Genomic DNA, 115,343 nt, shown 5'->3' with positions numbered 1-115,343 from the left:
GACATGTGGATGGTATACAAGGAAGCGTCTCAATAAAAACAGCCTGGGCTGAAATGAAAGATTTAAATATTAAAACACTTCCCGTTACTAGAAATGGAAAATTGGAAGGGGTAATTACAATAGGCGATATTGCTACATCTTATATGGATGTATATGACAGTACGATACTTTCTACAGCGAGAACACAGTACAGAAATATCGCCAGTGCGGTGGGCGGAAAAGTCATTACAGGGAATGCGCATAGTTATTTACAGAAAGGGAAAGTTGCAATTGCTTCTTCCAGTAAGATTTTGATGTCAGAATTTATTAAAGAAAATGATCTTTTGATCACGGGGGACCGCCCGGATGCACAGCAATATGGAATTGATGCAAATGTAGGATGTATCGTGGCATGTCATAATGCGCCTATAGAGGATAAAATCATCCGGCAGGCGGAAGAGAAGCAAATCGTCATTATCCAGACACCATATGACACATTTACAGTAGCAAGACAGATCAATCAGAGTATACCGGTCAGACATTTCATGAGTAAAGACGGACTGATCACTTTTCAGATGAGAGACTATGTAGATGATGTAAAGGAAGTGATGGCACGAAAAAAGTTTCGTGATTTCCCGGTATTGGACGGCAAGGGGAAATTCTTGGGATTTATTTCTCGCAGGCGGCTGCTTAACTGCCGAAAAAAACAAGTTATCTTAGTGGATCATAATGAGAAAAATCAGGCTGTAGACGGGGTAGAAGAAGCAGAAGTTCTGGAGATCATTGATCATCACAGACTTAGCAGTATAGAGACAATGGGACCTGTATTTTTTAGAAATCAGCCGGTCGGATGTACGGCGACGATCATTTATCAGATGTATCAGGAAGAGGATATACTGGTGGATGCGCAGAACGCAGCTCTTTTATGTTCTGCGATCATTTCAGATACGCTGATGTTCCGTTCTCCTACCTGTACGCCATTGGATGAACAAAGCGCGAGAACTCTTGCCAAGATAGCAGGAATCGAGATTGAAGAGCTGGCGCAGGAGATGTTCCATGCAGGAAGCAACTTGAAAGGGAAGACAGCAGAAGAAATCTGCTTTTTGGATTTTAAACAGTTTACTGTAAACGACACCGTTTTTGGCGTGGGACAGGTAAATTCCATGAGTGCGGAGGAACTAAAAGAGATTAAGGAGATTGTGCTTCCTCATTTGGAGAAGGCGCGGAAAAATCATCGATTGGATATGATATTTTTTATGCTGACTGACATTATTGCAGAATCATCTGAATTATTGTGCTGTGGTATGGAGGCAAGGGAAAAAATCATTAATGCATATGATTTGAGAGCAGATACGGCAGATTTGATCTTAAAAGGAGTCGTTTCACGTAAAAAACAGCTTGTACCTACTTTGGTGGGAGCGCTTCAGCAATAGATAGAAGGAGATAAAAATGGCAAAACAAATATGGAAAGCAGGGAATATGCTGTATCCACTTCCGGCAGTATTGGTCAGTACAGCTGATGGAAAAGGAAATACAAATATTTTGACAGTTGCCTGGACGGGAACTGTATGTACAAATCCGGCGATGGTATATATTTCCGTAAGACCGGAAAGATACTCCTACCATATGCTCCAAGAGACCGGTGAATTTGTGATCAATCTTACGACAGAGAAACTGCTCAGGGCAGCAGATTATTGCGGAGTGCGTTCTGGCAGGAATGTAGATAAATGGAAAGAATGTTCTTTGACGCCAGAAACACCGTCCAGCTTGAAATGGGCGCCGGTGATCAAAGAAAGTCCGGTCAATATTGAATGCAAGGTTACAGAAATAAAAGAATTAGGAAGTCATCATATGTTCCTGGCAAACGTACAGGCAGTGCAGGCGGACGAAGAATTTTTGAATAAACAGAATAAATTCGAATTAAATAAAACCGGTCTTATTGCATATTCTCATGGGGAATACTTAAATTTGGGAAAAAAGATCGGAACATTTGGGCATAGCGTAAGAAAAAAGAAAAATAGAATATAAATTTAATTGACTTCATATTTCTTTGATTACTTCCGCAGTGTTAGCTCAATTCCGCTTCCGCTTCATTTCGCTATCGGCAGTCGCCGAATGAAAAGAAACAGATCATACCCTGTTTACATGCAAGCATGACACATGGCATGATCTGTTCTTTTCGCACTGCTTGTTGCTTCGTTAAATTTCTATATTGTTTTTTAGTGGTTTGAGTTTCAATCGATTAATCCGTTTGAAAAGTAATGTGGATAATACTACGGAGGCAATCTCTGCGATAGGGATCGCAAGCCAGACTGCATTTAATCCCCATATCTTGGAGAATATATAGGCCACTGGGAGTATAACGAGCAGCTGTCTTGCGACGGAGATGATCAAACTGTATACACCGTTTCCGAGTGCCTGGAAAACAGAGCCCATGATGATACAATATCCGGCAAAGAGAAAGCTTAAGCTGATGATGCGGAGAGCCGGGATTCCAATTTCTATCATGTGCTGTGACGCATCGAACAATTTTAATAGGCTGCCCGGCAGTAGTTGGAATATGAGTAATCCGACCAACATGATACTAACAGCGATATAGATGCTCAAACGCATCGTAGAGAGGATACGTTTTCGATTCCTGGCGCCATAATTATAAGCGATGATCGGGATCATTCCGTTATTCAGACCGAATACAGGCATGAAAATAAAGCTTTGTAATTTGAAATAGACGCCGAATACAGCTGTAGCAGTGGAAGAAAACGGCATCAATATTTTGTTCATGCCAAATACCATGATGGAACTGATAGACTGCATGATAATAGAAGGAACGCCTACTTTATAGATTATGGATATGATTCGTTTATCAGGACGGAATTTTCGCATATTCAGATTTAACTCTGTGTTTTTGCGGCAGTTAAACAGCAAAGCGAGGAACATAGCTACGATCTGTCCGAAAACCGTAGCAAGAGCTGCCCCGGCAACTTCCAGTCTTGGAAAACCAAAGAGACCGAAGATCAAAATGGGGTCCAGGATGATATTAATGACAGCGCCGGTGCCTTGTGTGATCATGGTATAAAAAGTTTTGCCTGTAGCCTGCAGGAGACGTTCAAGAGTAATTTCCAAGAAGATGCCAAACGACATAATCGTGATGACCAGCATGTATTGGGTACCGTAATCTACGATGACAGCATTATCTGTTTGCGCAGCAAAGAAGAAACGGGAACCAACAGTCCCGAATACAGCGATACAGATGAAACTGATAAATCCGAGGAAAATTCCGTTTCGTGCGGCTAAATCTGCCTCTTCAAAATGTTTTTCCCCTAAATTTCTGGACAACAAAGCATTGATTCCGACCCCGGTTCCAGTCGCGATGGCGATCATAAGATTCTGTACGGGAAATGCAAGTGATACGGCAGTTAAGGCATCTTCGCTCAATTGTGCAACAAACATGCTGTCAATAATGTTATATAAGGCTTGTACAAGCATAGAAATGATCATAGGGAGAGACATACTGATCAGAAGTTTGGGAACAGGCATGACTCCCATTTTGTTTTCTTTAGACTGGATAGCGTCCATGATAATCCTCCTTTGTATACTGTAGATTAACTAAACTATTATAACATCAATAAATAAGAATTACAATGCATATATTTTGAAGAGAAATAAAAAGGTATTTTGAATCAAAATAAAAAGGGCAGTGAAGGATTTGAAAAAAGACAGAATTGAAAAAGGACAGTTAAAGCGAATGGTACAGGCGGTGGGGATGGTATATGTATTTTTATTGCTGCCCGTTTGTATTCCTTTTACTGTTCAAACAAAGGAAGGAGAAAATAGGCAGCGTATAGAGAAAGCAGTAAGGACCGAATCGAAAAATATAGAGACAGAAGATGAGGCAGACACGGAAGATCAGAGGATAAAACCCAAAGTAGCGCTTACTTTTGATGACGGTCCTAGTATGGAATATACACCTATGTTGCTGGAAGGGCTAAAGGAGAGAGGAGTCAAAGCTAGTTTTTTTCTGATAGGCTGCAATATCGAGAAAGAAGGGAACAAAGAGATTGTAAAGCAGATGTATGAGGATGGACATTTAATTGGAAATCATACTTTTCATCATGTAGAATTGACCAGCCTAAGCAGAGAACAGGCGCTTATTGAACTTAAGGAAACGAGTGATCTGATTGAAGAAATCACCGGTGAAACAGTGGAGTATGTAAGGCCTCCATTTGGTTCTTGGAGAGAGGAACTAAATGAAGAAATTGAAGCAATCCCGGTTATGTGGAGCGTGGATCCGCTCGATTGGACAACGGAAAATGTAGAGGAAATTGTCCGTAAAGTAGTGACGGATGCAGAAGAAAATGATATGATTTTGTTGCATGACTGTTATAAAAGTTCTGTGGAGGCAGCGCTGCAGATCGTGGATATACTGAAAGAGCGAGGGTTTGAATTTGTGACTGTAGATGAGCTGCTTTTAGATTAGAAAAAGAGGTAGATATAATGACGCATGAATATTCTAGGACAGAACGTATACTGGGAAAAGAGGGAATGGAGAGACTTTACGGAGCGTCTGTGATCGTATTTGGTGTAGGGGGCGTCGGCTCTCACTGCATAGAGGCGCTGGCAAGAAGCGGTATAGGGAAACTGACTTTAGTAGACAGTGATAAAGTAAACCTGACCAATATCAACCGGCAGGCAGTTGCGTTTCACAGTACGATCGGGAGATTTAAGACAGAAGTAATGAAAGAGATGATACAGGATATTTGTCCGTCTATTAAAGTGCAGACATACGAAACTTTTGTATTGCCGGACAATATAGCACAGTTTTTTGAGGAAAGGTATGATTATATTGTTGATGCGATCGACACAGTGACAGCAAAATTGGCGCTCGTACAGGCGGCGCGCCAATATGGAATTCCGATCATCAGCAGTATGGGGACGGGGAATAAGCTGCATCCAGAATTATTTGAGATCACGGATCTGTCTAAGACGAGTATGTGTCCTCTTTGTAAAGTGATGAGAAAGGAATTAAAAAGCAGAGGGATTTTTCATTTGAAAGTTCTCTATTCTCCGGAAAAACCGATCCCTATTTATGATGGGAATGACAAGGAAAAGGAGAAAGCAGATCCGACGGAGAGAAAAAGAAGTGTTCCAGGGAGTGTATCGTTCGTACCTCCTGCGGCAGGTCTTTTGATTGCCGGAGAAGTAGTAAGAAATTTAAGCCAAGTAGGAGAATGAGTATGGATTTATTTGAATACATGAGAGAAAAAAACCAAGAGAAGGAATCGCCGCTTGCATCCAGGATGCGTCCGTCTACTTTGGAAGAAGTAGTCGGACAGCAGCACATTATAGGGAAGGATAAACTTTTGTACAGGGCGATCAAGGCAGACAAACTGCGGTCTATTATTTTTTACGGACCACCGGGCACCGGAAAGACGACACTTGCCAAAGTGATCGCTAATACGACGCAGTCTAAATTCACACAGATCAATGCGACAGTAGCAGGAAAAAAAGACATGGAAGAAGTCGTAAAAGAGGCGAAAGATCTGTATGGAATGTATCGGCAGAAGACGATTTTGTTTATTGATGAGATCCACAGATTTAATAAGGGGCAGCAGGATTATCTGCTTCCTTTTGTGGAAGATGGGACGCTTACATTGATCGGAGCGACGACAGAGAATCCGTATTTTGAAGTGAACAGCGCGTTACTTTCACGTTCCAGTGTATTTGAATTAAAGGCGCTGGAAAAAGAAGATATAAAAAGTCTTCTAAAAAGAGCTGTATATGATGAAGAAAAAGGAATGGGGAGTTTCCATGCAGTGATCGAAGAAGAGGCATTGGAATTTCTGTCAGATATAGCGGGAGGAGATGCAAGAAATGCTTTAAATGCTATTGAGTTGGGTGTGCTTACAACAGAGCGCAGTGAAGATGGACGGATACATATTACGCTTGACGTAGCCTCGGAGTGTATACAAAAAAGGGTGGTCCGCTATGACAAAACAGGGGATAATCATTATGATACGATTTCGGCATTTATCAAGAGTATGCGGGGCTCTGATCCAGACGCAGCGGTATATTATTTGGCAAAAATGCTTTATGCGGGGGAAGATATTCGCTTTATTGCGCGCAGGATCATCATTGCTGCGTCGGAGGATGTGGGAAACGCAGATCCGATGGCACTTACTGTAGCTGTATCGGCAGCACAGGCGGTAGAAAGAATAGGAATGCCGGAGGCAAGGATTATTTTGTCACAGGCCGTACTCTATGTGGCTTCAGCTCCGAAAAGTAATTCGGCGGTGACGGCAATCAGCGCGGCAGGTGAAAATGTAAGTAGGTACAAGACGACAGTGCCGGCACACCTTCAGGACGCACATTATAAAGGGGCACAGAAATTGGGACATGGGGTCGGTTATAAATATGCGCATGATTACCCAGGACATTATGTCCGCCAGCAATACCTGCCAGATGAGATAAAAGATGCCAGATTCTATGAACCTGGCGATTTGGGATACGAGAGAAAAATAAAAGAACGATTAGAGGAGCTTCGAAAGAAGTAAGGCGTAAACCTCCTGGCTCTGCGCTGTCCAGCGGCTGGCTATGGTTTCGGCCTCTTTTTCTGTAGGAACCGTTAATTTCAGATCGATCAAGTTGAAGCCATTCTCCATGATCTGACAGCGCACCTCGTATTCGTGGTTTGTGTTTAGATAATAATCTGATTTTACAGCAGATTCTTCTTTTAGATCATATTGCTTTTCTTTGAGAAACTCGTCAATATCTTTTTGGATCGCAGCGGAAAGTTTGCTGTAGAAAAAGTGAATAGTTTCTTTTCCATTTTCAGTCAGATGATACAATGTCCGATTATGCGTCGTTTCTGCGTAGAGAAGATGGGAGGTTACCATTTCAGAAAGCGTTTCCTGGAGTTTGAAATAAGAAGTATATCCTTTATCCAGTATAAATTCAGATATTTGTGAAGTCGTCAGAGGAAAATCCACTTTATCCAGCATGTATAAGACGATCAGTTTATATAAAGTATATGTTTCAGCCATGATACTCCTTTCCCTGCCATATATCGTTTTCTTTCAGACAGTGTTCTAGCGCATTTAAGACAGTACGTTTTCTGCTCGTCCACAAAGGGGCGATCAGAAGATCTTTTGGTCCGTCTCCGGTCAGACGGTGAATGACGAAATCAGGATTTAAATGTTCGATACATTCTCCCAGCATTTCGATATATTCTTCCATGCTAGGTATATGGAAAGGGGAAGTCCGGTAAACAGACGCAAGATCTGTTCCCTGTAAAACATGCAGAAGCTGCAGTTTGATGCCCTGTATATCCATACGATTTAAATAAGAAATGGTCTGAAGCATTTGTTCTTTTGTCTCTCCGGGGAGAAAAAGAATGGTATGGACAATGACAGGAATATGATTTTCCCTCAAATCCGCTACCGCTTTGTCAAAGACAGAAAGTGGATACCCTCTTCTGATATACGCGGCAGAAGCGGGATGAATCGTCTGTAGCCCTAATTCTATCCAGACAGGTTTTATTTTATTGATCCTGGACAAAAGTGAAAGTATATCCTTGCTTAAACAGTCAGGTCTTGTGGCAATAGAAAGAATTTTTACATCAGGATCCTGGACAGCCTCCATATAGAGGGCTTCCAGCCTGTCTATGGGAGCGTAGGTATTTGTGAATGCTTGAAAATAGGCAATATAAGAATGAACAGGACGTTTGTCTCTTAATACAGCCTTCCCTTTTTGAAGTTGTTCTGTGACAGACTCTGTAGGACATCCGGCAAAATCTCCCGAACCCTGGTCGCTGCAAAAGATACAGCCGCCTGTCCCAACCGTTCCGTCACGGTTGGGACAGGTAAGGCCTGCATTAAGTGAGATCTTATAAATTTTTTCTCCATAAGTCTGTTTTAGATAATAGTCCAGAGAGTAATAGCGCTTTTCGCCCCACTGTTTCATTAAATTAATTCCTTTACAGCTTTACTTACAGCATCAGCAACGCGAGGATCAAATGCCTCAGGCAGAATATTTTCTTCATTTAGTTCTGCGTCTGGAACAAGTGAAGCTATTGCTTCTGCAGTTGCAAGTTTCATCTCTTCTGTGATCTGTGAAGCGCGGCCTTCCAGCGCGCCTTTGAAGATACCAGGGAAAGCAACTACATTATTCACCTGATTCGGGAAATCGGAACGTCCGGTCCCGACAACTTTGGCGCCGGCTTCTTTGGCGAGATCTGGCATGATCTCCGGAACAGGATTCGCCATGGCAAATAGGATCGCGTCTTTATTCATGGCAGCAACCATTTCTTTGGTTACGATATTAGGCGCAGATACGCCTACAAAAATATCAGCACCCTTTAAGGCGTCAGCGAGAGTTCCTGTTTTGTTTTCCAGATTGGTTACTTTTGTCATTTCTTTCTGCATCCAGTTTAAATTTGGAGAAGCTTTACTGATGATTCCGTTAATATCGCACATTGTAACATGTACAAAACCATAGGTGAGTAAAAGCTTGGCAATGGCCACCCCAGCACTTCCTGCGCCGTTGACAACGACACGACATTGTTCTTTTGTCTTTTTTGTGACTTTTAATGCATTGATGATGCCGGCAAGGACGACGATGGCAGTTCCATGCTGATCATCATGAAATACAGGGATATCCAGAAGTTCTTTTAGCCGCTGTTCTATTTCAAAACAGCGTGGAGCGGATATATCCTCTAAGTTGATGCCGCCAAAAGCGGGCGCAATATTTACGATCGTATGTATGATCTCTTCTGTATCCTGCGTGTCCAGGCAGATCGGAATAGCGTTGACTCCGCCGAATTCTTTGAAGAGAACCGCTTTTCCTTCCATGACCGGCATAGCCGCGCGGGCGCCGATATTTCCAAGACCGAGAACAGCGCTTCCGTCGGAGATGACGGCAATAGTATTGGACTTGATCGTGTATTTGTAAGCGGCTTCGGGGTCTTTAGCAATAACCTTACAAGGTTCTGCGACACCGGGGGTATAAGCGATTGCCAGATCTTCACAAGTATTGACATGTGATTTGGCGGTGATTTCCAGTTTCCCATGCCACTGCTCATGCATTTGTAAAGCTTTTTCATTGTTTGTCATGATGATTCCACCTCACTGATTCTGAAATATTTTCTCTGCTGATTATCATAACACTGTTGAAGGATGTACGCAACCAGTAAGGCGACATATAGAGAAAAAAGGCTTTCCTTTTTATAATATATACGGTATAATAAAACAGTGTTGAAATTACACAGAGAACTCTTGGTATGATATTTTCAATTTCAGTCAATTCAGACTACTGTTTCTTAAAAAGAAATAGTAAAAATCCCGAAAGTATATGAAAGAATCAGATAATAAAGCAATACAGAGATACATATTGTATTTAAAAATTTTTATAAAAAGAGGAAAATTGTGAAAGGAAAGGTATTTTTATGACGCGGGAAAAGTATGAGTCACTGCCGCTTGCGACTTTGAAAGAACTGGCAAAAGCGAGAAAAATGAAGGGGATTTCTGCTATGAAGAAGGCGGAACTCGTCGAAGCAATGCTTGCACAGGATGAGAAGGAGAAGCAGAATGAAGCAAGAGAAGAAGCAAAAGAAGGAATAAAAGAGGAATTAAAAGAGAAAAAAGATGGAACAGATATAGAACAGCTGGACAGTGGGAAGACGGCAAATGGAATATTAGAAGTACTTCCGGATGGGTATGGTTTTATTCGGTGTGAAAATTATCTTCCGGGAGAAAATGATGTCTACGTATCTCCATCTCAGATCCGCCGGTTTAATTTAAAAACTGGGGACATTATTATGGGTAATACGAGAGTAAAGACACAGTCTGAAAAATTTAGCGCACTTTTATATGTATCTACAGTAAACGGGGTGCGTCCGTCAGAGGCATCCAAAAGACCCAATTTTGAAGATCTGACTCCTATCTTTCCGGATCAGCGATTAAAATTAGAGACACCGGGCAGCTCTACAGCCATGCGGATCGTGGATCTGCTCTCTCCGATAGGAAAAGGACAGAGAGGTATGATCGTATCTCCGCCAAAGGCTGGAAAGACGACGCTTTTAAAGGAAGTTGCGCTTGCTGTACAGAAACGAGAACCGAACATGCATCTTCTGATCTTATTGATCGATGAGCGCCCGGAGGAAGTGACAGATATAAAAGAGGCTATTGCGGGCAAGAATGTAGAGGTGATCTATTCTACGTTTGATGAACTGCCGGAACATCATAAGCGCGTGTCTGAGATGGTGATCGAACGTGCAAAACGTCTGGTAGAGCATGGGAAAGATGTGATGATATTGCTGGACAGTATCACACGTCTGGCACGCGCATATAACCTGACTGTGCCACCGTCAGGGCGTACGCTGTCAGGAGGATTAGATCCAGCGGCTCTGCATATGCCGAAACGATTTTTCGGGGCGGCAAGAAATATGCGGGAAGGAGGAAGCCTGACGATACTTGCTACAGCATTGGTGGAGACAGGAAGCAAAATGGATGATGTAGTGTATGAAGAATTTAAAGGAACCGGAAATATGGAATTAGTGCTGGACAGAAAGTTACAGGAAAAGAGAGTATTTCCGGCAATCGATATTCCGAAATCGGGGACAAGAAGAGAAGACCTTTTATTGAACAAAGAAGAACAGGAGGCGGTTTACATCATACGTAGGGCCATGAATGGGATGAAAGCAGAGGAAGCAGTGGACAACTTGCTGAATATGTTTTCACGTACAAAGACCAATACGGAGCTGGTACAGATGGTAAACCGGCAGAAATTTATATAGAGATTTAGCCAAAGGGGGCGCCGAGAAAGGCGTCCCTTTATTCTTTTATACCAAGGAATTGGCTTATTTGGGTGTTCTGTTCTATCAGCTGTAAGTATTTTTAATAGACTCCTAAGATTTTCAAAAAGAGCAGAAACAGGACAAAAAGAATACTGGGTTTTACGATCTTTGCGCCATTTTTCATGACTAATCCGGCGCCCAGATAACCGCCTGCCATATTACAGAGTGCAGCTGCGATTCCTAGAGGAAGAAGTGTCTGACCGTTTATAAGAAAGACAGCCAGAGCGGTGATGTTTGTTGTAAGGTTGATGATCTTTGCCTGGGCATTTGCTGTAGGAATACTTAGATGAGCGCATACTGTAAAGGCTATTATGAGAAAGGTACCGGTTCCGGGACCATAGAAACCATCATAACCTCCGATAAAAAAAGCAGAAAGAATGGCCGTTAGGTAAGTTTTCTTGTCCAATATGACGATTTCGCTGCCTTTGTCATGGAATATTTTTTTGTTTAGTACTAAAAAAGCGGAGAGTGGAAGAATAAAAACAAGTACATAGAGCATGATTTTTTCAGGTACAAGCATGGAAATTTTTGCGCCCAGTGAAGAACCTAAGATTGCCGCAAAAATAGAAGGAACTGCGAGTCTGAAGTTGATCAGATGGTTTCTTATAAAACGCAAAGTTGCCAGAAGAGTACCGCAGGTGGAAGAAAGTTTATTTGTAGCGACTGCCATGTGAGGCGGAAGACCTGCAATCAGATATGCAGGAATAGAAATCAGACCACCACCCCCGCCGATCGCGTCGACCAGACCGGCAAGAAAGAGAAGCGGACATACGATAAGAAAAGAAACAGGTGTCAGTTCCATGATGAACTCCTTTCTGAATTGAGCTGCAGTCGTATGAACGAGTATCTATATACTGATTTTATGTTATCACATGAATGAGAAAAAAGGAAGAAAATAGAAAACATATAAAACATACTTGACAAATAGGTATTCCAGAAATATAATGTAGAAAAATAAACATACTAATTTGATAGGAAAAAAGGAGGAAAGATATATGGCAGGAATTTATAGAGGAACTTTGGATTTGATTGGGAATACACCGTTGGTCGAAGTGGTGAATTTGGAAAAAGAGCTGGAACTAAAAGCGAGAATACTGGTCAAACTGGAGTATCTGAATCCGGCGGGAAGTGTAAAAGATCGTGTGGCAAAAGCGATGATCGAAGATGCAGAGGCAAAAGGAATACTGAAAGAAAATTCGGTACTGATCGAACCGACATCAGGGAATACCGGGATTGGACTCGCAGCGATCGCAGCGGTGAAAGGCTATCGTATGATCCTTACTATGCCGGAAACGATGAGCGTGGAGAGAAGAAATATATTGAAGGCATATGGAGCAGAGATTGTATTGACAGATGGGACAAAAGGGATGAAAGGCGCAATAGAAAAAGCAGAGGAATTGGCAAAAGAGATACCAGACAGCTTTATCCCCGGACAGTTTACAAATCCTTCTAATCCGGAAATGCATCGAAAGACAACAGGACCGGAGATCTGGAGAGATACAGACGGGAATGTAGATGTCTTTATAGCAGGGATAGGTACAGGCGGGACATTGACTGGTGTTGGAGAGTACTTAAAGGAACAAAACCCGGATATCAAAATTGTGGCATTAGAACCGTCCACTTCTCCGGTCCTTTCAGAAGGAAAAAGCGGACCGCATAAGATACAAGGTATCGGTGCTGGTTTTGTGCCTGATGTTCTGAATACAACAATATATGATGAGATTATACAGGCAGATGCAGATGATGCTTTTAAGATAGGAAGAATGCTTGCTAAAACAGAAGGTATTCTGACGGGTATCTCTTCAGGAGCAGCGCTTTGGGGAGCCATAGAGCTTGCGAGACGCCCTGAAAATGAAGGGAAGACGATTGTCGCATTGCTTCCTGACAGTGGAGATCGGTACTATTCTACACCTTTGTTTGTATAAATTGCGTGAAAAGGAGGCGGCGTGTAGAAGAGAAGATAAAATGGAGGGGAAGGCATGAAATTATCAAAGAAAACACGATATGGGATCCGTGCGTTGATGGATCTTGCAGCCAGTACAAAAACAGAACAGGTGGCATTAAATAGTATTGCGCAAAGAAATGCGATTTCTGTTCAATTTTTAGAACAGGTATTTTCTGCTTTGAAAAGGGCTCGTCTTGTTAGAAGTGTAAAAGGTCCGCAGGGCGGGTATCTTCTGGAGAAAAATGCGGCAGACATCACCGTGGCAGAGATAGTAGAAGCTTTGGAAGGAAGCTACTTTTTTGAAAACGAGACAGAAGAACATATAGAAGCTTCTGGGAGTTCTCGTGTGATACAGGAACTCATTCTTGACAGAGTAAATGAAAGCCTGAGAGAGATTTTAGAAAATGTTACGCTTAAGGATTTGACAGAGCATTTTCTGGAATATCGTGATTATTCCCAGAATATGTATTATATTTAAGAAAAAAGAGATTTAGAAGTCCTTTCCCTTGTCAATATCGGCTGTCATGAGATCGAAAAGTGTGACACTGTCCAGATAATGGGTGATCATGGAATTTAGTTTCTTCCAAAGTGGGTGTGTAGGACAGACAGACTGCCGGGGACATTCGGGGGTGCATTCTTCCACGCAGGATACAGGAGCAAGGGTTCCTTCTGTAAGACGGAGAATACTGCCGACAGTGTATTCGTCAGGTTGCTTTGTTAAACGGTATCCGCCCTTTTTGCCTCTAAGTCCTGTCAAAAATTGTTGCTTGACCAAAGTTTTTATGATATTTTCCAGATATTTTTCGGAAATATTTTGTCTGGCGGCAATCTCCTTTAATGGAGTATAGGTATCTGGTGTCTGGCGGGCCAGGTCGATCATCACACGGAGCGCATAGCGTCCTCTTGTTGAAATTTTCATAAGAAATTCCTCCTGTCTTTGATTTTACTTTATTGTACTATATCCAGCTTGTCAAGAGCGAGAAACGTATATTGTGTTTGATAAAGGTAGTTGCAAATGTGTGCAGAAATATATTTTGAAAGATTTTGGGAGAAAAATACTTGCCAAAGAAATAATCTTATGATACAATGACATAGCTGTTTAGAGATTATAATAAGTATTTTAAAATAGAGAGGTGAAAATCATGCGCGAAGGAATCCATCCAGAATACCATCAGGCAACTGTGACCTGCAACTGTGGAAATACATTTGTGACAGGTTCTACAAAAGAAAATATCCACGTGGAAATTTGTTCTAAATGTCATCCGTTCTATACAGGCCAGCAAAAAGCAAGCCAGGCACGTGGTCGTGTTGATAAGTTCAACAAGAAATATGGTATTAAATAAGATTGATGAAACACAGGCTGAGGTAAAAATCTCAGCCTGTTATATTATACCTTGTCGGGCGAAGCGGCCGCCTGTAAGGCTAGTGTACGGTGTCCGGGATATACCTAGAGGGGCGTATATGGGGATATTTCATAACGGTGTCTTTTGGACAAGGAAGGGCGCTTTGATAGGGTATGCCTGATATGGATAGGAGGAAATATGAAATCATCAAATATAGGCGGCCAGGCAGTGCTGGAAGGAATCATGATGAGAAACGGCGGGAAATATGCTGTGGCAGTGAGAAAACCTGATAAAGAAATCGCGGTGGATGTGAAAGATTACAAAAGTTGTATTCCCTGGAAGACCCCACTTAAGATTCCGTTTATAAGAGGAATTTTTAATTTTATAGATTCCCTTGTTATTGGTATGCGGACGCTTACCTATTCTGCTGAATTTTTTGAAGAGGAAGAAGAAACCCGTCAGATGACGGAGGAGGAAGCAAAAAAACAAGAAAAGAAAGAAAAGGTTTTGATGAATCTAACGATAGCTCTTTCTGTAATTCTTGCGTTGGCGATCTTCATGGTCCTGCCCTATTTCTTAAGCAATTTTTTGAAGAAATTTACAGAGTCGCGTATGGTCATGGTAATTTTTGAGGGAATCATCAGAGTCCTGATCTTTCTTGGATACATCCTTTTAGTGTCCCGTATGGAAGATATACAGCGGACATTTATGTACCACGGTGCAGAACATAAGTGTATAAATTGCATTGAGAGTGGTCTTACATTGAATGTGGAGAATGTAAGAAAAAGTTCCAAGCAGCATAAGCGGTGTGGGACTAGTTTTTTGTTTTTTGTTATGCTCGTGAGTATTCTGTTTTGCTTTTTTATTACAGCAGAATCCCAGGTCGTGAGGATGCTTTTAAGAATCGCGCTGTTTCCTTTGATAGCAGGAGTTTCTTATGAAATCATCAAATTAGCAGGGAACAGTAACAATGTATTTGTGGAACTTTTGAGCAAGCCGGGGATGTGGATACAGAATCTTACGACAAAGGAACCGGATGACAGCATGATCGAGGTGGCGATCTGTGCGGTGGAGGCTGTGTTCGATTGGGAAGCCTGGCAGAAGGAGAATTTATGAAATCGGGAGAAGAAAGCCTGCAAGACGCGTACAGCTGGGGCAGAGGAGAGTTAGAAAGTGCGAAGATCCAAGAGTATGAACTGGATGCATGGTATCTTTTGGAATATGTGACAGGGATTGACAAGGCCCGATATTATGTAGAACCGGCACAAAAGATAAGCGAAGAACAAAAGCAGACATACCGTTCTTTGATAAACAGAAGAAAAAAAAGAGTGCCCTTACAGCATTTGACAGGGGAACAGGCATTTATGGGACTGAAATTCAAAGTGAATGAGCAAGTTTTGATCCCCCGGCAGGATACAGAAATTGCAGTCGAGACGGCTCTGGAACTTCTGAAAAATGGAAAAGTTCCATCTGATGAGGAAGAAATCAAGATTCTGGATATGTGCACAGGCTCTGGATGCATATTGTTAAGTGTTTTATATTGGGCAAAAGAGCATGCAAGAAAAGATAAGAAGGGAAGGAAAATAGCGGGGATAGGGGCAGATATTTCCGAGAGAGCGCTCGAGGTGGCCAGAGAAAATGCAGAGAATCTGAATATCCTCGCAGAGTTTATTTTCGGAGATCTTTTTGAAAATATAACAGGAAAGTTTGAGATGATCATTTCGAACCCGCCTTATATCCGTACTTCGGAGATTGAAAATCTGGAGCCGGAAGTAAAAGAGCACGATCCGATCGAGGCGTTAGACGGAAAAACAGACGGTCTTTATTTTTATAGAGAGATTGTCCGTATATCCGGAGATTTTCTTGAAAAAGAGGGTGTTCTGCTCTTTGAGATCGGCTGCGATCAGGGAAAAGAAGTTGCTATGCTCCTGCAAGAGAATGGTTTTATGGATGTGACGATAAAAAAGGATCTGGCAGGACTTGACCGTGTAGTGTACGGCGTGTATGATAGGTAAAGTGAGTAATGATAGTAGAAAGGACAAAAAAAGATGTTTGACAAATTAGAGGATTTGGTAATCCGCTATGAGGAGATCATGGGAGAACTGCAGGAACCTGGAGTCGCAGATGATCCGGAACGTTTCCGCAGACTGATGAAAGAACAAAGCGATCTGGCTCCGATCGTAGAGGCGTATAGAGAATACAAACAATGTAAGCAGAATATAGAAGACAGCCTGTTCATGCTGGAGGAAGAAGCAGATGAGGAACTGCGGGAACTTGCGAAAGAAGAATTGAATGAATCTAAGGCGAGAGTAGAGGAATTAGAAAAAGAATTAAAGATCCTTCTGCTCCCTAAAGATCCGAATGATGAGAAAAATGTTATCGTAGAGATTCGTGCAGGTGCAGGCGGTGATGAGGCGGCTCTTTTCGCAGCGGAAATCTATCGTATGTATGTACATTATGCAGAGGACCGCAGATGGAGAACAGAATTGATCTCTTTGAACGAAAATGGAATCGGTGGGTTCAAAGAATGTGTATTTATGATCACAGGACAAGGAGCGTATTCACGACTAAAATATGAAAGCGGGGTACATCGTGTGCAGCGTGTGCCGGAGACAGAAAGCGGCGGGAGAATCCATACTTCTACAGTAACGGTGGCGATCATGCCGGAAGCAGAGGAAGTAGATGTCGTTATTGACGAGAAAGATATCCGGATCGATGTTATGAGGGCTTCCGGAAACGGAGGGCAGTGTGTCAATACGACAGATTCTGCAGTGCGTCTGACGCATTATCCTACTGGGATCGTAATCTATAGTCAGACAGAGAAGTCGCAGCTTCAAAATAAAGAGAAAGCATTCAGACTGCTGCGCTCCAAACTGTATGATCTGGAAATGGAAAAGCAGCAGGCATCCGAGGCAGAGGCACGCCGCAGCCAGATTGGGACAGGCGATCGTTCTGAAAAGATCCGTACTTATAATTTTCCGCAGGGACGCGTCACGGATCACAGGATCAAACTGACACTGCACAAGTTGGATACGATTTTAAACGGTGATCTGGACGAGATCATAGATAGTCTGATCGCGGCAGACCAAGCGGCTAAACTGGCAAATATGAATGAAGAGTAAGTTTTATCTTGGTGAAAAAGTGAATTGATAAAATTGTTTGAAAAATTTTAAAAATTTATTTAAAAAAGTGTTGACATCTGGGGGAATTTGATAGTATAATAGCAAAGCAGGTTGCGGGTGGAAAAAGCATCCAAGCCTACGATACAAGGATATGGGGTCTTAGCTCAGCTGGGAGAGCATCTGCCTTACAAGCAGAGGGTCATAGGTTCGAGCCCTATAGGCCCCATATATTAATTAAATATGGCGGAATAGCTCAGTTGGCTAGAGCACACGGTTCATACCCGTGGTGTCGCTGGTTCAAATCCAGTTTCCGCTACTAGAGGAAAAACTGCTGTGGCAAATCAGACACAGCAGTTTTTTTGGTGGTATTTGTGGTATGTATGCCTTTTGGGTTAAAGGATAGTTAAAGTTTAGTTGCAGTATGCTTTTTCTATTCGCGCAAAAGGAAAGATGTTTAATTAAAATAATAGATGAGAATAGGAGGCAGTGTTTAACTGCCTCCTATTCAATTATGTAGAATCTCTTACGATTAGTTCTGTATTTAGCAGTATATGTTGAGTAGGAGAAGAAGGATTTTCAATCAAATTTAACAATAATTCACAGGATTGATGTCCCATTTGCATTTTAGGCTGACTGATTGTGGTTAACGAAGGAACGACCATTTTAGCTAAATCGATATTATCGAAGCCTATTACGGCGATATCTTCAGGTACTCGTAAATTGCAATTTTGGATAGCTTTTATTGCGGCAGCTCCATAAACATCAGAAACACAGTAGAAAGCGTCAGGATGTTCTTGTTCCTTTAACAAAGCGGATATAACAGAAACAGCTATGTCAAAATCTATATTGGAAATATGCATAATCCAATCATTGTTAGGAACTAGACCGGCTTTTGATAATGCTTCTAAAAACCCCTTTTCTCGATATTTGGCATAGGCGTTGGTGAGCATACTGTTTACTAATGCTATTTTGTTTCTGCCGACAGAAAGAAGATAATTGATTGCAATTTGTGACGAATATATATCATCGATAGATACAAAAGAAATTTCTGGTACATTGCAATGTTCTGAACACATCACAATGGGATATTTTAAGCGTAGTCGCCCAAGTTTTTCTTTATCGAAAATATTATGGACTAAAAGTAGACCTGAAAAATTGTTCTGTTCCATGATGTTTTCATATTCATTAAGTGCATTTTTGTAATCAGATGCTTCATAGTAAAAGGTTCGAAAACCTCTGGAAGTAGCAGCTTTTTGAATTCCATCAATTACATCGGCGTAGAAAGGATTTCTGAAATCCGGAAGACATACAAGAATAGAATTTGTATTGCTATCAATTTCCGTTATATGAAAATCCTTTGGTGTGAGACCGAAATCAGAAATAGCCTGTATTACTTTGCGGGTGGTTTCGGGTTTTACATATCCAGTTTTATTGATGATACGTGACACGGTTGCTGTGGATACGTGTGCTTGCTTTGCAATTTCTGAAATAGTTACATTTTTTGAAATAGCCATATGAATTTCCTTTCTAATGTAAAAAGTATGTAAAATTTACATAAAAATTAGTAATAATGCTAAAAAAAGAAGGGGTAAATTGCTTGTATTAATGAAAATTATATATACTATTGAAAAGAATGTCAATCGATAATATAATAAAAATGTAAAAAATACATAGAAAGTAAAAAATGAAGAAAGGAGAGCTTGTATGAAGCAAGGATTTGTTACTGCTGTCATGGCCCAATATTCATTTGAAGAAGTTGTAGATTTTGCTTCTGAAAATGGATTTACATGTATAGAGGTGGCTTGCTGGCCGAGAGAAAAGGCAGAAAGGCGTTATGCTGGGGTTACTCACATAGATGTGGATGAATTGGATGACAAAAAGGTAAGATATATTTTAGATTATTGTATGATAAAAAAAATAGAAATATCGGCTTTAGCATACTACCCTAATTTGTTAGAACCAGATTTGGAAAAAAGAACACAATATATCGCACATTTAAAAAAAGTAATGATAGCTTCCAAGAAACTTAATGTGAATATGGTTACTACCTTTATAGGAAGGGTGCCAACTTTAAGCGTATCAGAAAATTTAGAAATAGTGGAAGAAGTGTGGCAGCCACTTTTAGAGTTTGCAGAAGAAATAGGAGTTCGAATAGCGATTGAGAATTGTCCTATGTTATTTACCGAGGATGAATGGCCGGGGGGGAAAAATATTGCTACATCACCTTTTATATGGAGAGAATTGTTTGAAAAATTGCCAAGTCCTAATTTAGGCCTAAATTATGATCCTTCTCATTTTGTGTGGCAGGAAATGGATTATATTAAACCAATTTACGAATTTAAAGATAAAATATTCCATGTACATTATAAAGATATCAAATTAGATAGGAATGCCAGAAGTGAAATGGGAATTTTAGCAGCACCATTATCTTATATGACTCCGAGGATTCCGGGGCATGGAGATGTGAATTGGGGGCAATATATAGCAGCTTTGTTGGAAATAGGCTATTCTGGCCCTGCTTGTATAGAGATTGAAGATAAAGCTTTCGAAAGTGGTAAGGAGGATATAGAAAATGCATTGAAAATCAGTAGACAGTACTTAAAGCAATTTATTAATTATCCGGAGAAAGGAAAATAAGATGCAGAAATTTAGAGTAGCTGTGATTGGATTAGGTTTTATAGGAAGACAGCATATAGAGGCATTGCGAAGAGTACCGAGTGTGGATATTGTTGCTGTGTCAGATACAAATAAAAACTTAGAAAAATGGTGTAAAGATAGCGGAATACAAAACTTCTATACAGACTACATGGAGATGTTACAAATGGAAAGGCTTGATGTCATCCATAATTGTACACCTAATTTTATGCACTATGATATAAATAAAAGGATTTTAAATGCCAATTGTCATGTGTATAGTGAGAAGCCGCTGACCTTACATTCAGAAGAAGGAAGGGAATTAGTCGAGCTTGCAAGAAAAAGGCAAAAAAGAACAGCTGTAAATTTTAATTATAGAAATAATCTAATGATTCAGGAAATTCATAGTAGATATGAGAAGCAGAAGTTAGGGGAATTGAGTCATTTACAAGCTGAATATTTACAAGATTGGCTACTATATGATACGGACTTTGATTGGAGAATACAAACTGAAAAAGGAGGTGAATCTAGAGCGGTTGCAGATATAGGCTCGCATTGCTTTGATACAATACAATATGTGACAGGAAAGAAAATTATATCTGTTTATGCTAAATTTCATAAACAATATGCTTTCAGAAAATATTCTGGAAAGTCGGACACATTTTCCGGTAACAATGAACAAGGCATGAGTTTTCAAAAGGAAAATGAAATAAGTGTAGAAAATGAGGATGCAGCATTTATATTATTCAGATTAGAAGATGGAGTGCTGGGAAGCGTGACGGTTACTCAGGTGTGTGCGGGAAAAAAGAATGGGCTAAAAATTCTGATAAGCGGAACGAAAGAGTCTTGTGAATGGAATCAAGAAAAGCCAGATGAATTGTGGATAGGTCATAGAAATAGAGGAAATGAAGTTCTTTATGCAAGCGCAGAGCACTTATCTGATGAGATAGGGTTATTTGCCGATTTGCCAAGTGGACATCCTATTGGATGGAAGGATGCACTTGCAAGTGGAATTAAAAATTTTTATCAGAGTTTGTTACAAAAAGATAAGCCAATGTATAGTCCGGATTTTGAAGATGGTTACTATATATCGAAAATAGTAGAAGCGTGTATAGAGAGCAATAAAACGAATCAATGGACCGATATATGTACAAGTAATAGAATGGAGGAAAAATTATGAGAAAAAGAATTATAAGTACCTTTTTATGTGTATCTATGGTGGCGGGAATAATAAGCGGTTGCGGAGCTCCGAAAGAAGGGAGTGCAGATAAAGCAGGAGAAAATGGAGAAGATAATAAGATTACGATGTTTTTAGATGATGCGGCTACACAAGGGAATTTCCAGGAGTATCTAGATGCTGCGGAAGAGGCAACAGGGCTAGAGATTGAGGTTGTTGCTATGCCTACAAATACTGCAGACAGAACTGCAAAATTTATGACAATTCTTTCGTCTGAAGACGATACGATTGATATTATTTCAGCGGATCAGGAAATGATTTTGTCAGTAGTAAACACGGATTATCTTGAACCGCTGGATGATGTGTTGACAGAGGAGGTAAAAAGCGCATTTCCAGAATCTTTTATCGAGATGAGTGACGGAAAAGGTGTGCCAATGTTTATGGAAATTTTTTGCTTTTGGTTAAATAGCAAATATGTGGAAGAGGCCGGCATGGAGTTTGTGCAGACTAAAGACGAATTTGTTCAATATTTGAAAACTGTGTCCAAGGATGGTGTTTATGGCTATGGAGGAGGATGGGAACAAACATATGTATGGAATGATATTGGGGAGTTTATTAATCTGTTTGGAGGGGACCTGTATGATTGGTCTAATGCACAGACGCAAGAAGCAGTCAGATTTTTGAAAGAAATGGTAGATAATGAATGGACGCCGAAGGCACAGATAGCAGATCAGTATACAGAATTAAACCAGAAAATTATGGATGGAACAGTGGCTTCAATGCTCAATTATTCTAGTTTTATGCCGACATATGAATCGGCAGGAAGATATGGAACAGATGATATCTATATTGCACCAATGTTGAATCTTGGAGAAGAAACAACCTATGCCAATGGATGGCAATATGTGTTAAATGCAGCGTCGCCACATAAAGAAGCAGCAAAGAAATTTTTACAATGGGCAGCAAGTCTGGAAGGACAAAAGGTTTACGCAGAAACATTTTCTAGAATCCCAGCAAGAACAGATGTTATCGAAGATCCTGAATTTTCAGTGCCTGGCATTAATGAACTGAAACCATACTTAGAAGAAACAAATCTGGTGGTACGTCCACTCCCTGCAAATTCATCGGAATATATTAATGAAGTGGGAGCGCAATTCCAGAAATATGTTAGTGATGAAATTACATTTGAAGAATATATTGAGGCAATGGATAAATGCATGAAAACTTATTTCCCAGATGAAACTAAGTAGATAAGTGATTTTGGACAGTATTACGGCAGACAGGATGCTGGAATACTAAGAAGGTACACTGAGAGCTAGATGATAAAAACATAGTGTAGAGTGTGCCTTCTGACCTTAAAAGAATAGAGAGGTAGAGATAGGTGATAACACGAAATAAAAAATTGTGGCTTCCTTGGATTATGATTTTGCCCGTAATATTGATTCGAGGTCTTACTACGTTATATCCAGTGTTCATGACGTTTATTAACAGCTTTAGGGATATGGATGTGATTAGAGGTGGTCAGGGAGGATTTATAGGACTGCAAAATTATGTTCGCATGTTGTCGGATGATAAAATAGCGACATCTTTGGAGTTTACTATTATTTTTACAGTGGTTTCTATGACTTTTCATATTATTCTTGGTATTGGGCTAGCACTTGTACTAAATATGAAGTTTAAGGGAAAAAAATTTTTGAGAACGATAGTGTTGATTCCTTGGGCAATGCCAATGATTGTTGCTGGACGGGCTGCCAGATGGGGCTTTAATGGACAGTATGGGTTCGTGAATGATTTAATAGGGAGAGTTATAGAAAACTTCCAATTTGATTGGCTGGTAAATGTAGATACTGCCAGAATAGCTGTTATTTTAGTTGATTTATGGAAAGATATACCGTATTTTGCTATTTTAGTTTTGGCTGCACTGCAGTATATACCTGGAGATATTTATGAAGCGGCCAAAATTGATGGAGCAAATGGTATAAAAGCATTTTTTAGTATTACTCTTCCCAATATTATGAAGACGGTCATGTCTATATCTATTTTCTTTACAATGTGGAGAGTAACAAATTTTGAATTGGTATATGCTATGACATCCGGCGGTCCCTATGACGGAACTTCTGTTTTATCGTACAGGATTTTGATAGAGGCATTTAATAATTTGAATTTGGGATATGCATCTGCAATAGCGGTAGTTTTATTTATTATAATGTTGATTTTAAGTGGCTTAAATGTCGCCGCTATGAAAAAATTTTCCGATTAGTAGGTGAATGATATGAGTATAACAAGAAAAAGAATATTTAAAATATTTCAATGGATTATCACTATTGCAATAGCACTTATTATTTTAGTTCCCATTTATTGGATTTTTATATCTTCCGTTAAGCCGAACGAGGAGTTGTTTGTAGTACCAATTGAGTGGCTTCCTCACCAGTTTACATTAAAGAGTTATACTACACTGATAAATCAAGTGGGAATTATTCCTCAAATAATCAGTACACTGATTATTACGATTCCGACATTGTTAATATCTACATTTATCTGTGTGCTTGCTGCATATGCTTTTGAAAGATTTGCAACAAGAAAATTGACAATCGCATATGGGATAATTGTTTTTTCTGCATTGGTTCCTGCTATTGTTACGGCCAGACCACTTTATGATTTTTTTAAGAAATTATCTTTAGTAGACACATATCCGGGTTTAATTTTACTATATATTAGTGCTTTGATTCCCTTTTCGGTGTTGATAATTAGAAATTATTTAAGCGGAATACCAGTCGAAATTGAAGAAGCGGCGGAAATAGATGGAGCAGGGTTTTTTCAAAAAATATTTTATGTGATTATTCCATTACTTAAACCTGCCATTGCGACAATTTGTATTATTAATTTTATTAATTGTTTAAATGAGTTTTTTATACCACTATTTTTTTCACAAAAGATAAAAGTGCTCACAATAGGAATATCCACTTTGCCGCGAGCAAATGCATATGATGTTCCGTGGGATCTGTTAAGTGCTATGGGATGCGTCATTTTGATTCCTATTATTGTGTTTGTTATGATTTTTGAGGAAAAGATCATGGATGGAATTATGGCAGGCGGCGTAAAATCATAATTTAGAAAAATGTGACATTAAAAGATGTATATTTTCAGGAGGTAAAATAGAAGTGTATCCATTGGAGATGAAACTCATAAGAACAGAAGAAGATATAAAACAAACCAGACAAGATATAAAAGAGGCACAAAAAAACCCATTAGTTCCAGGCGCTAGAATTCTCCGAGGAACAGATGCAGTTCCAGTGTATGTCAATGAAACTGCCTGCAGACAGTGGTTTTATCCTCTGTCTGAAGTAAATGATCTGGGAATGTTTAGTTATATAGAAAAAAAGGCAGAGACGGATATAGAAAGACCGTGGGCAATTCAGTATCATCCAGATATTAACCTGTATTTTTATATTTTAGAGGGATCAGGTCAGGTTGTTTTTGGAGATGGAGGCAAGTCTTTTGAGACGGAAGTATATGATTTCCAAGAATTGGAGGTGGTCATTATTCCAAGAGAAGTTCCGTATCGTATGGAAGGAGAGTGGAAGGCAATTTGCTTTCATGCACGGACAGGGGTTTACGGGGGGATAGCAGGAACACCTAGATATCCTCATCCAGTTGTAACAGTAGATGTTCCGCAAAGACCGACAGAGATAGAAAAGGAAAATTTAAAAGAAATCGGAAATCTGACATGTTATGATCAAATAAGAATGCATGCAATAGACTTTGGTGAGGCGGCAGGTAAAAGGAAAACTTATGTAGAGTTAGGTAAAATGCGCAAAGACTTAGAACAGCGATTAAAAGTGTATGACATAAATGAACTATATGGAGAGGCTACTCCGATAGATGAACAAACAAAAGTAAAAAAGAATATAAATGAGGCAAAGAAAAATGCGTCTGTCTTGGGTGCTCGTGTGTTAAAAAGAGAAGATGCACCGCCTGTGTATAATGCAAATGCAGGTTTGAAGCAATCCAGTTATCCGTTAACATGGACAGACGATATAGCGATTTGTAATTTAGCTGAAAAGTTAGCATCTTCAGATAAAGAACGCCCATTTGATTCTCATTCTCATCCGGATATTGAGGAATATAAATTTATACTGTCTGGTTCAGGAAGCGTAACGATCGGTGTAGGAGATGATACATGTGAAGAAGAATATTATGAGTTTAAAGCTGGTGATTTGGTGATTTTGCCTAGAGGACTCGCTCATTTAGATGCAGGTGGATATTCAGCATTATATTTTCATACAAAGCAAAGCGTATTTGGAAAAACTCCAGGGGATAGCATGTATCCCCATATTGCATATGTATATACACGTCCTCCCAGACCTACAAAAGAGGAAGAGGCTGCACTGAATGATCCGGGAACATATATAAAAATGAATTCTAGAGAAACATATAATGTCTATTGTCCGAATCCAATCGAACGTATCGAAAAAAATCCTACAGATATGACACATTTAAGACCTGACTTATTTCCAGGGGATGAAAAAATTGAGTAGAGAGTGGAAATAATTTCTTGAATAATAGTTAGAAAAATGACACTTCAAAATGAGGTGTCATTTTTGCAGTATACTTTGCCGCAGACGTATATGTTTTGAGGAATTGAGGCGAGCTGTGCGTAAGATAACGTATATTGCTCAATTAAAAGAAGTTTCTGCTACTTGATACAAACAGATATGAGCATGCTGTACTAGTATTTATGCCCAGAGTATGGTAAAATCTAAAGCTAAGAGATAAAAATCTTTGACTACGGAGGATAAAAGAGATGAGAAACAATCGGGCAGGAAATATATTTCGAATCATTGCGGGGGCATACCTGGCATATCTGGGTGTGCAGCTTGTGTCGGAGACGATCCAGAATAAGCCGACCAATGAACTTTTTAATATCGTGATGGGCGTGCTGTTTATTGCTGTAGGAGTATGGTTTGCTATAGGTGCGCTAAGAGAGATACTAAAAGAACAAAAGGCAGAAAGGGAAAGCGAGCAGCAGCCGGAGGTTTATGAGACTGCAGAAACAAAGGAAAAAACTTTGAGAGATCACTTGGTACAGACAGAGGAAAAAGAAGAGGAAAAGAAAAAAGAGACAGAAGCGAAAGAAGAAAAGGACGAGAAAGAAATAAAAGAGAAAGTCAGAGAACCGGAGCAGTCGGAAGACTTAGAAGCAGATTACGAGGAGAAATAGAATATGAGAGTTGGAATGGGATATGATGTCCATAAATTGACGGAAGGCAGAAAATTGATCTTGGGCGGCGTGGAAATTCCATATGAGAAAGGGCTGTTGGGACATTCTGACGCAGACGTGCTTGTCCATGCGGTGATGGACGCTTTATTGGGAGCAGCGGCATTGGGAGATATCGGGAAACATTTTCCGGATACGGATGCACACTACAAAGGGATCTCCAGTATGATACTTTTGCGGTATGTGGGGGAAATGTTGGATGAGAAGGGGTATCTGATAGAGAATATTGATGCGACGATCATTGCTCAGAAGCCTAAAATGCGTCCTTTTATCGAGCAGATGCGGAAAAATATGTCGGATGCGCTAAAAATAGAAACAGAGCAGATCAATGTGAAAGCAACAACGGAAGAAGGCCTTGGCTTTACCGGAAGTGGAGAAGGAATTTCTGCTCAGGCTGTATGCGCGCTGGAAAAGTATAGGAACTATGCGAGTTATGATGTGACAGAAATAGAAAAGTGTGCAGGGTGCAGTGGCTGTATGCGGGAAAAATCTGTTTAGGAGTCTGGAGATGGATATAGTTTTAAGAAAGCTGGAACAAAAAGAACATAAACGGACGAGAGGACTGTGGGAAAAGGTTTTTGCAGAAGATACGAAAGCATTTTTGGACTATTATTATTTTATAAAAGCCAGAGAAAATGAAATCTATGTGATAGAAGAGAAAGAATATATCCGCTCCATGATACACTTGAATCCATATACTGTGCAGGTTGAGGACAGAGAATTCTTGTGCCATTATATTGTTGCGGTGTCTACGGAGAAGGCATATAGAGGCAAAGGGTATATGAGAAAGCTTCTGTACAGAACGATGGAAGATATGTATCGGAGAAAAGAGCCATTTACATTTTTGATGCCGGCGGCGGAGGCAATTTATACCCCGTATGATTTTCGCTTTATCTATAAGCAGAATATTGGAGAGACAAACGGGACAGAGGGAAATCTTCAGGCGGAAGTCACGGAGGCATCTATAGCAGATGCAAAAGACATGGCAGCGTTTTTTGCAGCGTATTTTAAGGCGGAACATCAGGTATGCGCCGTGCGGGATGCGGCGTATTATCAGACAATGATCCTAGAACAGCAAAGTGAAAATGGCGGTGTCTGCCTTATGAAGGATGCCGGAAGGATCTGCGGGATGTTTGCCTATGCAAGAGAGGAAAAACTGGAGATCAGAGAACCGCTTTACCTGCCGGGCTGGGAAATGGAATTTTTAAAAGCGGTCGCACAGCTTCGCAAAGATGGAGAACCAAAGGCAGTCCTTTATGCATGCGCGGAAACGTTGGCTGTAAGGCAGAAGCCTGTCATTATGGCACGTATCCTTCATCTGGAAAGTCTGCTTGGCGTATTGAAAGTGAAAAAAAACGAGCGTGTGTCGTGTTCTTTTGCCGTGATCGACCCAATCCTTGTAAAAAACAGCCGCGTGTGGAAAATACACAGCCGGGAAGGAGAGGATATGCTGACAGTCACGGAGACAGAGGATTCAGAAGGCGTACTGCCGATTGCCTCTCTTACTTCCTTTTTGTTCGGATACCGTACGCTGGAAGAAATAAAGCAAGAAGAGGGAGTGATACTCAGTGCACATCTGGAGGAGGAACTTGGAAAATTGTGTATACTGCGCAGGATATATTTAAATGAGATCGTATAGGAAACCAGAGAGATGAATACAGAAAAGTACAGGCAGATCCTGCGGTAGGTATGGGTGCGGCAAAGAGGAAAATCAGGTTGACAAATTGTCGGATTTTGCATAATATATATCTATATTCGAAAAATCGGAAAAGGCTGAGAACGAAAGAGTAGCATACCTGAAGCTGTCAGAGAGAGATTGTCGCCGGCTGAAAGCAGTCTTAAGGGGAGGGCGTGCGAAGTGCATTCGGGAGCTGATTCTGCGAAGGGGTTTCCTGGTAGCAGGGTACGTAACAGACATACGTTACATGTCAGAAAGTGAAAGAAGAGATTCTTTTAATAGAGTGGAACCGCGGAAAGACTTCGTCTCTAGATGAGACGGGGTCTTTTTATATCGCAGGAAGTTTTTTGAAACATTCTGCGATATAGATGCGCTGGATAGATGTATACATAAAATAGAAATATAAGGAGGATTTCAGGTGGGAATTATATCTTATATCAGGGAAGAAATTCAGGTCATAAGAGAACGTGACCCTGCGATCAAATCAAATATGGAGGTATTGCTGTATCCGAGTTTTAAAGTGATCCTCAGATACCGTGTGGCACATAAATTATATCTGAAAAAGCATTATTTTTTGGCGAGATGGATCTCGCAGCGGGCAGCAAGAAAAACCGGGATCGAGATACACCCCGGAGCGACGATTGGGAAAGGACTGTTTATCGATCATGGGAGCGGCGTCATCATTGGTGAGACGACGATCATAGGCGATAATGTGACACTCTATCAGGGAGTGACGCTTGGAGGAACCGGAAAAGAACAGGGAAAACGGCATCCTACGCTTGAGGATAATGTGATGGTCAGCGCCGGAGCCAAGATCTTAGGGTCTTTTACTATTGGAGAGAATTCGAAGATTGGGGCTGGATCGGTCGTATTGGAAGAAGTGCCGCCGAACTGTACTGTTGTGGGAGTACCGGGACGCGTTGTGCGGATGGGGAATAAGAAAGTCCCGCGAAGCGATATGGATCAGATCCATCTGCCGGATCCAGTTTTAAACGATATTCATTCGCTGCAGGCAGATAACGAAAAAATGCACAGCCAGCTTATCGAAATGCTGAAAAAGATGAAATGTATGGAAGAGGATGGCTATGAGTGCGGACAGGAAAAAACGACAAAGATAAAAATAGAAGAAAAAAGAGAGGAGATATAAGATGAAGCTGTATAATACGATGTCAAAACAAAAAGAAGAATTTGTTCCCTTGGAGGAGGGAAAGGTAAAGATGTATGTATGCGGACCGACAGTCTACAATTTTATCCATATCGGGAATGCAAGACCGATGATCGTCTTTGATACAGTACGCAGATATTTTGAATATAAAGGATATGATGTGAATTTTGTGTCAAATTTTACAGATGTAGATGACAAGATCATTAAAAAGGCAATAGAAGAAGGTGTAACGGCAGAAGAAATCTCGAAGCGTTATATTGCGGAGTGTAAAAAAGACATGGATGGGATGAATATTAAACCGGCGACGAAAAATCCACTGGCAACAGAAGAAATCGGCGGGATGATCGATATGATCCAGACGCTCATTGAGAAGGGATATGCATATGAGAAGAATGGAACAGTTTATTATCGGACACGCAAGTTTAAGGAGTATGGGAAATTGTCACATAAAAATCTGGATGATCTTCAGTCGGGCGGACGTTCTCTTCTCGTGACCGGAGAAGATGAGAAGGAAGATTCTCTTGATTTTGTGCTGTGGAAACCGAAAAAAGAAGGAGAACCTGCCTGGAAATCACCATGGGGAGAAGGACGTCCGGGATGGCATATCGAGTGTTCTGAGATGTCAAAGAAATACTTAGGGGAACAGATCGATATACATGCAGGTGGTGAGGATCTTGTATTTCCACACCATGAAAATGAGATCGCGCAGAGTGAGGCGGCAAATGGAAAAGAATTTGCGAAATATTGGCTGCACAATGCTTTTTTGAATCTCGATAACCGTAAAATGTCTAAATCTCTCGGAAATTTCTTTACCGTAAGAGAGATCAGTGAACAATATGATCTGCAGATCCTGCGGTTTTTTATGCTGAGCGCGCATTACAGAAGTCCTTTGAACTTCAGCGCGGATCTGATGGAAGCCGCTAAAAGCGGTCTGGACAGAATCGTGACGGCAGCGGAGAATTTGCGTTTTTTAAAGAAAAATGCAAAAGTAGAAAGTATGTCTGCGGCAGAAGAAGAAGCATTTTCTGAAAGCGGACAGTATGCAGAAAGCTTTGAGAAGGCGATGGATGATGATTTTAATACGGCGGATGCGATCGCATCGGTATTCGAATTGGTGAAATACGCGAATACGACTGCGAATGTGGAGAGTTCAACCGAATATTTGGAAGCCCTTCTTGGCAGACTGACAGCTCTCACAGACGTGCTTGGAATCGTGATTGAGAAGAAGGAAGAAGTACTGGACACAGAGATAGAGGCTTTGATCGCGGAGAGACAGGCTGCAAGAAAAGAGCGAAACTTTGCACGTGCAGATGAAATCAGAGATACACTGCTTGCAAAAGGAATTATTTTAGAAGATACAAGAGAAGGAGTAAAATGGAAAAGAGCGTAGAAAAAGGCCTGGATTACTATATAGAGAAGATGTTTAATATAGAAGAGATGGAGGCAGAAACCTACTCTCCTCTTGTACTTGCTTATATTGGCGATTGTATATACGATCTGATCATCAAGAGTTGGATCGTGAGCGCAGGAAACAGGCAGGTGCATAAAATGCACGAAGATACGAGCGCATACGTGCAGGCGTCCACGCAGTCTCTAATGATGCGTAAAATGCAGGAACACTTGACGCAGGAGGAACATACGGTGTATCGTCGGGGGAGAAATGCAAAATCCGTATCTCCCGCGAAAAATCAGTCTATTACAGATTATAGAAGGGCGACGGGATTTGAGGCGCTTTTGGGGTATCTGTATTTAAAAAAAGAATACCAACGACTGACAGAACTCGTAAAAATAGGTCTGGACAGCTTGGCGGAAAGGGGAGAAGACTAAAGTGGAAGAAAGGAAAAAAGAGCATACACTTTTACTGGAAGGACGCAATGCAGTATTAGAGGCATTTCGTTCCGGGAAACCAATCGACAAGGTGTTTATTTTGGACGGATGCCAGGACGGACCAGTGAGGACGATCGTGCGGGAAGCTAAAAAGCGAGATACTATCCTTCAGTTTGTCAGCAAAGAGCGACTTGCACAGTTATCGGAGACAGGACAGCATCAGGGAGTGGTTGCCTATGCGGCAGCATATGAATACGCGCAAATAGAGGACATGTTTGCATTAGCGCAAGAGCGGGAAGAAGATCCGTTTCTTATTCTTTTGGATAATATAGAAGACCCTCATAATCTAGGCGCGATCATCCGTACCGCAAATCTGGCTGGAGCACATGGCGTTATCATACCGAAAAGAAGGGCGGTAGGTCTTACCGCTACAGTGGCAAAAACATCCGCGGGAGCCTTGAATTATACACCAGTGGCAAAGGTGACAAACCTTGTAAAGACAATGGAGGAGTTGAAAAAGAGAGGACTCTGGTTTGTGTGTGCGGATATGGACGGCGAATCCATGTATCGTCTGAATCTAAAAGGACCGATCGGACTGGTTATTGGAAATGAAGGGGACGGGGTAGGACGTCTTGTGAAGGAAACCTGTGATTTTACAGCAAGCATTCCAATGAAAGGGGAGATTGATTCTCTGAATGCTTCTGTTGCGGCAGGGGTGCTCGCCTATGAGATAGTCAGACAGAGAATGTCCTGATTGGGAACAGAGGAAAAAAGAATGGGAAAATATGAAAAAATCTCAGATGAGCAGCTGATCAAAAAACTGCGCGCAGGAGAAGATGACATCATGGATTTTATCATGATGAAATATAAATCTATGGTGAGAAAAAAAGCACGAGCAATGTATCTGCTGGGGGGAGAGAATGAGGATCTGATCCAGGAAGGCATGATCGGGCTGATCAAAGCAGTAAGAGATTTTGACGAATCTCAGGGCGCTTCATTTTTTAGTTTTGCCGAATTATGCGTTTCACGGCAGATGTATACAGCAATAGAGGCATCAAAGAGGAAAAAGCATCTGCCTTTAAATTCCTATGTTTCCTTGTACGAAGAGAGTGAAACAGAAGGGGAAGGAAAAAAACTTGCTCTAATAGATACAATCGAACCGGAAAAGGAGAATAATCCAGAGGCATTGTATTTTGGGAAAGAGTATACAGAGGCATTGATCGAGAATTTGAAAGAGAATTTAAGCACATTGGAAAATCATGTTTTATATCTGCATTTGATGGGAACAGATTATCGGACGATCGCAGAATTGTTAGATAAAAGTCCGAAAGCGATAGACAATGCGCTTCAAAGGATCAAAAATAAAGCGGAAAAAATGTTTGGAGGGAAAATACGGTGAGATTTGTTATACAGAGGGTGACGGAGGCGTCTGTTTCAGTGGAAAATAAGAAGATTGGCGAGATCAAGCAAGGCTTTCTTACCTTGATTGGCGTATCAGAAGAAGATACACTAGAGACAGCAGATAAGCTTGTAAAAAAACTGATCGGACTTCGGATCTTTGAAGATGAAAACGGCAAGACGAATTTATCTTTAAAGGATGTAGGAGGCAGTCTTTTGCTAGTCTCTCAGTTTACACTGTATGCAAATTGCAAAAAGGGAAACAGACCAAGCTTTATAGAGGCAGGAAACCCTGAGAAAGCAGAGCGGATTTATGAATATATCATTGACAAATGCAAAAGAGAGATTTCCTGCGTACAGACAGGGCAGTTTGGGGCAGAGATGAAAGTCAGTCTGGTCAATGACGGTCCGTTTACGATTTTGCTGGATTCAGAGAAACTGTAATAGACTGGGTAGCAGTACAAAGGGAAACAAGGACAGAGATGGGAAAATAGAGTATATAGCAGGCTTCAGATTTTTGAGTAAAAAGAAGGGTTTGGAGGCGGAATGTATGTTAGAAGAACAGACAGTGAAGAAGCTGATCAAATGTGCGTTAGAGCAGAGAAAATTTTCTTATGCACCGTATTCCAACTTTTGCGTAGGTGCGGCGCTGCTTGCAGAAAATGGGATAGTATATACAGGATGTAATATTGAAAATGGGGCATATAGTCCGAGTAACTGCGCAGAGAGAACTGCATTTTTTAAAGCTGTCAGTGAAGGGGTAAAAGAATTTCGGGCGATCTGCATCGTAGGGGCGCCAAAAGACGAAACTCCCAATGAGTTTTGCCCTCCCTGTGGAGTCTGCAGACAGGTCATGCTGGAATTTTGCGGCCCGGATTTTCTGATCGTTCTGGCAGCGGATCAAGAGAAATATCAGATATTTACACTAGAAGAACTGGTGCCAATGGGATTTCATTTATAAAAGCAAAGGGGGCAAGGTAAGATGGTAGACTACACAGAAGGAGCCAGCATTCAGTATCATGTTGGATTGAAAGAGGGCGATGTGGGAAAGTATGTGATTCTTCCTGGAGATCCAAAACGATGTCAGAAGATCGCGCAATATTTTGAGAATCCTGTGCTTATTGCGGACAGCAGAGAGTTTGTTACCTATACGGGCACACTGGATGGAAGAAAGGTAAGCGTGACAAGTACCGGGATTGGCGGTCCATCTGCTTCTATCGCTCTAGAAGAATTGTGTAATTGCGGTGCAGATACCTTTATTAGAGTAGGCACCTGCGGCGGGATGCAGACAGAGGTGTGCGGAGGTGATCTGGTAATCGCCACGGGTGCTGTTCGTATGGAAGGAACGAGTAAAGAATATGCGCCGGTTGAGTATCCAGCGGTTCCAAATCTGGAGGTGACAAACGCTCTGGTTGAGGCGGCGAAAAAGGAGAACGTTTCTTATCATACAGGAATTGTTCAATGTAAGGATTCTTTTTATGGACAGCATCAGCCGGAAAAGCATCCGGTGAGTTACGAGCTGACCGAAAAATGGAATGCATGGCTGCGTATGGGGTGTATGGCGTCAGAGATGGAATCAGCAGCATTATTCATCGTAGGAGCATACAGAAGAGTGAGAGTGGGATCTGTTTTTTTGGTCGTGGCAAATCAGGAAAGAGAAAGACAAGGACTTCCAAATAAGCAGGCGCATGAAACAGATTGTGCGATCAAAGTTGCGGTGCAGGCAATACGGGATATGATCCAAAAAGAAAAGTTAAAATAAAAGCAGATCTTTGTATATAAAAATGACAGTTATAAAAAATGCGTATTCTGAAATGAGTCCACACTTTTTATAACTGTCCTCTTTTTTAAAAAGCTGCCTAGCGGACTTGAACCGCCGACCTCCGCCTTACCAAGGCGACGCTCTACCTACTGAGCCAAGGCAGCCTGCATTACAGTTGACTGTCACTGTACACAACGATATAAATATACAACATAATATAGAGTGTTGTCAAGAATTTTATAGGTTATATTTTGAAGAAAAATGCCACGATTTTTTACAAAATGTTAAAATGTCCGGGACATATGATATACTTAGAATAGAGTTTAAGGTGTGAAATCGGTACGGTTAAGAGAAGAAATATGAGAGTACCTAAAAGAGAAGAGTTACTGCCTCTTTGTGCCGCATTGAAAGAAATGACGGTTTTTCTTGAAAAAGATGCCAAGAACAGGAAACCTTATTTTTATCGCTTTCTGAACGCAATGGAAAACAACATCCGGATAGGCATGTATTTTAGTGCAGAGGATACAGAACAGCTTGGAAAAATATTAGTAAGAGACTGGAGTGCTGCAAATGACAAAATAGTTGGAATACCGGAGTATTTTTCTTTTTTGAAAGCAGAAGGCAGGCCCACGGAGGATATACTGCTGTTTATAAGTCTTATAGAAAAGATCGGGGTATTTTTTAGATGAATATCAGATAAAGAAGGGAGCGTTTAGTATGCCGGCATTTTTAAAAGATGTTTCTTTATTTCAAGGAACCGGAGAGAGAGATGAGAAAGGACAGACACTGGAGGAATTCTTGGAAAAATATGATCCGTATAAATATAAGACGCCTTGCTGCACAACAGATGCCGTTGTATTTTCCTATAATACGGATCTGATCAAAAGTGTAGATGAATTAAGTATTCTGCTTGTTAAACGCAGAAATCATCCCAGCATCGGTTTCTGGGGACTGCCGGGAGGTTTTATTGATTTGGAAGAAAATCTGGATGAAACAGCCAGAAGGGAATTGGAGGAAGAAACCGGTGTATATGGAATCACAATGGAGCAGCTTGGAACCTGGGGGAATTATGACAGAGATCCGCGGGCGCGCGTGATAACGACAGCATATATGGCATTAGTAAAAGAGGCGGAAGTAAAGGTACAAGCAGGGGATGATGCCGCAGATGCACTCTGGTGGAAAGTTTGTTTGAAAGAACTAGACACTATAAAGAAAGGAGAGTGGCTCTGTACAGAATATCTTCTTCAGCTGGAAAATAAAGAAAAGAAGTTAAGAACAGAAGCGGTTATAGAAAAAGAAAAAAAAGCGGGAATAATCTGTGAACAGAAATTTTATGTCAGAAAACAGGGGCAGATAGCGGCAGATCATGCGGCGATCATAGTACAGGCTCTGTTAAAATTAAAGAAAAGATTGTAATATACAGTTATCGCGCAATTATTTTTCAAGCGCTTCCACAGTGTTAGCTCAATTCCGCTTACGTTCCATTTCGCTATCGGCGATCGCCGAATAAAAAGAAACAGATCATACCCTGTTTACATGCAGGCATGACACATGGTATGATCTGTTCTTTTCGCATTGTTTGTTGCTTTGTTAAATTTATAGTTTGCTTTTTTTGCGGCTGACGGCTAATATCATGAACAGGAAGGAGAATGCGATCAGCATCCATATTACGAATACAGGGGTGCTTTGTTTGCTGAACATATCGTAATATCCTTTCAGATAAATGATGACAACGATCCACGGCAGTACATAAGTCATATACCCACGGATAAATTGCGGGAATTTTAATCCTTCTCCTGAGTTTGCTTCTCGAATAAAGTTTTTCCATCCCCATCCGTTTTTATGAGTACAGAAAAGCAGATATACGACGGAACCCAGAGGAAGAATATTATTGGAGACTAGGAAATCTTCCAGATCCATAATATTTGTACCTGCTCCAAGAGGCTGTATTTCAGATAATATATTAAATCCGAGAATACAGGGAATATTTAACAAAGTGATCAGTACGATGTTGATCCCAACAGACTTTGTACGGGAAAAATGGAACAGATCTATACCGAAGGAAACTATATTTTCAAATACGCCGACAATGGTGGACAATGCGGCAAAGAACAAAAATAGGAAGAACAAAGCTCCCCACAGACGCCCGCCCGGCATTTGAGAGAAAATGTTGGGCAAGGTGACAAAAACAAGACCTGGACCTACATCAGGTTCTACGTTGAATGCAAAACAGGCAGGGATCACGATGAGTCCGGCAGTGAGGGCTACGAAGGTATCAAGCAGTACAATACTTAAGGATTCTCCTGTTAAAGAACGGGATTGGTCCAGGTAACTTCCAAAAATGGCCATACCGCCCATTCCGATACTCAGGGTAAAAAAGGCCTGGCTCATAGCGCCAAAAATGACATTTCCTATGCCGCTTGCCTTCATTCTCTCAAAATCTGGTATGAGGTAAAATTTTAATCCTTCAGCAGAACCAGATAAAGTGACGGAACGAACAGCAAGAATAATCATGATAGCCAGAAGGCAGAGCATGGTGATCTTCATGATCTTTTCTACACCTTTTTGCAGGCCGATACTGCAGATCCCAAAGGCAATCAAAATGACAATGACAGTCCAGAAAAGAAGGCGGTATGGAGATTGGAGCATGGCATCGTATTTCTGCGCTACCTGTGCGGATGTAACATGTACAAATTCACCTTTTGCCATACGGAAACAATAGTAAAGCATCCATCCGCCGACACAAGAGTAGAACATGACCAATATATAATTTCCTGCGATCGCAAACCAGCGGGTATAATGCCAGCGTGAATGCGGCGGCTCAAGAGCATTGTAAGAAGTGGCAATACTTTTTTGACTGGCACGTCCTACACTGAATTCACAGACGATGATCGGCATACCGAGAATGATCAAAAACAAAAGATAGATCAATATAAATGCGGCGCCTCCGTATCTTCCTGTCATATATGGGAATTTCCAGACATTTCCCAGACCTATGGCACATCCTGCGGAAACCAAGATAAAACCAAGACGGGAACCAAATTTTTCTCTTTTCATATAAATAGTCCTTTCAAAATTAAAAATACTTTTCTAAGTATAGCATAGATGTGCATAAAGGGAAATAGGAAAACGATGAAGAACCGGTAAGAGAAAACAGCAAGACAGACCTTGTGGAGGCTGTCTTTTTATGGTAAGATTAGTGGCAGAAAAGTTTGAGATTGAGGAGGAACTTATGGAAAACGAAATCATTTCAAAGAACTTTATAGAGCAGGAAATAGACAAAGATCTCTCGGAAGGCGTTTATGATCATGTCTGTACACGTTTTCCCCCGGAACCAAACGGTTATCTTCATATAGGACATGCGAAATCTATTCTTTTAAATTATGGGCTTGCACAGAAATATAACGGTGAATTCCATATGCGTTTTGATGATACAAATCCTACGAAAGAAAAGGTAGAGTTTGTAGATTCCATCAAAGAGGACATCCAATGGTTGGGCGCAGATTGGAAAGAACACCTGTATTTTGCTTCCAGTTATTTTGATAAAATGTATGAATGTGCAGTGAAGTTGATACAAAAAGGGAAAGCATATGTGTGTGATCTTTCTCCAGATGAAATCAGAGAGTATCGCGGAACATTGACGGAACCGGGGAAGGAAAGTCCATACAGGAATCGTAGCATAGAAGAGAATCTGGAATTATTTACCGCTATGAAGGAAGGGAAATTCCAGGATGGAGAAAGAGTACTGCGGGCGAAGATAGATATGGCTTCACCTAATATTAACATGCGGGATCCGATCCTTTATCGTGTGGCGCATATGAGTCATCATAATACAGGAGATGAATGGTGTATCTATCCGATGTATGATTTTGCTCATCCGATCGAGGATGCGATCGAGGGGATCACACATTCTATCTGTACATTAGAGTTTGAAGATCACAGACCACTGTATGACTGGGTAGTAAAGGAATGTGAATTTGAAGCTCCGCCGCGCCAGATCGAATTTGCTAAATTATATTTGACAAATGTAGTGACTGGAAAAAGATATATTAAGAAATTGGTAGAAGACGGCATTGTTGATGGTTGGGATGATCCGCGCCTTGTTTCCATTGCAGCACTTAGGAGAAGGGGATTTACACCGGAGTCTATCAAGATGTTTATCGACATGTGCGGTATATCGAAAAGTCAGAGTTCTGTGGATTATGCGATGTTGGAATATTGTATCAGAGAGGATCTGAAGATGAAAAAGCCAAGAATGATGGCAGTATTAGATCCGATTAAATTGGTGATCGACAACTATCCGGAAGGGCAGACAGAGTATCTGGATGTAGCAAATAATCTGGAAAATGAGGAACTGGGAAGCCGAAAAGTGCCATTCTGCAGGGAATTATATATAGAAAGAGAAGATTTTATGGAAGAACCTCCTAAGAAGTATTTTCGTCTGTTTCCTGGAAATGAAGTGCGTCTGATGCATGCGTATTTTGTGAAATGTGTAAGTTTTGTAAAAGATGAAAGCGGTAAAGTGACAGAAGTGCACTGTACTTATGACCCAGAGACAAAGGCGGGCAGTGGTTTTACGGGAAGAAAGGTGAAAGGGACAATTCATTGGGTACCGGCTCCTTATGCTCAGAAAGCAGAAGTGCGTTTATATGAAAACTTGATCGATGAGGAAAAGGGCGTATATAATAAGGAAGATGGTTCCCTTAATTTAAATCCGAATTCTTTGAAAATCGTGAAAGATGCATATGTGGAACCGAGTTTTGAAGGTGCAAAAGCATATGACAGTTATCAGTTTGTAAGAAACGGATATTATTGCATAGATTCGAAAGATTCCAAACAGGATGCATTAGTGTTCAATCGGATCGTTTCTTTGAAAAGTTCCTTTAAACTTCCGAAATAATAGAAACTGCAAAACATAGATGGCAAGATGGTAAGGGCAGGTATCCTAAAAGGTAGGACCTGCCTTACTTTTTGAAGAAAGTGGACTGGTTGAGAAAGAGGGAATTTACATGAACGAACTAACCATTCATTTGCAGCCAGATACGGGTATTCCCCTGTATGAGCAGATTTATGCTTATATTAAACAAGATATACAGGGAGGCAGACTGAAAAGCGGAGAAAGGCTGCCTTCTACAAGGCAGCTTTGTCAGTATCTGGAGATCAGCAGGAGCACGGTGGAATTGGCTTACGAACAGCTTCTGTCAGAAGGCTATGTAGAAGCTAGGCCATGTAAGGGATACTTTGTGTCAGAAATAGAAGGACTTTACAGTTTGAAACGTCCGGTAAAAACGATAGAAGAAGAGGTAAAACATAAAGAAAAAAAATACCGGTATGATTTTACACCCAATGGAGTGGATCTAAAAAGTTTCCCCCATAATGTATGGAGAAAACTTTCCAGAGAAAGTCTGGGGGATGACCAGGCGGAGATGTTCCGTCTTGGGGATCCGCAGGGAGAATATGGACTTAGAAATGCGATCAGCAGCTATCTGCATCAGGCGAGAGGGGTGAATTGCCAGCCGGAACAGATCATCGTCGGGGCGGGAAATGATTATCTTTTAATGCTGCTGACGACGATCATAGGAACAGATCATAAAGTGGCGTTGGAGAATCCGACCTATAGGCAGGCATATCGGTTGTTTGAGAATCTTACTTATGAAGTATGTACTGTTGGTATGGATGAAAAAGGTATGTGTATTCCAGAATTGGAGAAAACAGGAGCAGATGTTGCCTTCGTGATGCCATCTCACCAGTACCCTTTAGGGATTGTGATGCCGATCCAAAGAAGGATCGAACTTTTGAAATGGGCAAATGCAGCAAAAGGGCGGTATATAATCGAAGATGATTACGACAGTGAATTTCGATATAAGGGGAAGCCTATTCCTGCCCTGCAGGGTTTTGATGCGCAGGAAAAAGTCATCTATACAGGGACATTTTCCAAGTCGATCGCTCCTGCTATCCGAGTGGGATATATCGTATTGCCAAAACCGCTTTTAACGGTGTATATGAAGAAATGCCGATTTTTAAATTCTACGGTTTCTAAAGTAGATCAGTTGATCCTGCAGAAATTTATTGAAAATGGATACTATGAAAGACATCTGAATAAGACACGCGCACTATATAAGAACAGGCACGATGTACTTCTTGGCTGCCTGAAAGAGGGAAAGATCAAGTGTAAGATTTCTGGTGAGAATGCAGGCGTACATCTGCTGCTTCATTTCTCAGGTGAAAATGAGGAGAGGCTGATAGAAAGGGCTGCTCAAAAAGAAGTAAAGGTATATGGGCTTTCGGAATATTATGTGGAAGAAAAAAAAGGAAGACAGGCAAAAGAAGCGATTATACTTTTAGGTTATGCCAATATGGGGGAAGAACAAATAAGGCAGGCTGTAAAACTGCTTTCAGAAGCGTGGAAATGATGTAAATAATAAAAGATACTGTAGGAAATGGATGCGTTTTCCAAAAGTTAAACTTTTATTGCGTAGTAGAATTTTTATCTGCTACGCATTTTTTAGACATAAAAATACCGACCTCCAATCGTGATCTAACTTTTTGGGGGTCGGTACATCGCGGTGTCTTTTATTATCATTTACTTTCTTTTTGGATATCAGATTCCTTTTTCGTAAGTTCTTTTTCTGTATCTTCTTTGTCATTTTTCTGAAGTGAAACGTATTCTCTGTCAGAAACTGGCTTTAAATCTACATCTAGATCTTCATCTTCCGTTAAATCAGGAGCGTCTTCGGTACACGCGTTCTCCTGAAGGCAGCTTCCCTTGCAGAAATAGGAAATAATAAGTCCGATGGCTGTTCCTGCGGCTGCCAGAATCAAAAACCATTTAAAAAATTTTTTCAATTTGACGTTCTCCTTTCTGTCAGATGACTGCCGATATTTAAAGAAACAGGCAGATAATCCACTTTTATTGTAATACTTTTTTTGCAAAAACACAATACTCTAGATTTATTGCAGCTGCAAATAAATTGTGATACACTAAATATGCTATCAGCAGAAAAGGAGCAAAAGAGAAATGGAAAACAAAGCCGTAAAAAAAGCAAAAAAAGGAATTTTAAGTGTGGTATTCAGCCGTACAGCTTTGCTATTATCGTTGGTGCTCATACAATTGCTTTTTATGTTCACGGTTGCAACGATCCTGCATGAATATGCCGTTTATGTATATGGGATCGCCTCACTGATCGGAGCAGGTGTGATCGTGTATATTATCAATGAACGGGGGAATCCGGCTTTTAATATGACGTGGGTTCTTTTGATTTTGATTTTTCCGGCGTTTGGATGTTTATTTTATCTTTATGTGAAGTCGCAGATTGGAACACGGTATATAGGGAAACGTCTAAGCAGACTGCGTATGGAGACGGCTCCGTATATGGAACAGAGAGAGGAAATTATAGAAAATTTAAGACAATATAAGCCGGCAGATGCGAATCTTGCTTATTATATGAAGCATCAACTGGATTTTCCTACCTACCAGAATACGCAGATGGAATATTTTCCGAGTGGAGAAGCGTGGTTTTCTGTATTGATGGAAGAACTGAAAAGAGCAGAAAAATTCATCTTTATGGAATATTTTATTGTGGCGGAAGGAAAGATGTGGGGCGCTATTCTGGAACTTCTCAAAGAAAAGGTGAAAGAAGGAGTAGAAGTCCGTTTTATGTATGATGGTATGTGCAGTATTTCACTGCTTCCATACGGTTATCCTAAAGAAATCAGAAAATATGGAATTGCATGCAAGATGTTCAGTCCTATACGTCCGGTGCTTTCTACGACACAGAACAATAGGGATCACAGAAAGATCTGTGTCATAGATGGAAAGGTAGGATTTACAGGGGGATTGAATCTTGCAGATGAATATATCAATGAAAAAGAGAGGTTTGGTTATTGGAAAGATACAGCAGTTATGCTAAAAGGGGATGCAGTACAGAGCATGACGATGCTGTTTTTACAGATGTGGAATGTGACGGAGACACAGCCAGAGGATTATAAGGCATATCTGACGAAAATGAAGTCGAAGGTGTTAAAAGACAGCGGCTTTGTCATTCCCTATGGAGACAGTCCTTATGATCATGAAAATGTAGGAGAAGAAGTATATTTTCATATTTTAAACCACGCGAAAAAATACGTACATATTATGACACCGTATCTGATCTTGGACAATGAAATGCTGGATACATTGACGCATGTGGCTAAAACAGGGATCGATGTGAGCATTATCATGCCGCATATTCCGGATAAATGGTATGCATTTGCAGTAGCTAAGACATTCTACCGAGATCTGATACAATCTGGAGTAAAAGTGTATGAATTTACACCGGGGTTTGTTCATGCAAAAAGTTTTGTATCTGATGATGATACGGCGGCGGTAGGTTCTATAAACTTAGATTATCGCAGTTTATATCTGCATTATGAATGTGGGATCTTTATTTATGATAATCCGGTAGTTACATCAATAGAACAGGATTTTCAGGAGACACTGAAGAAATGTCATCTGGTGACATTGGAAGATGTGAAGCGAGTAAGTCTGTTTATGAAACTGTGCGGACGTATATTAAGGCTGATAGCGCCTTTGATGTAAAAAAATTTACGGAGCATGAATGTATAAAACGTTTCATGCTCCGCAAAGATTGCACTGCGGCAAAAAGGCGTCATGCTGCTGAAGCAACCAGCCGCAGGCGGAGAATTCTGCACTGCAGAATTCTTTTTTATTGCAGTTCAATTGTTTTTGTTCCAAGCTCTTCGCCCATAAAGCTGGCCACTGCAGTTAAAGTAACAGGTTTGTCCGCATAGTTGGCATTATAGGCAATGCAGGCAGTAACTGTACCGCCTGGTTTGACTTGGGCTATACTTGCATTTACAAGCTCATCATAAGGAGAACCGGTTGGAGTCATACCAGCGTTTAAAGTTTCTACTGTCGCGTCTGTTTCCTGAGTTGGCGTCATATAAAGCGGCCATACGGCAGCCGGAGTTTTGTTTTCATCACTGTTGTTTGTATATTCATAAGTAAAAATGACAGCGGGAACACCAAGCGAGTAATTGTTTTCAGCAGGAATGATCTCTGTGTTGGTGATTTTAATGGTACATTCTTCTGTCTGCAGTACATCGTCTCTAAAATAGACAGATTCTTCTTCTGCTTCTTTCTTTTCAGCAGAAGCAGTCTTTCCTGCTTTTTTGGAATCATCGGAGGAGCCGGAAGAATCAGAAGAACCGCCGCAGGCAGCAAGTCCGAGACAGATGGCAAGTGTCAGTAAAGTTGCAAGAAATTTCTTTTTCATAAACGTTCCCTTCCTTTTATGTTTTTTATGTTATGTATTTTCCTACAAGAGCAAAAATACAGCCCTCTGTATTTAGTATACAAAGGGCTGTTCTGTTTTGGTATGCACGGAGCATACAAAAGGTCATGTGCATTATAAGATTACTTCCCATATGAGTATATATAAAAATAAGAGAAAGAAGGAAAGAAAAAACAATATACATTTTACTAAAAAACGATAAAGCGTAGAACGCTGGGCAAAATTTTTAATATGTGCTTCATAGTTTCCGGCATTTCCAAAGATACAAAAAGGAATATAAAAGAGAAAAATTAAAACCATCCAGTATCCTCTGCTGCCAGGTCCAAAGGGAATCAATATATCCATTGAGGAAATAGTCAAAAGGATAAGAGACAGATATCCGAATATGCTGCCCAGAATGTGCAAAGGCTTCTTTTTATGGAAGCCAGGCAAAAGCAGAAGGAATTTATGACACAGCGCTAAAGCGCCTTTTTGAACGGCAGCCGCAGAAGCCGCAGGTATGCGGCGCAAAAGAACAGAGTGAAGTTCCCCCACATTGGAAAAACGGTTTGCGGGATCGATCTGCGTACATTTTACGATTATATCCGACAAAAATATATCTGAGGAAAGTTTCTGTGCAGGGAGTTTTCCTGTAAGCATATAATTGATGAGAACACCCGTAGAATAAATATCACTTCTTTCGTCAGTCTGGCCAAATCCAAACTGCTCAGGTGAAGCAAATCCAGCTGTTCCAAGAAGCTGTGTGTCTCTTGTTTGCCCGTCTTTTTTGATTCGCGCAATTCCAAAATCGATTAATTTTACGACATGGTCTGTGGAAATGATAATATTTCCAGGAGTAATATCACGATGTATGATTCCTCTTTTATGCAGAAAGAATAAAACATCACAAAGCTGCAAAATATATGTGCGCACTTCTTCTCTGGAAAATGTGCGTCCCTGCTCTACGGTCTGAAAAATGGTTGCTCCGCTGATGTATTCAGTCAATGCATAATAGCGACCATTGCATGTATAAAGCGCATATATTTTAGATAAATTCGGATGTGTATACTCTTTAAGAACTTGGTATAGTTCATATTGCTCAAAAGTCAGCTGCTTTTTGACGGCGAGACTGCCTGTAGAGTTTTCCTTTACAAGAAAGGCAGAACAATTTTCTGTATCTTGCAGAGGTGAAAGAATTTCATATGCATTTTCCAGATAATTACCTTTTAGATCGGACATGGGATACCGCCTTTCTTGATTTTTTCTATAAAGTATTTTATCATAAGTCATATATTTGTAAACTAGATTTCCGAAATGCGTAAGGAAGAAGGGAAAAGCGTGGGAGAAAAAAGTACAGATGAATTATTGAAAATATTAAGAAGTAAGCAGAATTTTGATGAATATTTAAGAGAAGAACCTGCATTCTACACAGGAAAAATGGAAGATGAATTAGCGGAACTGCTTACAAAAAAGAACTTGAAGAAAGCCGAGATCATCAAGCGTTCCGGGCTGGATAGGACGTATGGCTATCAGATTTTTTCGGGTATACGTAAGCCGACAAGGGATAAACTACTTGCTCTGGGATTTGGCATGGGACTCACAGTGGAGGAAATGCAGAAACTTCTGAAGGTTTCAGAATATCCTGCTTTGTATGTGAAGAACAAGCGGGACAGTATCATTTTGTTCTGTCTGGATAAAGAGGTATCGTTGATCGAGACAAATGAACTTCTTTATGAAATGGAAGAAGCTGTAATAGAATAAGAGAAGAATAGGAAAATAACATTTTACATAATGGGAAAAGTATAGTATAATTCATACGGCGGTTCTATTATGCCAGAAACGCTGTGAATGATGAAAAAGCAAAATACGCAGGAGGGTTTAAAATGGTAAAAGCAGTAGTTGGTGCAAACTGGGGCGATGAAGGAAAAGGCAAGATCACAGATATGCTCGGTAAAGAAGCTGATATCATTGTCCGGTTTCAAGGCGGAGCAAATGCAGGCCATACGATCGTAAATGATTATGGGAAATTTGCGCTGCATACACTGCCTTCAGGAGTGTTTTACAGCCATACGACCAGTATTATCGGAAACGGAGTGGCGTTGGACGTTCCGGTATTATTCAAAGAAATGCAGACGATCGTAGAACAAGGGGTGCCAAAGCCAAAGCTTCTTGTATCTGACAGAGCACAGATGGTCATGTCTTATCATAAGAATTTAGATGCCTATGAGGAAGAAAGACTGGCAGGAAAGTCATTTGGTTCAACAAAGTCAGGAATCGCGCCATTTTATTCTGATAAATATGCCAAGATCGGTTTCCAGGTCAGTGAACTGTTTGACGATGCTTTGCTAAGAGAAAAGGTTATCCGTGTGGCAGAACAGAAAAATATTCTGTTGGAACATTTGTACCATAAACCATTGATAGATCCTGAAGAACTATATAAAGAACTTATGGAGTATAAAGAAATGGTAGCGCCATATGTGTGCGATGTTTCTTTATTCCTACACAAGGCTATAAAAGAAGGGAAAAATATCCTTTTGGAAGGGCAGCTGGGCTCCCTGAAAGACCCGGATCACGGTATTTATCCGATGGTAACATCTTCTTCGACTCTGGCAGCTTACGGCGCGATCGGCGCTGGTATTCCGCCTTATGAGATCAAACAGATCATTACAGTATGTAAGGCATATTCCAGCGCGGTAGGAGCAGGTGCCTTTGTCAGTGAAATATTCGGTGAGGAAGCAGAAGAATTAAGAAGAAGAGGCGGAGATGGTGGAGAATATGGCGCAACAACAGGTCGCCCAAGACGGGTAGGCTGGTTTGACTGCGTGGCATCTAAATATGGATGCAGAATGCAGGGGACGACAGACGTTGCATTCACTGTTCTGGATGTTTTGGGATATTTAGAGGAAATTCCTGTCTGTGTAGGATATGAAGTGGACGGGGAAGTGATCACAGATTTCCCGGTTACTCATCTGCTTGAGAAAGCGAAACCCGTATGGAAGAAGCTGCCAGGATGGAAGAAAGATATCCGCGGCATAAAGACCTATGAAGAATTACCGGAAAACTGCCGGAAATATATTGAATTCGTAGAGGAACAGATTGGTTATCCGATCACGATGATCAGCAATGGCCCAGGCAGAAATGACATTATCTACAGAGAGAAATAAAAGATGAGAAAGAAAAGTACTGTATCGAGAATGATGCAGTACTTTTTTGTATAGTATGACGGTTTCCGTATAGAGGGAAAAGTGCTGATAGTATTAGAAGATCCAAAATAAGAATTTCTTAAGAATCAGATAATCAAAACTTTAGATATTTTCCATAAGGAGGACACAATTGACAAGTATAATAAAACTATGTTAAGGATAGAAAAATATTTTTAGCATATTTTGAAATAGGGGAGAATATAATATAAAGCTGAGGTTTAATTAAAAGGAGGTATTTTTATGCGTCAGAGCAACATGGGAAGAAACCAGGAGATAATATCGCTGGAAGAATACCTGCAGAAAAGACTAGCGATAAGGGAAAAAGAGTCTTTGGAAAATTCACATAAGAAAAAAAGAGCAGAAGAAAACACAACTGCTCTGGAATTAGCCGAATTACTGTATGTCTGACTGATCGTCGGTATGTATGTCTGATCCTATCTCTTGTCTGTTGGCCAGGCGGTAGACGAGAATGCAGGCATATAAAAGAACAGGGAGCAAAATGGTCAATGCGACAGAAGCCGCCAATAATTTAAGAGAAAATGCTGTATCAATAAAGGCAAAGACTAGTGTGCTGCCATACATACAGACAAGCAGTACGACCGTTATAAAGGCGAGAATACGTTTGGACTTTTTCATAGGGACTCCTTTCTATAATGCTTCTATCCAGTATTTATGAGAAACAGATGTGTCGAAAAACCGATGCAGAATCATTATATACCAAATAGTAGTTTACGGCAAAGAAAATTTGGTATATAATAAGTTCGCGGTTGAATTTTAGATAAAGGAGCAATATACAATGAGTGAAAAGAGTTTATTAGAACAGTGGAGAGCAGCTGCTTATAACAGAGAACTGTCCAAGGATCAGTTGGAAAAATTCTGGGGAGATTACTTTCAGATAGAAAAAGAAATATATGAAAAACTTTTGGCGGAGCCGGATGTGGAAGTGAAAGGAACCGTAAAGGAACTGGCGGAAAAATATGGGCAGGACGTTATGACTATGGTAGGTTTCCTGGATGGGATCAACGATAGTCTGAAAGCAGAGAATCCAATCGAGACGATGGAAGAGGATACGGTCGTAAGTCTGGGATTTGATAAAGAAAAGCTGTACAAAAATATGGTGGATGCAAAGGCAGATTGGCTGTATGAATTGCCGCAGTGGGACGCCATTTTTGATGAAGAGACAAGGAAACGTCTCTATCGTGAGCAGAAGCAGTCAGGAACGATCCGTAAGGAAAAGAAGATCGGCAGAAATGATCCTTGTCCATGCGGAAGCGGAAAGAAATACAAAAAGTGCTGCGGAAGAAATGTATAGATGAAAATATATTTTTTGTGTGCGGGTATTTTAGGGATTTTGTATTATCTGATACTTGCGTTTTATTCAAAAAGGTGGAATTCCACATTTACGGGATTCTGGCTGGCGGCAGGCGGTGCACATATATTTCTCGGATGTGTACCGCTTTCTTTTGATATAAAAAAAGTTCTTTTTGTTTTATTGGTGTTTGGCTGGGGGACTTTTTTGATTGTTGAGAGTTGTATTTTACGAGCTATGCGAAATTCCGGTAAGGGACATGCGGCGTATCTGATCGTGCTTGGGGCGCAGGTACGAGGAAGAAAAATAACGGATTCTCTCCTTAGAAGGTTGGATGCTGCAATACCATATCTGCTTCAATACGTGGAGACAACAGTGATCGTATCAGGAGGACAAGGGCCAGGAGAAGATATAACAGAAGCAGAGGCAATGGCAGAGTATTTAGAGAAACAAGGGATTTCCAGAGAGCGGATCATAAAAGAAGAAAAATCTACATCTACAAGGGAAAATCTGCGTTACAGCCGGCAGTTTCTAAAATCGCCGGAAGAATCTGTCTGTATCGTCACAAATGATTTTCATCTGTATCGGGCGCTTATAACGGGCAGGCAGGAAGGGTATAGGAATGTATCCGGGATTGCGGCAGCATCCAACCCGATATTCCAGTTAAATTATCTGGTGCGGGAGTTTTTTGCTGTTCTTGCCCTTTGGACTTTTGGAAAATGCAGTTGACAAAAAGAAGAAGGATGTTATAATGAGGCTATATGAAAAAAGACAATACGTTGATGAGAAGAGTAGGATGAGGAAAGGACACAGAGAGGGAAGTCAAAAGGCTGGAAGCTTCCTGTTGCGGAACCATCTGAAAACTACCTCGGAGTGACTGCAAAACAGTCCGGTGATACCGTTATCATTATAAATGAAGTGGTTCTGGCTTCTGCCAGCTCAAATAGGGTGGAACCGCGGGAATATCCCGTCCCTTTCTGTATTTAGCAGAAAGGGACTTTTTATGTGTGAAAGTACGAAGCTGTTTTTACACAGAGGCAAAAAAGTCCAGGGATACCGGCATGGACAAGAGACCTTTTTTGAGTGAAGAGGAGAAAGGAGCAGGAAAAATGAAAAGCATATATGATTGTTATACATTAAGTAATGGATACAAAATTCCCTGTATGGGATATGGTACGTATAAAGCGGTTGAAAAAAAGAATGCAGAGATCATAAAGAGCGCTATAGATGCGGGATACCGATATTTTGATACCGCTTCTTTTTACGGTACAGAGGAATATCTGGCAGAAGCGATCGCAATGAGTGGACTTCCAAGGAAAGCGTTTTTTATTACGACAAAGCTCTGGAAAGATGAGATGGGTTATGAGAATGCCAAAGAAGCGTTGGAGAAAAGTTTGAAAAGGCTGAAAACAGACTATGTGGATATGTATCTGATACACTGGCCTCTTCCAAAACCTGGATACAAGGAGTGGAAACAACTTGACAAAGAGACGTGGAGAGCCTTGGAAGATCTATATGAAGCAGGAAAGGCAAGAGCGATAGGCTTAAGTAACTTTCTCCCTCATCATATAGAAAACATATTGGAGGACTGCCGTATAGCACCGATGGCAGATCAGCTGGAGTTTCATCCTGGCTATAGTCAGGAGGCGGCGGTGCAGTATTGTCAGCAGAGAAATATTCTGGTGCAGGCATGGAGCCCGATAGGAAGAACACGGGTCTTAGAGGAAACTCTTATAAAAGAACTGGCGGAAAAGTATCATGTATCTGCTGCACAGATCTGCCTGCGGTACGCAGTGCAAAGAGGTGTGGCGCCGCTTCCGAAGTCGTCTTCTTTGGAACGGATGAAGCAGAATCGGGATGTATTTTCTTTTGTGTTAAGCACAGAGGATATGTATCGGTTAGAGACAATGCCCCAGTGCGGTTGGTCAGGAGAACATCCGGACCGTGAAAGAGTACCTGCACAGCAGGTGGGATAAGAAGAAAGAAAAAGCGTAGAGAAAGGATGAATGAGCAAATGAAAATTACGTTAAAAGATGGTTCTTGTATGGAATATAAGGAAGGAAAATCTGTGATCGAGATCGCGGCGGACATCAGTGAAGGGCTTGCCAGAGTTGCGACAGCAGGAGAAGTGGATGGAGAGATTGTGGATCTGCGTACGGTGCTTGATAAGGATTGTGAATTGAATATTCTTACTTTCAATGATGAAAAAGGAAAAGGGGCATTTCGTCACACAGCTTCTCATATTATGGCACAGGCAGTTAAGAGGCTTTACCCGGAGACAAAACTGGCGATCGGCCCTTCTATTGCAGACGGTTTTTACTATGATGTGGACAGAGATACACCATTTACAACAGAAGATTTAGAAAAAATTGAAGCAGAGATGAAGAAGATCGTTAAAGAAAATCTTGCCATTGAGCAGTATACAATGCCAAGAGAAGAGGCACTTGTATATTTCCAGGAAAAGAATGAACCGTATAAAGTAGAGTTGATCGAGGATCTTCCAGAAGGAGAAACAATCAGCTTTTATTCTCAGGGTGAATTTACAGACTTATGTGCCGGACCGCATCTGATGACAACAAAACCGGTAAAAGCGTTCAAATTGACTTCTCTTGCGGGTGCGTACTGGAGAGGCAGTGAGAAAAACAAAATGCTGCAGAGAATTTACGGGACAGCTTTCCCAAAGAAAGCAGAGTTGGAAGAATATCTGCATATGATGGAAGAAGCCAAAAAAAGAGATCACAGAAAATTAGGAAAAGAGTTAGGGCTTTTTATGATGAAAGAAGAAGGACCGGGCTTCCCGTTCTTTCTGCCAAAAGGGATGGATCTGAAAAATACTTTGTTGGAGTATTGGCGTGAAATCCATCGTAAAAACGGATATGTGGAAATTTCTACTCCGGTGATATTAAGCCGTCATCTTTGGGAAACATCGGGACACTGGGATCATTATAAAGATAATATGTATACGACAGTCATTGATGAAGAAGACTTTGCAATAAAACCGATGAACTGTCCCGGCGGAATATTGGTGTATGAATCGGAACCGCGCTCTTACAGAGATCTGCCGCTTAGGATGGGAGAACTGGGGCTGGTACACCGGCATGAGAAATCAGGACAGCTTCACGGTCTGATGAGAGTACGGTGCTTTACGCAGGATGATGCGCATATTTTTATGACACCGGAACAGATCCGCGGAGAGATCAAGAATGTAGCAAAGCTTATAGATGAAGTATATAGCTTATTTGGCTTTAAGTATCATGTGGAACTTTCTACACGTCCGGAAGACAGCATGGGCAGTGACGAGGACTGGGAGATGGCGACAGACGCTCTTAGAGGAGCACTGGATGATCTGCAGCTTCCTTATGTAGTAAATGAAGGGGACGGCGCATTCTATGGACCAAAGATAGATTTCCATCTGGAAGATTCAATCGGCAGGACATGGCAGTGTGGTACGATCCAGCTTGATTTTCAGCTGCCCCTTCGATTTGAACTGGAATATACAGGAGACGATGGAGAAAAGCACAGACCGATCATGATACACAGAGTAGTATTTGGTTCCATTGAGCGTTTTATCGGAATACTGATCGAGCATTTTGCAGGCGCTTTCCCAACCTGGCTGGCACCGGTACAGGTAAAAGTGCTTCCTATTTCAGATAAGCATATGGAATACGGGCAGAAAGTATTAAAAGAGCTGGAAGACGCTGGAATCCGTGCTGAGATCGACAGCCGTGCGGAAAAGATTGGTTATAAGATCCGAGAGGCACAGATGCAGAAGATCCCATATATGCTCGTTGTAGGAGCGAAAGAGGAAGAAGAAGGGCTTGTTTCTGTCAGAAGCCGTTTTGAGGGAGACGAAGGGCAGAAAAAAACAGGAGAATTTATCTGCAGTCTGAAAAAAGAAATTACAGAAAAAGCAGTGCGTGAAGTGAAAAAACAAGATTCGAATAAATAAAAAAATACAGGGCATAATGATATTGAATCTGTAAAAAAGGAGGATAACATTATGCCAGAATTAAAATGTACTGTACAGACATGTGTACACAATAAGCAGTTTTTATGTGATCTGGACAAAATACAGGTCGGAGGAAACAGCGCGAAAACCGCCGGGGAGACTTGCTGCGACAGTTTCCAGGAGAGAAAAGAAGGAGGCAGCTATACAAACAGTATGAAAGCCCCTTCTGACTGTGCCTGCGTAGATTGTAAGGCGACAGAATGTATGTATAATGAAAGCTGCCAGTGCCATGCAGGTAAGATCAGCGTAGAAGGCAGCAATGCCTGTCAATGCGAAGGGACAGAATGTGCGACATTTTCCTGCCGTGGCTGAGAAGGGTAAAATGTGTCCGGTTCGGACCGCATAGATATGAAAAAGCATTTGTAAAAAGAGATAGTGAAAAGGGGATTTTCTGTTGGAGGAAGATCCCTTTTTCTTATATTGACGCATCCTTATATAAGGCGTTATAATAATACGTACATATTAGGAAAGGTGGGCAATAAATGATAGAAGAGACACAAAAGGATGCCCAAAAAGAAGAGGCTCCCAACAGTGGATATTACATAAAACAGCCGGTATTGAAGAAGAAAGGATCTTCTAAGCTCAGGCAACAGTTTGGAAAGGGAATGACGTTTTTTATTGTGATTGCTACATGCATCCTTTTTTATTTTGCGCTTCTCCGCCTTACAGTTATTTCTGATATACTTGCGAAGGTTATCCATGTGCTGAAACCGATCATTTATGGTCTGGCGATCGCGTATCTTTTGAATCCAATCGTAAATATCGTGGACAGACATTTACTGCCTGTAATAAAAAAACGATTTCCTCATTTTAAGAAAAAAGAATCGTTCGTAAGAGCAATCGGGATCATGACAGGGTTGCTTCTGCTCATCGCAATAGTAGTAACTTTGTTTAATATGATGATACCGGAATTATACCGAAGTATACGGGATATGGTGCTTACAGTTCCGAGCCAGATGAACCACTTCCTGGAATCTTTTGCCCAGATGAATTCGGAAAATTCGACGATAGGAAAGTTCGCGGCGGAAGTGCTGGAGGAAGCAGCGAAGTTTTTACAGAACTGGATGCGCACAGATCTATTAGAACAGGTGAATGTAGTCATGTCCGGTTTGACGGTAGGCGTTATCAACATTATAAGCGAGATACTCAACATTGTGATCGGAATGATCGTTTCTGTATATGTGCTGTTCAGCAAAGAAAAATTTTCCAGACAGTGTAAAAAAATCATATATGCACTGTTTAAACCTGCAAATGCGAATATGATCCTTCACCTGACAATTAAAAGCAATCAGATTTTCGGTGGATTTATCATAGGGAAAATCATAGATTCCGCTATCATCGGCGTGCTTTGTTTCTTAGGCTTATCTGTTTTGGATATGCCCTATACGATGCTGGTCAGCGTTATTGTAGGAGTGACAAATGTAATTCCGTTTTTCGGTCCCTATATTGGGGCGATTCCAAGTGCACTGTTGATCTTATTGTCGGATCCTAAAATGGGAATCTATTTTATTATCTTTATACTGTGTCTACAACAATTGGATGGAAATATTATCGGACCAAAGATACTTGGGGATTCAACGGGACTGTCCGCTTTTTGGGTTGTATTTTCCATACTGCTGGGAGGAGGCATGTTTGGTTTCCTGGGAATGATACTGGGAGTTCCGACATTTGCCGTGATTTATTACATTGTTAAAATGATTGTCAACAACAGATTGGAGCGCAAGGAATTTCCTACGGATACGGACTGTTATGATAAGTTCAGTTATATAGATTCTGATGGCACATATGTACATGCTGATGAAAATGAGATGAAAAACGAGGAAAGAGGAGAAGATAGACATGCCGATTCGAGTACAAAATGATTTGCCGGTAAAAGAGATACTGGAGCAGGAAAATATATTTGTGATGGATGAATATCGCGCCGCACATCAGGATATCCGTCCGATCAGCATAGGGCTTCTGAATCTCATGCCGTTAAAAGAAGATACAGAACTACAAATCTTGCGTTCTCTTTCGAATACTCCGCTGCAGGTGGATGTGACATTTGTGCGGGTATCGAGCCATGTATCGAAAAATACATCTACCAGCCATATTTATAAATTTTATGAATCTTTTGAAGAGATTAAACGGCAGAAATTCGATGGTTTTATTATTACAGGCGCACCGGTGGAACTGCTGCCCTTTGAGGAGGTAGATTACTGGGAAGAACTAAAAGAAATCATGGAGTGGACGACAACAAATGTGACTTCCACGCTGCATTTGTGCTGGGGAGCACAGGCCGGAGTGTATTATCATTATGGAATCGACAAAGTAAAGCTTCCGCAGAAAAAGTTCGGCGTATTTAAGCACCATGTAAGAAACAGAAAGATTCCGCTTGTCAGAGGATTTGATGATGTATTCTATGCGCCCCATTCCAGACACACGACGGTTCCGGAAGAACTTTTGGAGAAAGATGAAAGAATTACGATCCTGGCTGATTCAAAGGAGGCAGGTGTGTTCTTATGTATGGCAGAGGACGGGCGAAAAATCTTTGTTATGGGGCACCCGGAATATGACCGGATGACGCTGGATGGGGAGTATAAGAGGGATAAGGCAAAGGGAATGGATATTCAAGTTCCTGTTAATTATTATCCGGATGGAGATCCAGAACAAAAGCCGCTTCTTACATGGAGAGCATGCGCAAATAATCTATATACAAACTGGCTCAATTATTATGTATACCAGGTTACGCCGTACGATCTGTACGGAACACCTAGTTTTTAACAGATGGGGAAAGGGAATGAATTGTCCTAAATGTAATTCTCCAAATCAGGAAGAGTTTTGTAAAAATTGCAAAAAATGAAATAGGAGAGAGGGTATCGCACAATCATTTGATGATTTTGCGGCACCCTCTTTCAATATACATGTTTTACATAGTATATTGGTAATTCTCTCGTTATAAGACTTGACTAAAAAGATAGTATCCAAAATATTTTCATATTAAGATTGACATTTTAAAAAATCAGGAGTATTATATAAACATAAAGATTAAACACATATTTAATTGTTCAATAAAACATATCTTTAAGATGAAAGGAGTATTTATCATGAAAAAGACATACAAGATCGAGGTAGACTGTGCAAACTGCGCGAATCTGATGGAGGATGCGGCAAAGAAAACGGCAGGCGTTGCAGATGCGACGGTTAACTTTATGACACAGAAAATGATCGTAGAGTTCGAGGAGGGGCAGGAGCCAAAGACAGTTATGAAAACGGTTTTGAAAGCCTGCAAAAAGGTAGAACCGGATTGTGAAATCGAATTTTAAAATTTTTGCACCCTTGCGCATTACGGTCAGGGTGCAAATTTATGAAGTAGATATGAAAAATTAAACAAATGTATAATCCAATAGGAGGATATGATCATGAATAGGAAACAGAAGAAAATGCTGATCCGGATTATCATTTCAGCTGTTATGGTTATTATATTGAATTTTATACCGGTAACAGGAATTGCAGAATTAGCTCTTTATCTGTTGGTATATTTGATCATAGGGTATGATATTTTAAAAAAGGCCGGAAAAGGCATTTGGAATCGCAGGGTTTTTGATGAGAATTTTTTGATGGCAGTAGCGACTGTGGGGGCATTTGCTTTGGCAATCTATGCGCGAAGCGGAGACTATAATGAAGCGATCGCTGTTATGCTGTTTTATCAGATAGGCGAGTTGTTCCAGAGTTATGCAGTTGGAAAAAGCCGCAGAAATATCAGTGCATTGATGGATATACGTCCGGATTATGCTAATGTAGAACGAGAAGGAAAGCTGGAAAAAGTGGATCCGGATGAAGTGAGTATTGATAGTATGATCGTAGTGCAGCCGGGAGAAAAAGTACCGTTGGACGGGATTGTTATAGAAGGAAGCTCCAGTTTGAATACAAGCGCTCTGACAGGAGAAAGTATACCCCGGGATGTACGGCAAGGAGATGAGATCATCAGTGGATGCATCAATATGACAGGTGTATTAAAAATCCAGACGACAAAGGCGTTTGAAGAATCTACGGTATCTAAAATATTAGAACTTGTGGAAAATTCCAGTTCCAGAAAATCAAAATCAGAGAATTTTATTTCGAAATTTGCAAAAGTGTATACTCCGGCCGTATGTTATGGCGCGTTAGCACTGGCAGTTCTGCCGCCTCTTATACAGATCTTATTTTTAGGGCAGGCGGCACAGTGGGGCATATGGATATATCGGGCGCTTACATTTCTGGTCATTAGCTGTCCATGCGCGTTGGTCATCAGTATTCCACTTAGTTTCTTTGCAGGAATAGGAGGAGCGAGCAAGGAAGGGATTTTGATTAAAGGTTCTAACTATATGGAAACATTATCACAGGCAAAATGTGTAGTGTTTGATAAAACAGGTACTTTGACACAGGGGGTGTTTGAAGTAAGCGCTGTACACCACAATGAGATGGAAGAAAAAAAACTGTTGGAATATGCGGCACTTGCTGAGTGTGCATCCTCACATCCAATCAGTAAGAGTCTTCAGAAAGCATATGGAAAGGAAATTGACCGAAGCAGAGTCTCAGACATACAGGAGATCAGCGGATATGGGATACTTGCCACAGTAGATGGACAGGAGGTCGCTGCCGGCAACAGCAGGCTGATGGAAAGGCTGCATGTGAAGTATCGTGAATGTCATAAAGTGGGCACGATCATCCACATGGCGGTCAACGGAGAATATGCAGGACATATTGTGATTTCTGATATCATAAAAGAACACGCCAAAGAGGCGGTAGCGGCTTTGCGAAAAGCCGGTATCAAAAAAACAGTCATGCTTACCGGAGATACAAAGCGTGTAGCGGAACAAGTAGCAGAGACTTTGGGGATAGACAAAGTATATAGTGAATTGCTTCCGGGAGATAAAGTGGAAAAAGTAGAAGAATTGCTCCTGGAGAATGCCGGAAAAGATACATTGGCTTTTGTGGGAGACGGTATCAATGACGCACCTGTTTTGACTCGTGCGGATATCGGGATCGCTATGGGTGGTATGGGATCGGACGCGGCAATCGAAGCGGCAGATGTCGTCTTGATGGATGATGATCCGCTGAAAATTTCTAAAGCGATCAAAATCTCTAGAAAATGTTTGCGGATCGTATATCAGAATATTATATTTGCATTGGTTGTGAAATTTGCCTGTCTAGGACTTGGGGCAGTTGGCCTTGCAAATATGTGGCTTGCAATTTTTGCCGACGTAGGCGTTATGGTCATTGCGATCTTAAATGCGATCAGGACGCTTAGGGTCCATCATTTATAAATAGGATAAAAATTATTGTAAAGCAGCGGTTTTTCACCGCTGCTTTACTTTTGGGCAAAGATTAGGTAAACTATTAGAGGGAAAGAGGAGGAGGACAAAATGAAGTTAAGTGAATTAGCTATTGGAAAGACTGCGACCATACAGACTGTCGGTGGTTCGGGAGCTCTGCGCCAGCACTTTTTGGATATGGGGCTCATACAGGGGACAGAGGTGACAGTCGTAAAATATGCTCCTATGGGAGATCCTGTGGAACTTAGAATACATGGATATGAATTAACGATCCGTTTAGAGGATGCAAAAAATATTGAAATAGGTGAACCACACAAACCTAGAATGATAAAAAAGAAAACAGTGGGACGAGAAAAGCATCATCCAGGATATGGAGAAGGTGGAAAATTCCATAATAGAAAAGGTGAAAACCCTCTGCCGGATGACGAAACGCTTACATTTGCCCTGGTAGGAAATCAGAACTGCGGAAAGACAACTCTTTTTAACCAACTGACTGGTTCCAAACAGCATGTGGGAAATTTTCCCGGTGTTACGGTCGACCGTAAAGACGGTGTGATAAAAGGACATGAAAATACTTTGATCACAGATTTGCCGGGAATTTATTCTATGTCTCCGTACAGCAGTGAAGAAATCGTAACAAGAGAATTTGTGATCCGAGAAAAGCCTAAAGGAATCATCAATATCGTGGATGCGACTAATATAGAACGGAATCTCTATCTGACCATGCAGCTTTTGGAATTGGGTTTCCCGATGGTCGTGGCGCTGAATATGATGGATGAATTGCGGGAAAATGATGGTTCGGTCCTTGTAAATGAGATGGAGGCAGCGTTAGGCGTGCCGGTGGTTCCTATTTCAGCGGCAAAAGGAGAGGGAATCGAGGAATTGGTCCGCCATGCAATCCATGTGGCAAAATATCAGGAATGTCCTCTGGATACGGATTTCTGCAAAAGAGAAGAAGGGATCCACAGAGGGATCCATGCAGTGATGCATTTGATCGAGGATCATGCTGAAAAATCAGAAATACCTGTACGTTTTGCAGCAAGCAAGGTCATGGAAGGGGACAAAAAAATTCTGGACCAACTGAGAATGACAGCTCAGGAGAACCATATTTTAGAAGAAATCGCCAGTCAGACAGAAGCAGAAACAGGCTTGGATCGTGCAGCAGCTGTAGCACAGATGCGCTTTGATTACATAGAAGAAATATGCAGTGAAGCGGTTATAAAGCCAAAAGAAAGCAAGGAACGGGCTAGAAGCCTGAAGGTGGATCGGATTTTGACCGGGAAATATACAGGAATTCCTGCGTTTATCGGTATTATGGGTATGGTATTTTGGCTGACATTTAATGTGATCGGCGCTTTTCTGCAGGGGATTTTAGAAGCTGGGATCACAGTACTTACCGAAATGGCAGATGGGGCCATGCAGGCGGCACATGTAAATACAGTGGTACGTTCTCTTGTGGTGGACGGAATTTTTAATGGAGTCGGTGGAGTACTCAGTTTTCTTCCGATCATTGTAACATTGTTTTTGTTCTTGTCTTTGCTAGAAGACAGCGGATACATGGCACGTGTCGCATTTATCATGGATAAATTACTTAGAAAATTAGGACTTTCGGGACGCAGTATTGTTCCGATGCTGATTGGATTTGGATGTACGGTTCCGGGAGTTATGGCAAGCCGTACGCTTCCATCAGAACGGGATAGAAAGATGACGATCCTGTTGACACCATTTATGAGCTGTACTGCGAAATTGCCGATCTACGCATTTTTTACAGCAGCATTTTTCCCAGAGCATGGAGCACTTGTCATGATCAGTCTTTATATATTTGGCATTATGATGGGGATCCTCATGGCATTGATCTTCAAGAAGACTGCTTTTAAGGGCGAAGCAGTTCCCTTTGTTATGGAGCTTCCGAATTATCGTATGCCTGGAGTGAAAAATGTACTGCATTTATTATGGGAGAAAGCTAAAGATTTTTTACAGAGAGCGTTTACAGTTATTTTCATTGCAACAATCGTCATCTGGTTCCTGCAAAATTTCGATACCGGTCTGAATATGGTGTCGGATTCTCAAAATAGTATTCTTGCAATGGCGGCAGGAGTACTTGCGCCAATTTTTATTCCGGTTGGTTTTGGGGACTGGCGGATCGCGACAGCGCTGATCTCCGGTTTCATGGCTAAAGAAAGTGTTGTATCGTCTTTGACGGTATTATTTGGAAGTACTGCACTTTTGCAGAGCAGTCTTACTTTGGCAGGAGCAGGTTCGCTTCTTGTGTTCTGTCTGCTGTATACTCCTTGTGTGGCGGCAATCGCTTCTGTAAAGAGAGAATTGGGCGGGAAATGGGCTGCTGCCATGGTCATAGGACAGTGCGTGATCGCATGGCTTGCAGCGTTTGTGGTATACCATGTTGGCATGATGTTTTAGAGAAAAGGAGCAGGTGAGCACCCTGCTCCTTTTCCGTTTATAGTATAGAGATGCCACTTTAGACCTCTCCTTTGATACAGGAGATCTCCATCATTTGTTCGATCATATGGTGGAGAGTCTGTGCCTTTTTTGAGTTGCTTGCTCGATAATATGTTTCTTTCCCATCTCGATGGGATTCAAGAAGTCCGCTGGAACGCAGGAGGCGAAGGTGATGAGCGACAGCCGGACTGCTCATATGCATCATGGCAGAAATATTGATTACACATTCTTCACAATGACATAGGATCCAAAAAATACGGAGCCGTGTAGGATCGCTTAACTGTTTGAAAATATCGGCAATGATCTGAAAGTATTCCGCCTCCGGCATGTGTTTTAGGAGCTGCTCTCTGGATTGTCCGTGCTGGTGAGGTAAAGTATATTGTTCCATAAAAATTCCTCCTTTATATATAGTTTAACATACAATACTTTTTTTAGAAATAAATATGCAATATTCTATGAAGGATCCAGACTCCCTGGATATTCTCCTTTTATTTTTCGGTTAGGAATGGTATGTTTATTATATAGATGGATATGTATTTTGAAGAAAGGACAGGCTTATAAAATATGGAGAAGGACAAAGGGTTGATTCACGTATATTTTGGAAATGGAAAAGGAAAGACAACAGCGGCTATGGGATTATGTGCCCGGGCTGCCGGATATGGATATAGAGTATTGATCTACCAGTTTATGAAGGATAACAAAACCAGTGAAAGAAATATATTAAAGCTGTCTGAGAATATAACGCTCCTGCCTGGATTAGAGAAGGAAAAATTCAGTGCTTATCTGACAGAAGAAGAGAGAAGAGAGAGAAAGATATTTTACGCCGATCAATTTGAAAGGATGACAAAGCAGGCGGAGGGATACGACGTATTGTTTATGGATGAGATCATCTATGCAATACAGGCAGAACTTCTGGAGGAAGATAAGATCATAGAGTATCTGAAAAGGAAACCAAAGCATCTGGAAATCATACTGACAGGAAACCGCCCAAGCATGGAACTGCTGGATATGGCAGATTATGCTACAGAAATGAAAAAGATAAAACATCCCTTTGATAAGGGGATAAAGGCAAGAATGGGAATTGAACGATAGGTATTTTTGTATAAAAGCATCCGAAAAATGTAGAGAAATTTCGGATGCTTTTTAATAGATTTTATTTTACTTTACTGTTATAGATGTCTTTGTTCAAGAGTCCTTCTGTTTTGGCGACATAGATACAGGTACAGGAATCGCCTACTGTGTTTAAAGAAGTCACGAGCATTTCGATAGGACGATTGATCGCCAGTATCAGGCTATATGCCAAAAGCGCTGCGTCGTTTGTAAAGCCAACACCAGACAGAATAGTAAAAAGAACGATTGCTCCGGCTCCAGGCGCAGCCGGTGTTCCGGCTGAACATAACATTGCCATTACTGAAATCATGATCAGTATAGGAACTGTAACATGCGACCCGGAACATCCGGCAATAAACAATGTCGCTATCACCTGCATGATGGCAGTACCGTTCATGTTGATCGTCATACCAAGAGGGAGGACAAAGGAAGCAATTTTTTCATCTACCCCCAACTCTGTGGTCGTTGTTTTTAAATTAAGAGGAAGAGTAGCGGCGCTTGAAGAAGTAGAAAAACCGAACATTGCGACCTTGGAAATTTTTTTGATAAAAGGGATCGGATTTAATTGAGTCCCAAAACGTATGAGCAGGGAATAACCGGCAAAAAGGTATGTAAGAAGCAGGATAACGGTCGTCACTACATAGATCAATGCCGGACGCAGATAGTGGATCCCATATGTGGCAAATGTTCTCGAAAGAAGTGCGAAAATAGCAAACGGTCCCATTTTTGTTACTACGAAATTTAAGAAAACAACCACTATATCATTTATTTCTTGAAATAACTTGCTTAAGGTATTTGTTTTTTCTTTTCCCAGTACATTCATGCACAGTCCTACTGCGACAGCTAGAAATACAACAGCGAGTACAGCTGTGTTGTCACTGAATACAGCTGTGATATTAAGGGGAACAGCGTTTAAAATAACAAGCAGAGGGTTGGAACCGACAGAACCTTTGGAAACAGAAAGTCCGGTAATATTGGCGCTGAAAAGACCGCTGCGATAAAGAAACATACCGACTGTGCCTGCTAGGAGCAGCGCAAAGAAATAGCATAGCAAGAACCAGGCGATTGTTTTAAAAGAGATGCGGCCCAGTGTTCGCGTATCTGAGATTGTGCCGATAGCAAGAGCAATAGAAGTAAAGATCATGGGGATGATAACAAGCTGCAAGGCGCGGATGAACATCTGTCCGATTATATAGAACAGACCAATAGCATTAGAGGCTCCTTCAGCAGATATATCTTGGAAGAAGATACTATTGATCATATTCCAGATATTTGCATTGCCGGTAGCATTTAATGTTTCTCTTAGCCATATAAAGAAAAAGCCCGCGATAATACCAAGCACGAGAGCAATGACAATTCTTCGTGCCAGAGAATGTATTGATTTTTGATTTTGCATAGTTTCAATCCTCCTTCTGAAATGGAATACATTGTCAGAAAAAGCGCCTTTTCTTAAGGGGTCTATTGTGCACCAAGATATATATGATCATCTTATCGAATAAAACTTACGTTTACAATTGTCAGGAAGACAAAAAAACGATAGAAATTTTGTCGTTTTTAACAAAGATAGTATTCTTCTTATATATTATATTTTTAATATATAAGAAGAATTGAAAGAAAATAAAGAAAATAAAGAAAATGATTGACAAGATCAAAATGATAGTGTAGAATATGTTTTTCCTCTAAAAAAGAGAGAAAAATATATAGAATAAAATAAAATAGTCTGTCAATTGGAGGTAATGAGATGTACAGCAGTATGGAGACAATAGGATTTTCAACGTATTTTAATGATGTGGTAAATTATTTCTATGAAGATGAAAAGCTCGTAGCACATCTGGGGAAAAAGCTGGGATTTGATGTTAGCCGGGATATGTTTTTGGGAGTGGTGTTTCTCTATCCTTCTACAGAACAAGGAACATTTGAAGAAAAAGAAAAATTAAAAGAGCATTTGACAGGGATGTGTGCACTGCCGGCTGTCAATAGAGCCGCCGCTGCGAATCAGATGTTTTATGTGGACAATGGGGTAGCGACTTTTTTAGTAGGACATACAAAGGACGAACTGTCCGAAATTCTTCCGGCGTTTAAAAAAGAAGCAGCAGCTCGTTTAGAGACATTGGGAGTCGATAAAAAAGTACGAGTAGGGATAGGGCTTCCTGAAAAAGGGATATCTGGGATCAAACGTACATATACGTATGCCATGAAGGCGGTCAAGGCAGGCGAGATCTTCAAAAAAGAGAGGGTTTTCTTAGACTATATGGGAATGGAAATTTATAGTTCTATCAATGCAATGGTGACTAGTTATGGCAAGCAGATCACAGATATTGTCTTTAGCCAACTGGGAGACATAGAGATCCGTGTACTTGCGAAGTACTATAAGTGCAAAGAAGATATAGATATGACGGCGAAGGTGCTGGATATTCCCTCTGATCTGGTGAGAGAATATCTTGCGAATGTAAAAAAATCGACGGGGTTGGATGTACATGATACAGAAGACAGTTTTAAACTTCATTTGCTGATGATCGCGAAGAAAGTGTTGGATACAAATAAAAAAATAGATAAGATGAAAGCATCGAATCGGTATACTTGCCTCCTGTTGGATGTTGATGACACACTTCTGGATTTTCAGGCAAATGAAAAAGAAGCCTTTGCGCATGTATTAAAGAGTTATGGGTATGAAGATGCACTCTCTTATCTTCCGGTATATAAAAAGATCAACGATAGGCTGTGGAAGGAATACGAGCAGGGAAAGATAGAAAAGGAAGAGATTCTAAATACGAGATTTGCGAAGACAATGCAGGAATTTGGACAAGAGATCGATGGAAAGGAGTGGGAGACAAAATACCGTTCCTGTTTAAATGAAGGTACGCAGATGATCGAAGATGCAGAAGAAATCTGCCAGTGGCTGCAGGGAAGGTACCGCTTATTTATCATCAGTAACGGAGTGGCAAAGACGCAGAAGAAACGTCTGAAAGCTGCGGGGCTTGACAAGTATTTTGAGCAGATCTTTGTTTCAGAGGAAGTGGGGGCGCAGAAACCGTCTAAAGAATTTTTTACATATGTGGAAAAACATATTCCGGAATTTGATAAGGACAAGGCATTGATCATCGGAGATTCATACAGCTCTGATATAAAAGGCGGGCTGGAATATGGGATCGATACATGCTGGTTTATTAAAGAAGGGGAAAAAGAACAGGTGCAGGGAGAAAAAAGTACGTACAGGATCAGCAGATTAAAGCAGTTAAAAGATATATTAGAGTAAACACAGGGGTTGAAAGAAGATGGCAAAACTTAGAGAATTATTAGAGTTTAAGTCACTTAGAAACCTGGAGCTTGTTACAAACACGGAATGTCTGGATGTCAATGTGGGAACCGTGACTGTAATGGAGGTACCGGACGTGATCCAATGGCTGAAAGGCGATGACTTTTTAATAACCAGCCTCTATTCTATCGGGGATGATGAGGAAAAGCAGTGTCGGCTGCTCTATGATCTGTTGGAAACACGCAGCGCATGTCTGGCAATTAAAACCGGAAAATATGCACGCCGCATTTCAGATAAAATGATCGCAATCGCAGATAAAAATCATTTTCCACTGCTTCAGATCCCTTATGAAATGACATATATCGACATTATCATGGATGTTATGAATGTAATCATGACAGAAAACAATAGAAGGAAGATGCTGGGAAAATATTTGGCAGACATTATTTTTCATCCTGCGGAAAATGTGGATATATTTGAGGAAGAAGGACGGCTTCTGAATGTAGATGTTGAAAAGGATTGTTTCCAGGCACTTCTGATCAAAGCAGATACACAGGAGATGTATGAAGGTGGCAGGCGGCGGATGGTACAATTTGCGGCAGACAGACTTTCTGCGTTTGCGGAAAGCTTGTCAGAAGGATTGTACAGCAGTAACTTTGCGTTGGAGAAAGGAATCCTTTTTATACTGTACAGCAGACAGAAAAGTACGTTGAAACGATATCTTCCGTTTATTTTGACAGAAATGCAGGTGACACTAGATGATCTGGCTATACACGGAGGCTATCGGGTGGGAATCGGAACAGCGAACATGAAAGCAGCGGGTATCCGGTGTTCTTATGAAGAAGCTGTGCAGGCGCTTGAGTTGGGGCGGATCGTAGATAAGACAGCGAAGATACACACATTTTCTGATCTGGAATTATATAGCAGCCTGCGCAAGATGCTGCAGAATAGAGCAGAGAGTTTATTTTTACCTGTCTGGGAGAAATTGAAAAATCAAGAGTTAGTAGATACGTTGATCGTTTATTTTGAGTGTGATGGCAATATGGACGAGACAGCGAGTCGTATGCATACACATAAGAATACGATCAAATATCGCTTGCATAAGATAAAAGAACTCACAGGGCTGGATGTGAGATGTCAGGCAGATAATTTTAAATTGTATTTCATGGTATTGGAAAAAAAGCTCTGCGGCAGATAAGCAGATACGAACAAGAGAGTGGCCTTTTTGTCTAAATAAACAAAAAAGGCCGTTCTTTTTTTCTTGTGTGAACATAGCATTGTACGTGCTGTGCGGATATACTGTTTTCATAAAGAATTCGCTGTCGGATGGGACGAGGCATACATCTTTATATAGAAAGAAAAGCCTTTACATCGGTGCTTATGAAATGATAAAGTAGGAGGAGACAGATATGATACACAGCCGTAGAGATATACAGTATTGCGAGGAACTTTTTAAAAGCTTCTATAATATAGGCGCTACCGCGGACGGAGGTGTTACCCGCCTCGGCTATACGCAGACCGAGGACAGAATGCATGAGACTTTGATCGCAGATGGAAAACAGATGGGCTATATGGATGTAACAGACGAAGTGGGAAATACATATATCTGCAACAGCATGGAAGAAAATTACTATCTGATCGGCTCACATCTAGATTCTGTCGTAGAGGGTGGCAGATATGACGGGGTGGCAGGCGTGATCGCCGGAATGATGGTGCTCCGCTGGGCGAAGGAAGACGAGTTAAAAGTTCCTATCCGGGTGGGGGCTTTTCGCTGTGAGGAATCCAGTAATTTCGGATGTTGTACGATCGGAAGCGGACTAATCACAAAAGAAGCCTACAAGCAGGATATTGAAGGACTTTTATCAAAAGATGGAAAGCTTCTTGGGGATATTTTTGCAGAAAGAGGACTGCATATCCGACCGAAAAAGATTGAGGGTGTCAGACAATATTTAGAATTACACATTGAACAGGGAAAGGTATTAAAGGAGTGTCATACGCAACTTGGGATTGTCAGTACAATAGCAGGTCCTATCCGGTATAGTCTGTATTTCCATGGAATGGCAGAACATTCCGGAACAACGCCGATGATGATGCGAAATGATGCATTGTGTGCAGCTGCGGAAGTGATACTGGAAGTGGAACGGATCGGGCAAAGAGAATCTATGTATCAGTCTGTAGCAACCGTTGGGGTATTGTATAACAGACCAAACGCAATGAATGTGATCCCCGGAGAAGTGGAGATTGGGATTGACATAAGAGGAATCGATCCGGCAAGTCTTGACAGGATTGAAAGAGGCGTGTTAGACTCTGCAAGGGCTATATGTAGAAAACGTAAAGTACAGTTGATCGAAGAGAAGTTAAGCAGTATTCCGCCGATAGAGATGACAAAGGATCTTGCACTTAAACTGGAAAAAGCGGCTCGTGAACTTCAGATTTCGAATCGAGTCATGGTCAGTGGAGCCGGTCACGACGCGATGTCATTTGCGTCTGTCTGTGATACAGCAATGGTTTTTATACCATGTGACAAAGGAATCAGCCATAATAAAATGGAATTTGCCACAATTGAAGATATCTGTAACGGTGCGCGGGTAATATATGAACATATTAGGAGGGAGAATCAGTGATTTTAATTAAAAACGGCAGGGTGATCGACCCTAAAAGTGGAACAGATGAAACACTGGATATTTTGATAGAAGAAGGAAAGATTGCGGGGATCGGAAAATATAAACGCAGCAACGAGTATGAGCGTATTATCGAGGCAGAAGGGAAAATCGTGGCGCCGGGTCTGATCGATGTGCATGTGCATTTCCGTGATCCTGGACTGACTTATAAAGAAGATATTGAAAGCGGTGCGAAGGCCGCAGCAGCCGGCGGGTTTACAACTGTAGTGTGCATGGCGAACACAAAGCCGCCGGTGGATAATGCGGACACGCTTTCCTATGTGTTGGAGAAAGGAAAGAAGACGGGGATCCATGTGCTTTCTGTAGCAGCAGTGACAAAAGGAATGAAGGGAAAAGAACTGACAGATTTTGCCGAATTAAAGAAAGCAAAAGCGGTAGGTTTAAGTGACGACGGGATTCCGATCAAAGACAGCCGCCTTATGTACGAAGCTTTAAAAAGGGCGAAAGAAGAAGGTCTTGCAATCAGTCTCCATGAGGAAGATCCTGACTTTGTATTCCAGGCCGGGATCAATAAAGGAGCCGTCTCTGAGTCTCTTGGGATTGGAGGAGCCATGGCGCTTTCCGAGCAGCTTATGGTGGCAAGAGACTGCACGTTGGCACTGGAAACGGGGGCTAGGGTCAGTATTCAGCATGTGAGTTCGAAAATTGCAGTGGAATATATCAGGCTGGCACAGAAACTTGGTGCAGATGTGTGGGCAGAGGCGACGCCCCAGCATTTTTCATTGACAGAAAAGGACGCACTTGAGAAGAAAACTCTCGCAAAAGTGAATCCACCTTTGCGTACAGAAGATGACCGTTATGGGATCATAGAGGGATTAAAGGATGGGACGATACAGATCATCGCAACAGACCATGCGCCTCATTCCGCAGAAGAAAAAGACAGAGAGATCACGAAGGCGCCGAGTGGGATGATCGGATTGGAGACAGCCTTGGCTCTTGGCATAACAAATCTGGTCCGTACAGGAAGCCTGACTATGGAATATTTCCTGAAAAAAATGACGCTGAATCCGGCAGAACTGTATGGACTTGACAGCGGATATATAGCAGAGGGGGCACCGGCGGATCTTGTTATCTTTGATGAATTTGAGAAATGGAAGGTGGAAAAATTCCATTCCAGATCCAATAATTCACCTTTTATTGGAGAAGAACTGTACGGTAAAGTGAAATATACGATCTGCAGCGGCAGAGTCGTATATGAGGATAAAGAATAAAACAAGGAGGCTAAGTATGGGAAAGATACTGGCAAATGAAAAACTGTCGGATGATTTTTATCTGATAGAAGTGGAGGAAAAGAATCAGGTAAAGGCCGGACAATTTTATATGCTGAGAGGATGGGAAGAATATCCGGTACTTTCAAGACCGATCAGTGTATTTGATGCAGATGGAGAAAAAGTATCCTTTTTGTATAAGAAAGTAGGAAAAGGAACAGAATTGATAAGCCGTCTGGAACCCGGAGAAATGCTTACGCTCAACGGACCTTATGGCAATGGATTTCCGGAAGATGTAAAGGGGAAAATCGCCATGGTAGGGGGCGGCGTCGGAATCGCGCCATTTTACTATACGGCAAAGAAATACAGAGAAGCAGGCACATGCAGCCAGATCGATATTTACCTGGGATTCAGCGGACAGCCGGTGTTAGAAACAGACTATCAGAATGTCGCAGATCATGTGACGATCGATGTGGGCGGCTTTATTACAGATTCTGTGGATCCTCTGAAATATGATGTGATTCTGACCTGCGGTCCGGAGATCATGATGAAAGTTTTATATGAAAAATGTGTGAAAGTGGGGGCAAGCGCTCCTCTGTATGTTTCTATGGAAAATCGTATGGCATGTGGGATCGGTATGTGCAAGGTCTGTACCTGTAAGACAAAAAGCGGAAATAAGACGGCCTGCAAAGACGGACCGGTATTTTTAGGAAGCGAGGTGTTTGCATAAATGAGTAGATTAAAGACAGAATTTGCAGGAATTGCTTTTAAAAATCCGGTGGTCCTTGCTTCCGGCACATGCGGATTCGGAAGAGAACTTGCGGAACAATTTGATATAGAGAAGTTGGGTGGATTATCGTCCAAGGGACTTATCGCGCATCCTCATGGGGGAAATGACGGTATCCGTATATGGGAAACACCCAGCGGCATCATGAATAGTGTAGGACTTGAAAATCCGGGGATAGAGGCGTTTATCGAAAAGGATCTGGATTGGGTCAATGAAAAAGACGTCGTTAATATCGTCAACATGGGAGGACACTCCAAAGAAGACTATTTTCGAGGGGCAGAGAGGCTAAATGATGTAGATCTGGATATTCTGGAGCTAAATATTTCTTGTCCAAACGTAAAAGAGGGCGGTATGAATTTTGGGGTCAAGACAGAAGCTGCCAGGGAACTGGTGCGGGAAGTGCGCAGGATCAGCAGACATAAACTGGTCGTAAAGTTGTCTCCGAATGCAGAGGATATTGTTTCTCTCGCCAAGATGTGTGAAGAGGAGGGGGTGGATGGTGTATCACTTGTCAATACATTCCTTGCGATGGCAGTGGACATAAAAAGAAAAAAAATGGTATTTAACAATGGATATGCTGGTCTGTCCGGCCCGGCTATCAAGCCGATCGCTCTGCGGATGGTGCACCAGGTGTGCAAGGCGGTAAAGATACCGGTCATGGGACTTGGTGGGATCACTACCTGGGAGGACGCGATTGAATTTATCATGGCAGGTGCGCAGGTGATACAGGTAGGCACTGCGACTTTCATGAAGCCAGATATTTCCCTGGATATTATCGAGGGCATGGAAAAATATATGGAAGAGAATCATCTGGATTCCTTGGATGAGATACGGGGGATTTTGTAGAACAGATTTGAAAACAACGAGGTTTGTATTCAAGTCTAAAATATGGTATGCTAAATAGGCGGCAGCAGTTTCTACTGTTTCCGCTTATTTTCATATTAAGAAAAATAGACGATAAAGGCAGGCAGCTGCAGAGGAGAAACAGATGAAAAAAATAGAGTTTTCAAATAAGATGAACCAGTTTGAGACAGGGATTTTTGCAGTGTTGAACGAGAAGAAAGAGGCACTGGAAAAGCAGGGGAGGAAGGTGTTTAATCTTTCAGTGGGAACGCCGGATTTTGCGCCGGCTCCCCATGTTATGGAAGCTATGAGAAAGGCCTGTGAAGATCCGCAGAATTATAAATATGCACTTTCAGATCTGCCGGAGCTTCTGAATGCAGTGCAGTACCGGTATAAGAAGCGTTTTGGTGTAGAACTTGAGAAAGAAGAAATCACATCCGTATATGGTACGCAGGAAGGTATGGCGCATATCGGGATGGTGCTCTGCAATCCGGGAGATATGATCCTTGTGCCGGATCCGGGATATCCTTTATTTGAGATGAGTGGGATCATGGCAGGCGCGAGAGTACAGACGTATCCGATTGAGGAAAAGAATGGGTATCTGCCCCAACTTTCTGAAATACCGGAAGATGTGCTGGAACAGGCGAAATATATGATCGTATCCTATCCGCTCAACCCGGTCTGTGTCTGTGCTCCGGATACATTTTACCCGGAACTGATCGCATTTGCAAAGAGGCATGATATTGTCATCCTTCACGATAATGCCTATTCTGATATTATCTTTTCCAGGGAAAAGGGCAGATCCTTCCTTTCTTTTGAGGGAGCTAAAGAGGTGGGGGCAGAATTTTATTCCCTGTCTAAGTCTTACAATCTGACTGGTGCGCGGATTTCCTTTCTAGTGGGGAATAAAGAAATAGTCCAGAAACTGAAGATTTTTCGTTCGCAGATCGATTATGGCATTTTCCTCCCGGTACAATATGCTGCCATAGCGGCTCTTACAGGACCAGACACCTATATTGAAGAACAGAGACAAAAGTATAAAGAACGGAACCAGATATTGTGCGGAGGGCTGCGCAGTATTGGATGGGATGTGCCGGACAGCCAGGGAACGATGTTTGTGTGGGCGAAGATTCCCGAAAATTACGAGACGTCGGTTTCGTTTTGTATGGATCTGATGGAAAAAACAGGAGTGATCGTAACACCGGGAAGCGCATTTGGAAAAGGTGGGGAAAGATATGTCCGCATGGCGTTGGTGGTGGATATACCGGTGATACAGGAAATGATTGGAGTATTGGATGCGTCCGGAATATTTTTAGACAAAAAATAGGGAGAGGGGAAGAAAGAATTTTGTGTAACATTCCAAGTTGACTGGAAAAGGAAGGAATGATAGTATAGGTAGTACTGATACATCATATAGGGAAGAAAATGGGATAAAAACACAAAATATGGTAAAAATAGGCGAAAAGGAGCAGGCGGCATGATCAAGGTTATTAAAAAAGACGGAACGAAGGAAGATTTTAATGTGCAGAAAGTTGTGGTGGCTGTCAATAAATCTGCATACCGCGCTTTGATTAAATTTAAAGAGGAAGAATTGGATTATATCTGCAAATTTGTCGAAGAGAAAGTGAAAGATCTGCAGATTACAGAGATTCCGATTGCAGAAATGCATAATGTGGTGGAGGGCGCTCTTGAGAAGGTAAACCCGGTGGTCGCAAAAAGTTATAGAGATTACCGGAACTATAAACAAGATTTTGTCCAGATGTTGGACGAGGTATATAAAAAGAGCCAGTCTATTATGTATATTGGGGACAAAGAAAACAGCAATACAGACAGTGCGCTTGTTTCAACAAAACGGAGTCTGATCTTTAATGAGTTAAATAAGGAACTGTACAAAAAGTTTTTCCTAACGGTAGAGGAAATACAGGCAATCCGGGAGGGATATATTTATATCCATGATATGTCGGCAAGGCGAGACACGATGAACTGCTGTCTCTTTGATGTGAAAAACGTACTGAGCGGCGGTTTTGAGATGGGGAATTTGTGGTACAATGAACCGAAGACATTAGACACAGCGTTTGACGTGATCGGCGATATTGTTTTGAGCGCCGCAAGTCAGCAGTATGGTGGTTTTACGGTTCCAAGTGTAGACGAGATTCTAGAGCCATACGCAGAAAAATCACATAAACGTCTGCTTGCGAAATATAGAGCTTTAGGATTGTCTGAAGAAAAAGCACAGGAAGTTGCATGGACAGATCTGGAAAAGGAGATGGAGCAGGGGTTTCAAGGGTGGGAATATAAGTTTAACTCAGTATCTTCCAGCCGTGGAGACTATCCGTTCATTACAGTGACAGCCGGAACACGGACGAGCCGGTATGGAAAACTTGCGACGATCAAGATGCTGGAGGTGCGACGGAAAGGACAGGGAAGAGAAGGACACAAAAAGCCGGTATTATTCCCGAAGATTGTATTTTTATATGACGAAGAACTGCATGGACCGGGAAAGCCGCTGGAAGATGTCTTTGAGGCGGGGATTGAGTGCTCAAGAAAAACAATGTATCCGGACTGGTTAAGCCTGACAGGTGAAGGCTATGTGCCAAGTATGTATAAAAAATACGGAAAGATCATCAGCCCGATGGGATGCCGTGCATTTTTATCTCCTTGGTATGAGAGAGGGGGCATGGAGCCGGCTGACGAGCGGGATGTGCCGGTCTTCGTAGGGCGGTTTAATATCGGTGCGATCAGTCTGCACCTTCCCATGATCTATGCAAAATCTATGCAGGAAAGCAAGCCTTTTTATGAGGTGTTGGATTATTATCTGAACCTGATACGTAAACTACATCAGAGGACATACGATTATCTGGGAGAGATGAAGGCTTCTACAAACCCGCTTGCTTACTGTGAAGGAGGGTTCTATGGCGGTAATCTGGGACTGTATGACAAGATCAAGCCGCTTTTAAAGTCTGCTACTGCTTCTTTTGGTATTACAGCATTAAATGAACTGCAGCAGCTGTACAATAAAAAATCACTTGTGGAAGATGGGCAGTTTGCAGTAGATACGCTTCAGTATATCAATGATAAAATAGAAGAATTTAAAAAAGAGGATGGACATCTGTATGCAATTTACGGAACACCGGCGGAGAATCTGTGCGGTGTACAGATACAGCAGTTCCGTAAGAAGTACGGGATCATAGAAAATGTTTCTGACAGAGAATATGTAAGCAATAGTTTTCACTGCCACGTAACAGAAGACATAACACCGATCGAAAAGCAAGATTTGGAAGGTCGTTTCTGGAATCTGAGCAACGGCGGGAAGATCCAGTATGTAAAATATCCGATCAGTTACAATGCAGAAGCAGTAAAATCCCTTGTCAGAAGGGCAATGGCAAAGGGATATTATGAAGGCGTAAATCTGTCTTTGTCCTACTGTGATGACTGTGGACATGAAGAACTGGATATGGACGTGTGCCCGCAGTGCGGCAGCAAAAATTTAACAAAAATCGACAGAATGAATGGGTATCTCTCTTATTCCAGAGTGAAAGGGGATACGCGGCTTAATGACGCTAAAATGGCAGAAATAGCGGAAAGGAAAAGTATGTAAAATGCGGTATCACAATATTACAAAAGACGATATGCTAAATGGAGATGGACTGCGGGTGGTATTGTGGGTGGCAGGATGTTCGCACGGATGCCCCGGCTGCCATAATCCGGTGACATGGGATATACACGGTGGTCTGCCCTTTGATAAGGCGGCAGAAGAAGAATTGGAAGAACAGCTCGATAAAGATTACATAAGCGGTATTACGTACAGCGGAGGCGATCCTCTTCATGCGGCAAACAGAGTGGAAATGACCGCGCTGGCGAAATGGCTCAGGGAAAAATTTCCTGATAAGAGCCAGTGGCTGTATACAGGGTATTGCTGGGAAGAAATCCAGGATGAGGAGATACTGGCATATATAGATGTGGTGGTTGACGGAAGATTTGAAGAAGCCTTAAAAGATACGCAGCTGCACTGGAAAGGTAGTTCTAATCAGAGAGTGATCGATGTGAGAAGAAGTCTGGAAGAAGACAAGATCATTCTGCACAATTCATAACACGGGAAGGGAAGATAAATGAAAAGAATTGCAAAATTTCACAAGGTGAGTTTTGAACAGTTTAAAAAGGACTGGATGGATACATTTGGACAAGGAGAAGCAGAAAAAACAGAAGAGATCTACCAGCAGATAAAGCTTCCAAGGAGAGCGACAGCGGGAAGCGCCGGTTATGATTTCTTTGCGCCGGTATCTTTTAGGCTCTCTCCGGGTGAGACAGTGAAGATTCCTACAGGTATCCGCGTGGAGATGGAACCGGAATGGGTGCTGAAGTGTTATCCGAGAAGCGGTCTGGGATTTAAATATCGCCTGCAGTTGAATAATACAGTCGGGATCATTGACAGTGATTATTTTTATTCAGATAATGAAGGGCATATGTTTGCCAAGATCACGAATGATTCTAAAGAAGAAAAGACAGTGGAGATTGCCGCAGGAGAAGGGTTCATGCAGGGGATTTTTGTGGAATATGGGATCACGGTGGACGACCAAGTTACTGCTGTGCGCAACGGCGGATTTGGCAGTACTTCAAAAAGATAATCTTACAAAAATGTAAGTAAAATTAAAAAAACTGTAAGAAAATATTATGGAAGAATACAGTTGTTTTCGGTATACTGTACCTGTAACTTAACAGAAACGGATAAAAGAGTACGAAAGAAAAGGTGACAGGCAGTATGAAGATCGTGAAACGACTGTGTTCTTTTATTTTATTATGCGGACTTGTCATTGTTGGCTATCTTACATGGCAGGGATATGAAGGATACCGAGGAGCGTTAGAAGTCAAAAGTGTAGAAGAAATGGCGCGCGAAATAGAGGCGAAGGAGAATTATACGACATTGGATGAAATGCCGGAGGCTTATAAGCAGGCTGTGCTTGCTGTAGAAGATAAACGATTTTATAGGCATTCGGGCATGGATCCAATCGCAGTAGGAAGAGCCATATTTCATGATATACAGGCAGGCGCTTATGTCGAGGGAGGCAGCACGATCACCCAACAGCTTGCTAAGAATCAATTTTTCACACAAGATAAAAAGCTGGTGCGCAAGGTTTCAGAGCTATTTATGGCATTTCGTATCGAGAGGACGCTCGACAAGGATAAGATCTTAGAATTGTATCTTAATTCAATTTATTTTGGAAATGGATATTATTGTGTAATGGATGCAAGTTTGGGGTACTTTGGAAAATACCCTTGGGAGATGGATTTTGATGAAAGCACCCTGCTTGCGGGCATTCCGAATGCGCCTAACGACTATAATCCATTGACCAATCCGGAACTTGCCAGACAGAGGCAGGAGCAGGTTCTGGATAAAATGAAGAAAGCAGGCTTTATAGAAGAAAACTAAAATCTGTATAATACAGGAAAAAGTGGGGAATCTAACCATAGAGAAATAAGGCGTGGGCATAGTATGCTCAGAAAGGAAGCGATTCTATGGTGAAGAAGATCACAAAAACAATCAGCAGTTCATTTGAAGAGAATATTGATTTTATGGACCGGGTTCTGCCAGTGGAAGAAAGTTTTGATATCATTCGGAGAAATATGGATATCGGGGGCAGAAGCGCGGTCTTTTATTTTATCGACGGTTTTGTAAAAGATGAGACGATGCTAAAGCTTATGACATCATTTATCGCTCTGACCGAAAAGACAATGCCGGCAGATGCCAGTGCTTTTTGCAAAAAATGCGTGCCTTATGTGGAGGTGGATGTGTTGGGAGATTTTGACAAGGTGATTAGAAATCTCCTGTCAGGGACGGCAGTCTTGTTTATAGAAGGGTATGAGGCATGTGTCTGCATAGACTGCCGGACATATCCGGCACGGAATGTGGATGAACCGGATAAAGATAAATCTATGAGAGGATCCAGAGATGGTTTTGTGGAAACTTTGGTATTTAACACTGCGCTAATGAGAAGGCGGATACGGGATCCTCATCTGGTAATGGAGATGACAGAGGCAGGGCAGGTGTCCAGAACGGATATTGCGGTCTGTTATATGCAGGACAGAGTAGATAAGGAATTGCTCTGCAATGTGAAAACGCGGATCGAGGAATTAAACATACAAGATTTAAGAATGAATCAGCAGAGCCTTGCAGAAGCACTATTTAAGAGGAAGTGGTTCAATCCTTTTCCTAAATTTAAATATACGGAGAGACCGGATACAGCGGCGGCATGCCTGTTGGAAGGAAAAGTCGTGATCCTGGTGGATAATTCTCCGTCGGCGATGATACTGCCAACATCTATTTTGGATATGATCGAGGAAGCCAACGATTATTATTTTCCGACACTGACAGGAATCTACTTAAAAGTGACTCGAACTCTCATTACTATCGCGACGGTTTTTCTGACCCCATTATTTTTACTATTTATGCAGAATTTAGACTGGCTGCCCGAGATATTCTCTTTCATTGCGGTTAGGGATGTAGTGAATATTCCGCTGATCTTCCAGCTCCTGATCCTGGAATTGTCTATAGACGGCTTAAGGCTTGCGGCAATGAATACGCCGAGTATGTTAAGTACTCCACTAAGTGTTATCGCAGGTATTGTGATGGGAGAATTTTCTGTGCAGTCGGGTTGGTTCAACAGCGAAGTGATGCTTTACATGGCATTTGTGGCGGTGGCAAACTATACGCAGCCTAATTTTGAACTGGGGTATGCTCTTAAGTTTATGCGCCTTATGTTGTTGATTTTAACAGGATGTTTTAATTGGGTTGGATTTGCGATAGGCTGCATTTTGGTCTTATGCTTCCTTGTTTTTAATAAGACGCTGTCAGGAAGAAATTATCTGAATGTGAAACAAAACTAACGGCGGCTTCTTTTTATTTACTATACTATCATAAAAAATATACCTGCTCTTTGAAAATTTTTACATTGGCAAAGAGCAGGAAAATGAAAAAAGAAAAACTTGTGGAGATCATGGGGAGTTGCAGGATAGGAGCGATAGTGGATTTTATTTTAGGCACGGCAACGGTGATACTCTTTATCATTACGGTAAAAAAAATTTTGCGAAATACCGGGAAAAATGATATGATAAATAAATCAGATACAAATATATAGGCCATGGAGGAATACAAGAATGAGAGATTATGTGATAACAGTAAACAGTACCGTCGATCTACCAAAAGAATGGCTGGAAGAAAGGAATGTTCCTGTCATTCCTTTGAGATATACAATAGACGGAGAAACTTATACAGATATGTATGGACTGTCAAGTAAGGAATTTTTTGCCAAGATCAGGGAAGGAAAGATGTCTGTTACGTCTCAAGTCAATCCGGACGAGGCGGTAGCAGCGCTGGAACCATTTTTGAAAGAAGGAAAAGACGTGCTGCATCTAGGATTCTCATCCGGGCTTAGCGGCACATACAACAGTATGCGTATTGCAGGGGAAGAACTTTCAGAAAAATATCCGGCTTCAAAGATCATAGTGATCGATACGCTGTGTGCTTGTCTGGGAGAGGGGCTCCTCTTATACCATGCGTTGAAATTAAAAAATAAAGGAAAGAGCATGGAAGAGGTTGCGCAATGGGTAGAAGAAAATAAACTACATGTCTGCCATAATGTGACGGTAGATGATCTACATCATCTTCACAGAGGCGGGAGGGTTTCAAAAACAACAGCTATTGTGGGAACCATGATCCAGATAAAACCGATCATACATATGAATGATGAGGGAAAACTGCAGGTGATCGGAAAAGAGAGAGGGAGAAAGCGTTCACTGAACAAGATCGTAGATATGGCAATAGAGCAGTCTAAGGGATGGGATAACGATATGGTCATGATCACCCATGGAGACTGTATTGAAGAAGCGGAGTATGTTGCGGGTTTGGTGCGTGAAAAGATGGGGGTAGACCAGATTTTGATCAATAATATCGGAACAGTCATTGGAAGTCATACCGGTCCGGGAGTAGTGGCTGTATTTTGTTTGGGAAATAAACGATAAAAAATAAGAGAAAACCGTATTTTGATTGAAAATATGGAACATAAAAAGGTCCGCTCCATCAGATCAGGAGCGGACCTTTTGTGTGATCGACTATAATGTAATGATTCCGAATGCACTCATGACAGAGCTTAAAAGGATCGCAATAAGGCAAATAGGTGCAATCCATTTTATCATAATAGTAAAGAGTGTCTTGCTTTTGAATTTGGCACCTCCTGCACAGGCTTCATCCAAGATTGTCTTTGGTTTGATGAAGAAGCCCACAAAGATACAGGTGATAAGAGCTACGATCGGCATAAGCACGCTGTTGCTCATGAAATCCCATGCATCCAGGATGGACATGCCAAGCGGCTTGATGAAATCCCAAACGCCAAAACCAAGAGAGGATGGAATTCCCATCAATATTACATATACAAAAACGATGATACAAGTCATCTTGCGTCCCCATTTGAACTTATCCATCAAGATAGAGACGATCGTCTCCATCAGTGAAATAGAAGAAGTCAATGCCGCAAAGAAAACAAGCAGGAAGAAAATGGCGCCAAGAATATCTCCGATCGGCATACTGTTAAATACTTTCGGCAGAGTGATGAACATAAGAGAGGGACCTGCTTTTAAGTTTTCTAAATTTCCTTCTGAAAAAATGAAAACAGAAGGCACGATCATCAGACCGGCAAAAAATGCAAAACCTGTATCGAAAAATTCAATCTGTTTGACAGAGGTTTCCAGGTTTGTTTCTTTTTTCATATAGGAACCATAGGTGATCATAATCCCCATTGCCAACGACATGGAGTAGAAAAGCTGTCCCATGGCTGCCAGTAAAGTCTTGATAGAAAAGTCCGACATATGAGGGAGCAGATAATATTTCAGTCCGTCTACAGCGCCATCCTGCATAAGTACGTAGACACATATTCCCAGTGTCAATACAACCAGTATGGGCATTAAAAATTTGCTGACATTTTCAATCCCTTTTTCTACGCCGAAGATGACAACCACCGCGGTAAATATAACAAAGAGAAGGAACCAAAAGATCGGTTCAGAGAGTCCACTGACAAATCCGGTGAAATAAGTATCCTGTGCAGCCGCAGCTGTATGCCCTGTAAGAGAGGTGGCAAAATATTTGATGACCCATCCTCCGATAACGGAATAATAGGGAAGAATGATAATAGGAACGATCGCTGCGAGCACACCAAGAAAACCAAAGCGTTTATCTAAAGATTTAAACGCCCCAATCGCACTTAAACGGGTCTTTCGTCCCAGAGCAATCTCCGCAGCCATTAATGTAAAACCAAAGGTAACAGACAATATGAGATAGCAGATGAGAAATGTCCCGCCACCATATTGTGCCGCAAGATAGGGGAAACGCCACAGGTTTCCCAGACCAACCGCTGAACCGGCAGCCGCTAAGACAAAGCCGACTTTTCCGGTAAAATTACTTCTGTCTTTCATAAAAATCCTCCTCAACCTCATTTGTAACCATAATAGCGATATTATGACATAAATAGCAGAAAAAAACAAGAGAAATTAGTGAATTTTCTAAATTTTTATTGGCCTAGCCGATGCCGCCATAGAAAATGCCTAGTATGTATACGAGCACACAGACTCCACAGAATATATATTTTGTCATAGGTTCAAACCATTTGCCCAGTGTCTTATTTCTTCCGGTCTGGACGGCATTGCGGGCAAATCCTTTTTTGCAGACCCAGAACATAGTAAGCCCGGCAAGCAGGGCTCCCAGTGGGATGACATAGATAGATATAGTATCCATCCAAGGACTTAAAAGTGTGCCTTCTACGAAAATACCGATGCATATAGTGACGATGCCAACGGCCGCTATAGCAAAAATACGGGAACAGCCGAAATGTTTCTGCAGCGCCTCAACAGGACTTTCCAGCAGGTTCATCAGAGAAGTGATGCCTGCAAATAACACAGCAAGGAAAAAGATCACCGCAAATATCTGTCCAAAAGGAATGCTCTGGATTACAGACGGAATCGTGATAAATAAGAGTCCAGGTCCGGAATCGGGCTGCATCCCATAGGCGAAGACAGACGGAATGATGACAAGCCCGGCAAGGAGTGCTGCCAGTGTATCGAATAAAGCGACATATTTAGCGCTGCTGACAATATCGACGTCATATTTTAAATAACTCCCATAGACAACGGTACCGCTTCCTGCCAGAGAGAGGGAGAAAAATGCCTGTCCCATTGCATATACCCATGTTTTGGGATTTGCCATTGCGGACCAGTCTGGTTTGAACAAATACGCATAGCCTTCCTGCGCGCCGGGAAGAAAAGCGACTCTGACGGCAAGAAAGAGAAACAGAATGAAAAAGGCAGGCATCATTACCTTATTGACCTTTTCTATTCCTTTAGAAATGCCAAAAGACATACAGACGAGTACTAATACCAGTCCTAGTATATGCCAGGATATACTGCCGAAATTTTGCGACAATTCTGAAAAAACAAGGACAGGGTCTTTATTACTGACAATGCTTCCTGTGATGGAATCAAATAAGAATTTTAAGATCCAGCCGATGATAACACTGTATCCGATGGCGATGCCAAGAGAACCAATAACGGGGATCAGACCGATGAAAGTTCCGATCCGCGTATTACGCTGCTTGAAAGCCTTGCTGAATGCGCCCAGAGGTCCTGCCTGCATGGCACGTCCAAATGCCATTTCCCCGATAACGCCGGTAAAGCCGATGAGAAGGACAAAAAGGATATAGGGGATCAGAAAGGCAGCACCGCCAAATTCACCGATGCGGTATGGAAAAAGCCAGATATTGGCCATCCCCACAGAACTGCCGATACAGGCAACAATGAATCCCCATTTATTTTGAAACTTGTCGTTTGAATTGGTTTGGTGTATACTTTTCATGTTTGCTCTCTCTTTCATGTAAAATGGCGCCTTGCAGTTGCTTTGACAGATGGCAGTATGAGGATACTTTTCCAAAACCATGTCAGCTGCATGATGAAATAGGCGCTGTCCACGTTATTGTATCATATCCGGATTGAAATTTATAGAAGATTTGTGGTTAGTTACATAAAAAGTTGCATAAACCTTATGTTAAGCAGAGAAAATTGTTGACAAGAGGCAGAGAATGTGCTATTTTAAATATTGCGTAAGGCAAAAAACAAAGTAGAGTATCCACTCTCACCATAGCACAAGGGCGTGACTATTGGTCTGATATTGAACAAAGTGTTTTCTGAAGTTTTCTACCGTTATGTATGAGGAGCAGGAAGATTCTTTTGTTGAGAGTCGGGTGGATATTGTGTTCACTCGTTTTTTTGTGTTTTCGCACAGAACCTGAAGGAAATTCATTTGACGGAGGTATACGACAATTAGCGATTTAATGATTAACGAGCAAATCAGAGACAAAGAGGTGCGTCTGATTAGTGAGGATGGGGAACAGTTAGGGATCATGTCATCCAGAGAAGCTATGAAGCTTGCAATGGAAGCTGAACTTGATTTGGTGAAAATTGCACCTACAGCCAAACCGCCGGTCTGCAAGATCATTGATTACGGCAAGTATAAATATGAGCAGACAAGGAAGGAAAAAGAGGCAAAGAAAAAACAGAAAACTGTTGAGATCAAGGAAGTGCGTCTGTCACCGAATATCGATACGAATGATCTGAATACAAAGGTGAATAATGCAAAGAAATTTATCATAAAAGGGAACAAGGTAAAGGTTACACTGCGTTTCCGTGGAAGAGAAATGGCGCATATGCAGCAGAGTAAACATATTCTGGATGATTTTGCCGGGCTGCTTTCAGAAGTAGCGGTTATCGAAAAGCCGGCAAAGCTTGAAGGAAGAAATATGAGCATGGTTTTAACTGAAAAACGTTAAGAGATTGTTCCGGAATGAATATCCGGCAGGGCATCACAATAAAGGAGGAGATCATTATGCCAAAAATTAAGACAAATAGAGCGGCAGCAAAACGTTTCACAAAGACAGGGACAGGAAAACTGAAAAGAAATAAAGCTTATAAAAGCCATATCTTAACAAAGAAGACTACAAAGAGAAAAAGAAATCTTAGACAGTCTGCAATTACAGATGCAACGAATGTAAAGAACATGAAGAAAGTGTTACCGTATCTGTAAGATTCGGTAGTTTAGAAGGAGGATTAAGAAATGGCAAGAATCAAAGGCGGAATGAACGCAAGGAAGAAACATAACAGAACATTGAAACTGGCAAAAGGATACAGAGGAGCCCGTTCCAAGCAGTATAGAGTTGCAAAGCAGTCAGTTATGAGAGCTCTCACATCTGCATATGCGGGAAGAAAGCAGCGCAAACGTCAGATGAGACAGCTTTGGATCGCGCGTATCAACGCAGCGGCAAGAATGAACGGCTTGTCTTACAGCAAATTTATGCACGGACTGAAACTTGCAGAGATTGACATCAACAGAAAAATGCTTGCAGAACTTGCAGTAAATGATAAAGAAGGTTTTGCGGCACTGACAGAGATCGCAAAAGAAAAGATTGCGTAATAAAAGATTAAAAAATACACCCTGTTACAATTTTAATTGGAACAGGGTGTATTTTTTGTGGGAAAACATTTTTTATCCTCATAAAAATAAGGATCATATTTTTGTTCCAGCAGTTCTGTCGGATAGTCTGCACATTTGCCTGTCCGGTACTTGTGCCTTTGAAAAGGCTGTGCTATAGTCAGAATAGATGGAAAGGGAAAAGAAAAAAGGATCCCTTCCGGAAAGGAGACGGGATGGATTTTGAATCATTGCAGCAGATACGTGAGAGTTGTCGTATCTACAGTGACAAAAAGGTAAAAAGAGAACTGCTGATACATCTGGTGGAGATTGCCAGATTATCTCCCAGCGCCTGCAACTCGCAGGCATGGCATTTTATTATTGTAGATGAAGAAGAAGCTCTTGAAAAGATGAGAGATGGTCTGGATGATCATGGACTCACAGGCTGCCCGTGGAAGGAAAACGTACCGGCATTTATTCTTCTGTGCGAGGAAAAGGCACATTTAAGAGAGGCGGTAGAGGAGAAATATGGCTCCCAGCATTTCGCGCAGATGGATATCGGGATGGCAGCGGTGACATTGTGTTATGGGGCAGCGGATATGGGACTTGGCACTTGTATGATCGGTGTTCTGAATCAACAGAAATTAAAGGAAGCATTTCACGTTCCGCCAGAGTGTACGGTACGTCTTGCGATTGCTGTCGGATATCCCCAAAAAGTAGGGAAACCCCGTGAAAAGAGACGAAAAGAGATGGAAAAAATCGTAGGATATAATCATTGGTGAGAAAAATGAATAGGAGAATCTCTTATGAAAATTTAATCAAAAAAGAATATTGACAATTTCGTGTAATAGTGATAAAGTTTTTTTAAACTGTTGAAGAAGAGTAAGTACTTTTGCGATATTACCTTACAGAGAGCTGCAGATGGTGGAAATGCGGTAGGCAAAGGCAGAGAGGAATGGGCTTCGGAGGGTGAGCTGAACAAAAAGAAAGAGTAAGTAGGCGAACCGGAGAGAGTACTCCGTTATCAAAGGCAGCATATGTTGGTATGCATGAGTGGATGTAGTGTTGCATCAAGCCGGGTGGCACCGCAGGAGTTTTTAAGTAGATGAATAAACTCTTGTCCCTGCAATGTAAATGTTGTATGGGACAGGAGTTTTTTTGTTGGGAAAGGATGTTCCAAAAAGCTCATGTCCCGGAGATCATGCCGGTTAAAAATATCGGCAATAGGAAAGGAGAAGTAAAATGAGTGAGAAAAAAATTCCTTACAAGATTTATCTGGAAGAAAGTGAGATGCCAAAGGCATGGTATAATGTCCGGGCGGATATGAAAAATAAACCTGCGCCGCTTTTAAATCCGGAGACGTTAAAACCAATGACGGAAGAAGAACTGAGCGTCGTGTTTTGCCAGGAATTGGTAAAACAAGAATTAGATAATGAGAATCCATATATAGAAATTCCTAAAAAAATCAGAGATTTTTATAAAATGTACCGTCCAGCGCCGCTAGTGAGAGCGTACTGTCTGGAAGAAAAATTAGACACGCCAGCTAAGATCTATTATAAATTTGAAGGAAATAACACAAGTGGAAGTCATAAGTTGAATTCCGCGATCGCACAGGCGTATTATGCAAAGGAACAAGGTTTAAAGGGCGTGACGACAGAGACTGGAGCAGGACAGTGGGGAACAGCATTGTCTATGGCGTGTTCTTATCTGGATCTAGACTGTAAAGTATATATGGTAAAATGCTCTTATGAGCAGAAGCCGTTTCGCCGGGAAGTGATGAGAACTTATGGGGCCGGCGTGACTCCGTCTCCTTCTGAGACAACAGAGGTGGGAAGAAAAATACTCGCAGCACATCCGGGAACAACGGGAAGTTTAGGATGCGCGATCTCTGAAGCGGTAGAGGTGGCGACACATACACCGGGATACCGGTATGTACTGGGCAGTGTATTAAACCAGGTATTGCTCCATCAGTCTATCATCGGTGTGGAGACAAAGACTGCCATGGATAAATATGGTATCAAACCAGATATCATCATCGGCTGTGCAGGCGGTGGTTCTAATCTGGGTGGACTGATCTCTCCGTTTATGGGCGAGAAATTAAGAGGAGAAGCTGATTATCATTTTATTGCTGTAGAACCATCTTCCTGTCCAAGCTTTACAAGGGGTGTGTACGCATATGATTTCTGTGATACAGGAATGGTCTGCCCGCTGGCGAAAATGTATACACTGGGCAGCGGATTTATTCCATCTGCGAATCATGCAGGAGGTTTGCGTTATCATGGTATGAGTTCGGTTCTGTCTCAGCTATATGAGGATGGTTATATGGAGGCGCGTTCTGTGGAACAGACATCTGTATTTACTGCGGCAGAACAGTTTGCGAGAGTGGAAGGGATTCTTCCGGCTCCAGAGAGTAGTCATGCGATCAAAGTAGCAATTGATGAAGCTTTAAAATGTAAAGAGACAGGAGAAGAAAAGACAATCCTCTTTGGCCTGACAGGTACAGGATACTTTGACATGGTGGCATATGAGAAATTCCACAATGGCGAGATGCAGGATTATATACCGACTGACGCAGAGCTGCAGGCGGGATTTGACGGTATACCAAAATTTCCGGGAAATATGGAATAGACAGTCCATGTGAACAAGAATAAATGTATCCCCATTTGGCATTCCGGATACATGCCTTGCAGATGGCGTGCTGCATATGATAAGGTATAAAAAGGCGTTGATTCATGTTTATGATTCAACGCCTTTTTAAGCAAAAGTATATGTATGTATAATTTGAAAATTAAAAAGCAGAAAACCTATGTAAGGTCTTCTGCTTTTTGCGTACTGCGGAAGATGGGACTTGAACCCACACGAGCGCATTGCTCACAAGATCCTTAGTCTTGCTCGTCTGCCAGTTCCGACACTTCCGCATTTTGCGGCGCTTCTGTGATTCACACGCCACGAATAATATAATACTCGGTATCAGATTAAATGTCAACAATTTTTTTTGCTTTTTTTCATTTTCGTAAATTCTATGTTTTGTCCTGTGAAGAAGATTCGCCTGGAAGGCATGTATTGTGGGATGCCCGAATGGGGATAAAATTGAAGTATAGAATACTATAAGGAGACGATGCGATGGAAAAAGGCAGGGATATTAAAGGGATTTCAGGACTCGGGCGGGAACCCCTGCGACGAGGACATTATCTCCAAAAGATTTTGTGACAACAGTACCAGAAGCTACGACAACATTCCTGCCAAGAGTAACGCCCGGATTGATCACGCTGTGCCCTCCGATCCAACAGTTCTCCCCGATTTCAATTTTTTTTCCGTGTTCTTTTCCGGTCAGCCTTTCAGCAGGGTCGAGAGGATGGTTGACTGTATAGATTCCAACTTGAGGACCTATTTTTACATGGTCATGGATCACAACTTTTCCTACGTCGGCAATGACACAATTGTAATTGATGAACACATGGTTTCCTACATGAATATTTTTTCCATAGTCACACTGAAAGATGGATTTTATATTGACATCTTCCCCTATATCTCCCAGCAGCCTTTTGAGAAGAACATAGCGCTTTTGTTTTTGGCTGTTGTCAATTTGATTTAGATCAAAGATAAGATGATTGCAGAAAATCCGCATTTCTTTGAGTTCAGGAGAAGACGGAAAAATCCATTCACCAGACAGCATTTTTTCATATTCACTCATAAAAATCTCCACTCCGCCGCCAAGTTGGCAGCACAAATAGTACTCTCATTTGATGCAATATGGTTCATAAATGTATTATAGCGGTGAAAGAAAAATAGTACAAGCAGAAGATAAGCATTTTTATAGAGATTCGGCATCCTCAAAAGGAGCAATTGCAGTGTCTGGATTTTTTTGAAAAGGCCTGCGTCCTACAAGTTCATCTAAGGTCAGACCATAAATATCGGCTAACTGGATCAGGATAAAAATATTTGGAACACTGATGCCGCGTTCATATGCGGAGAGAGTCTGTCTTTGTATACTTAATTTTTTAGAAAGTTCTAACTGGTTTAGATTATGTTGCTTGCGAAGCATTTTTAATCTTTTTCCTAGTGTGTTAGATAACATATCATATCACCAGGAATATTGTATCATTGTAAGTATGAATAAGAATGGGCGTACATAAAATATGAGTATATGCAAAACCTATATTTGGATAGCACTGCGATCAGTATTCGGTACAATAATAGATAGAATATTAAAGGGTGTGAATATAGTGGACAATCGTGTAAAAGAACTCCGGAAAGAAAAAGGACTTAAACAGGAAGAATTAGCTGCTAAAATTAATGTTTCGCAGCAGACGATCAGCAGGATCGAGAACGGCGAGAATTCTCTGCCGGCAGATATTTTGATACAATTGTCAAATTATTTTCATGTTTCGATCGATTATATTTTGAAGGTATCGGATAAAAGACTGACGCAAGAGTATCAGATCGAACTTTTGCATCTGACGGAAAATCATATGGATATTTGCAGAATGTATAATGCAGTGAGCAGCAGAAAACAGAGTTTGGTTTATGAGTTGCTAAAAGAAATGTATGAGGATGAAAAGGATTAAATAGGAGCGAGTACAAAAAATAGGTGCTCGGTTCTATTTTTTTTGCAGTTTTAATGATACTATTATACTATAGTCTGCAAATAATAAACTAAAAACCCGTCAATACTAACAGAAGAAGTGTCGATCGGAGGAAAACAATGTTAGAAAAAGTGGATTTAACAAAAAAGTTATCAAAAGAAGAGTATAAAGCAAAAATGCCTATGCTTGAAACAAAACTCTCTTACCTGCAGAGACAGTGTAAGGAAATGAACATACCTGTTATGATCGTATTTGAGGGATATGATGCGGCGGGAAAGGGACTGCAGATCGGGAAACTGATACGCGGCATGGATCCAAGAGGGTTTGAAGTGTATACGATAAAAAGGGAGACGGAAGAAGAAGCTATGCATCCGTTTTTTTGGAGATTTTGGAGAAAAACACCACAAAGAGGAAGAATGGCGATTTTTGATGGAAGCTGGTACCGTAAAGTGCTCATAGACCGTTTCGAGAAGAGGACAAAGGAACGTGAACTGCCTTCTATATATTATTCTATTTGTTCCTTTGAAAAGCAGCTGACAGATGATGGCAACGTATTGATCAAGCTTCTCCTTGATATCGATAAAAAAGAGCAGAAGAAACGATTTAAGAAGCTGAAGAAAAAGAAAGAAACCGCATGGAGAGTAACGCAGGGGGATATAGAAAGGAACGTGCGGTACAGCGAATATGAGCGCATGATGGAAGAAATGCTGCAGAAGACAGATGTCGACTATGCCCCCTGGACGATCATCGAGGCGACAGACCGCAGATTTGCTGCAGTAAAAATGTATTCTACAGTTATTGCATTTTTGGAAGAGGAGATAAAAAAGAGAAGGAACGAACAGGTAAAGACACGGGCGACAGAAGTGCTGCGTGAACTAGAATCGGAAAAAGAAGTGCAGGCGGGCGAAATTCAATCTCCCAAAACGGAAGAAAGTCAGATCAGTAAATTACAAGAATCGATACTGTCCAAAGCAGATCTTACATGTACACTGACAAAAGAAGAATATAAAAAGAAGCTGAAGAAGTTACAGAAAAAGATAGAAATGCTGCATGGCGAATTGTACCGCAGAAGGATTCCGGTCGTGATCGGTTTTGAAGGATGGGATGCCGCAGGAAAAGGTGGGGCGATCAAGCGTCTGACGGAGAAGATGGATGCGCGGGGATATGTTGTGACGCCGATTGCCGCTCCCAATGATATTGAAAAAGCGCACCATTATCTCTGGAGATTCTGGAGAGCCATGCCAAAGGCGGGACATATTGCGATTTTTGACCGGACATGGTATGGGCGAGTGATGGTGGAACGTATTGAAGGGTTCTGTACAAAGGAAGAGTGGCAGAGAGCGTATAAAGAAATGAATGATATGGAGAAAGATCTGGCGGATGCAGGGACGGTCATTTTGAAGTTTTGGATGCATATTGACAAGGAAGAACAAAAAAAGCGTTTTACTGCACGACAGGAGACGCCTGAAAAGCGATGGAAGATTACGGAAGAAGATTGGAGAAACCGTGAAAAATGGGACAGTTACGAGGAGGCGGTCAATGAGATGCTCCTGCGCACTTCGACGGAATATGCCCCTTGGATCGTTGTGGAGGCGAACAGTAAATACTATGCAAGGATCAAAGTCCTGCAGACAGTAGCAGAAGCAATCGAAAAACGCTTGAAAGAAGAACGGAAATAGAGGAAATACAGAAAAAGTACAGAATATAATTATATAGAAGAACAATATGACGATGGTTTCAGAATGGATTCGAGGTAATGCCAATGACCATAAGAGAACAATTGGAGGAGCGAGAAGTTGCGTATTTAAGTCCTTATGCCACATTAAGCAGAAATTCCAAAGGCAGGGAGAGGGAAGAAGAACAGTGCGATATACGTCCTGTATTTCAAAGGGACAGAGACCGGATCCTGCACTGCAAAGCATTCCGTAGGCTGAAGCAGAAGACACAGGTATTTCTTCTTCCCAAAGGCGATCATTATCGGACGCGGCTGACGCATACGCTGGAGGTTTCGCAGAATGCCAGGACGATTGCCAAAGCATTGAAACTAAATGAAGATCTAGTGGAAGCCATTGCTCTGGGACATGACCTGGGGCATACGCCGTTTGGGCATGCAGGGGAAAGGGCGCTTAACCGGGTGTATCATTTTTCACATCACAGGCAGAGTCTCAGGGTTGTAGAATGTCTGGAAAAACAGGGAAAAGGACTGAATCTTACATGGGAAGTGCGGGATGGGATACTGAATCATCAGACTGCGGGGCATCCGCATACGTTGGAAGGACAGGTCCTAAGGCTTTCGGATAAGATCGCTTATATCAATCATGATATGGATGATGCCATCCGTGGAGGGATACTTACAGAGAACGATATTCCTTATTCTATAAGAAAAGTATTAGGATATACGGGAAAAGAGCGTCTTAACACGATGGTGCATGATGTGATCACTCACAGTATGGATAAGCCGGAGATCTGTATGTCGGAAGAAGTAGAGGCTGCCATGACAAAACTGCGGAAATTTATGTTTGAGAATGTATATATGAATCCAAAAGCGAAGGGGGAGGAAGATAAGGCGGTACATATGATAGAGCAGCTGTATGAATATTATATCCGCCATCTGGATACGCTGCCGCGGCAATTTCTGGACGCTCTGTCTTATACGGACAGCAGCAGAGAACAGATCGTGTGCGATTATATCGCAGGAATGACGGATCTATATGCTGTAAAAAAGTTTCAGGAATTTTTTGTGCCGGAAGCCTGGAAAAATTAAAGGAAAACGACGGTCTTTGTCGAATATAATAATATAGGGGCATTTTTAGGAGGAAACTATGTATTATTCAGAGGACCTGATAGAAGAAATCAGAATGAAAAACGACATTGTGGATGTCATATCCGGGTATGTCAGGCTTCAGAAGAAAGGGAGTTCCTATTTTGGTCTGTGTCCTTTTCACAACGAAAAGTCTCCCTCCTTTTCGGTCAGCCGGGGAAAGCAGATGTATTATTGTTTTGGGTGCGGAGCAGGAGGAAATGTATTCACATTTTTGATGGAATATGAGAACTTCTCTTTTGTGGAGGCGGTGAAATTCTTGGCGGATCGTGCGGGAGTGGAACTGCCGGAGATGGAGTATTCCAAAGAGGCAAAAGAAAAAGCCGACTTAAAAGCTTCCATATTAGAGATCAATAAGACGGCGGCAAAGTATTTTTATGCACAGCTGAAATCGAAAAATGGCATGCAGGCCTATACATATTTGAAGAATAGAGAACTGTCTGATGAGATGATCACAGGATTTGGGCTTGGATATTCTAATAAATACAGTGACGATCTGTACAAATATCTGCGGAGCAAGGGATGGACAGAAGAACTGATACGAAAAGCAGGACTTATAAATACGGATGAACGTCACGGCGTGTATGATAAGTTTTGGAATCGAGTGATGTTTCCGATCATGGATGTAAACAACCGCGTTATAGGATTTGGCGGCCGTGTTATGGGGGAGGGAAAACCGAAATATTTAAATTCCCCAGAGACAGTTGTTTTTGACAAAAGCCGGAATCTGTATGGATTAAACCGTGCGCGTGTATCAAAGAAATCCTATTTTTTGTTGTGTGAGGGGTATATGGATGTGATTTCGCTCCACCAGGCCGGTTTCACGAATGCAGTCGCTTCACTGGGCACGGCTCTGACATCCGGACATGCCTCTTTGATCAAACGATATGTCCAGGAAGTGTATCTTACGTATGACAGTGATGACGCGGGAACGAGAGCTGCCCTGCGTGCAGTACCGATCTTAAAGGAAGCAGGGATCGCAGCAAGGGTGATACGGATGGATCCGTATAAAGATCCGGATGAATTCATTAAAAATCTGGGCGCCGAGGAATTTGAAAAACGGATCAAGGAGTCAAGAAATGGTTTCTTGTTCAGCCTGGAGATATTGGAGCGAGAGTTTGCCATGGACTCTCCGGAAGGCAAGACAGCATTTTTCCGAGAGGCGGCCAGGCGGCTTTTGACTTTTGAAGAAGAATTGGAACGCAATAATTATATAGAAGCGGTCGCAAAGAAATATAAGGTCAGCGAGGAAAGTCTGAAAAAGATGGTCAGCAAGGCTGCTGTGCAGGAGGGAATGGCAAAGCCTGTGGTAAGACCTAAGCAGGCGGCAGGGCAGGAAAAGCCAAAGGAAGATGCAATCCTGACTTCGCAGAAAGCGCTTCTTACATGGATGATTGATGAAAAGAAGCTGTTTTCCGTCATCCGCAGATACATAAGCCCGACAGATTTTACAGAAAAACTCTACCAGACAGTTGCGGGATTCCTGTATGATCAGTATGATAAAGGAGAATTAAACCCGGCTAAAATATTGAATCATTTTACAGCGGAGGAAGAACACAGAGAGGCGGCCTCTCTGTTTCATACCAGGATCAAGAAGCTGACGACGAAGGAAGAACAGGAACAGGCGCTCAAAGAAACGATACTGAGGGTAAAGTCGCATAGTATCGATGAACAGACGCTGCAGCTGGAACCGACAGACATGGCCGGCTTACAGCATCTGATGGAAGAAAAGAGGCGGCTGGAGGATTTGAAGAAACTGCATATTTCTATTGATTAAGGATAAAATAAAACAAGACAGCCTGCGCTTTTGCAGGTGGGGAAGGATGGACACATGGAAGAAAACATACAGAAATTTGAAGAAAGATTAAAGGAACTTGTTGCACAGGGAAAGAAGAAAAAAAGTATACTGGAGCTGCAGGAGATCAATGATTTCTTCAATGATATGGAACTGAATGCAGAACATATGGAGAAAGTATATGATTACCTGGAAGCGAATAATATTGATGTCCTGCGTATCAATTCTGATGTAGACGATGATGTGGATGTAGACATCGACGTGATCATTTCAGATGACGATGAGGTGGATATGGAAAATATCGATCTGTCCGTGCCAGAAGGAGTCAGCATTGAGGATCCTGTGCGTATGTATCTGAAAGAGATCGGAAAGGTCCCACTTCTAAGCGCAGAGCGTGAGATCGAACTGGCAAAACGGATGGAGGAAGGCGACGAAGATGCGAAAAAAGAACTGGCAGAGGCAAACTTGCGTCTGGTGGTCAGCATCGCAAAGCGCTATGTGGGCAGGGGTATGCTTTTCCTTGATCTGATCCAGGAGGGGAATTTGGGCTTGATAAAAGCCGTGGAAAAATTTGACTATCACAAAGGGTATAAGTTCAGCACATATGCGACATGGTGGATACGGCAGGCAATTACGAGAGCAATCGCGGATCAGGCAAGGACGATCCGTATTCCCGTGCATATGGTCGAGACGATCAATAAGCTGATCCGGGTATCTCGCCAGCTTTTACAGGAACTGGGCAGAGAACCGCTGCCGGAGGAGATCGCGAAGGAATTGGACATGCCGGTGGAGAGGGTCAGAGAAATACTGAAGATCTCCCAGGAACCGGTTTCTCTGGAGACACCGATCGGCGAGGAGGAAGACAGTCACCTGGGCGATTTTATACAGGACGACAATGTCCCTGTTCCAGCAGAGGCGGCGGCACAGACATTGCTCAAAGAGCAGTTGGACGAGGTGCTGGATACGCTGACAGAGAGAGAACAGAAAGTACTGCGCCTGCGTTTTGGTATGAATGACGGCCGCGCAAGAACTTTAGAGGAAGTAGGACGTGAGTTCGACGTTACAAGAGAACGTATTCGGCAGATTGAAGCGAAAGCTTTAAGAAAACTCCGTCATCCAAGCCGCAGCAGAAAACTGAGAGATTATCTGGATTAAGGGGCAGTCATGGAACTATCAAGAAGATTACAGGCAGTTGCCTCCTTGGTGACTGCCGGATATAAATTGGCGGATATAGGTACAGATCATGCCTATATCCCAATCTATTTAACGGAAAATGGGATCATCCCTTCTGCGGTAGCGATGGATGTCAGACCGGGACCTTTAAAAAGAGCAAAAGACCATGTGCAGGAGCACGCCTTGGAAGATAAAATAGAACTGCGTCTTTCTGACGGACTGGATAAACTGCGGCCGGGCGAAGCGCAGTGTGCAGTGATCGCGGGAATGGGCGGGGGTTTGATGATACATATTTTAGAACGGGCAGGCAATAGCCTGGCTTATTTAAAGGAGTGCATTCTTCAGCCGCAGTCGGAGACCGCAAAAGTGAGAGCCTTTCTGCTACAGGAGGGTTTTTTGTTTATAGAGGAGAAGATGGTGCAGGAGGAAGGAAAATATTATCCTATGATGAAAGTAGTACCGGGGAAAAAAGAGCAGGAACAGAATTGGAGTGAGACAGAACTTCAGTATGGAAGGCTTCTTTTGGAAAAGAAAGATCCGGTGCTGTATGAGTATCTGAAAAGGGAAGGCAATCTAAAGAAGCAGATACTAAAGCATCTGCAAAATGGAGGAACAAAGAGGATAGAAGATAGAAAAGAACAGTTGAGACAGGAACTTCTATGCATAGAGAAAGGAATGAAGTATTATGCTGTGTAAGGAAATCATGAAAGTGATAGAGGCTTCCTATCCGCCGGAAGCCGCGCTTAGTTTTGACAATGTGGGACTTCTGGCAGGGAGAAGTGAAAAAGAAGTGAAGAAAGTATATATCGCCCTGGATGCGACAGAATCTGTGATCGAGCAGGCTAAGAAAGCTGGGGCAGATATGCTGATCACGCATCACCCTCTTATTTTTTCTCCTTTGAAATGCGTGACAGACAGAGATTTTATAAGTAGAAGGGTCGTTGCGTTAATCCAGTCTGACATCGCATACTATGCTATGCATACAAATTATGATGTCCTTGGAATGGCAGATTTAACGGAAAGGATCCTGCAGTTGAAAAATGCCGAAGTACTGGATGTTACAATGGAGAAAGATGGGCGCGAAGAGGGAATTGGAAGAGTAGGTACCCTGCCGCGAAAAATGTCTTTGGAAGAATGTGGCGTCTATGTGAAACATACATTAAAACTAGGAACGGTAAAAATATTTGGGAATATGGAGCAAAGCGTTTCACGGCTTGCCATATCACCGGGAAGTGGGAAAAGCGCTGTTTCAGCGGCGATACGGAAAAAAGCAGATGTTCTTGTGACAGGAGATATAGGACATCATGATGGGCTGGATGCGGTAGAACAGGGACTTTCTATCATTGACGCGGGACACTATGGAACAGAATATGTCTTTATAGAAGACATGAAACACTTTCTGGAGAAAAAGCTTCCTGGTCTGGAGGTGACGGCAGCTCCGGTCGTTCATCCGTTTCAGGTTGTATAGTGACTCCTGACCACAGCTGAATAAAAGGAGGAAAAATGGAGAAAAAATATTGTAAAGTAAAGATCGAAAATGAGACAAAAATCTATGAAGCAGGTACTACGTACAAAAAAATAGCAGAAGAATTGCAAGAAAAATATGCGCACCAGATTGTCCTGGTCTATGTAAATGAGTTCCGTCTTCAAGAATTGTCAAAGACAGTGGAACAGGACTGTGAGATTACTTTTCTTACAACGGCAGATCAGATCGGGCATGCTGCATATAAGAGAAGTATGTGTTTTCTTCTGGTAAAAGCGGTGCATGATGTAGGAGGACATGATACAGTAGAACGTGTGCGTATCCATTTTTCCGTCAGCAAGGGGTACTACTGTACGGTGGAAGGAAATGTTGTACTTGACCAGGAATTTCTTGAAAAAGTAGAGCATAGGATGCGGGAACTTTCCAGAGAAAAGATGCCGATCAAGAAACGTTCTGTCCATACATCGGAAGCAGTGGAGCTGTTTCGTCGGCATGGGATGTATGATAAGGAAAGACTGTTTGAATACAGGCGTGTGTCAAAGGTTAATATTTATAGTATGAATGAATTTGAGGATTATTATTATGGATACATGGTTCCGGACGCCGGCTGTCTGCAGTATTTTTCTCTGCATCTTTATGACAAGGGATTTGTGATACAGATGCCCGTGAAAGAAAGACCGGAAGAGGTGCCGCCGTTTGCTCCGAGCCCGAAGCTCTTTGAAGTGCTTAAAACGTCCGTTGAGTGGGGAGACAGTCAGGAGATAGATACAGTAGGGGCACTTAATGATATGGTTACAAAATGTGATATGCGGGAAGTAGTGCTTGTGCAGGAGGCCTATCAAGAGAGGCGTATTGGTGCGATAGCCGAGCAGATCGCCAAAAGAAAGAATGTAAAATTTGTGTTGATCGCAGGTCCTTCTTCTTCAGGAAAGACTACGTTTTCCCATCGTTTATCCATACAGCTTAGAGTAAACGGCATGAAGCCGCATCCGATCGCTGTGGATAATTATTTTGTGAATCGTGAGGATACGCCAAAAGACGAAAATGGGAAGTATAATTTTGAGTGTATTGAAGCAATTGATGTAAGGAAATTTAATGAAGATATGGAGGCACTCCTGGCGGGAAAAGAAGTGTATCTGCCGATCTTTAATTTTAAGAAAGGGGTGCGGACTTATGATACGACACCCAAAAAGCTTGGAGAAAATGATATTCTTGTGATAGAAGGGATTCATTGTTTGAATCCAAAGCTGACAGAAGCACTTTCTGATGAAAACAAATTTAAAATCTATATCAGTGCGTTGACCCAGTTAAATATTGACGAGCATAACCGGATACCATCTACAGATGGACGGCTTATACGCAGGCTCGTGCGGGATGCAAGAACAAGAGGAACATCTGCGAAAAATACGATCGCTATGTGGCAGTCGGTGAGGAGAGGAGAAGAAGAAAATATCTTCCCGTTTCAGGAGGAAGCAGATGTTATGTTCAATTCTTCACTTTTATATGAACTTGCTGTACTGAAACAATATGTGGAACCGCTGCTGTTCGGCGTAGAAAAAAAATCGCCGGAATATGCAGAGGCAAAGCGTCTTTTGAAGTTTTTTGATTATTTTGTGGGAATCGGAAGTGAATACGTGCCGACAAATTCACTGCTGAGAGAATTTATCGGCGGCGGATGTTTTCGTGTATGATTTATATATTTGTGCTCAGTGCCGATGTTTCCGTATAAGGCAGGAAATTACGCCTGCCGTGCACAGGCCAAAGAGGACATTGTACAGAGAACCATAGACATCCAGAGCGCCTTTTAGACCGTATAGGACTTCCAAAGAATCCGGGATAAAACGGTTTAGGAGAAATGCCAGATAGGAGGAGACAAACACGGCGATGAAGGAAAACATCCCTCTGCCGGTATCCTCCTTCCAGGAAGAGAAACCATCGCGCACTTTTGTTCTAGTCATTGCCCAGAAAAGGGAAATAAGTTCAAAGAGCAGGAAAAGGGCAGCTACACTAAAGTATGCTGCCAATACAGGGGTAACCTGCATTGTCCTGCATGCTTCTATGATATCTCCATATAGCGCGCTTCCGCGCCAGAAATTATAAGTTACATAAAATGTAGTTGCCAGGATGAGAAGGAGGGAAAGACGCCGGATCACGGTACTGGAAAATCTGGACAGCGCTTTTCCGCCTTTTCGTATTGGCGCGGCTAAAGGAACAGAACTTTTCCGGCGTTTTTTCCTTTTTTTATATTCCTTTTCATCGGGGAGGTCGTAACAGGTATCGTCATAATTTCTATATCCTGCTCTGTGTTTGTAGTCGTCTTCATCTTCATAGTCTACATCTTCAAAGTATTTCCGTTTTGGAACATCTGTGTGCTGTATGTCAGTGAAGACAGATGGATCATCTTCATATGTGACTTCAAAATCATCATCAAATATAGTAGAGTGCTTTTTGGTTGTACGCATAACAATCCTCGCTTTCATAAAGATAACTCTATATATGGTATAACTTTTTTTGGCAGGACTCAAGCATCGGAAGAAAAATTAAGAAAAATCTTAGATTTTCACTATGGTACGAAAGGAAAATATATGAATATTTTAAATATAGAACATATCAGTAAAGAATTTGGAGAAAAAAGTATTTTTGCTGATGTCTCCTGTGGGATCCAGGAGGGGGACAAGATCGGCATCATTGGGATTAATGGGACGGGAAAAACCACTTTATTAAAAATTATCGCCGGATTGGAACCGGCAGATATAGGGCAAGTAACCGTAAAAAATGGTATACGTCTTGCTTATCTCCCACAGAATCCTCTCTTTACAAAAGAGGAGACAGTGTTGTCCTATGTAATGAAAGGAAAAATGCAAAAGGAAGAATGGGAGACAGATAACGAGGCAAAAACGATTCTAAACAGGCTGGGACTGTTTGACCATGAGGCGAATGTACAATACCTTTCCGGCGGACAGAAAAAGCGTGCAGCTCTAGCCAGGACACTGCTTGAACCGGCGCAGATCCTAATCTTAGATGAGCCGACGAATCATTTGGATAATGAAATGGCAGCCTGGCTGGAAGCATTTTTAAATCGGTTTAAGGGATGTGTCATCATGGTCACCCATGACCGTTATTTCTTGGACAGAGTAACGAACCGGATTTGGGAGATCGATCATGGGAAAATCTATGAGTATGAGGCGAACTATACAAAGTTTTTGGAAATGAAAGCAGCAAGAGAGGAAATGGAACTCGCCTCTCTGCGAAAGAGAAACAGTGTGTTAAGAGCAGAGCTAGAATGGGCAAAGCGAGGGTGCCGTGCCAGAAGTACAAAGCAAAAGGCAAGACTGCTCCGTCTGGAAGAACTGAAAAATCAGGCAGCGCCTATACAAGATATGACGGTAGAACTGGAATCTGTAGAAAGCAGAATGGGGAAAAAGACGATAGAAGTATCTCATATATGTAAAATGTATGGGGAAAAAACAATTCTTGCAGATTTTAGTTATATCGTACTGAAGAATCAAAGACTTGGGATCATAGGAGAGAATGGATGCGGTAAATCTACGTTGATGAAGATCCTGGCAGGGGAATTAAGACCGGACAGTGGGCATGTGGAAATCGGCGAGACGATCAAGATAGGGCATTTTGCACAGGAGACGCCCCAGATGGACACGGAGCAAAGAGTGATTGACTACATTCGTGAGGTGGGGGAGTATCTTCCGACGAAAGAGGGAAGGATATCGGCTTCCCGGATGCTGGAACGATTTCTGTTCAATGCTTCTATGCAGTATACGCCGGTTTCAAAGCTGTCAGGAGGAGAAAAAAGAAGGCTCTATCTTTTGAGAGTACTGATGGGAGCCCCGAATGTTCTTTTGTTAGATGAACCGACCAACGACTTGGATATTCCTACACTCCACATATTAGAAGATTATTTGGAATCTTTTGTAGGGATCGTGATTGCTGTTTCCCATGACCGGTATTTTCTGGATACGATCGCAGATCGTATATTTGCTTTTGAGGGTGAGGGCAGATTTGTACAATATGAGGGCGGATATACGGATTATATGGAGAAAAAAAGAAAAAAGGCGGAAAATACAGAAACGAGGAAAACAGCTGCAAAAGTGAAAAATCAGGCATATACGGACGAGAAAGAAGAAATGAGGAACAAACGTTCATGGAAGCAAGACCATCAGACAAATCTAAAATTTTCGTATAAAGAACAAAGGGAATATGAGAGAATCGACGAGGAAATCGCACAATTGGAAGAAAAACTAGAAAAAGCAGAACAAGAAATAGAGAAAAACGCGACGAATTCCGTGCGTTTGTCTGAACTTATGCAGGAGAAAGAAAAGACGGAGAAAGAACTGGAGGAAAAGACGGAACGCTGGGTATATTTAAATGATCTGGCAGAGCAGATTGAGCGGCAGCAGCAGGAAAAATAAGGAATAAGTAACATCAAGAATTAATGAACGGATTCTCTTGACAAAAGCAGACATAGTTGCTAATATTATAGAAAACAGAACGCACTCTGTTTTTTCTGCAAGGTCAATGAAACCGGGAAAGTGAGGAAATACATGAGAAAACAGGTCTATTCATTGTTGGTCGACAATAATCCGGGAGTACTCAGCCGGATCGCAGGTTTATTCAGCAGAAGAGGATACAGCATAGACAGTATCACCGCAGGTATGACGGCAGATCCAAGATTTACAAGGATCACAGTTGTTGCTTCCGGAGATGAACTGATCCTTTCACAGATTGAAAAGCAGGTCAGAAAACTGGAAGATGTGATTGAGATCAAAGTTTTAAAAGATGAAGAATCTGTCTATCGGGAACTGATCATGGTAAAATTGCGCGCGAATGCCGCACAGAGAGGAGAGATCATCTCTGTGGCAGATATTTTCCGTGCGAAGATCGTAGATGTGGAAGAAGAATCTTTGATGATCGAATTAACGGGGAATCAGTCTAAGTTGGAAGCATTCTTAAATCTGCTCAAAGACTATGAGATATTAGAACTGGCACGGACAGGGATCACAGGACTCGCCAGGGGAAGCAAGGATATTACATATATTGACTAAAACAGGTGCATAAAAGAAAGCTAAGGGCAGGAGCCTTTAACTATAAATTTTCAGAAAACACAGCATAGCCATGCTGGAATGTAAATTTAGGAGGAATGAAAAATGGCAGCTAAAATTTATTATCAGGAAGACTGTAATCTTTCTCTGTTAGAAGGGAAAACTATCGCGATCATTGGTTACGGCAGCCAGGGACACGCACATGCGCTGAACTTAAAAGAATCCGGATGTAATGTGATCATCGGACTTTATGAAGGAAGCCGTTCTTGGAAAAGAGCAGAAGAACAGGGATTTGAAGTATTTACCGCAGCAGAAGCTGCAAAGAAGGCAGATATTATCATGATTCTGATCAATGATGAGAAACAGGCTGCGCTTTATAAGAAGGATATTGAGCCGAATCTGGAAGAAGGCAATATGCTGATGTTTGCGCATGGTTTTAACATCCATTTTGGGCAGATCGTACCGCCGGCAAATGTAGATGTGACTATGATCGCGCCAAAGGCTCCGGGACACACTGTAAGAAGCGAATATCAGGCAGGAAAAGGAACGCCTTGTCTGGTAGCAGTGCATCAGGATGCCACAGGAAAAGCACTTGATAAAGCGCTTGCGTATGGGCTTGCGATCGGTGGCGCAAGAGCAGGTATCCTGGAGACAACATTTAGAACAGAGACAGAGACAGATCTCTTTGGCGAGCAGGCTGTATTGTGCGGCGGTGTATGTGCGCTGATGCAGGCGGGATTTGAGACACTGACTGAGGCGGGATATGACCCAAGAAACGCTTATTTTGAATGTATCCATGAGATGAAGCTGATCGTAGATTTGATTTATCAGTCTGGTTTTGCAGGTATGAGATATTCTATCTCCAATACGGCAGAATATGGTGATTATATTACAGGTCCAAAGATCATCACAGAAGAGACGAAGAAAGCGATGAAACAGATTTTAAAGGATATTCAGGATGGTTCCTTTGCAAAAGAATTTTTGCTGGATATGTCAGAAGCAGGAGGACAGGCACACTTCAGAGCAATGAGAAAACTTGCTTCCGAGCATCCGGCAGAGAAGGTTGGGGAAGAGATCAGAAAGCTCTATAGCTGGAGTGACGAGGACAAACTGATCAATAACTAATTTTGCGGCAGGATCCGTGAGCAGGAACTAAGAAATCAGCCGGAAGCGGCAAGTAAAAAAAGTACGCATATCAAACTCGTGTTTGATATGTGTACTTTTTTTGGCGACGGGTATATAATAGAGTTTGAGTCACACAGGAAGGGGAGAGGATGAGTGGAAAGCAGAAATGATTTCAGTAAAGGGAGCATTGCCAGAAATATCTTAAGTCTGGCCCTGCCTATGACATTAGCACAGTTGATCAATGTACTTTACAGTATCGTGGACCGTATTTATATAGGGCATATTCCGCACACTTCTGCGGAAGCACTGACAGGGATCGGACTGGCGCTTCCTATTATTACGATCATCACAGCATTTGCCAATCTGTTCGGGATGGGCGGTGCACCGTTGTGTTCGATCGCCAGAGGCGGGCATGAAGAAAGAAAAGCACAGTGTATCATGGGCAACTCTTTTTCTATGCTGCTTGTGTGCGGCGGTATTTTGATGGTATCCGGTCTATTGTTCAAAAAACCGCTTTTGTATCTGTTCGGCGCCAGTGATGCCACATTTCCCTATGCAGACGCATATCTGACGATCTATTTGCTGGGGACGATCTTTGTCATGATCAGTCTGGGGATGAATAATTTTATCAATTCTCAGGGTTTTGGAAAGACGGGGATGTTTACTGTATTACTGGGAGCTGTGCTCAATATTATTTTAGATCCGGTTTTGATCTTTGGTTTTCATATGGGAGTCAGAGGTGCCGCAGTGGCCACCGTTATTTCTCAGGGAGCGTCGGCATTATGGGTGCTTAAATTTCTGACAGGAAAAAAAGCGATCCTGAAATTGAGCAGAGATGCTATGCGTATAGATGTAAAGTTGGTGAAGGAAATTGTGCTGCTTGGGGCAGCAGGCTTTATCATGTATATTACGAACGGAACGGTGCAGATCGTCTGCAATGCGATGCTTTCCAGATATGGGGGAGACGTATATGTGGGGATCATGACGGTTATCAATTCAGTGAGAGAGATCATTACAATGCCGGTGACAGGACTGACATCCGGCGCACAGCCGGTGATCGGCTATAATTATGGGGCAAAGTGCTATACACGTGTAAAATCTGCGATCAAATTTATGGCAGGAAGCTGTATGGTATTTACGGTACTGATGTGGGCTGTTCTCTTTTTCGAACCGCGTTTTTTCCTGCATCTGTTTACAAACGAACCAGAGTTGATACAAAAAGGAATCCCTGCAATGCGGCTGTATTTCTGCGGAATCTTTATGATGGCGCTTCAATTTTCCGGGCAGTCTACATACCAGGCGCTGAATCTGCCTAAACCAGCGATCTTCTTTTCCCTATTTCGGAAGATCATCATTGTGGTTCCGCTGACACTTTTTCTTCCAATGGTGGCAGGTCTGGGAACGGACGGGGTATTTCTGGCAGAACCTATATCGAATGCCATTGGCGGTACGGCATCTTTTGTCACGATGCTCATCACTGTCTGGCCCACATTAAAAAAGACATCCGCCTGACGGCAGCGGATGTCTTTTTGTTTTCTCTATATCAGATCAATTAAGCAATCGTATTTACAGCTTTTGATAAACGAGAAATCTTTCTGGAAACAGTTTTCTTGTGGTAAACACCCTTGCTTCCAGCTTTTGAGATCTCAACGATAGCCGCGTGTAAAGCAGTCTTTGCAGCCTCTGCATCTTTTGCGGCGATCGCAGCTTCTACCTTTTTCACAGCAGTTTTCACCTTTGATTTGATTGCTTTGTTTCTTGCAGCTTTTGTCTCATTCACTAAAATTCTCTTCTTAGCAGATTTAATGTTAGCCAACCTGTACACCTCCAAATATGCGAAATTTCAAATGTAATTTATCATTTCACTGGATTCGGACACGGACGTTCCAATGAAACATACTCATTCATTTTATGCCAAGTATTGAGGCTTGTCAATACATATTTATGAAAAATACGGTAAAACTAAACAACATCGGGCGAAGTTTGCCGGCATGAAAGGGCATAAGCCGCGAAACAAGAATAAAGTGAGGATGGAGTATGTTGGATAAGTATAGTATTCGTACAGACCTTGCACTGGAAGAAAAAGAGCGGTTTGAATCGGATAATGTAGAAGTACAGGGAGTCGTACTGGAAGAACATTATGATGAGGAAAAAGAGATTCGTGTGACTAGAGTGAGGATAGAGACGGAGAAGGGAGCCAAAGTAATGGGGAAACCGGTTGGAACCTACTTGACTCTAGAGACGCCTAACCTGTCTGTGCCGGATGAGGAGTATCATAGGGAGATAGCAGAAGAATTGGCAAAATATGTGCAGGAACTGATCCGGGGAAATACGATTGAGAAAGAAGATGTATCTATACTGGTAGTCGGGCTTGGGAATCGACAGGTGACGCCGGATGCGCTGGGACCCAATGTGGTCGATCATCTGACAGTGACAAGACATATTGTAAAAGAATATGGAAAGTATGCGATGGGGATGGAAAATGCCAATATGATTAGTGCGATCGTGCCGGGTGTGATGGGACAGACGGGTATGGAAACTGTCGAGATCATACGAGGCGTGATCAAAGAGACAAAACCGGACCTGGTGATCGCAGTGGACGCATTAGCCGCACGAAACAGTAAAAGACTGCACCGGACGATCCAGATCGCAGATACAGGGATACATCCGGGAACAGGAGTGGGAAATAACAGGAGCGGACTGAATAAAGAATCTCTGGGAGTCCCTGTGATCGGTATAGGGGTTCCAACAGTGGTAGACGCAGCGACGATCGTAAATGATACGATGGAAAATTTCATAGCAGCTCTTGAAACTTCCGATACGCTGAAAAAAGCGGGAGAAGTTTTGCGTTCTTATACTGCAGGCGAAAAGTATGAATTGGTAAAAGAACTAATCGCACCTCATTTAAACGGAATGTTTGTTACACCAAAGGATGTAGACGAAATGGTAGATCAGATCAGTTATACGATCTCGGAAGCGTTGAATGTATTATTTAGGAGAAAAGGCATAATAGGAGAAAATATTCATACAATGTAAGAAAGAGTCCGGAAGGAAATATCCGGCGCGTCTGAAAGAAAAAGAAAAGTGTGCTCCTAAATCTATCTTTTTAAAAGATAGCGAAGCACACTTTTTGCAGAGGTGAACAGATTGAATAATAGAAAGCAAAAACAGTTAAAAGGACTGCTTATTATTCTATGTTTCGCAGGCGCCTGGGCTATAGGAGTCGTTGGAAAAACAGCGGCAAGGGATTTTGGCTATGAAATGCAGGGGGATCTGCTGTATAAGGCAGAAGAAATGTATATGCCGGGACTTGCCTATCTACATAAAAAACCAGAACAGGGCATGGGAGCATGGATCGCAAAGAAAGCGTATGCATGGCTGCCGGTCGTACAATATGTGGAAGAGAAAAAGACATATGAAGCTCCTATGGAAGATGAAGAGACGATCGCAAAAATATTGGAAAGCCAGGCAAACGACGAACACGCAGTAGATGAAAACGGGAAATTGATCGGAGAGGAAGACACAGAGGTATCACAGGAGACACAGCCTGTAACTTCTTCTATAGATATGTCTATAGAAAAGCTGCGGGATTTTGATTACCTGCTGAGTAACTTTTATACGGTAGACAGCTCCACTATGATAGGACCGGATCAACTCAACGCAGACGATCTGCTTGGCCGCAGCATGAAGATAGATACTAGTACAGGCGGTCCGAAGGTGTTGATCTTCCATACCCATTCCCAGGAGGAATTTATTGATTCTACGCCGGGAGATACCAGTACGAGTATTGTAGGTGTTGGAGAGTATCTGACAAAACTTTTAAACGAGAAAGGGATCGAGACGATCCATGATACGGGTGTCTATGATATTATCAATGGGCAGCTTGACAGGAGCAATGCTTATGAGAATGCAGAAGCTTCTATCCGTCCGATCTTGGAAGCGAATCCGACGATAGAAGTAGTGATTGATCTGCATCGGGACGGAGTGGGTGACGATACACATTTGGTGACGGAGGTAAATGGAAAGCAGACGGCGAAGATCATGTTTTTTAACGGATTGAGCAGAACGCGTACAAACGGAGATATTGCGTATCTTTATAATCCCTACATACAGGATAACCTCGCTTTTTCTCTGCAGATGCAACTTGCCTGTGAAAGTACATATCCGGGATTTGCAAGGCATATTTACCTGCGAGGCTATCGATATAATCTGCATCTGGTGCCGAAATCTCTCCTGATCGAAGCTGGTGCGCAGACGAATACGGTAGGAGAAATGATGAATGCAATGGAAGTGCTGGCAGATACATTACAGCAGGTTCTTACGCAATAAAGGGGCTGTTGAAAAGGAAAAATCATTTGAAAACCCCTATCTTATGTGCTAGAATTAACCAATAGTGCAGGGAGAGCGAGCCCTGGCAAGAGGTGTAAAAGAAGTAGGAGAGAGTAAATATGGGAAAGCAGAATACATATGATGCGGACAGTATTTCCGTATTGGAGGGGCTGGAGGCAGTCCGAAAAAGACCGGGAATGTATATCGGAAGCGTATCGACCAAAGGGTTGAACCATTTGATCTATGAGATTGTAGACAATGCAGTGGATGAGCATTTGGCAGGGTTTTGTTCAAAGATCGAAGTGACGCTGGAAAAAGACGGCTCCGCGACTATTATTGACAATGGACGCGGAGTTCCTGTTGATATGCATCAGAAAGGTGTATCTGCTGCTCGCCTTGTCTATACAACACTGCATGCAGGAGGAAAGTTTGATGATTCAGCCTATAAGACAAGCGGGGGACTGCATGGAGTCGGTTCCTCAGTCGTAAATGCATTATCTGTGTATATGGATGTAAAGATCAGTAGAGACGGCTATGTACATCATGATCGATATGAACGAGGACTTCCTGTTATAGAGCTGGAAAACGGATTGCTTCCCAAAGTAGGAAAGACCAGAAAGACGGGAACAGAAGTGAATTTCCTGCCAGATGGTGAGATATTTGAAAAGACGAGGTTTAAGGCCGATGAGGTAAAGAGCCGTCTGCATGAGACAGCCTATCTGAATCCGGAACTGACAATCGTGTTTGAGGACAAGCGTGGCGAAAAAGCGGAAAAAAAAGTATATCATGAACCGGAAGGAATCATAGGATATATCCAGGATTTAAATAAGAAAAAAGAAGTGCTGCATGCACCTATCTATTTCAAGGGAGAGTCGGAAGGGATCGAGGTAGAGGCGGCTATACAGTATGTCAATGAATTCCATGAAAATGTGCTTGGGTTCTGTAATAATATATATAATGCCGAGGGCGGTACACATCTAACTGGTTTTAAGACGACGTTCACAACGGTTATGAACCAGTATGCCAGAGAACTTGGTATCCTGAAGGAGAAGGATGCCAACTTTACCGGAGCAGATATACGAAATGGCATGACGGCGATCATCTCTATCAAACATCCGGATCCACGGTTTGAAGGACAGACGAAAACAAAACTGGACAACCCGGACGCGGCAAGAGCGGCAGGTAAGGTGACAGGAGATGAGATTGTATTGTACTTTGACCGTAATCTTGAAGTGCTAAAAAAAGTCCTTTCCAGTGCGGAAAAAGCGGCAAAGATACGAAAAACAGAAGAAAAAGCAAAGACGAATCTTTTGACGAAGCAGAAGTATTCTTTTGACAGTAATGGGAAATTAGCAAACTGTGAGAGCCGGGATCCGAGTAAATGTGAGATTTTTATCGTGGAGGGAGATTCTGCGGGAGGTTCGGCAAAGACAGCGCGGGATAGAAATTTCCAGGCGATCCTTCCGATCCGGGGAAAAATCTTAAATGTGGAGAAAGCCAGTATTGATAAAATCCTTGCCAATGCAGAGATCAAGACGATGATCAATGCGTTTGGATGCGGGTTTTCGGAAGGATACGGCAATGATTTTGATATCAGCAAGCTGCGCTATGATAAGATCATCATTATGGCAGACGCAGATGTAGACGGCGCTCATATCTCTACGTTGCTTTTGACGCTGTTTTACAGATTTATGCCGGAGCTGATCTATGAAGGGCATGTGTATATTGCCATGCCGCCTCTATACAAGGCTATGCCGAAAAAAGGAGAGGAAGAGTATCTGTATGATGATAAAGCGCTGGAAAGATACAGAAAAACCCATGACGGCGGTTTTACACTGCAAAGATATAAAGGACTTGGAGAAATGGACGCACAGCAGCTCTGGGAGACGACGCTGGATCCTGAAAGGAGACTCTTGAAACTGGTGGAGATCGAAGATGCGCGTATGGCATCAAGTGTGACTGAGATGCTGATGGGAACGGAGGTGCCTCCGAGAAAGGCGTTTATTTATGAAAATGCCACAGAGGCAGAATTGGATATATAATGTGTCTGAAATGACGAGGAGATAAGGAAATGAACAGTGAATCACAGATAATAAGGACAGAGTATTCAGATCTTATGAAAAAATCGTACATCGATTATGCCATGAGCGTTATCATCGCGCGCGCACTGCCAGACGTGCGGGACGGCTTAAAACCTGTACAGAGAAGGACACTCTATGATATGCATGAACTGGGGATACGCTATGACAGACCATATCGTAAATGTGCGCGTATTGTGGGAGATACGATGGGTAAATATCATCCTCACGGGGATAGTTCTATCTATGAATCTCTGGTCGTGATGGCGCAGGAATTTAAAAAGGGTATGGTATTAGTAGACGGACATGGAAATTTTGGCTCCATCGAGGGAGACGGTGCGGCGGCAATGCGGTATACAGAAGCAAGGCTTACGAAATTTACACAGGAAGTCTATCTGTCTGATCTGGATAAAGATGTGATTGATTTTGGACCAAATTTTGACGAGACAGAGAAAGAACCCGTCGTTCTTCCCGTGCGTATACCGAATCTGCTTGTCAATGGGGCAGAAGGGATTGCGGTCGGGATGGCGACCAGCATCCCGACGCATAATTTAGGCGAAGTCATCGAAGCCGTGAAGGCGTATATGAAAAATGATGAGATCAGTACGAAACAACTGATGAAATATATCAAAGGACCGGATTTCCCTACAGGCGGGATCGTAGTAAATAAAGACGATCTGCTGCAGATTTATGAGACAGGACAGGGAAAGATCAAAATCCGCGGCAAGGTAGAAGTAGAAGATTTAAAGGGCGGTAAGAAACAACTTGTTATCACGGAGATTCCTTACACAATGATCGGAAGTGGAATCGGCAAGTTCTTAAATGATGTAGCAGGGCTGGTAGAGTCCAAAAAGACAACAGATATTGTAGATATTTCCAACCAGTCTTCCAAAGAAGGAATCCGTATCGTATTAGAGCTCAAAAAAGGAGCGGACGTTGAAAATCTAAAAAATATGCTCTATAAAAAGACACGTCTGGAGGATACGTTCGGCGTTAATATGCTTGCCGTGGCGGAGGGCAGACCGGAGACTTTGGGACTGAAGGCGGTGATCGAGCACCATGTGGATTTCCAGTTTGAACTGGCGACGAGAAAATATAAGACATTGCTCAAAAGAGAGGAAGAAAGGCGGGAAGTACAGGAAGGGCTGATCAAGGCGTGTGATGTGATCGACCTGATCATCGAGATCCTGCGGGGAAGTACATCTGTAAAAGATGCGAAAGCCTGCCTGGTCAACGGTGTAACGGACAACATCAAGTTTAAGTCCGGCATTTCCAAAAAGATGGCCGCACTTCTTCGATTTACCGAGAGGCAGGCGGCAGCGATCTTAGAAATGCGTTTATATAAGCTGATCGGATTAGAGATCGAGGCACTGCAAAAAGAGCATGAACAGACGCTGAAAAATATTGCCAGATATGAGGACATTCTAAATAACTATGATTCTATGGCGAATCTTATCATGGAAGAACTGGATTTGTATAAAAAGGAATACGGAAGAAAACGTAGGACGGTCGTAGAAAATGCAGAAGAAGCGGTCTTTGAAGAAAAAAAGATCGAGGAACAGGAAGTCGTATTTTTGATGGACAGGTTCGGTTATGCCAAGACAGTGGATGTTTCTGTATATGAGAGAAACAAAGAGGCGGCGGATGCCGAGAATAAATACATTGTCCGCTGCATGAACACAGGAAAAATCTGCCTTTTTACAGATACAGGAAAAATGCATCAGATCAAGGTGTTAGATCTGCCTTATGGGAAATTTAGAGATAAGGGGATCCCGATTGATAACGTAAGTAATTATGTGAGCAGTGAAGAGCAGATCATCACAGTATATGATGCCGAGCAGATGCGTTTTGCCAGATTACTGTTTGCCACCACTCAGGGAATGTTAAAGAGAGTAGATGGAAGTGAATTTCAGGTGTCGAAACGGACGATAGCGGCAACGAAGTTAAACGAGGAGGACAGGCTGCTTGCCGTCTGCGTGGTCAATGAAAACCAGAATCTTGTATTGCAGACAAAGGGCGGGTATTTCCTAAGGTTTATGGCAGCGGAAGTTCCGGAAAAGAAGAAAGGCGCCGTGGGCGTACGAGGGATAAAGCTTCAGAAGAAAGATGAGTTGGAGCAGATATATTTGTTTGAAGAGGGTACGGAAGCAAAGGCGCTGTATAAAGAAAAAGAAGTAGCATTAAACAGATTGCGTCTGGCAAAGCGGGATGGTACAGGAACAAAGGCACGTGTATGAGTAGTTTTTATAAGGGAACTTAAGTGAACTTAAGAAAGAATTCCCTTGCAATTTGTATAAAACAGTGTTACACTGTTATACAGTTACATAGGAAGCCGGCAGAAGAGTGAACGAAAGTTCACTCTTATTTATTGCCGGAGGTTTTCCGGCAGCGCTTTCCTTTGAACGAGTAAGTATATACTAGAGAAAGGAAGTTTGTCGTGTCAAGAAGAGAAGAATACGAGCAGAAGACAGAGGAACTCTTAGAGCCGATCGTGAAAGAAAATGGGTTTGAACTGGTGGATGTGGAGTATGTAAAAGAGGCAGGTACTTGGTATTTGCGCGCCTACATCGACAAACCCGGCGGGATTACAGTAGATGACTGTGAAACAGTCAGCAGGAGATTTTCCGATATTTTAGATGAGAAAGATTATATTGAAGATTCATATATCTTTGAGGTAAGTTCACCGGGGCTTGGCAGACCTTTGAAGAAAGAAAAAGATTTTCAGAGAAGTCTGGGAGAAGAAGTGGAGATACGGACATACAAGGCTATTGACAGGCAGAAAGAGTTTGTCGGTATTTTAAAGGAATATGACAAAGAATCTGTGACTATCACCTATGAGGATGCGTCCACACAGACATTTCAGAAAAGTGAGATCGCGCTGATTCGTTTAGCTTTGGATTTTTAAATTTAGGAGGAAATAAAAAATGAATACAGAATTACTGGAAGCATTGACGATTCTTGAGCAGGAAAAAAATATCAGTAAGGAAACAATGATGGATGCCATAGAGAACTCTTTGATCAGCGCCTGCAAAAATCATTTTGGAACAGCAGACAATATCAAAGTGATCATGGACAGAGAAACCTGCGATTATGCTGTATATGCCGAGAAAGAAGTGGTAGAGGAAGTGATGGATCCGGCGTTGGAGATCAGCCTGGAAGAAGCGGAAAAGCTAGATTCTTCTCTGCAGCTGGGAGATGTGGCACAGGTTTCCGTACAGTCGAAGGAATTTGGCCGTATTGCTACACAGAACGCAAAGAATCTGATACTCCAGAAAATAAGAGAAGAAGAACGAAAGGTTGTGTTCGACCAGTATTTTGAAAAAGAGAAAGATATCGTAACAGGTATCGTGCAGCGTTACGTAGGCAAGAATATCAGTATCAATCTGGGCAGGGCAGATGCTATGCTGACGGAGAACGAGCAGGTAAAAGGAGAGACGTTTAAGCCTACAGAGCGGATTAAGTTATACGTGGTAGAAGTAAAGAATACGCCAAAAGGACCGAAGATCTTAGTATCCCGTACTCATCCAGAACTGGTAAAACGTCTCTTTGAGGCGGAGGTAGCAGAAGTCAGAGACGGTACCGTGGAGATCAAGAGCATTGCCCGTGAAGCGGGATCCCGTACGAAAATGGCTGTTTGGTCCAATGATGAGAACGTAGATCCGGTAGGCGCCTGCGTCGGGATGAATGGTGCAAGAGTTAATGCGGTAGTGCAGGAATTGCGAGGCGAAAAAATCGATATTATCAACTGGGATGAAAATCCGGCGCTTTTGATTGAAAATGCGTTAAGTCCGGCGAAAGTTATTTCTGTTATGGCGGATCCGGAGGAGAAGGTGGCAAGCGTGATCGTGCCTGACTATCAGCTTTCATTGGCGATTGGTAAGGAAGGACAGAATGCAAGACTTGCAGCAAGGCTTACAGGCTATAAGATCGACATTAAGAGCGAGACGCAGGCTATCGAATCAGGAGAACTTCCGGAAGACTATATGGAACAGATGGGCTTGATGGGAGAAGAAGGCTACACCGGAGACTACGAGGATTATGAGGAAGAATATGATGAGACTTATGAGGATGCGGCAGAAGATGAAGAATATGAATTCATAGAGACAGATGACGGTGAAGCATAAGATGTAGACAGAGGTGACTTGTTTGGGAAATAAAAAGAAGATTCCTATGCGTAAATGTGTGGGATGTCAAGAGATGAAACCGAAGAAAGAGTTGATACGGGTGCTGCGCGATGAGAACGGAGCGTTTTCCCTGGATACGACAGGAAGAAAAAACGGAAGGGGCGCTTATATGTGTCTGTCACGGCAGTGTTTTGAAAAAGCAGTCAAAACGAAAGGACTGGAACGTTCCTTTGGGCAGGCGATCCCCAAGGAGGTTTATGAAAAGCTGGAAAGGGAGATGGAGGAGATTGAGGCAAGATAAGATATTATCCCTGATCGGACTCGCAACGAAAGCGGGAAAGACGGCGAGCGGAGAATTCTTGACAGAAAGAGAAACAAAGGCAGGAAAGGCCTTTCTGGTCATTGTTGCGGCGGATGCATCTGACAACACAAAGAAAAAATTTCGGGAAATGTGTAAATTTTACAAGGTTCCAATTTATTTTTACGGAGATAAAGATACCTTAGGGCATGCAATGGGAAAAGAATTCCGTGCATCTCTGGCGATATTGGACGAAGGATTTGCAAAGGGAATTCAGAAGGAATTTAAGACGAGAGAGGATATTGCATAAAGGAGGTAGTAATATATGTCGAAAATGAGAGTGCATGAACTGGCAAAAGAGTTGGGGATGGACAATAAAGAACTGATGGATATTCTGGGAAAAAAGAATGTGGAGGTAAAAAGTCACATGAGTTCTCTGGAGGAAAATGTAGTGGAAGAAATTAGAAATGAAGCGGGTAAACCAGAAAAGAAAAAGGAAGAAGATGCAGCTCCGAAAAAAAAGAATCTTGCATTTGTGATCCGTCCGCAGAATTCTAAGAATGTAAGCAGAATACAGGGAAATAGACCAGCGGCTAGAGGACAAAAACCATCGGGAGCGGCTCGTCCGGTGCAAGGTACAGCAGGCAGTCGCCCTGTAAGACCGGCACAGGCAGGCCGTTCGGCGGGAAGTGCTGCACAGACTGCAGGTCGTCCGGCAGACAATACGGCACACGGGACTGCGCGTCCGGCAGGAAACGTGCGTTCAACAGGAAATATGCGTCCTGCAGGTGCGATCTCCCAGGAAAGTACATCACAAAATACGAATCGAATGACAGGAAAGACAACTCAGTCCACGAGTCGGACGACGGGAATGCAGGCACAGGGAAGTTCTGCGCAGACGACAGGAGCGAGGGCGCAGGGAAGTGCACATTCAATGGGAACGTCATCTCAGGGAAGTACCCGTCCGGCCGTAAATACATCTTCAGAGAGCAGGCGCCAGGGAAGCCTAAATACACAGGGACAGAATCGTTCAAAAGGATATGGGCAAGGAATAAACCGCAGCGGCGGTGAAGCACAGCAGGGAAGCCGTCCATCCGGAAATACACCACGCAGAGATACAAGACAGGGGAATTTCGGGTCGGAAGGTGGCCGTCCGTCCAGATCCGGAAGAGATGGAAGAGATGGCAGAAATAACAGCGGAAATCGTCGGTTTGATAGTCAGGGACAGCGTCCGGCGAAAGGCGATTCCAGAAGAGAAGACAGAGAATCTCTTTCTATGCCGATTGTGGAACAACAGCAGAAGAGTCAGCGCAGCAAAGTAAAAGATAAAGAGAAAGACTACAAGAAAAAAGAGTTAAGGGACGAGGCGTTTGAAAGCAAAGGCAAGAAAGGAAAGAAACAAAAAAATGTTGCCGAAGTGAAAAAACCACAGCCGAAACCGGAAGAGAAAAAAGAAGAGCAAATTAAACAGATTGTTATTCCGGAAGTACTTACGATCAAGGAACTGGCCGATAAAATGAAGATCGTACCTTCTGTTATTGTAAAGAAATTATTTTTACAAGGAAAAGTCGTTACAGTAAATCAGGAGATCGACTTTGAGACAGCGGAAGAAATCGCAATGGAATTTGAGGTGCTCTGTGAGAAAGAAGAAGTAGTAGATGTGATTGAAGAATTGCTCAAAGAGGAGGAAGAGGACGAAAGTACAATGGTGAAACGTCCTCCGGTAGTCTGCGTAATGGGGCATGTCGATCACGGGAAAACTTCTTTGCTCGATGCTATCCGTCATACAAATGTGATCGGCCGTGAGGCAGGCGGGATCACACAGCATATCGGCGCCTATGTAGTAGAGGCAAACGGAGAAAAGATCACCTTTTTAGATACGCCGGGACATGAAGCTTTTACTGCGATGCGTATGCGTGGAGCGAATTCTACAGATATTGCTATTCTGGTAGTTGCCGCAGATGATGGAGTGATGCCGCAGACAGTTGAAGCGATCAATCATGCGAAAGCAGCAGGAATAGAGATTATTGTGGCGATCAACAAGATCGATAAGCCAAGCGCAAATATAGAGCGTGTAAAACAGGAATTGACAGAATATGAATTGATCCCTGAAGACTGGGGCGGAAGCACGATTTTTGTTCCTGTATCCGCGCACACGAAAGAAGGAATCCCGGAATTGCTGGAGATGATTCTTTTGACAGCGGAAGTGATGGAGTTAAAGGCAAATCCGGATCGGTTTGCGCGTGGACTGGTGATCGAGGCAGAACTGGATAAAGGAAAAGGTTCTGTAGCCACGGTCCTTGTGCAGAAAGGTACACTCCATGTAGGAGATGCGATCGCGGCAGGAAGCGCGCACGGAAGAGTTCGTGCCATGATGGATGATAAGGGAAGACGGGTCAAAGAGGCCGGGCCGTCACAGCCGGTTGAAATTTTAGGCCTTAACGACGTGCCAAATGCCGGGGAAGTATTTGTAGGCTGCGAGTCTGAGAAAGAAGCGAGAAGTTTTGCAGAGACATTTATCGCGCACAATAAAGTAAAACTGTTGGATGATACGAAATCTAAGATGTCGCTGGATGATCTGTTTACTCAGATACAGGAAGGAAACTTAAAAGAACTGAACATTGTGGTGAAAGCAGATGTGCAGGGCTCTGTGGAGGCAATCAAGCAGAGTCTCCTGAAACTTTCCAATGATGAGGTTGTCATTAAGATCATCCATGGCGGCGTCGGCGCGATCAACGAATCGGATGTGATCCTGGCATCTGCTTCCAATGCGATCATCATAGGATTTAATGTGCGTCCGGATGCGACGGCAAAAGAGATCGCAGACCGTGAGGGAGTGGATTTAAGACTTTACAGAGTAATCTATAATGCGATCGAGGATGTAGAAGCGGCTATGAAAGGAATGTTGGATCCGGTGTTCGAAGAAAAAACGTTAGGACACGCAGAAGTACGGCAGACATTCAAAGCATCCGGTGTAGGTACGATCGCAGGCGCTTATGTGAAAGATGGTATATTTGAAAGAAATTGTTCTGTGCGTCTGATCCGAGATGGCATCGTGGTATTCGACGGTCCGCTTGCGTCTCTTAAACGATTCAAAGACGATGTAAAAGAGGTGAAAGCAGGATACGAGTGTGGCTTTGTATTTGAGAATTATAATGATATTAAAGAAGGCGATGAAGTAGAAGCCTATAAGATGGTAGAGACAGAAAGAAAGTAAAGCCGGGAAAAAGTCCCGGAGGTGAAAAGGGGAGCTTAGTATGAGGAAAAATAGTATCAAAAATACAAGAGTGAATGCGGAGGTCCAAAGAGAACTAAGTAATATCATCCGCGGCGGGATCAAAGATCCTAGAGTGGCTCCAATGACTTCCGTTGTGGCAGTAGAGGTGGCACCGGACCTAAAAACCTGCAAAGCGTACATCAGTGTATTAGGAGACGAAAAAGCGCAGGAGGATACAATAAAGGGTCTGCAGAGCGCGGAAGGATATATCCGGCGGGAACTTGCCAGGACCATCAATATGAGAAATACGCCAGAAATCAAATTTATTGTGGATCAGTCTATCGAATATGGTGTGAATATCAGTCATAAGATAGATGAGGTGACAAAGAATATAAAAGATGAGGCTTAGGTGGGATGAATATGGTATTAGCCGATTTGCTAAAGGGAAAGAAACGAGTAGCGCTGGGCGGGCATGTCCGTCCAGATGGAGATTGTGTGGGATCTACGATGGGATTGTATCTGTATTTGAAAGAGCAGTATCCAGAGCTTGAGACAGATGTATATCTAGAAGAAGTGCCGCAGGCATTTCAGATCCTCTGCGGTACAGAAGAAGCAAAGACAGAAATATATCCGTGTGAGCCCTATGATCTCTTTATCTGTCTGGATTGTGGTGATATAAAACGTCTTGGTTTCGCAAGTGAGCTCTTTGAACAGGCAAAAGAAACAGCGTGCATAGACCATCACATCAGTAATGAGGCGTTTGCAGACAGCAACTATATCGTACCGGATGCAAGTTCTACAGCAGAGCTTGTTTTCACCTTGCTTGACAAGGAAAAAATCAGTAAGGTATGTGCAGAGGCACTTTACATGGGAATCGCTCATGATACAGGGATATTTCAGTATTCCAGCACATCTCCGGAGACAATGGAAGCTGCTGCGGAATTACTGCGCAAAGGTATCGACGGAAATGCGATCATAGATAAGACATATTATGAAAAAACATATGTACAGAATCAGATATTGGGAAAGGCTCTGCTGGAGAGTATGCTGATTTTGGATAAACGCTGTATCGTGTCAGTTGTCACAAGAAAAGATATGGAGTTTTTTAGGGCGGTTCCCTCTGATCTGGAAGGAATCGTAAGCCAGCTTCGTCAGACAAAGGG

Annotated in this window: 109 protein-coding genes, 4 tRNA genes and 2 other annotated features (2 of these 115 only partly in view); of the genes, 91 read left to right on the top strand and 22 right to left on the bottom strand. The window is 42.1% G+C overall.

Annotated elements, in window-relative coordinates; translation table 11 throughout:
* Together WKT01_RS01965 and WKT01_RS01960 are read left to right on the top strand one after the other, a co-directional pair.
* Positions 1 to 1,412, top strand: partial view of a putative manganese-dependent inorganic diphosphatase gene (locus tag WKT01_RS01965; RefSeq protein ID WP_340311359.1) — the 3' portion only. 241 nt of this gene lie to the left of the window's left edge; the window shows 1,412 of its 1,653 coding nt (coding positions 242-1,653); its start codon lies beyond the left edge, outside the window; the stop codon is at positions 1,410 to 1,412.
* A 16-nt stretch (positions 1,413 to 1,428) separates the two neighbouring features.
* On the top strand, positions 1,429 to 2,007 hold the full coding sequence (locus tag WKT01_RS01960) for a flavin reductase family protein (RefSeq protein ID WP_340311358.1): 579 nt from the start codon (positions 1,429 to 1,431) through the stop codon (positions 2,005 to 2,007).
* Positions 2,008 to 2,178: 171 nt separating this feature from the next.
* Here the strand turns inward: WKT01_RS01960 and WKT01_RS01955 are convergent, their stop codons facing one another.
* A complete protein-coding gene (locus tag WKT01_RS01955; protein WP_340311357.1) occupies positions 2,179 to 3,555 on the bottom strand; it encodes an MATE family efflux transporter in 1,377 nt (458 codons plus the stop codon).
* A 130-nt stretch (positions 3,556 to 3,685) separates the two neighbouring features.
* On the opposite strand from WKT01_RS01955, the gene WKT01_RS01950 reads away from it, so the two are divergent.
* The 3 genes from WKT01_RS01950 to WKT01_RS01940 are packed head-to-tail and all read left to right on the top strand — an operon-like array spanning position 3,686 to position 6,530.
* Positions 3,686 to 4,456, top strand: a complete 771-nt coding sequence (locus WKT01_RS01950) for a polysaccharide deacetylase family protein (RefSeq protein WP_340311356.1) — start codon at positions 3,686 to 3,688, stop codon at positions 4,454 to 4,456.
* A gap of 17 nt (positions 4,457 to 4,473) precedes the next feature.
* The gene (locus tag WKT01_RS01945) at positions 4,474 to 5,211 is read left to right on the top strand and encodes a tRNA threonylcarbamoyladenosine dehydratase (protein WP_059069960.1); all 738 of its coding nucleotides are present in this window, start codon (positions 4,474 to 4,476) and stop codon (positions 5,209 to 5,211) included.
* Positions 5,212 to 5,213: 2 nt separating this feature from the next.
* A complete protein-coding gene (locus WKT01_RS01940; RefSeq protein WP_059069959.1) occupies positions 5,214 to 6,530 on the top strand; it encodes a replication-associated recombination protein A in 1,317 nt (438 codons plus the stop codon).
* Here WKT01_RS01940 and WKT01_RS01935 read toward each other — a convergent pair.
* The 3 genes from WKT01_RS01935 to WKT01_RS01925 are packed head-to-tail and all read right to left on the bottom strand — an operon-like array spanning position 6,507 to position 9,086.
* On the bottom strand, positions 6,507 to 7,019 hold the full coding sequence (locus tag WKT01_RS01935) for a DUF4364 family protein (protein ID WP_059069957.1): 513 nt from the start codon (positions 7,017 to 7,019) through the stop codon (positions 6,507 to 6,509). The two genes, WKT01_RS01940 and WKT01_RS01935, sit on opposite strands and share 24 nt — an antisense overlap.
* Positions 7,012 to 7,938: a TIGR01212 family radical SAM protein gene (locus WKT01_RS01930; RefSeq protein WP_340311355.1), complete on the bottom strand. Its 927-nt coding sequence runs from the start codon at positions 7,936 to 7,938 to the stop codon at positions 7,012 to 7,014. The genes WKT01_RS01935 and WKT01_RS01930 overlap by 8 nt, the downstream gene beginning before the upstream one ends.
* Positions 7,938 to 9,086: an NAD(P)-dependent malic enzyme gene (locus tag WKT01_RS01925; protein ID WP_340311354.1), complete on the bottom strand. Its 1,149-nt coding sequence runs from the start codon at positions 9,084 to 9,086 to the stop codon at positions 7,938 to 7,940. The genes WKT01_RS01930 and WKT01_RS01925 overlap by 1 nt, the downstream gene beginning before the upstream one ends.
* Positions 9,087 to 9,418: 332 nt before the next feature.
* On the opposite strand from WKT01_RS01925, the gene rho reads away from it, so the two are divergent.
* Entirely contained in the window at positions 9,419 to 10,768 is a 1,350-nt protein-coding gene (gene rho, locus WKT01_RS01920) for a transcription termination factor Rho (protein WP_340311353.1), read from the top strand.
* A gap of 100 nt (positions 10,769 to 10,868) precedes the next feature.
* Here the strand turns inward: rho and WKT01_RS01915 are convergent, their stop codons facing one another.
* Positions 10,869 to 11,630 carry a TSUP family transporter gene (locus WKT01_RS01915; RefSeq protein ID WP_340311352.1) on the bottom strand — a complete coding sequence of 254 codons (762 nt, stop codon included), beginning with the start codon at positions 11,628 to 11,630 and terminating at the stop codon, positions 10,869 to 10,871.
* Positions 11,631 to 11,823: 193 nt separating this feature from the next.
* Between WKT01_RS01915 and cysK the strand changes: the two genes are divergently transcribed.
* On the top strand, positions 11,824 to 12,753 hold the full coding sequence (cysK, locus tag WKT01_RS01910) for a cysteine synthase A (protein ID WP_059069947.1): 930 nt from the start codon (positions 11,824 to 11,826) through the stop codon (positions 12,751 to 12,753).
* 54 nt (positions 12,754 to 12,807) lie between these two features.
* A complete protein-coding gene (locus tag WKT01_RS01905) occupies positions 12,808 to 13,251 on the top strand; it encodes an RrF2 family transcriptional regulator (RefSeq protein ID WP_340311351.1) in 444 nt (147 codons plus the stop codon).
* Between the two features lie 12 nt (positions 13,252 to 13,263).
* On the opposite strand, the gene WKT01_RS01900 is transcribed toward WKT01_RS01905, so the two are convergent.
* Positions 13,264 to 13,692, bottom strand: coding sequence for an RrF2 family transcriptional regulator (locus tag WKT01_RS01900; RefSeq protein ID WP_340311350.1), 429 nt, complete (start codon positions 13,690 to 13,692; stop codon positions 13,264 to 13,266).
* A 223-nt stretch (positions 13,693 to 13,915) separates the two neighbouring features.
* Between WKT01_RS01900 and rpmE the strand changes: the two genes are divergently transcribed.
* From rpmE to WKT01_RS01870, 6 genes are all read left to right on the top strand, one after another.
* On the top strand, positions 13,916 to 14,116 hold the full coding sequence (gene rpmE, locus WKT01_RS01895; RefSeq protein ID WP_059069942.1) for a 50S ribosomal protein L31: 201 nt from the start codon (positions 13,916 to 13,918) through the stop codon (positions 14,114 to 14,116).
* A gap of 198 nt (positions 14,117 to 14,314) precedes the next feature.
* The gene (locus WKT01_RS01890) at positions 14,315 to 15,232 is read left to right on the top strand and encodes a DUF1385 domain-containing protein (RefSeq protein WP_340311349.1); all 918 of its coding nucleotides are present in this window, start codon (positions 14,315 to 14,317) and stop codon (positions 15,230 to 15,232) included.
* Positions 15,229 to 16,131 (top strand): peptide chain release factor N(5)-glutamine methyltransferase, encoded by a 903-nt coding sequence (prmC, locus tag WKT01_RS01885; protein ID WP_340311348.1) that lies wholly within the window; start codon positions 15,229 to 15,231, stop codon positions 16,129 to 16,131. The genes WKT01_RS01890 and prmC overlap by 4 nt, the downstream gene beginning before the upstream one ends.
* 33 nt (positions 16,132 to 16,164) lie before the next feature.
* Entirely contained in the window at positions 16,165 to 17,238 is a 1,074-nt protein-coding gene (gene prfA / locus WKT01_RS01880) for a peptide chain release factor 1 (RefSeq protein WP_117975747.1), read from the top strand.
* Positions 17,239 to 17,391: 153 nt separating this feature from the next.
* Positions 17,392 to 17,464, top strand: a tRNA-Val gene (locus WKT01_RS01875).
* Between the two features lie 16 nt (positions 17,465 to 17,480).
* Positions 17,481 to 17,554, top strand: a tRNA-Met gene (locus WKT01_RS01870).
* Positions 17,555 to 17,747: 193 nt separating this feature from the next.
* Here WKT01_RS01870 and WKT01_RS01865 read toward each other — a convergent pair.
* Positions 17,748 to 18,752, bottom strand: coding sequence for a LacI family DNA-binding transcriptional regulator (locus tag WKT01_RS01865; RefSeq protein ID WP_340311347.1), 1,005 nt, complete (start codon positions 18,750 to 18,752; stop codon positions 17,748 to 17,750).
* A gap of 190 nt (positions 18,753 to 18,942) precedes the next feature.
* On the opposite strand from WKT01_RS01865, the gene WKT01_RS01860 reads away from it, so the two are divergent.
* The 17 genes from WKT01_RS01860 to udp all read left to right on the top strand — a co-directional run bounded on the left by WKT01_RS01860 (position 18,943) and on the right by udp (position 34,157).
* The gene (locus WKT01_RS01860) at positions 18,943 to 19,875 is read left to right on the top strand and encodes a sugar phosphate isomerase/epimerase family protein (RefSeq protein ID WP_340311346.1); all 933 of its coding nucleotides are present in this window, start codon (positions 18,943 to 18,945) and stop codon (positions 19,873 to 19,875) included.
* 1 nt (position 19,876) lies between these two features.
* Entirely contained in the window at positions 19,877 to 21,052 is a 1,176-nt protein-coding gene (locus WKT01_RS01855) for a Gfo/Idh/MocA family protein (RefSeq protein ID WP_340311345.1), read from the top strand.
* On the top strand, positions 21,049 to 22,299 hold the full coding sequence (locus WKT01_RS01850) for an ABC transporter substrate-binding protein (RefSeq protein ID WP_340311344.1): 1,251 nt from the start codon (positions 21,049 to 21,051) through the stop codon (positions 22,297 to 22,299). Before WKT01_RS01855 ends, WKT01_RS01850 begins: the two co-directional genes overlap by 4 nt.
* A 131-nt stretch (positions 22,300 to 22,430) precedes the next feature.
* Entirely contained in the window at positions 22,431 to 23,309 is an 879-nt protein-coding gene (locus tag WKT01_RS01845) for a carbohydrate ABC transporter permease (protein ID WP_340311343.1), read from the top strand.
* Between the two features lie 12 nt (positions 23,310 to 23,321).
* Positions 23,322 to 24,158 carry a carbohydrate ABC transporter permease gene (locus WKT01_RS01840; RefSeq protein ID WP_340311342.1) on the top strand — a complete coding sequence of 279 codons (837 nt, stop codon included), beginning with the start codon at positions 23,322 to 23,324 and terminating at the stop codon, positions 24,156 to 24,158.
* A 52-nt stretch (positions 24,159 to 24,210) separates the two neighbouring features.
* Positions 24,211 to 25,587, top strand: coding sequence for a hypothetical protein (locus WKT01_RS01835; protein ID WP_340311341.1), 1,377 nt, complete (start codon positions 24,211 to 24,213; stop codon positions 25,585 to 25,587).
* Between the two features lie 266 nt (positions 25,588 to 25,853).
* Entirely contained in the window at positions 25,854 to 26,270 is a 417-nt protein-coding gene (locus WKT01_RS01830) for a hypothetical protein (protein WP_270394814.1), read from the top strand.
* 3 nt (positions 26,271 to 26,273) lie between these two features.
* Entirely contained in the window at positions 26,274 to 26,825 is a 552-nt protein-coding gene (ispF, locus tag WKT01_RS01825) for a 2-C-methyl-D-erythritol 2,4-cyclodiphosphate synthase (protein ID WP_059069935.1), read from the top strand.
* Between the two features lie 10 nt (positions 26,826 to 26,835).
* The gene (locus tag WKT01_RS01820; protein WP_340311340.1) at positions 26,836 to 27,966 is read left to right on the top strand and encodes a GNAT family N-acetyltransferase; all 1,131 of its coding nucleotides are present in this window, start codon (positions 26,836 to 26,838) and stop codon (positions 27,964 to 27,966) included.
* Between the two features lie 127 nt (positions 27,967 to 28,093).
* Positions 28,094 to 28,318 (top strand) — a binding site (T-box leader).
* Between the two features lie 105 nt (positions 28,319 to 28,423).
* Positions 28,424 to 29,152 (top strand): serine O-acetyltransferase EpsC, encoded by a 729-nt coding sequence (gene epsC / locus WKT01_RS01815; protein WP_059069931.1) that lies wholly within the window; start codon positions 28,424 to 28,426, stop codon positions 29,150 to 29,152.
* Position 29,153: 1 nt separating this feature from the next.
* Positions 29,154 to 30,560, top strand: coding sequence for a cysteine--tRNA ligase (gene cysS / locus WKT01_RS01810; protein WP_340311339.1), 1,407 nt, complete (start codon positions 29,154 to 29,156; stop codon positions 30,558 to 30,560).
* Positions 30,545 to 30,997, top strand: coding sequence for a Mini-ribonuclease 3 (locus WKT01_RS01805; RefSeq protein WP_059069926.1), 453 nt, complete (start codon positions 30,545 to 30,547; stop codon positions 30,995 to 30,997). The genes cysS and WKT01_RS01805 overlap by 16 nt, the downstream gene beginning before the upstream one ends.
* A gap of 1 nt (position 30,998) precedes the next feature.
* Positions 30,999 to 31,751: a 23S rRNA (guanosine(2251)-2'-O)-methyltransferase RlmB gene (gene rlmB / locus WKT01_RS01800; protein ID WP_059069924.1), complete on the top strand. Its 753-nt coding sequence runs from the start codon at positions 30,999 to 31,001 to the stop codon at positions 31,749 to 31,751.
* A gap of 21 nt (positions 31,752 to 31,772) precedes the next feature.
* Positions 31,773 to 32,396: a sigma-70 family RNA polymerase sigma factor gene (locus tag WKT01_RS01795; RefSeq protein ID WP_059070512.1), complete on the top strand. Its 624-nt coding sequence runs from the start codon at positions 31,773 to 31,775 to the stop codon at positions 32,394 to 32,396.
* The gene (gene dtd / locus WKT01_RS01790; protein WP_059069921.1) at positions 32,393 to 32,839 is read left to right on the top strand and encodes a D-aminoacyl-tRNA deacylase; all 447 of its coding nucleotides are present in this window, start codon (positions 32,393 to 32,395) and stop codon (positions 32,837 to 32,839) included. Before WKT01_RS01795 ends, dtd begins: the two co-directional genes overlap by 4 nt.
* A gap of 106 nt (positions 32,840 to 32,945) precedes the next feature.
* Complete coding sequence (locus WKT01_RS01785) at positions 32,946 to 33,356, top strand: cytidine deaminase (RefSeq protein WP_445299683.1); 411 nt, start codon at positions 32,946 to 32,948, stop codon at positions 33,354 to 33,356.
* A gap of 21 nt (positions 33,357 to 33,377) precedes the next feature.
* On the top strand, positions 33,378 to 34,157 hold the full coding sequence (gene udp, locus WKT01_RS01780; protein ID WP_340311337.1) for a uridine phosphorylase: 780 nt from the start codon (positions 33,378 to 33,380) through the stop codon (positions 34,155 to 34,157).
* Positions 34,158 to 34,248: 91 nt separating this feature from the next.
* Here udp and WKT01_RS01775 read toward each other — a convergent pair.
* A tRNA-Thr gene (locus tag WKT01_RS01775) sits at positions 34,249 to 34,321 on the bottom strand.
* A 195-nt stretch (positions 34,322 to 34,516) separates the two neighbouring features.
* Between WKT01_RS01775 and WKT01_RS01770 the strand changes: the two genes are divergently transcribed.
* Together WKT01_RS01770 and WKT01_RS01765 are read left to right on the top strand one after the other, a co-directional pair.
* Positions 34,517 to 34,846 (top strand): hypothetical protein, encoded by a 330-nt coding sequence (locus WKT01_RS01770; RefSeq protein ID WP_340311336.1) that lies wholly within the window; start codon positions 34,517 to 34,519, stop codon positions 34,844 to 34,846.
* Between the two features lie 28 nt (positions 34,847 to 34,874).
* Entirely contained in the window at positions 34,875 to 35,573 is a 699-nt protein-coding gene (locus WKT01_RS01765; protein WP_059069913.1) for an NUDIX domain-containing protein, read from the top strand.
* Positions 35,574 to 35,753: 180 nt separating this feature from the next.
* Here the strand turns inward: WKT01_RS01765 and WKT01_RS01760 are convergent, their stop codons facing one another.
* Entirely contained in the window at positions 35,754 to 37,214 is a 1,461-nt protein-coding gene (locus tag WKT01_RS01760; protein ID WP_340311335.1) for a sodium-dependent transporter, read from the bottom strand.
* A 175-nt stretch (positions 37,215 to 37,389) separates the two neighbouring features.
* Here WKT01_RS01760 and WKT01_RS01755 point away from each other — a divergent pair, with 175 nt between their 5' ends.
* Both WKT01_RS01755 and pdxR read left to right on the top strand, forming a co-directional pair.
* The gene (locus tag WKT01_RS01755) at positions 37,390 to 39,057 is read left to right on the top strand and encodes a glutamine--tRNA ligase/YqeY domain fusion protein (RefSeq protein WP_059070510.1); all 1,668 of its coding nucleotides are present in this window, start codon (positions 37,390 to 37,392) and stop codon (positions 39,055 to 39,057) included.
* Positions 39,058 to 39,166: 109 nt separating this feature from the next.
* Positions 39,167 to 40,570 carry a MocR-like pyridoxine biosynthesis transcription factor PdxR gene (gene pdxR, locus WKT01_RS01750; protein WP_340311334.1) on the top strand — a complete coding sequence of 468 codons (1,404 nt, stop codon included), beginning with the start codon at positions 39,167 to 39,169 and terminating at the stop codon, positions 40,568 to 40,570.
* Positions 40,571 to 40,736: 166 nt separating this feature from the next.
* Here pdxR and WKT01_RS01745 read toward each other — a convergent pair whose 3' ends face one another.
* Positions 40,737 to 41,003, bottom strand: coding sequence for a hypothetical protein (locus WKT01_RS01745; RefSeq protein ID WP_117975750.1), 267 nt, complete (start codon positions 41,001 to 41,003; stop codon positions 40,737 to 40,739).
* Between the two features lie 172 nt (positions 41,004 to 41,175).
* Between WKT01_RS01745 and cls the strand changes: the two genes are divergently transcribed.
* On the top strand, positions 41,176 to 42,735 hold the full coding sequence (cls, locus tag WKT01_RS01740; RefSeq protein ID WP_117975636.1) for a cardiolipin synthase: 1,560 nt from the start codon (positions 41,176 to 41,178) through the stop codon (positions 42,733 to 42,735).
* A gap of 127 nt (positions 42,736 to 42,862) precedes the next feature.
* Here the strand turns inward: cls and WKT01_RS01735 are convergent, their stop codons facing one another.
* Together WKT01_RS01735 and WKT01_RS01730 are read right to left on the bottom strand one after the other, a co-directional pair.
* Complete coding sequence (locus WKT01_RS01735) at positions 42,863 to 43,432, bottom strand: DUF5067 domain-containing protein (RefSeq protein WP_117975637.1); 570 nt, start codon at positions 43,430 to 43,432, stop codon at positions 42,863 to 42,865.
* A gap of 132 nt (positions 43,433 to 43,564) precedes the next feature.
* Positions 43,565 to 44,668, bottom strand: a complete 1,104-nt coding sequence (locus WKT01_RS01730; protein ID WP_270394805.1) for a serine/threonine protein kinase — start codon at positions 44,666 to 44,668, stop codon at positions 43,565 to 43,567.
* Between the two features lie 99 nt (positions 44,669 to 44,767).
* On the opposite strand from WKT01_RS01730, the gene WKT01_RS01725 reads away from it, so the two are divergent.
* Together WKT01_RS01725 and WKT01_RS01720 are read left to right on the top strand one after the other, a co-directional pair.
* A complete protein-coding gene (locus tag WKT01_RS01725) occupies positions 44,768 to 45,190 on the top strand; it encodes a hypothetical protein (RefSeq protein ID WP_340311333.1) in 423 nt (140 codons plus the stop codon).
* Positions 45,191 to 45,312: 122 nt separating this feature from the next.
* Entirely contained in the window at positions 45,313 to 46,593 is a 1,281-nt protein-coding gene (locus tag WKT01_RS01720) for an adenylosuccinate synthase (RefSeq protein WP_117975640.1), read from the top strand.
* Between the two features lie 432 nt (positions 46,594 to 47,025).
* Here the strand turns inward: WKT01_RS01720 and WKT01_RS01715 are convergent, their stop codons facing one another.
* On the bottom strand, positions 47,026 to 47,268 hold the full coding sequence (locus WKT01_RS01715) for a hypothetical protein (RefSeq protein WP_082667548.1): 243 nt from the start codon (positions 47,266 to 47,268) through the stop codon (positions 47,026 to 47,028).
* Positions 47,269 to 47,428: 160 nt separating this feature from the next.
* On the opposite strand from WKT01_RS01715, the gene WKT01_RS01710 reads away from it, so the two are divergent.
* The 10 genes from WKT01_RS01710 to feoB all read left to right on the top strand — a co-directional run bounded on the left by WKT01_RS01710 (position 47,429) and on the right by feoB (position 59,668).
* On the top strand, positions 47,429 to 47,944 hold the full coding sequence (locus WKT01_RS01710) for an SEC-C metal-binding domain-containing protein (RefSeq protein WP_117975641.1): 516 nt from the start codon (positions 47,429 to 47,431) through the stop codon (positions 47,942 to 47,944).
* The gene (locus WKT01_RS01705) at positions 47,945 to 48,670 is read left to right on the top strand and encodes a YdcF family protein (protein WP_059069895.1); all 726 of its coding nucleotides are present in this window, start codon (positions 47,945 to 47,947) and stop codon (positions 48,668 to 48,670) included.
* 41 nt (positions 48,671 to 48,711) lie between these two features.
* Positions 48,712 to 48,919, top strand: a binding site (T-box leader).
* Positions 48,920 to 49,050: 131 nt separating this feature from the next.
* Positions 49,051 to 49,917, top strand: coding sequence for an aldo/keto reductase (locus WKT01_RS01700; protein WP_270394799.1), 867 nt, complete (start codon positions 49,051 to 49,053; stop codon positions 49,915 to 49,917).
* 38 nt (positions 49,918 to 49,955) lie between these two features.
* On the top strand, positions 49,956 to 51,890 hold the full coding sequence (gene thrS / locus WKT01_RS01695) for a threonine--tRNA ligase (RefSeq protein ID WP_340311332.1): 1,935 nt from the start codon (positions 49,956 to 49,958) through the stop codon (positions 51,888 to 51,890).
* 51 nt (positions 51,891 to 51,941) lie between these two features.
* Positions 51,942 to 52,262, top strand: coding sequence for a DUF1540 domain-containing protein (locus WKT01_RS01690; protein WP_270394793.1), 321 nt, complete (start codon positions 51,942 to 51,944; stop codon positions 52,260 to 52,262).
* Positions 52,263 to 52,432: 170 nt separating this feature from the next.
* Positions 52,433 to 53,812, top strand: coding sequence for an AI-2E family transporter (locus WKT01_RS01685; RefSeq protein WP_270394792.1), 1,380 nt, complete (start codon positions 52,433 to 52,435; stop codon positions 53,810 to 53,812).
* Entirely contained in the window at positions 53,790 to 54,713 is a 924-nt protein-coding gene (gene metA, locus WKT01_RS01680) for a homoserine O-acetyltransferase MetA (protein WP_117975644.1), read from the top strand. The genes WKT01_RS01685 and metA overlap by 23 nt, the downstream gene beginning before the upstream one ends.
* A gap of 323 nt (positions 54,714 to 55,036) precedes the next feature.
* A complete protein-coding gene (locus tag WKT01_RS01675) occupies positions 55,037 to 55,255 on the top strand; it encodes a cation transporter (protein WP_059069885.1) in 219 nt (72 codons plus the stop codon).
* 96 nt (positions 55,256 to 55,351) lie between these two features.
* Positions 55,352 to 57,238 (top strand): heavy metal translocating P-type ATPase, encoded by a 1,887-nt coding sequence (locus WKT01_RS01670; protein ID WP_340311331.1) that lies wholly within the window; start codon positions 55,352 to 55,354, stop codon positions 57,236 to 57,238.
* Positions 57,239 to 57,337: 99 nt separating this feature from the next.
* Complete coding sequence (gene feoB, locus WKT01_RS01665; protein WP_340311330.1) at positions 57,338 to 59,668, top strand: ferrous iron transport protein B; 2,331 nt, start codon at positions 57,338 to 57,340, stop codon at positions 59,666 to 59,668.
* 58 nt (positions 59,669 to 59,726) lie between these two features.
* On the opposite strand, the gene WKT01_RS01660 is transcribed toward feoB, so the two are convergent.
* On the bottom strand, positions 59,727 to 60,095 hold the full coding sequence (locus tag WKT01_RS01660) for an ArsR/SmtB family transcription factor (RefSeq protein WP_117975648.1): 369 nt from the start codon (positions 60,093 to 60,095) through the stop codon (positions 59,727 to 59,729).
* A gap of 194 nt (positions 60,096 to 60,289) precedes the next feature.
* Here WKT01_RS01660 and WKT01_RS01655 point away from each other — a divergent pair, with 194 nt between their 5' ends.
* Positions 60,290 to 60,799, top strand: a complete 510-nt coding sequence (locus tag WKT01_RS01655; RefSeq protein ID WP_270394788.1) for a cob(I)yrinic acid a,c-diamide adenosyltransferase — start codon at positions 60,290 to 60,292, stop codon at positions 60,797 to 60,799.
* 61 nt (positions 60,800 to 60,860) lie between these two features.
* Here the strand turns inward: WKT01_RS01655 and WKT01_RS01650 are convergent, their stop codons facing one another.
* The gene (locus tag WKT01_RS01650; protein ID WP_267304272.1) at positions 60,861 to 62,213 is read right to left on the bottom strand and encodes a dicarboxylate/amino acid:cation symporter; all 1,353 of its coding nucleotides are present in this window, start codon (positions 62,211 to 62,213) and stop codon (positions 60,861 to 60,863) included.
* Between the two features lie 345 nt (positions 62,214 to 62,558).
* Here WKT01_RS01650 and WKT01_RS01645 point away from each other — a divergent pair, with 345 nt between their 5' ends.
* The 14 genes from WKT01_RS01645 to WKT01_RS01580 all read left to right on the top strand — a co-directional run bounded on the left by WKT01_RS01645 (position 62,559) and on the right by WKT01_RS01580 (position 77,608).
* Positions 62,559 to 64,073 (top strand): YjjG family noncanonical pyrimidine nucleotidase, encoded by a 1,515-nt coding sequence (locus WKT01_RS01645; protein WP_242866642.1) that lies wholly within the window; start codon positions 62,559 to 62,561, stop codon positions 64,071 to 64,073.
* Positions 64,074 to 64,092: 19 nt separating this feature from the next.
* Complete coding sequence (locus tag WKT01_RS01640; RefSeq protein WP_059069872.1) at positions 64,093 to 65,271, top strand: PucR family transcriptional regulator; 1,179 nt, start codon at positions 64,093 to 64,095, stop codon at positions 65,269 to 65,271.
* Positions 65,272 to 65,482: 211 nt separating this feature from the next.
* Complete coding sequence (locus tag WKT01_RS01635; protein ID WP_059069870.1) at positions 65,483 to 66,697, top strand: M20 family metallo-hydrolase; 1,215 nt, start codon at positions 65,483 to 65,485, stop codon at positions 66,695 to 66,697.
* Positions 66,694 to 67,965, top strand: coding sequence for a dihydroorotase (locus tag WKT01_RS01630; RefSeq protein ID WP_118977233.1), 1,272 nt, complete (start codon positions 66,694 to 66,696; stop codon positions 67,963 to 67,965). Before WKT01_RS01635 ends, WKT01_RS01630 begins: the two co-directional genes overlap by 4 nt.
* A gap of 16 nt (positions 67,966 to 67,981) precedes the next feature.
* The gene (locus WKT01_RS01625; RefSeq protein WP_059069868.1) at positions 67,982 to 68,692 is read left to right on the top strand and encodes a dihydroorotate dehydrogenase electron transfer subunit; all 711 of its coding nucleotides are present in this window, start codon (positions 67,982 to 67,984) and stop codon (positions 68,690 to 68,692) included.
* Entirely contained in the window at positions 68,693 to 69,595 is a 903-nt protein-coding gene (locus WKT01_RS01620; protein ID WP_117975653.1) for a dihydroorotate dehydrogenase, read from the top strand. It abuts the gene before it with no gap.
* A 142-nt stretch (positions 69,596 to 69,737) separates the two neighbouring features.
* The gene (locus WKT01_RS01615) at positions 69,738 to 70,919 is read left to right on the top strand and encodes an aminotransferase class I/II-fold pyridoxal phosphate-dependent enzyme (protein ID WP_059069864.1); all 1,182 of its coding nucleotides are present in this window, start codon (positions 69,738 to 69,740) and stop codon (positions 70,917 to 70,919) included.
* A 150-nt stretch (positions 70,920 to 71,069) separates the two neighbouring features.
* Positions 71,070 to 73,190, top strand: coding sequence for an anaerobic ribonucleoside-triphosphate reductase (nrdD, locus tag WKT01_RS01610; protein WP_059069862.1), 2,121 nt, complete (start codon positions 71,070 to 71,072; stop codon positions 73,188 to 73,190).
* Position 73,191: 1 nt separating this feature from the next.
* The gene (gene nrdG, locus WKT01_RS01605) at positions 73,192 to 73,683 is read left to right on the top strand and encodes an anaerobic ribonucleoside-triphosphate reductase activating protein (RefSeq protein WP_059069860.1); all 492 of its coding nucleotides are present in this window, start codon (positions 73,192 to 73,194) and stop codon (positions 73,681 to 73,683) included.
* A gap of 18 nt (positions 73,684 to 73,701) precedes the next feature.
* Positions 73,702 to 74,217, top strand: a complete 516-nt coding sequence (locus tag WKT01_RS01600) for a deoxyuridine 5'-triphosphate nucleotidohydrolase (RefSeq protein WP_059069858.1) — start codon at positions 73,702 to 73,704, stop codon at positions 74,215 to 74,217.
* A 134-nt stretch (positions 74,218 to 74,351) separates the two neighbouring features.
* Positions 74,352 to 75,020: a transglycosylase domain-containing protein gene (locus WKT01_RS01595; RefSeq protein ID WP_059069856.1), complete on the top strand. Its 669-nt coding sequence runs from the start codon at positions 74,352 to 74,354 to the stop codon at positions 75,018 to 75,020.
* 86 nt (positions 75,021 to 75,106) lie between these two features.
* On the top strand, positions 75,107 to 76,474 hold the full coding sequence (locus WKT01_RS01590; RefSeq protein WP_059069855.1) for a spore germination protein: 1,368 nt from the start codon (positions 75,107 to 75,109) through the stop codon (positions 76,472 to 76,474).
* Positions 76,475 to 76,557: 83 nt separating this feature from the next.
* Positions 76,558 to 76,725, top strand: coding sequence for a hypothetical protein (locus WKT01_RS01585; protein WP_162858250.1), 168 nt, complete (start codon positions 76,558 to 76,560; stop codon positions 76,723 to 76,725).
* Between the two features lie 19 nt (positions 76,726 to 76,744).
* Positions 76,745 to 77,608, top strand: coding sequence for a DegV family protein (locus WKT01_RS01580; RefSeq protein WP_059069852.1), 864 nt, complete (start codon positions 76,745 to 76,747; stop codon positions 77,606 to 77,608).
* A gap of 90 nt (positions 77,609 to 77,698) precedes the next feature.
* Here the strand turns inward: WKT01_RS01580 and WKT01_RS01575 are convergent, their stop codons facing one another.
* Together WKT01_RS01575 and WKT01_RS01570 are read right to left on the bottom strand one after the other, a co-directional pair.
* A complete protein-coding gene (locus WKT01_RS01575) occupies positions 77,699 to 79,054 on the bottom strand; it encodes a sodium-dependent transporter (protein ID WP_340311329.1) in 1,356 nt (451 codons plus the stop codon).
* 103 nt (positions 79,055 to 79,157) lie between these two features.
* The gene (locus WKT01_RS01570; protein WP_117975655.1) at positions 79,158 to 80,486 is read right to left on the bottom strand and encodes a sodium-dependent transporter; all 1,329 of its coding nucleotides are present in this window, start codon (positions 80,484 to 80,486) and stop codon (positions 79,158 to 79,160) included.
* A gap of 475 nt (positions 80,487 to 80,961) precedes the next feature.
* On the opposite strand from WKT01_RS01570, the gene infC reads away from it, so the two are divergent.
* The 5 genes from infC (at position 80,962) to WKT01_RS01545 (ending at position 84,722) form a co-directional block, all read left to right on the top strand.
* Positions 80,962 to 81,456, top strand: a complete 495-nt coding sequence (infC, locus tag WKT01_RS01565; protein ID WP_059069846.1) for a translation initiation factor IF-3 — start codon at positions 80,962 to 80,964, stop codon at positions 81,454 to 81,456.
* A 56-nt stretch (positions 81,457 to 81,512) separates the two neighbouring features.
* Entirely contained in the window at positions 81,513 to 81,710 is a 198-nt protein-coding gene (gene rpmI, locus WKT01_RS01560) for a 50S ribosomal protein L35 (protein WP_059070503.1), read from the top strand.
* 30 nt (positions 81,711 to 81,740) lie between these two features.
* A complete protein-coding gene (gene rplT / locus WKT01_RS01555; RefSeq protein WP_059069844.1) occupies positions 81,741 to 82,097 on the top strand; it encodes a 50S ribosomal protein L20 in 357 nt (118 codons plus the stop codon).
* Between the two features lie 233 nt (positions 82,098 to 82,330).
* Positions 82,331 to 82,876, top strand: coding sequence for a nitroreductase family protein (locus WKT01_RS01550; RefSeq protein WP_117975657.1), 546 nt, complete (start codon positions 82,331 to 82,333; stop codon positions 82,874 to 82,876).
* A gap of 460 nt (positions 82,877 to 83,336) precedes the next feature.
* Positions 83,337 to 84,722 carry a TrpB-like pyridoxal phosphate-dependent enzyme gene (locus WKT01_RS01545; protein WP_059069842.1) on the top strand — a complete coding sequence of 462 codons (1,386 nt, stop codon included), beginning with the start codon at positions 83,337 to 83,339 and terminating at the stop codon, positions 84,720 to 84,722.
* A gap of 205 nt (positions 84,723 to 84,927) precedes the next feature.
* On the opposite strand, the gene WKT01_RS01540 is transcribed toward WKT01_RS01545, so the two are convergent.
* The 3 genes from WKT01_RS01540 to WKT01_RS01530 all read right to left on the bottom strand — a co-directional run bounded on the left by WKT01_RS01540 (position 84,928) and on the right by WKT01_RS01530 (position 86,172).
* Positions 84,928 to 85,012, bottom strand: a tRNA-Leu gene (locus tag WKT01_RS01540).
* Between the two features lie 224 nt (positions 85,013 to 85,236).
* Positions 85,237 to 85,788: a sugar O-acetyltransferase gene (locus WKT01_RS01535; RefSeq protein WP_117975548.1), complete on the bottom strand. Its 552-nt coding sequence runs from the start codon at positions 85,786 to 85,788 to the stop codon at positions 85,237 to 85,239.
* 120 nt (positions 85,789 to 85,908) lie between these two features.
* Positions 85,909 to 86,172: a helix-turn-helix domain-containing protein gene (locus tag WKT01_RS01530; protein ID WP_117975547.1), complete on the bottom strand. Its 264-nt coding sequence runs from the start codon at positions 86,170 to 86,172 to the stop codon at positions 85,909 to 85,911.
* 148 nt (positions 86,173 to 86,320) lie between these two features.
* Between WKT01_RS01530 and WKT01_RS01525 the strand changes: the two genes are divergently transcribed.
* From WKT01_RS01525 to WKT01_RS01490, 8 genes are all read left to right on the top strand, one after another.
* Positions 86,321 to 86,662: a helix-turn-helix domain-containing protein gene (locus tag WKT01_RS01525; RefSeq protein ID WP_059070497.1), complete on the top strand. Its 342-nt coding sequence runs from the start codon at positions 86,321 to 86,323 to the stop codon at positions 86,660 to 86,662.
* 137 nt (positions 86,663 to 86,799) lie between these two features.
* The gene (pap, locus tag WKT01_RS01520) at positions 86,800 to 88,359 is read left to right on the top strand and encodes a polyphosphate:AMP phosphotransferase (protein WP_117975546.1); all 1,560 of its coding nucleotides are present in this window, start codon (positions 86,800 to 86,802) and stop codon (positions 88,357 to 88,359) included.
* 83 nt (positions 88,360 to 88,442) lie between these two features.
* Positions 88,443 to 89,444 (top strand): deoxyguanosinetriphosphate triphosphohydrolase, encoded by a 1,002-nt coding sequence (locus tag WKT01_RS01515; RefSeq protein WP_059069835.1) that lies wholly within the window; start codon positions 88,443 to 88,445, stop codon positions 89,442 to 89,444.
* Positions 89,445 to 89,502: 58 nt separating this feature from the next.
* On the top strand, positions 89,503 to 91,278 hold the full coding sequence (dnaG, locus tag WKT01_RS01510) for a DNA primase (RefSeq protein ID WP_117975544.1): 1,776 nt from the start codon (positions 89,503 to 89,505) through the stop codon (positions 91,276 to 91,278).
* Positions 91,279 to 91,332: 54 nt separating this feature from the next.
* Positions 91,333 to 92,451, top strand: a complete 1,119-nt coding sequence (gene rpoD, locus WKT01_RS01505) for an RNA polymerase sigma factor RpoD (protein ID WP_059069831.1) — start codon at positions 91,333 to 91,335, stop codon at positions 92,449 to 92,451.
* 9 nt (positions 92,452 to 92,460) lie between these two features.
* The gene (locus tag WKT01_RS01500) at positions 92,461 to 93,165 is read left to right on the top strand and encodes a tRNA (adenine(22)-N(1))-methyltransferase (RefSeq protein WP_117975543.1); all 705 of its coding nucleotides are present in this window, start codon (positions 92,461 to 92,463) and stop codon (positions 93,163 to 93,165) included.
* Positions 93,155 to 93,937: a Nif3-like dinuclear metal center hexameric protein gene (locus tag WKT01_RS01495; RefSeq protein ID WP_117975542.1), complete on the top strand. Its 783-nt coding sequence runs from the start codon at positions 93,155 to 93,157 to the stop codon at positions 93,935 to 93,937. Before WKT01_RS01500 ends, WKT01_RS01495 begins: the two co-directional genes overlap by 11 nt.
* A gap of 35 nt (positions 93,938 to 93,972) precedes the next feature.
* Positions 93,973 to 95,643: a nucleoside kinase gene (locus WKT01_RS01490; RefSeq protein WP_117975541.1), complete on the top strand. Its 1,671-nt coding sequence runs from the start codon at positions 93,973 to 93,975 to the stop codon at positions 95,641 to 95,643.
* 15 nt (positions 95,644 to 95,658) lie between these two features.
* Here WKT01_RS01490 and WKT01_RS01485 read toward each other — a convergent pair whose 3' ends face one another.
* Positions 95,659 to 96,414 carry a hypothetical protein gene (locus tag WKT01_RS01485; RefSeq protein WP_117975551.1) on the bottom strand — a complete coding sequence of 252 codons (756 nt, stop codon included), beginning with the start codon at positions 96,412 to 96,414 and terminating at the stop codon, positions 95,659 to 95,661.
* Between the two features lie 123 nt (positions 96,415 to 96,537).
* On the opposite strand from WKT01_RS01485, the gene WKT01_RS01480 reads away from it, so the two are divergent.
* The 4 genes from WKT01_RS01480 to WKT01_RS01465 all read left to right on the top strand — a co-directional run bounded on the left by WKT01_RS01480 (position 96,538) and on the right by WKT01_RS01465 (position 101,646).
* Positions 96,538 to 98,379 carry an ABC-F family ATP-binding cassette domain-containing protein gene (locus WKT01_RS01480; protein ID WP_117975540.1) on the top strand — a complete coding sequence of 614 codons (1,842 nt, stop codon included), beginning with the start codon at positions 96,538 to 96,540 and terminating at the stop codon, positions 98,377 to 98,379.
* Positions 98,380 to 98,511: 132 nt separating this feature from the next.
* Positions 98,512 to 99,012 (top strand): acetolactate synthase small subunit, encoded by a 501-nt coding sequence (gene ilvN, locus WKT01_RS01475; RefSeq protein ID WP_059069821.1) that lies wholly within the window; start codon positions 98,512 to 98,514, stop codon positions 99,010 to 99,012.
* 102 nt (positions 99,013 to 99,114) lie between these two features.
* Entirely contained in the window at positions 99,115 to 100,134 is a 1,020-nt protein-coding gene (gene ilvC / locus WKT01_RS01470) for a ketol-acid reductoisomerase (RefSeq protein WP_059069819.1), read from the top strand.
* 153 nt (positions 100,135 to 100,287) lie between these two features.
* The gene (locus WKT01_RS01465) at positions 100,288 to 101,646 is read left to right on the top strand and encodes an MATE family efflux transporter (protein WP_117975539.1); all 1,359 of its coding nucleotides are present in this window, start codon (positions 100,288 to 100,290) and stop codon (positions 101,644 to 101,646) included.
* A 40-nt stretch (positions 101,647 to 101,686) separates the two neighbouring features.
* On the opposite strand, the gene rpsT is transcribed toward WKT01_RS01465, so the two are convergent.
* Complete coding sequence (rpsT, locus tag WKT01_RS01460) at positions 101,687 to 101,950, bottom strand: 30S ribosomal protein S20 (RefSeq protein WP_117975538.1); 264 nt, start codon at positions 101,948 to 101,950, stop codon at positions 101,687 to 101,689.
* 221 nt (positions 101,951 to 102,171) lie between these two features.
* Between rpsT and gpr the strand changes: the two genes are divergently transcribed.
* From gpr to WKT01_RS01405, 11 genes are all read left to right on the top strand, one after another.
* On the top strand, positions 102,172 to 103,170 hold the full coding sequence (gene gpr, locus WKT01_RS01455) for a GPR endopeptidase (RefSeq protein WP_117975537.1): 999 nt from the start codon (positions 102,172 to 102,174) through the stop codon (positions 103,168 to 103,170).
* Between the two features lie 102 nt (positions 103,171 to 103,272).
* Positions 103,273 to 104,463: a stage II sporulation protein P gene (spoIIP, locus tag WKT01_RS01450; protein ID WP_418888117.1), complete on the top strand. Its 1,191-nt coding sequence runs from the start codon at positions 103,273 to 103,275 to the stop codon at positions 104,461 to 104,463.
* Positions 104,464 to 104,582: 119 nt separating this feature from the next.
* Positions 104,583 to 106,505 (top strand): DNA gyrase/topoisomerase IV subunit B, encoded by a 1,923-nt coding sequence (locus tag WKT01_RS01445; RefSeq protein ID WP_117975536.1) that lies wholly within the window; start codon positions 104,583 to 104,585, stop codon positions 106,503 to 106,505.
* Positions 106,506 to 106,534: 29 nt separating this feature from the next.
* On the top strand, positions 106,535 to 108,778 hold the full coding sequence (locus tag WKT01_RS01440) for a DNA gyrase/topoisomerase IV subunit A (RefSeq protein ID WP_340311328.1): 2,244 nt from the start codon (positions 106,535 to 106,537) through the stop codon (positions 108,776 to 108,778).
* 200 nt (positions 108,779 to 108,978) lie between these two features.
* Positions 108,979 to 109,446 carry a ribosome maturation factor RimP gene (gene rimP / locus WKT01_RS01435; protein WP_059069805.1) on the top strand — a complete coding sequence of 156 codons (468 nt, stop codon included), beginning with the start codon at positions 108,979 to 108,981 and terminating at the stop codon, positions 109,444 to 109,446.
* A 19-nt stretch (positions 109,447 to 109,465) separates the two neighbouring features.
* Positions 109,466 to 110,665 (top strand): transcription termination factor NusA, encoded by a 1,200-nt coding sequence (gene nusA, locus WKT01_RS01430; RefSeq protein ID WP_117975534.1) that lies wholly within the window; start codon positions 109,466 to 109,468, stop codon positions 110,663 to 110,665.
* A 22-nt stretch (positions 110,666 to 110,687) separates the two neighbouring features.
* A complete protein-coding gene (gene rnpM / locus WKT01_RS01425) occupies positions 110,688 to 110,966 on the top strand; it encodes an RNase P modulator RnpM (RefSeq protein WP_117975533.1) in 279 nt (92 codons plus the stop codon).
* Complete coding sequence (locus WKT01_RS01420) at positions 110,953 to 111,273, top strand: L7Ae/L30e/S12e/Gadd45 family ribosomal protein (protein WP_117975532.1); 321 nt, start codon at positions 110,953 to 110,955, stop codon at positions 111,271 to 111,273. The genes rnpM and WKT01_RS01420 overlap by 14 nt, the downstream gene beginning before the upstream one ends.
* 15 nt (positions 111,274 to 111,288) lie before the next feature.
* On the top strand, positions 111,289 to 114,180 hold the full coding sequence (infB, locus tag WKT01_RS01415) for a translation initiation factor IF-2 (RefSeq protein WP_117975531.1): 2,892 nt from the start codon (positions 111,289 to 111,291) through the stop codon (positions 114,178 to 114,180).
* A gap of 40 nt (positions 114,181 to 114,220) precedes the next feature.
* The gene (rbfA, locus tag WKT01_RS01410) at positions 114,221 to 114,589 is read left to right on the top strand and encodes a 30S ribosome-binding factor RbfA (RefSeq protein WP_117975530.1); all 369 of its coding nucleotides are present in this window, start codon (positions 114,221 to 114,223) and stop codon (positions 114,587 to 114,589) included.
* 5 nt (positions 114,590 to 114,594) lie between these two features.
* Positions 114,595 to 115,343: the 5' portion of a DHH family phosphoesterase gene (locus tag WKT01_RS01405; protein ID WP_117975529.1), read on the top strand. Its footprint extends 232 nt past the window's final position; the window shows 749 of its 981 coding nt (coding positions 1-749); it begins with the start codon at positions 114,595 to 114,597; its stop codon lies off the right edge, out of view.

This window comes from Mediterraneibacter sp. ICN-202921 (assembly GCF_037890075.1).
Taxonomy (GTDB): Bacteria; Bacillota; Clostridia; order Lachnospirales; family Lachnospiraceae; genus Mediterraneibacter; species Mediterraneibacter massiliensis.
This window is presented reverse-complemented; position numbering and strand designations above follow the sequence as displayed.

What these genes read in the sequence shown, in the direction of transcription:
- WKT01_RS01960 (WP_340311358.1), top strand. Translation starts at nt 1,429, where the DNA reads ATGGCAAAACAAATATGGAAAGCAGGGAATATGCTGTATCCACTTCCG.
- WKT01_RS01955 (WP_340311357.1), bottom strand. Translation starts at nt 3,555, where the DNA reads ATGGACGCTATCCAGTCTAAAGAAAACAAAATGGGAGTCATGCCTGTT.
- WKT01_RS01945 (WP_059069960.1), top strand. Translation starts at nt 4,474, where the DNA reads ATGACGCATGAATATTCTAGGACAGAACGTATACTGGGAAAAGAGGGA.
- WKT01_RS01940 (WP_059069959.1), top strand. Translation starts at nt 5,214, where the DNA reads ATGGATTTATTTGAATACATGAGAGAAAAAAACCAAGAGAAGGAATCG.
- WKT01_RS01935 (WP_059069957.1), bottom strand. Translation starts at nt 7,019, where the DNA reads ATGGCTGAAACATATACTTTATATAAACTGATCGTCTTATACATGCTG.
- WKT01_RS01930 (WP_340311355.1), bottom strand. Translation starts at nt 7,938, where the DNA reads ATGAAACAGTGGGGCGAAAAGCGCTATTACTCTCTGGACTATTATCTA.
- WKT01_RS01925 (WP_340311354.1), bottom strand. Translation starts at nt 9,086, where the DNA reads ATGACAAACAATGAAAAAGCTTTACAAATGCATGAGCAGTGGCATGGG.
- rho (WP_340311353.1), top strand. Translation starts at nt 9,419, where the DNA reads ATGACGCGGGAAAAGTATGAGTCACTGCCGCTTGCGACTTTGAAAGAA.
- WKT01_RS01915 (WP_340311352.1), bottom strand. Translation starts at nt 11,630, where the DNA reads ATGGAACTGACACCTGTTTCTTTTCTTATCGTATGTCCGCTTCTCTTT.
- cysK (WP_059069947.1), top strand. Translation starts at nt 11,824, where the DNA reads ATGGCAGGAATTTATAGAGGAACTTTGGATTTGATTGGGAATACACCG.
- WKT01_RS01905 (WP_340311351.1), top strand. Translation starts at nt 12,808, where the DNA reads ATGAAATTATCAAAGAAAACACGATATGGGATCCGTGCGTTGATGGAT.
- WKT01_RS01900 (WP_340311350.1), bottom strand. Translation starts at nt 13,692, where the DNA reads ATGAAAATTTCAACAAGAGGACGCTATGCGCTCCGTGTGATGATCGAC.
- rpmE (WP_059069942.1), top strand. Translation starts at nt 13,916, where the DNA reads ATGCGCGAAGGAATCCATCCAGAATACCATCAGGCAACTGTGACCTGC.
- WKT01_RS01890 (WP_340311349.1), top strand. Translation starts at nt 14,315, where the DNA reads ATGAAATCATCAAATATAGGCGGCCAGGCAGTGCTGGAAGGAATCATG.
- prmC (WP_340311348.1), top strand. Translation starts at nt 15,229, where the DNA reads ATGAAATCGGGAGAAGAAAGCCTGCAAGACGCGTACAGCTGGGGCAGA.
- prfA (WP_117975747.1), top strand. Translation starts at nt 16,165, where the DNA reads ATGTTTGACAAATTAGAGGATTTGGTAATCCGCTATGAGGAGATCATG.
- WKT01_RS01865 (WP_340311347.1), bottom strand. Translation starts at nt 18,752, where the DNA reads ATGGCTATTTCAAAAAATGTAACTATTTCAGAAATTGCAAAGCAAGCA.
- WKT01_RS01860 (WP_340311346.1), top strand. Translation starts at nt 18,943, where the DNA reads ATGAAGCAAGGATTTGTTACTGCTGTCATGGCCCAATATTCATTTGAA.
- WKT01_RS01855 (WP_340311345.1), top strand. Translation starts at nt 19,877, where the DNA reads ATGCAGAAATTTAGAGTAGCTGTGATTGGATTAGGTTTTATAGGAAGA.
- WKT01_RS01850 (WP_340311344.1), top strand. Translation starts at nt 21,049, where the DNA reads ATGAGAAAAAGAATTATAAGTACCTTTTTATGTGTATCTATGGTGGCG.
- WKT01_RS01840 (WP_340311342.1), top strand. Translation starts at nt 23,322, where the DNA reads ATGAGTATAACAAGAAAAAGAATATTTAAAATATTTCAATGGATTATC.
- WKT01_RS01830 (WP_270394814.1), top strand. Translation starts at nt 25,854, where the DNA reads ATGAGAAACAATCGGGCAGGAAATATATTTCGAATCATTGCGGGGGCA.
- ispF (WP_059069935.1), top strand. Translation starts at nt 26,274, where the DNA reads ATGAGAGTTGGAATGGGATATGATGTCCATAAATTGACGGAAGGCAGA.
- WKT01_RS01820 (WP_340311340.1), top strand. Translation starts at nt 26,836, where the DNA reads ATGGATATAGTTTTAAGAAAGCTGGAACAAAAAGAACATAAACGGACG.
- cysS (WP_340311339.1), top strand. Translation starts at nt 29,154, where the DNA reads ATGAAGCTGTATAATACGATGTCAAAACAAAAAGAAGAATTTGTTCCC.
- WKT01_RS01805 (WP_059069926.1), top strand. Translation starts at nt 30,545, where the DNA reads ATGGAAAAGAGCGTAGAAAAAGGCCTGGATTACTATATAGAGAAGATG.
- WKT01_RS01795 (WP_059070512.1), top strand. Translation starts at nt 31,773, where the DNA reads ATGGGAAAATATGAAAAAATCTCAGATGAGCAGCTGATCAAAAAACTG.
- WKT01_RS01785 (WP_445299683.1), top strand. Translation starts at nt 32,946, where the DNA reads ATGTTAGAAGAACAGACAGTGAAGAAGCTGATCAAATGTGCGTTAGAG.
- udp (WP_340311337.1), top strand. Translation starts at nt 33,378, where the DNA reads ATGGTAGACTACACAGAAGGAGCCAGCATTCAGTATCATGTTGGATTG.
- WKT01_RS01770 (WP_340311336.1), top strand. Translation starts at nt 34,517, where the DNA reads ATGAGAGTACCTAAAAGAGAAGAGTTACTGCCTCTTTGTGCCGCATTG.
- WKT01_RS01765 (WP_059069913.1), top strand. Translation starts at nt 34,875, where the DNA reads ATGCCGGCATTTTTAAAAGATGTTTCTTTATTTCAAGGAACCGGAGAG.
- WKT01_RS01760 (WP_340311335.1), bottom strand. Translation starts at nt 37,214, where the DNA reads ATGAAAAGAGAAAAATTTGGTTCCCGTCTTGGTTTTATCTTGGTTTCC.
- WKT01_RS01755 (WP_059070510.1), top strand. Translation starts at nt 37,390, where the DNA reads ATGGAAAACGAAATCATTTCAAAGAACTTTATAGAGCAGGAAATAGAC.
- pdxR (WP_340311334.1), top strand. Translation starts at nt 39,167, where the DNA reads ATGAACGAACTAACCATTCATTTGCAGCCAGATACGGGTATTCCCCTG.
- cls (WP_117975636.1), top strand. Translation starts at nt 41,176, where the DNA reads ATGGAAAACAAAGCCGTAAAAAAAGCAAAAAAAGGAATTTTAAGTGTG.
- WKT01_RS01735 (WP_117975637.1), bottom strand. Translation starts at nt 43,432, where the DNA reads ATGAAAAAGAAATTTCTTGCAACTTTACTGACACTTGCCATCTGTCTC.
- WKT01_RS01730 (WP_270394805.1), bottom strand. Translation starts at nt 44,668, where the DNA reads ATGTCCGATCTAAAAGGTAATTATCTGGAAAATGCATATGAAATTCTT.
- WKT01_RS01720 (WP_117975640.1), top strand. Translation starts at nt 45,313, where the DNA reads ATGGTAAAAGCAGTAGTTGGTGCAAACTGGGGCGATGAAGGAAAAGGC.
- WKT01_RS01715 (WP_082667548.1), bottom strand. Translation starts at nt 47,268, where the DNA reads ATGAAAAAGTCCAAACGTATTCTCGCCTTTATAACGGTCGTACTGCTT.
- WKT01_RS01710 (WP_117975641.1), top strand. Translation starts at nt 47,429, where the DNA reads ATGAGTGAAAAGAGTTTATTAGAACAGTGGAGAGCAGCTGCTTATAAC.
- WKT01_RS01705 (WP_059069895.1), top strand. Translation starts at nt 47,945, where the DNA reads ATGAAAATATATTTTTTGTGTGCGGGTATTTTAGGGATTTTGTATTAT.
- WKT01_RS01700 (WP_270394799.1), top strand. Translation starts at nt 49,051, where the DNA reads ATGAAAAGCATATATGATTGTTATACATTAAGTAATGGATACAAAATT.
- thrS (WP_340311332.1), top strand. Translation starts at nt 49,956, where the DNA reads ATGAAAATTACGTTAAAAGATGGTTCTTGTATGGAATATAAGGAAGGA.
- WKT01_RS01690 (WP_270394793.1), top strand. Translation starts at nt 51,942, where the DNA reads ATGCCAGAATTAAAATGTACTGTACAGACATGTGTACACAATAAGCAG.
- WKT01_RS01685 (WP_270394792.1), top strand. Translation starts at nt 52,433, where the DNA reads ATGATAGAAGAGACACAAAAGGATGCCCAAAAAGAAGAGGCTCCCAAC.
- metA (WP_117975644.1), top strand. Translation starts at nt 53,790, where the DNA reads ATGCCGATTCGAGTACAAAATGATTTGCCGGTAAAAGAGATACTGGAG.
- WKT01_RS01675 (WP_059069885.1), top strand. Translation starts at nt 55,037, where the DNA reads ATGAAAAAGACATACAAGATCGAGGTAGACTGTGCAAACTGCGCGAAT.
- WKT01_RS01670 (WP_340311331.1), top strand. Translation starts at nt 55,352, where the DNA reads ATGAATAGGAAACAGAAGAAAATGCTGATCCGGATTATCATTTCAGCT.
- feoB (WP_340311330.1), top strand. Translation starts at nt 57,338, where the DNA reads ATGAAGTTAAGTGAATTAGCTATTGGAAAGACTGCGACCATACAGACT.
- WKT01_RS01660 (WP_117975648.1), bottom strand. Translation starts at nt 60,095, where the DNA reads ATGGAACAATATACTTTACCTCACCAGCACGGACAATCCAGAGAGCAG.
- WKT01_RS01650 (WP_267304272.1), bottom strand. Translation starts at nt 62,213, where the DNA reads ATGCAAAATCAAAAATCAATACATTCTCTGGCACGAAGAATTGTCATT.
- WKT01_RS01645 (WP_242866642.1), top strand. Translation starts at nt 62,559, where the DNA reads ATGTACAGCAGTATGGAGACAATAGGATTTTCAACGTATTTTAATGAT.
- WKT01_RS01640 (WP_059069872.1), top strand. Translation starts at nt 64,093, where the DNA reads ATGGCAAAACTTAGAGAATTATTAGAGTTTAAGTCACTTAGAAACCTG.
- WKT01_RS01635 (WP_059069870.1), top strand. Translation starts at nt 65,483, where the DNA reads ATGATACACAGCCGTAGAGATATACAGTATTGCGAGGAACTTTTTAAA.
- WKT01_RS01625 (WP_059069868.1), top strand. Translation starts at nt 67,982, where the DNA reads ATGGGAAAGATACTGGCAAATGAAAAACTGTCGGATGATTTTTATCTG.
- WKT01_RS01620 (WP_117975653.1), top strand. Translation starts at nt 68,693, where the DNA reads ATGAGTAGATTAAAGACAGAATTTGCAGGAATTGCTTTTAAAAATCCG.
- WKT01_RS01615 (WP_059069864.1), top strand. Translation starts at nt 69,738, where the DNA reads ATGAAAAAAATAGAGTTTTCAAATAAGATGAACCAGTTTGAGACAGGG.
- nrdD (WP_059069862.1), top strand. Translation starts at nt 71,070, where the DNA reads ATGATCAAGGTTATTAAAAAAGACGGAACGAAGGAAGATTTTAATGTG.
- nrdG (WP_059069860.1), top strand. Translation starts at nt 73,192, where the DNA reads ATGCGGTATCACAATATTACAAAAGACGATATGCTAAATGGAGATGGA.
- WKT01_RS01600 (WP_059069858.1), top strand. Translation starts at nt 73,702, where the DNA reads ATGAAAAGAATTGCAAAATTTCACAAGGTGAGTTTTGAACAGTTTAAA.
- WKT01_RS01595 (WP_059069856.1), top strand. Translation starts at nt 74,352, where the DNA reads ATGAAGATCGTGAAACGACTGTGTTCTTTTATTTTATTATGCGGACTT.
- WKT01_RS01590 (WP_059069855.1), top strand. Translation starts at nt 75,107, where the DNA reads ATGGTGAAGAAGATCACAAAAACAATCAGCAGTTCATTTGAAGAGAAT.
- WKT01_RS01585 (WP_162858250.1), top strand. Translation starts at nt 76,558, where the DNA reads ATGAAAAAAGAAAAACTTGTGGAGATCATGGGGAGTTGCAGGATAGGA.
- WKT01_RS01580 (WP_059069852.1), top strand. Translation starts at nt 76,745, where the DNA reads ATGAGAGATTATGTGATAACAGTAAACAGTACCGTCGATCTACCAAAA.
- WKT01_RS01575 (WP_340311329.1), bottom strand. Translation starts at nt 79,054, where the DNA reads ATGAAAGACAGAAGTAATTTTACCGGAAAAGTCGGCTTTGTCTTAGCG.
- WKT01_RS01570 (WP_117975655.1), bottom strand. Translation starts at nt 80,486, where the DNA reads ATGAAAAGTATACACCAAACCAATTCAAACGACAAGTTTCAAAATAAA.
- infC (WP_059069846.1), top strand. Translation starts at nt 80,962, where the DNA reads ATGATTAACGAGCAAATCAGAGACAAAGAGGTGCGTCTGATTAGTGAG.
- rpmI (WP_059070503.1), top strand. Translation starts at nt 81,513, where the DNA reads ATGCCAAAAATTAAGACAAATAGAGCGGCAGCAAAACGTTTCACAAAG.
- rplT (WP_059069844.1), top strand. Translation starts at nt 81,741, where the DNA reads ATGGCAAGAATCAAAGGCGGAATGAACGCAAGGAAGAAACATAACAGA.
- WKT01_RS01550 (WP_117975657.1), top strand. Translation starts at nt 82,331, where the DNA reads ATGGATTTTGAATCATTGCAGCAGATACGTGAGAGTTGTCGTATCTAC.
- WKT01_RS01545 (WP_059069842.1), top strand. Translation starts at nt 83,337, where the DNA reads ATGAGTGAGAAAAAAATTCCTTACAAGATTTATCTGGAAGAAAGTGAG.
- WKT01_RS01535 (WP_117975548.1), bottom strand. Translation starts at nt 85,788, where the DNA reads ATGAGTGAATATGAAAAAATGCTGTCTGGTGAATGGATTTTTCCGTCT.
- WKT01_RS01530 (WP_117975547.1), bottom strand. Translation starts at nt 86,172, where the DNA reads ATGTTATCTAACACACTAGGAAAAAGATTAAAAATGCTTCGCAAGCAA.
- pap (WP_117975546.1), top strand. Translation starts at nt 86,800, where the DNA reads ATGTTAGAAAAAGTGGATTTAACAAAAAAGTTATCAAAAGAAGAGTAT.
- WKT01_RS01515 (WP_059069835.1), top strand. Translation starts at nt 88,443, where the DNA reads ATGACCATAAGAGAACAATTGGAGGAGCGAGAAGTTGCGTATTTAAGT.
- dnaG (WP_117975544.1), top strand. Translation starts at nt 89,503, where the DNA reads ATGTATTATTCAGAGGACCTGATAGAAGAAATCAGAATGAAAAACGAC.
- rpoD (WP_059069831.1), top strand. Translation starts at nt 91,333, where the DNA reads ATGGAAGAAAACATACAGAAATTTGAAGAAAGATTAAAGGAACTTGTT.
- WKT01_RS01500 (WP_117975543.1), top strand. Translation starts at nt 92,461, where the DNA reads ATGGAACTATCAAGAAGATTACAGGCAGTTGCCTCCTTGGTGACTGCC.
- WKT01_RS01495 (WP_117975542.1), top strand. Translation starts at nt 93,155, where the DNA reads ATGCTGTGTAAGGAAATCATGAAAGTGATAGAGGCTTCCTATCCGCCG.
- WKT01_RS01490 (WP_117975541.1), top strand. Translation starts at nt 93,973, where the DNA reads ATGGAGAAAAAATATTGTAAAGTAAAGATCGAAAATGAGACAAAAATC.
- WKT01_RS01485 (WP_117975551.1), bottom strand. Translation starts at nt 96,414, where the DNA reads ATGCGTACAACCAAAAAGCACTCTACTATATTTGATGATGATTTTGAA.
- WKT01_RS01480 (WP_117975540.1), top strand. Translation starts at nt 96,538, where the DNA reads ATGAATATTTTAAATATAGAACATATCAGTAAAGAATTTGGAGAAAAA.
- ilvN (WP_059069821.1), top strand. Translation starts at nt 98,512, where the DNA reads ATGAGAAAACAGGTCTATTCATTGTTGGTCGACAATAATCCGGGAGTA.
- ilvC (WP_059069819.1), top strand. Translation starts at nt 99,115, where the DNA reads ATGGCAGCTAAAATTTATTATCAGGAAGACTGTAATCTTTCTCTGTTA.
- gpr (WP_117975537.1), top strand. Translation starts at nt 102,172, where the DNA reads ATGTTGGATAAGTATAGTATTCGTACAGACCTTGCACTGGAAGAAAAA.
- WKT01_RS01445 (WP_117975536.1), top strand. Translation starts at nt 104,583, where the DNA reads ATGGGAAAGCAGAATACATATGATGCGGACAGTATTTCCGTATTGGAG.
- WKT01_RS01440 (WP_340311328.1), top strand. Translation starts at nt 106,535, where the DNA reads ATGAACAGTGAATCACAGATAATAAGGACAGAGTATTCAGATCTTATG.
- nusA (WP_117975534.1), top strand. Translation starts at nt 109,466, where the DNA reads ATGAATACAGAATTACTGGAAGCATTGACGATTCTTGAGCAGGAAAAA.
- infB (WP_117975531.1), top strand. Translation starts at nt 111,289, where the DNA reads ATGTCGAAAATGAGAGTGCATGAACTGGCAAAAGAGTTGGGGATGGAC.
- rbfA (WP_117975530.1), top strand. Translation starts at nt 114,221, where the DNA reads ATGAGGAAAAATAGTATCAAAAATACAAGAGTGAATGCGGAGGTCCAA.